Source organism: Actinotalea caeni (assembly GCF_009733795.1).
Classification (GTDB): Bacteria; Actinomycetota; Actinomycetes; order Actinomycetales; family Beutenbergiaceae; genus Pseudactinotalea; species Pseudactinotalea caeni.
On the sequence record NZ_WNXX01000010.1, the window covers coordinates 53,374 to 144,332 of the forward strand.

A 90,959-nucleotide genomic window follows, 5' to 3' on the forward strand; every position below is an offset into this window, starting at 1 on the left:
CTTCGTGACTCAGCGGGATCGTGCCGGTGGCCAGCTGGCGCAGTAGATCGCGGACCTCCTGTGGTCGCATCCAGGTCAAGACGCTCTCGGGTCGCTCAGCGGCAGCGAGTACGTCGAGGAGTCGTCGCATGGCGTCGGGCTCGTTGGCTTGGTCCAGGAGCAGGGCTTGTAGGTCGCTGCGCAGGCAGCAGCGTGCGCAGTGGTCGCGCCGGTATGCTCGGCCTCGCTGCCGCAGCTGGCGCAGATGATCGAAGGTATGCCGGCGCACGGTGCGCAGATCGGCGAGGCGCTCAGCTCGTCGATGCCAGGCAGGAGCCGGTCGGTGTCGCAGTGTGCGCAGTTGCCGTGGGTGCGCATCGCGTTGTGGAAGCAGATTCCGCAGATCGGCCCTTCCGGCCAGCGGATCCGGTACTTTGCAGCGGCCCGGTAGCAGCGGGCGCAGACGCGGCTGCCGCTGGTGCGTGGGCGGCCTTGCACGGTGTTGCGTGGGTTGACCTCAATCACCATCGGGCACGATCCTGGCGCGGCGCGGTCGTGCGGTCTTGTCGAGGTCGACCACGTTCGGCCCCGCGGCGGCTCGACGCTTGGTCTGAGTGGCGGCGGTGTAGGTGATGAGGTCGTTCAGCTCGCAGTCGAAGATGTCGCAGATCGCGGCGAGGAACTGGATCGAGACGCGTTCGGGTCGGCCGGTCACCAGGCGGTAGGCCTGTGATGGGGACAGGTCGATGCCGCGCTCGAGAAGGTGGGGGAGTAGGTCCGTGCTGTTGTGCATGCCGGCCTTGGCCATCAGTTCGGCCAGGTGCCACTGATAGGTGATCGTCTTGCGCATCTTCTACTCGCTCTCGTAGCCGGCCAGGGCAGCCTTGAGGGTGCCATCCAAAGCGCGTCGCAGCGTCTTGACCCGGAAGTCGCTGGAGACGCAGGTGTAGATCGCCGTGGTCGAGGCGTGCTCGTGGCCGACCTGCTGCTGCACGAACAGCGCGTCCATCCCTGACTCGATCAGATGTGTGACGTAGCTGCGGCGCAGCGAGTGAAAGTCCAGTCCCGCCGCTAGTCCGAGCTCGTCGCAGTAGCGGCGAAACCGCGCCAGCAGCGCCGCCTCGGAGACCAGCGTGCCTCGCTCGGTCACGAACAGATCGAGCCCAGCGCCACTGCGCGGGTGACCGGTGGCCAACCAGTCTTCGATGACCTCTGGGGCCCAGTCGAAGACGGTCAGCACGCTGCGCCGTTTCGGGGGAGAGCCCTTCTTGGCCTTGCCCCAGCGGACCTGGAGGACTCCGTGTCGGCCGAACTCGGGCGCGTGCGGGTTGCGGGAGAAGTCGACCGTCTGCAGGTGTCTGGCCTCGTTTCGTCGCAGCCCCCAGGCGTAGGCGGTCTTGAAGATGACCGAGTCGCGGTAGGCCGCGAGCCAGCCCTTGCGGCCGCGGGCGGTGATGTCGACGACCTCGTCGTCTGCGCGGTCGAGGAACTGCTGCAACTCTGCTCTGGTGAACGCTCGCCGCGTGGGGTCGGACTCCTCGTCTTGTACGTGACGGGCCGTGTTCCACTCGAAACAGACCTGCGAGGGGTGGGTGCCGAAGAGCCGTTCGCACACCGATGGCCACCCGTAGTCGCTGGTGCTGACGTAGTCGCAGAACAGCCGCAGCGCGTTCTGATATCCGCGCACCGTGGAGCGCCGGACCTGCCTGATCGAACGGAGGTCGCCGAAGAACTCGTCCACGTGTGCCACGCTCCAGCGCCATGGGTACTCGTTCGTCGCTCCCACGAAGCGCTGGATGAACTGCTCTCGTGCCGTGATCGTGGCGTGCTGAAGGTTGCGGCTGAGCTGCTGATTGCGCCAACCATCGAGCATCTCCCTGAACACGTGCTCTTCCGGTCTCAGAGCCTGCAGACCAGCGACGTCCACGTACCGACCAACGGCATCAACGGCCATCTCGCACCCTTCACGTTCGCCCACCAGTTGCACGTATCATGCATCTGATGCACGATGACGCGCAACACCGCAGGTCAACGCGTCGTGGCGGATGCCCGGTGGCGATCCTAACGTGATCGAGGCTTGCCTCCAGTTGGTGTCCTGCAGCCTCAATCGAGGGTGGGACGCCCCAGGTCAGGAGGGTTGGGCTGGCCAGATCAACGGGGGAAGGGTGGAGGGGTGGAGGGAAGTCGCAATCGTGCATCCGTTGCAATAATGCTGGGTTGGAATGACATAATGTCCATTATCGGATACCGCCATGAGAGTCAGCAGGGCGTGAGGAGCCGACCCAGGCGGGAGGCTGTCGCACGCGTCCTCGCCCGCCTCGACGCCAGCGACGCGCAGACTGCAACGCCCTCAGACGCGTCGAAGGTGTACACGCTCGTGCTGAACGGCTCGACGACAGTCAGGAACCCACTGCTCGTGACGACGTCGTCGGCGCAGCCGATCCGTCCTGATGCGCCTGCCATCGGCGTAGTCCACCAGCGGGGTCCGGGTCTGCACGGCCGGGACCGCCGGCGCGTCGATCGGATCGGCCGAGCCGTCGGCATCGTCGGAGGTCGGTGAGGACGTCGCCGGGTCGCTCGGCTCGGGCTCGACGGCCTGGTGTCCCGTGCACGCCCCAAGGAGAAGCGCTCCGGCTGCCGCGAGTGTGGCGGCGGCCGTGCCGGCGCGGTTGATCGCTGACGCGCCTCCCCTGCGTCCCGTCCCCACCGCACTCCCCTTCTGACATAACTCACGACGTCGCGCACGCCGCCGGCACCGTGCACCTCAGCCCATCGACGTCGCCACCCGCGCCGAGCGCCCGTCCGACCCCTCGCCTCGGGACCCAGGGCCGGACAGCGCCGCACGCATCGCGGGACAGCGCTCCTCACGGAACCCGGCGCTGACGTACATCCCCCGCCCGAGCTCGGTCGCCATCAGCTCGGCGCGACCCACGCCCGTGCGGCGAGCCCACGCCATCACCGCGTCGAACGCCGCCTGGCCGTGCCCGTGCCCGCGGTGCGCGGGAGCCGTGCAGACGTTGCTGATGAGAACGTCACGCCCCTCGGGGACGCTCGGCGACGGCGCCGCGTCGCGGATCGCGCCCACGGCGCAGCTCACGACCTCGCCGTCCACCTCGACGACGACGAGGCGGTAGTCGGCGTCGTCGATCCTGTCGGCGAACCACCGGCGCGCGTGGGCCCGCCACTCGCCGCCCGTCTCGGGGACCCCCATCGCCGCGAACATCTCGGCGCGGAGCCGGACGAGAGCGTCGACATCGGGCAGCGTCGCCTGGCGAACCGTCCTGGTCATGGCCCCGAGGTTAGGGCAGCGGCGTCCGGAGCAGCGCCTCGTTTCCACCGTCCAGCCGGTCGGCGGCCTCCGGTGCCCGCTTGCGTCTCCCTCCTAGGCTGGCTCCGCATGGACGGGGTCGAGCAGTATCTCGAGCAGCTCGCGCAGGTGAACCGGCACGGCTTCGGGTTCCTGCTGGCGTACGGCACGACGTGGCTGGTGGTCGCACTCCTGTGGCGCGGGTTCGGTCCCCGTGTCGGCGGCTTCGCCATGGTCTTCCAAGGGAGCGTCGCGCTCCCGGCGGCACTCGCGCTGACCGCGCTGGCCGCCACCGGTCCGGCTCCCGAGCACCCGGCGCTGGAGAGTCTCTCCTCCTACCTCCTGCTCGGACAGATGGCGGCGATCCCCCTCGTCGTCGTGCTGCTGGTGCGTACCCGCTACCTCACCGCGGCCGTCGTCGTCACGATCGTCCTCGCGGCGCACTTCCTCCCCTACGCCTGGCTGTACTCGACGCTGCTCTACGCCGTCGTCGCGGGCCTCATGGCGCTCGCCGTCGCGGCGGTCGTGCTCGTCCAGGACCGGTGGGACGACGACGCCCCGCGCCTCGCCGGGTTCTGGATCGCCCTCGCCAACGGGCTCCTCCTGCTGCTCGGCGGGGTCGTCGCGCTCACGCTCTGACGGGCGTCAGCGGTTCGCTGCCGCCCGGCAGCCGTCCGAGACCACACGCTCCGTGCTCGCCGGGTACCGCTCCAGCAGCGACGCGGGCCGCACCGGTCGCCGCTCCAGTCCGCCCCCGCAGTTGGGGCAGGCCCGGTCGGGGAAGGTCGCGACGCACGCGGGGCACCACGTGCACTCGAACGTGCAGATGTAGGCCTCGTCGTCGACGGCGAGGTCACGGTCGCAGCACTCGCAGTTCGGGCGCAGCTCGAGCATGCCGGGAAGCGTAGGACCGCCGAGCCGCGCCCGCCAGACCCAGCCCCGCCGACGCCCGCCCGGTCAGCCGGCGTCCGCGAGGTCGAGGTCGACCATCAGCTCGTCGGCGATCGGCTCCAGCGCCTGTCGGACCACCTCGACCGGCAGCCCCTCCGGCAGCGTCACCACCGCCTCGGCCTCGAACAGCAGCCCGCCGCCCTGCGGCGCGGGGTGCGTCCAGGAGCGGAACGTCCGGATGCTCACGTGGTGCGCGGCGAGCGCCTCGGTCACCTGGCGCACCGTCCCGGGCCGGTCGAGACCGACGAGGTGCACCTGCACCTCGTGCCCCTCCCCTCCCCCGGTCCCCGCCGGGGTCGCCTCGACCTTCCAGCCGATCCGGTCCCGCAGCGCGCCTGCGGCGTCGGTGAACGCCGCCACCTGCTCGGCCGGCAGATCGACGAGCACGATCCCGGCGAACTTGCCCGCGAGCCGCGAGAACTGGCTGTCGAGCCAGTTGCCGCCGTGCTCGGCCACCACCTGCGACAGCGCCGACACCAGGCCCTCGCGGTCGTCCCCGACGGCGGTGAGCACGAGCTGCGTCATGAACGTCTCCTCTGCGGCTTCGACGGCGGGTTCACGCTAGCCGACGGCGCGCCCCGCGGTCCCGCGGACCCCCACCCCGCTCCCCCGCGACGCACCGGGTCGCCGGTAGCGTGGCGAGGGCACGCCGTCCGCGACGAGAGGCCCGACCCATGACCGAGAGCACCGACGTCACGTCCGTCCCGACCCTCGACCTCGACCGCTACCTGGGGCTCTGGTACGAGATCGCGCGGCTCCCGCTGCGCTACGAGGACGCCGAGGCCCGCGACGTCACCGCCCACTACTCGCTCGAGGACGACGGCGCGATCCGTGTCGACAACCGCTGCTACGACGCCGACGGCGAGCCCACCCAGGCGATCGGCCGCGCCACCCCCGCCGGCGACTCCCCCGCCCGCCTGGAGGTCACGTTCCTGCCCGAGGGGCTGCGCTGGATCCCGTTCACCAAGGGCGACTACTGGGTCCTCAGGATCGACGAGGGTTACCAGCACGCGCTCGTCGGCACGCCGGACCGCAAGAACCTCTGGTTGCTCGCCCGGACCCCGCAGGTCGACCCCGCGGTCGAGCAGGACTACCTCGCCGAGGCGACCCGTCAGGGCTTCGACCTCACCGACCTCATCCGGCCGGTGCAGGACGGCGACCGGGTCACCGACGACCAGCTCGGCTGACCCGGACCGGCCGCCGCCGGCTCGGGCTCCCGCGCTTCCCGACCACCGGCCACGGCGACCGCCGGCTCACCGGCGGTGCGCTCGCCTCCCGGCCCGGCCGCCATCCGCGCGTGGAAGCACACGTCAGGCCACGTACTCGGCGAGGTACCGGCCCGTGAGGGTCGCCCGCGAGGCGACGAGGTCGGCGGGCGTGCCCTCGAAGACCACCCGGCCGCCGTCGTGCCCGGCCCCGGGCCCGAGGTCGATGATCCAGTCCGCGTGCGCCATCACCGCCTGGTGGTGCTCGATGACGATGACCGACCGTCCGGAGTCGACCAGCCGGTCGAGCAGGCCGAGCAGCGCCTCGACGTCCGCGAGGTGCAGACCGGTCGTCGGCTCGTCGAGCACGTAGACCTGGGCGCTCCTGTCGCCCATCTGCGTGGCGAGCTTGAGCCGCTGCCGCTCGCCCCCGGAGAGCGTGGTGAGCGCCTGCCCCAGCGTGAGGTAGCCCAGCCCGACGTCGGCCAGCCGCTCCAGGATCGCCGTCGCGGCGGGCGTGCGCGCCTCGCCCTCGCCGAACAGCTGCAGTGCCTCGCCGACCGACATCTCGAGCACCTCGGCGATGTTCTTGCCGCCGAGCGTGTACTCGAGCACCTCGGCCTGGAACCGCCGCCCGCCGCACTCCTCGCACGTCGTCGTCACGCTCGCCATCGGGCCCAGGTCGGTCTCGATCGTGCCGGCACCGTTGCACACCGGGCAGGCGCCCTCGGAGTTCGCGCTGAACAGCGCCGGCTTGACGCCGTTGGCCTTCGCGAACGCCTTGCGGATCGGGTCGAGCAGCCCGGTGTACGTCGCGGGGTTGCTGCGCCGGGAGCCCTTGATGCCGCTCTGGTCGATGACCACGACGCCGTCGCGCCCGGCGACCGAGCCGTCGATCAACGAGCTCTTGCCCGAGCCCGCCACACCCGTGACCGCCACCAGCACGCCGAGCGGGATGTCGACGTCGACGTTGCGGAGGTTGTTCGCGCTCGCCCCTCGCACCTCGATCGCCCCGACGGCGGAGCGCACCGAGTCCTTCAGCCGCGCCCGGTCGTCGAGGTGGCGCCCGGTGACGGTGCCCGACGCCCGCAGCCCGGCCAGGTCGCCGGTGTAGGTGATCTCGCCGCCGGCGCTGCCGGCACCCGGGCCGAGGTCGACGACGTGGTCGGCGATCGCGATCATCTCGGGCTTGTGCTCCACCACCAGCACGGTGTTGCCCTTGTCGCGCAGCTGCAGCAGCAGCTCGTTCATGCGGGCGATGTCGTGCGGGTGCAGCCCGATCGAGGGCTCGTCGAAGACGTAGGTGACGTCGGTGAGCGCCGAGCCCAGGTGCCGGATCATCTTCGTGCGCTGGGCCTCGCCGCCGGACAGCGAGCCCGAGGGCCGCTCGAGCGAGAGGTAGCCCAGCCCGATGCGGACGAAGCTGTCGAGCAGGTCGCGCAGACCTTCCAGCAGCGGCGCCACCGAGGGCTCGTCGAGCTCGCGCACCCAGGCCGCCAGGTCGGTGATCTGCATGGCGCACAGGTCGGCGATGTTCTTGCCGCGGATCCGCGACGACCGCGCCTCCGGTGCCAGCCGCGTGCCCTCGCAGTCCGGGCAGGTGCCGAACGTGATCGCCCGCTCGACGAAGCGGCGCACGTGCGGCTGCATCGCCTCGACGTCCTTGGACAGGAACGACTTCTGGATCCGCGGGATCAGGCCCTCGAACGTGACGTTGACGCCCTCGGCCTTGATCTTGGTCGGCTCCTTGTAGAGCAGGTCGTGCAGCTGCCTCTTCGTGAAGTCCTTGATCGGCTTGTCGGCGGGGAAGAACTCGCCGCTGCCGAAGATGCGTGCGTACCAGGTGCCCGGGCCGTAGCCCGGCACCAGCAGCGCGCCCTCGGCGATGCTCTTCGTCTCGTCGAAGAGCGCCGTGAGGTCGAAGTCCGACACCGAGCCGCGGCCCTCGCACCGCGGGCACATGCCGCCCAGCTGGTGGAAGGTCGCCTTCTCCTTGACCGTGCGGCCGCCGCGCTCGACGGTGATCGCGCCGCTCGCGCTCACCGACGGCACGTTGAAGGAGAACGCGTTCGGCGAGCCGATGTGCGGCTCCCCGAGCCGGCTGAACAGGATCCGCAGCAACGCGTTCGCATCGGTCACCGTGCCGACGGTCGAGCGCGGGTTGGCCCCGAGCCGCTCCTGGTCGACGATGATCGCCGGCGTCAGCCCGTCGAGCGCGTCGACGTCGGGCCGCGACAGCGTCGGCATGAAGCCCTGCACGAACGCCGGGTAGGTCTCGTCGATCAGCCGCTTGGACTCCGCGGCGATCGTGTCGAAGACCAGCGAGCTCTTGCCCGAGCCCGACACCCCGGTGAAGACCGTCAGCCGTCGCTTGGGGATGTCGACGTCGACGTCCTTGAGGTTGTTCTCACGCGCACCCCGCACGCGGATCGTGTCGTAGCGGTCCGCCGCCGTCGGCGTGCTGGTCCGCTCTGCAGTGCTCGTGCTCGTCATCGCTCGTCCATGGTCTCGACGGTCCAGCGTCCGTCCCGCATGAGCTCGCGCCCGGCCAGCTCGTTCTCCTCGCGCCACGCCAGCACACGCTGCGGCGTGACGAGGTACCAGTGGTACGGCGTGCGCAGCCCACGCGGGTCGAACCCGGTGTGCTCGGCGAACGCGGTCGCCCGGGCGTCGTCGACGGCGTCCATCGGCAGCGTCTGCACCGTGCCCTCGACGAGGCACACGTCCCTGGTGTGCCCGGCCGCGAGCCGCACGGTCCCCGAGCGCGCGAGGTTGCGACCGGTCGGGCTGTCGGCGGCGGTGGCGAGCAGCAGCGTCTCGCCGTCCCAGTGGTGCGACAGCGGGATCAGGTGCGGGTCGCCGTCGGCGGAGGCGGTGGCGACCCACACGTCGACGTCGGTCGCCAGCCGGGCCTCGACGTCGCGACGGCGCTGGGCACGGTCGCGCGGTGCGGGCGCGCTCACCGCTGCTGGATCCGCAGCGTGTTGCCGGCAGGGTCACGGACGGCGCAGTCGCGCACGCCCCAGTCCTGGTCGGTCGGCTCCTGCATGATCTCCGCGTCGTGCTCGACGAGCCGCTGGAACGCGGCGTCGAGGTCGTCCGTCGCCAGCAGCAGGCTCGCGAACGTGCCCTTCGCCATCATCTCGCGGATGGTCCGCCGCTCGTCCTCGGTGATGTTCGGGTCCGCGCCCGGCGGGTGCAGCACGAGGTTCACGTCGGGCTGCCCGGGCGGGCCGACGGTGATCCAGTACATGTCGCCGTAGCCGACCTCCTGGCGCACCTCGAAGCCGAGGGCGCCGCTGTAGAAGGCCTTGGCGGCCTCCGGGTCGTCCTGCGGCAGGAACGCGGTGTGGATGGTGATGTCCATGGATCTCACGCTAGGCCCGAGGGCGGACGCGCCGCTTCTCGATTCCTGATCGGTCGGCTCACCCGCCGCAGGTCGCACCCGGGGATGCCCGCCAGGCCCTCGGCGCGCTCCTTGTACTCGCTGGGCGGCATCCCGACCAGCTCGGTGAAGCGCGTGCTGAACGTCCCCAGCGAGGAGCAGCCGACGGCGAAGCACACCTCGGTCACCGACAGCTCGCCGCGCCGCAGCAGGGTCATCGCACGCTCGATGCGGCGCGTCATGAGGTAGGAGTACGGCGACTCGCCGTAGGCCTCCTTGAACAGCCGGCTGAGGTGACCTGGCGACATGTGCACGCCCGCCGCCAGCGCGGCGACGTCGAGCGGCTGGGCGTGCTCGCGGTCCATCCGGTCCCGCACCCGCCGCAGCAGCCGCAGGTCGCGCAGCCGCTGGGACTCCGCGCTGCTCGCCATGGTTCCCGATCGTGCCACGCGGCCGTCGACGGCGCACTCCCCCTGCCGTGGATCGACACCGTCCCAGTGTTCGGGTGGGGCGGATCCGCAACGCGGACCCCGACCGTCCGGGTACCCGCCTACGGTCGCCGGCATGGACGAGATGCCTCCGTGGGAGCCACCCTTCGACGGCACCGAGGTCGAGCACCTCCTCGGCGCCCTGGACCGCCAGCGGGCGACGTTCCGCTGGAAGGTCGACGGCCTCGACGACGACGCTCTCGCGCGCACCGTCGGTGCCTCGAGCCTCACGCTCGGCGGTCTGATGAAGCACCTCGCGTGCGTCGAGGACGAGAAGTGGGGCCCGAACCTCTCCGGCGCGGGCTACGGACCGCCCTGGGCGGGCATGCCCGGCTACGCCGGCAGCCCGAAGGAGTACACCTTCGACACCACCGGCATGTCGGCGGCCGACCTCTACGCGACCTGGGACCGCAGCGTCGCGCGGTCGCGGCAGCGGCTCGCCGACGCCGTCGACGCCGGCGGTCTCGACCAGCAGGTCGCCCTCGGCGCCGACCAGGGTGTCGTGGTCAGCCTCCGACGGCTGGTGGTCGACCTCCTCGAGGAGTACGCCCGGCACACCGGCCACGCCGACCTGCTGCGGGAGGCCGTCGACGGTCGCGTCGGCGAGGACCCGCCGCCCGACTGGCGACTCCCCGCTCCCCCGCCCTGATCGGCCCGCACCGCGCCGCGCCGCAACCCTCCGGCACGGCGGCCGGCGTCCGGCGCGCCGGAGGGGTGCGGACGTTAGGCTTCCGCGTATGGGGCTCGACGGCGACAGCCCGACCTCGCGGGCGCTCAGCGCGCTCGCCGCGATCCAGGACGCCCCGGGCATCACGGCCGCCGAGCTCGGGCGCCGGCTGGGCGTCACCGACCGGGCCGCGCGCCGGTACGTGGCGATCCTGCGCGAGGCCGACATCCCGGTCGAGTCGACGCCGGGTCGCTACGGCGGCTACCGGATCGGGCGCGGGTTCCGACCGCCACCGCTCACGTTCACGATGTCGGAGGCCCTCGGCCTGACGATGGCCGCCGTCGAGAGCCACCACGGCGCGGACGACGCCGCCGGGCGGGCGCTGGCGAAGCTCACCCGGGTGCTGCCCGCCGAGCTCGCCGCCGCCGTGGAGGCGCTGCGCCAGGTGACGACGCCGCCCGAGGTGGAGGCCGACGTCGACCCGGTCGTGGTCGCGCGGCTGGCCGAGGCGGCCGCGACCCGGCGGCGGGTCTCGCTGCGCTACCGCGCGGGCAGCTCGTTCCGCACCACGGTGGACCCGTGGGCGGTCGTGCCGCGCCGCGGCTACTGGTACCTGCTGTGCTGGTCGCGCGACCGGGACGCGCGCCGGCTCTACCGCGTCGACCGGATCAGCGACGTGCGCCTCGAGGAGCACGGCGTCGAGGTCCCCGCGGGTCTCGACGCCGCCGCGACCGTCGAGGAGCACCTCTCGGAGGGCTGGGAGCTCGCCGTCGAGGTGGTCGTCGAGGCGCCGCTGGAGCAGGTGCGCTGGTGGCTGCCGCGCCAGCTCGGCCGCCTCGAGGAGGTGCCCGGGGGCACCCGGCTCGTCGGCACCACCAGCACCCCGGACTGGTACGCCGTCAAGCTCGCCGAGATCCGGGCGCCCTTCCGGGTCGTGTCGCCGCCCGAGCTCGCCGAGGAGGTGCGGGCGCTCGGCGAGCGGCTGCGCGCCGCGACGCGCTGACAGGCGCGTGGCGGCGGCTCACCGCGCCGCGGCGTCGGCAGCACCTGCACGCGCGGGCTCGCGCCGGGCGGCACCCGTGAGCCGCTGCTCGACCCACAGCCGCAGCGGGCGGTGCGTGCGCTCCTCGACGAGCCGGTGCAGCAGCCAGGCGAGGGCGACGCACACGGCGACCGCGAGCAGCAGCGTGAGCCAGCGACCGGCGCGCGGCGCCAGCACCTCGATGACCGCCCAGCCCACGTACTCGTGCGTGAGGTAGAGCGGGTAGGTCAGCGCGCCCAGCGCGGTCAGCCAGCGCCAGTCGAGGTCACGCACCCGCGGGACCAGCGCGACGACCGCCACGACCCCGACGACCGCGACCGCGATGCCACCGAGCAGCCACGGCTGGACCGTGCCGGTCGCGACCTGCTCGACCGCGTGCGCGACCCGCAGCGACGAGCGCGCCGCCGCCAGCGCGGCGCACAGCGCGACGACCGCCCAGCGCGACGCCGTCGACCCCTCGCGGTGGATGACGTAGAGGACCATGCCGGCGCCGAACAGCGGCGACCAGCCGAGCACGCTCACCCGGGCGTCGAGCTCGGGCAGCAGCAGCGACGCGGTCGTGAGCACCGTCGGCACCACGGCGGCGAGCACCACGACGCGGCGGGCGGTGACACCCCACAGCACCAGGCCCAGCACCAGCAGGTAGAACTGCATCTCGACCCAGAGCGTCCAGTACACGCCGTCGACGCTGGCCACGCCGAACGGCTCGTGCACCATCGTGAGGTTGGCGAGCACCTCGGTGGGGGTGGCCGCGCCGAAGCCGGGCCACCACCAGCGCAGGGTCGCCGAGAGCAGCACCGCCGCCCAGTACGCGGGGTAGAGCCGGCTGACGCGCGAGGCGACGAACTGCGGCACGGTGCGCCCCCACACCGACATGAGGATGACGAAGCCGCTGATGACGAAGAACAGGTGGACGCCGGCGTACCCGTAGCGCGTGACGTCGGCGACGCCTCCGAACACGTCGGCCGGCAGCACGTCCTCGCCCCAGCGTGCGTGGTCGCGCGCCGTGAAGTGGAACAGCATGACGGCGGCCGCGGCGAGCAGCCGCAAGGCGTCCATCGCGCGCAGCCGGGACGCCGCCGGGGCGCCCCGTCCGGTGCTCTGCGGGCGGGAGGGCATCTCGCCAGGCTAACCAGGGCGAGCGCGTGCACCCCGACCGACGGCGGGGGTCGCGCAGCCGTTGCGCGGGTCCGTCACATGATCGTCACATGCGCGGCGCACACTGGGGCGATGCACCTGCGCGAACCCGTGACGCTCACGATCGAGCGAGACGACCTGTCCCGCCCAGCCGTGCACCGGCTGCTGCAGGACCACCTCAGCGAGATGGCCGCCATGTCGCCGCCCGAGAGCATGCACGCGCTCGACCTGGAGGGTCTGCGCCGACCCGACGTCACCTTCTGGACGGCGTGGGACGGCGGCGAGCTCGCCGGCTGCTGCGCCCTCAAGGACCTCGGCGACGGGCACGGGGAGATCAAGTCGATGCGGACGGTGCCGTCGCTGCGCGGGCGCGGGGTCGCGGCGGCGATGCTCGAGCACCTGCTCGCCGAGGCCAGGGACAGGGGCTGGACGAGGCTCAGCCTCGAGACCGGCAGCCAGGACGGGTTCGCGCCCGCCCGCCGCCTCTACGCCCGCTACGGGTTCGTCGCGGGGCCGCCGTTCGCCGACTACCGTCCGGACCCCGCGAGCGTCTTCCTCACGCGCGACCTCGCCGGCTGAGCCGGCGCACCGTCACACCGGCTGCAGCGGCTCCTGCGCACCCTGCGGGATCTCGACCACGATCGCGTCCCCGGGGGCGATGTCGCCGCCCCGCTCGACGACCGCCATCACGCCGCAGCGCCGCACGACGCTGCCGTCGGGCCCGCGTCCGACGACGCGCGCGAGCAGCCCAGGCCTCGCGTCGTCGATCTGGCGGCACGGGTTGCGCAGCCCCGTCACGCGCAGCACGGCCTGACCGATCCGCAGCCGGGTGTCGCGCGGCAGCGCGAGCAGGTCGACGCCCCGGGTCAGCACGTTCTCGCCGAGCGTGCCCGGGGCGACCTCGTGGCCGTGGGCGTTGACCTCCTCCAGCAGCTCGGCGTGGATGAGGTGGACCTGGCGCAGGTTCGGCTGCGTGGGGTCGCGGCGCACCCGTGAGCGGTGCTGCACGGTCGCGCCCGCGTGCGCGTCGCCGGCAACCCCGAGGCCCTCGACCAGCGTGATCCGTGCCTGCGGCTCCTTGCTGAAGCGGTGCGTGGCGTCGGCGCTCACCGACACGACGACGCTCATGCGTCGGCGCCGGTGAGCGCGTCCAGCTCCGCGAGGTCGTCGACGCTCGGCTGCCAGCCCAGCGCCGCAGCGTTCGAGCGCACCTGCTCGGGGCGCGAGGCGCCGCAGATCACCGAGCCGACGACGTCCTGCGCCGCCAGCCAGCCGATCGCGACGGTCGCCATCGCCACCCCGCGGGCCTCGGCGAAGGCGGCGATCGCCTCGATCCGGTCGAAGTCCGCGGCGGCGAGCCGCTCCGGGCGCCTCGCGAGCCGGGTGCCCTCCGGCGCCTCCTCGCCGCGGCGGTACTTGCCGGTGAGGAGCCCCGAGGCGAGCGGGAAGTACGGCAGCATGCCCGCGCAGACGTGCTCGGCGGCCGGCACCACCTCGGCCTCGACACGGCGGTCGAGCAGCGAGTAGGCGTTCTGCACCGAGATCATCGGGGTGCCCCCGGCCGTGCGCGCGACCCAGTCGGCGTCGACGATCTGCCAGCCGGTGAAGTTCGACGAGCCCAGGTACCGCACCTTCCCCTCGGCGACGAGCTCCTGCAGCGCTGCGAGGGTCTCCTCGAGCGGCGTCACCGGGTCGTAGCGGTGCATCTGGTAGAGGTCGATGTGGTCGGTGCCGAGCCGCCGCAGCGACGCCTCGACGGCGCGGCGGATGTAGCGGCGCGAGCCGCGCACGCCCCAGTCCGGCCCGTTGGCGCCCTGCATGTCCATGCCGAACTTCGTCGCGACGACGACGTCGTCACGACGGCGACCCAGGGCCTTCCCGAGCAGCTCCTCGCTCTGCCCGGGTGTGCCGCCGTAGACGTCGGCGGTGTCGAAGAGCGTGATGCCCGCGTCGAGAGCGGCGTCGACGACCGCGGGGACGTCGTCCGGCGCGATCGTCTGACCCAGCGCGTTGCACCCCAGCCCGACGGTCGACACGGTGAGCCCGGAGCGGCCCAGCTGGCGGTAGGTCATCTCCATGGCAGCAGGCTAGGCCACCGTCCGGGGGCGAGATCTGCCCAGATCGGGTGGCAAGGCTTCACACCACCTTCACCACCTCGGTGGAACACCGCTGGATGATGGTTCGTTGAACCACATGTGCGGGTCGAGCACACCCACGCGTCCACCCGTGCACGAAGGAGGAGATCATGGCCGAGCGTTCCCTGCGAGGGATGAAGATCGGTGCGAACAGCCTGGAGTCGGAGGTCGGCGTCGAGCTCGCCCCCCGAGTCGAGGCGGTCTACGACTGCCCCGACGGCCGGGTCATCGTGATCCCGTTCGCCGCTGACGCGGAGATCCCGCCCGTCTGGGAGGCCCCCGGCGGCGGCGAGGCTCTGCTCCGCGACGCCACGCGCCCAGAGCCGAAGCCGACCAAGAAGCAGCGCACCCACTGGGACATGCTGCTCGAGCGCCGCACGATCGGCGAGCTCGAGGAGCTGCTGAACGAGCGGCTCGAGCTGCTGCGCAGCGGTCAGGCGCGGCGCCGCAGCGCCTGACGACCGACGAACCGGCGCCGCACGCGGCGCCACCGATCCTCGACACCCCATCTCGTGAGCCGGGTGATCGCCTCCCAGGCGATCGCCCGGCTCATCTTCGATCGCCCCTGGGTGCGCTCGACGAACGTGATCGGCACCTCGACGACCCGCCCGCCCGAGCGCTCCACGCGCCAGGTCATGTCGATCTGGAAGCAGTAGCCCTGCGACTCGACCTCCGCCAGCGGCAGCCGGCGCAGCGTCGCGGCGGGGTAGACCCGGAAGCCCGCGGTCGCGTCGCGCACCGTCAGCCGTAGCGCCAGCCGCGCGTAGGCGGTCCCCAGCCGGCTGATCAGCTGGCGCGTCCACGGCCAGTTCACCACGGCCCCGCCCGGCACCCAGCGCGACCCGATCACGAGGTCGGGAGAGACGCCGTCGGGACCCGGCCGGGCGGCGACGAGCAGCCGCGGGAGGTCCTCGGCGCGGTGCGACCCGTCGGCGTCCATCTCGACGACGGCGTCGTAGTCGCGCTCGAGCGCCCACCGGAAGCCGTCGAGGTAGGCGCGCCCGAGCCCCTCCTTGCCAGCCCGGTGCAGCACGTGCAGGCGCGGGTCGGACGCCGCTGCCTCCTCGGCCCACTCACCGGTGCCGTCGGGCGAGGCGTCGTCGACGACGAGCACGTCGACGTCGGGGACGCGCTCGCGCAGCGCGGCGAGCGTGGTGGGCAGCGACTCCCGCTCGTCGTACGTCGGGACGATGACGAGCGTCCTCACCGGCGCACGCGCCTGACCGTGCGCGGCGCGGTGGCGACACCGGCGAGGAACGCCAGCGCCGTCAGCAGCGTGAAGACGACCACCGGCGCGTCGCCGAGGCGGTCGCTGACCGTGATCTCGGTGCGCAGCGGCACCGAGGCCGCGAAGTGGTCCGCGGTGAACAGCTCGGTCGAGCTGAGCAGCACCCCGTTCGGTGCGATGACGCCGCTGACGCCGACCGTCGAGATCTGGATGGTCGCGCGGCCGTGCTCCACCGCGCGGAAGCGCGACATCGCGAGCTGCTGCTCGGACTCGGCGGTGTAGCCGAAGGAGGCGTTGTTCGTCGGGACGACGAGCACCTCGGCACCGCCGACCACGGCCTCCCGGATGAGGGCGTCATAGGCGACCTCGAAGCAGATCACCGTCCCGACCAGGACGTCGCGCTCGAGCGCCGCGACCGGTACCGGGACGACGGCGATCTCGGAGCCCGGCACCATGTCGACCGAGACGAGGTCGACCGCGTCGCTGAAGACGCGCGCGACGTCGCGCATCGGGATGTACTCGGCGAAGGCCGCCGGGATCTGCTTGGCGTAGGCGAAGGTCGCGCCCTCGCCCGGCATCCAGAGCACCATCTCGTTGTAGCGCTCGCGGATCTCGTCGCCGTCCTCGTAGCGGTCGGTCCCGATGAGGAGCGGCACCCCGGCGGCCTGGGAGGCCTGCTCGACCAGCGCCTGCGCGTCGGCGTTGACGCGCGGGTTGTAGTCGGAGGCGTTCTCGGGCCAGACGACGAGATCGAGGTCACCGCTGGTCGGGTCGGCCACGAGCGCCTCGGTGCCGGCCACGTGGTTGGAGAGCACCTCGTAGGCGTTCGCGAAGGCCCCCAACCCCGGTTCGGCCACGTTGCCCTGCACCGCGCCGATCCGCATGGTGCCGCCCGAGGCGTTGGTGCCGAGCGGCACCAGCAGGCTCGCCCCGAGGACGGCCGCGACGATCGCGGGCGCCAGCAGCCCGCGCAGCACCTCGGCCTCGCGGAGCAGCAGCACCCCCGTGACGAGCAGGGTACCGAGCGTCGCCACCACCGCCGAGACGAGCGGCGCGCCACCGAGGGACGCGAGCCGCAGCAGCGGCGACTCCGTCTGCGAGAACGCCAGCCGCCCCCACGGGAACCCGCCGAACGGCCAGACCTGCCGCACCTGCTCCCCCACCGCCCAGACGACGCCGAGCGTCGGCGCCTGCAGCAGCGGCCGCTCGCGCAGCGTGCTGCCACGCCGGGCCCACGCCCAGACCGCACAGGTCGCGGCCACGATGCCCGACTCGGCCACCGAGAGCGCGAGCCACGGGATCACACCGACCGCCTCGTTGGCGAACCAGATGTGCGGGAGGAAGAACGCCAGCCCCCAGCCGAAGCCGACCAGGGCAGCCCAGCGCGCCGAGTCGCGACGCATCGCGACGACGAGCAGCGCGAACCCGAGGATCGCCATCGGCCACCAGTTCCGCTGCGGGAAGGCCGTGTCCGTGAGGAGGCCACCGAGGATCGCGGCGACGACCGTGGTGAGCCGGCTCGGTGGCGACGTGGGCATGCCGGTCAGGATACGTTCCCGGAGCCGGGCCACCAGGCACCGACCGGCCCGCGCATCCTTCGGTCCGCTGCCCCACTGCTGGGACCCCGTTTTCTAGTGAACGCGCGGGCCTGGTCGGTGACTGCACGGGGCGAGGCCCCGCTGCAGTACAAGGAGCGAAGATACCGATGGCGGCCCGTCTCGCCAAGCCCGTGTCGCCGCAGGTCACGGGCGTCTGCGCAGGTCAGCGGCCTGCGGCGTGTCCAGGTATTTTCCGCGCCACCGGCGTGTCGGTCGGTGTGTCCGGGCCGGGTGTGGGTTAACAGGCTGCCCGGGTGACGGCCGGACGGGTGTCAGACGGTGCCGACGGCCACGATGCCGCGCCGAACGGCGTGCACGCCCGCCCGGGCGGTCTCGCGCAACCGGGCGGACGGCGCCGCGTCGGCGAGCTGGTCGAGCAGGTCGATGACCTGCTTGGCCCACCTCACGAAGTCACCGGCGGCCAGGTCGGCGTCGAGCACCTGCTCCAGCATCGCGCCGCGCGCCCAGCGCTCGACCGCGACGACGAGCCCCAGGTCCAGCGGCGGCCGCCCGGTCAGCCCGGCCTCGGCCTCGACGACCGCGAGCTCGCGCGCGACGCCCTCGGTGGCCGCGACCGCCTCGGCGAGCGCGCCGCTGCCCAGCCGCGGCCGCGGCGTCGGCTCGTCGGAGCGCGACTCGTACAGCACCGCCGCCACGACGCCGGCGAGCCCGGCCGGGTCCAGCCGGTCCCAGTGACCCTGCCGAAGGCACTCGACGACGAGCAGGTCCTGCTCGGAGTACACGCGACGCAGCCACTCCCCCTGCTCGGTCACCCGGGCCTCGGGGCCGGGCGCGGTCAGGTACCCCAGCTCGGCCAGCACGCCGCACACCTTGTCGAAGTCGCGCGCGATGGACGACGTGCGGTTCTCGATGCGCCGGACGAGCGCGTCGTGCTCGGCGCGCAGCCGCTGGTAGCGGTGCGCCCATCGCGCGTGCTCCTCGCGGTCCGCGCAGCCGTGGCAGGGGTGGGCGCGCAGCGCCGTGCGCAGCGCGGTCAGCCGGTCGTCGGTGCGGGGGTCCCCGGCGGGCCTGCGCACGCGCTCGGGCGTGCTGTCGGCCAGCGCGCCGAGCGCGTTGCGCATCGAGGAGCCGAGGTCGCGGCGGTCCTTGGGCCGCCGAGAGCTGAAGTCCTTGCGGATCTTCACACGGGTGACGGCGCGGGTGCCGTAGGGCACCTCGCCGCCGACGAGGCGACGCACCTGGCCGCCGTCGGTCAGCACGGTGACCGAACCGCCGTCGAGACCCGACGTCGGCGGCTCCAGGACGACGGCGTAGCCGGCCCGCCGCCCGCTCGGCACCTGGATGACGTCGCCGCGACGCAGCGCGGCGAGGGTCTCGGCGACCGCGTCGCGCTGCGCGCGCGAGCGGCTCCGCGACAGCTCGGCCTCGAGGTCGCCGATCTGGCGGCGCAGGTCCATGTACTCGCCGAAGTCGCCCAGGTGGCAGCTCATCGCCTCGGCATAGCCGCTCAGCGCCTCGGTGTGGCTGCGGGCCTGTCGCGCCAGCCCGACGACACCACGGTCGGCCTGGAACTGCGCGAACGAGGTCTCGAGCACCTCGCGCGCCCGCTCCCAGCCCGTCGTCGCGATGAGGTTGACCGCCATGTTGTAGGTCGGTCGGAACGCCGAGCGCAGCGGGTAGGTGCGGCGCGACGCGAGACCGGCGAGCGCGACCGGGTCGAGGCCGGAGGCGTAGAGCACGACGGCGTGGCCCTCGACGTCGATGCCGCGGCGGCCCGCACGGCCGGTCAGCTGGGTGTACTCCCCCGCCGTGATCGCGGCGTGCCCGCTGCCGTCCCACTTGACGAGCTTCTCCAGCACGACGGTGCGCGCGGGCATGTTGATGCCGAGCGCCAGCGTCTCGGTCGCGAACACGACCTTGACGAGCCCCTGCGCGAACAGCGTCTCGACGGTCTCCTTGAACGCGGGCAGCAGCCCGGCGTGGTGCGCCGCCACGCCGGCGAGCAGCGCGTGCTCCCAGGCGTCGAAACCCAGCACCGCCAGGTCCTCGGGCGGCAGCGTCGCGGTGCGTTCGGCGACGACGTCGGCGATCGCCCGACGCTCGGCGGGCGTGGTGAGCCGGATCCCGGAGTGCACCACCTGCGCGACCGCCGCGTCGCAGCCTGCGCGCGAGAAGATGAACACGATCGCCGGCAGCAGCCCGGCCCGGTCCAGGTGGGCCACCACCGCGCCCCGGGCGGGCGGCCGCACGAGCTGCCGCCGCTGGTGGTAGCGCCCCCGCCCGCGGCCGCGCGTCTCGCGGCTGCCGCGACGGCGGTCGCCGCTGCGCTCGAGCGAGCGGATCGCCTCGAGCAGCTCGTGCGAGATCGGCGGGTTGACGCCGGGGTCGGTCGGGTCGACGTCGGCCGAGTACAGGTCGTGCAGCTCGTGGCCGACCATGACGTGCTGCCACAGCGGCACCGGTCGGCGCTCGGACACGACGACCGTGCACGCGCCGCGCACCTCGGCGAGCCAGTCGCCGAACTCCTCGGCGTTGGAGACCGTCGCCGAGAGCGAGACGACCTGCACGTCCAGCGGCAGGTGCAGGATCACCTCCTCCCACACCGGGCCACGGAACCGGTCGGCGAGGTAGTGCACCTCGTCCATGACGACGTAGCCCAGCCCGTCCAGCGCCGGCGAGGACGCGTAGAGCATGTTGCGCAGCACCTCGGTCGTCATGACGACGACGGGCGCGTCGCCGTTGACCGCGGTGTCGCCCGTGAGCAGGCCGACGGACGCGGCGCCGTGGCGGCGCACCAGGTCGGCGTACTTCTGGTTGCTCAGGGCCTTGATCGGCGTCGTGTAGAAGGCCTTGCGCCCCTGGGCGAGCGCGAGGTGGACGGCGAACTCCCCCACCACGGTCTTGCCGGCGCCGGTCGGGGCCGCCACGAGCACGCCCTCGCCGGCCTCGACCGCCTCGCAGGCGCGCACCTGGAAGTCGTCGAGCTCGAACGGGAAGGTGGCCGCGAACCGCCCGACCTCGCTGCGCGCGCGCTGCTGCCGCAGCACCGCCGCGGCGTACCGCTCGGCCGGGGTCGTCATGACGCCAACCTACGCGGGTGCGAGCAGCTGCACCGCACCGGCCTCGACCGTCACCGACAGCGGCAGCGCACCGACGAGCTCGCCGTCGCCGAACGCGTCGGGCGGCGGCGGGTGACCGGCGAGCGGCTCGACGACGACCTCGCGCGCCCGGACGATCTCGACGGCCGGGTGCTGCACGTGGGTCCCCGCGTAGATCTTCGGCAGCAGCCGCAGCAGCTGACCGGCGGTGACCTCGTGCCCGATGAGCACGTCGGCGAGACCGTCGTCGTTGCGGGCCTGCGGGACGATCTTCATGCCGCCGCCGAAGTAGGGACCGTTGGCGATCGCGACGAGCGTGCCGGCGAGCTCGCGGCGCTGCCCGTCGATCGTGATCGTGTAGCCGTACGGGCGGAAGCCCCGCAGCTCCGCGGCCACGGCGCGCAGGTACTTCCCGCCGCCGGGCGGGAACGTGTAGGTGTTCGCGCGGGCGTTGACGGCGGCGTCGAACCCGGCCGAGAGCACGCACGCGGTGCGGCGGGTGCCGTGCGCGCCGTCGGCCCGCAGCACGTCGATCGGCCGCGGTCCCTGCTCCAGCGCCGCCTCCAGCGCCCGCAGCGCGGCGCGGCCGTCGTGCGCGGGGAGCCCGACCGTGCGCGCGAAGTCGTTGCCGCTGCCGATCGCGATCAGGCCCAGCGGGACGCCCGTGCCGGCGACGGCGTTGACGCCCAGGTGCACCATCCCGTCGCCGCCCACGACGACGACGGCGTCGGGGCGCCGGCCGCCCTCGGTGCACACGGTCCGTGCCCGCAGCTGGGCCGCCTCGGCGGAGTCGGCGGAGAGGTCGATGACCTCGTGCCCGGCCGCCGTGAGCTCGCGCACCACCCCGGCGCCCGGGGCGGACCCGCGGTTGCCGTTGGCGGCAGGGTTGACGACGACCCCGAGGACGGCCATCAGGCGCGCCTCAGGCTGCCGCGCTGGAGGCACCGGCGAGCTCGGCGTCCTCCTGGGCGCGCCGCTTGGCGACCCGGTCGTCGTGGACGTGGCAGATGCCGACCGCGATGAAGTACAGGGCGAGGATCGGCATCGCGAGGAAGATCATCGCGGTCGGCTCGGGGTTGGGCGTGACGAACGCGCAGAACGTGAAGATGCCGACGACGGCCCACCGCCAGCCCTTGAGCCAGGTCGAGCCCTTGACGACCCCCATGAAGCTCATGGCCACCATGACCAGCGGCAGCAGGAAGGCCGCACCGCACGCGAGCACGAGCTGCATGACGAACTTGAGGTAGACGTCGGCCGCGAGCAGGTTCGTGGTGTTGTCGGGCGTGAACTGCCCGATGAGGATCTCCAGCGCCCGCGGCAGCACGGTCCAGGCGAGCAGCGCACCCGCCGCGAACAGCGGCACCGCGGCGCCGAGGAAGCCGAAGGTGTAGCGGCGCTCCTTGCTCGTCAGACCGGGCGAGACGAACGCCAGGATCTGGTAGATCCACCAGGGCGAGGTGAGCAGCAGACCGGTGAAGAACGCGATCCGCAGCTGCATGTCGAACGCGGTGCCGATGCCCTGGAAGTTGAGCGTGACCAGCTCGGGGCGCTTGCGCTGCAGCTGCTCGACGGGGTCCTGGAGCGTCTCGAACACCCCGGGCAGGTGCCAGGGGCCGAGGCCGACGCTGTCGAAGAGCATCGCCGGCCCGAGCACCTTGGTGACGCCGTCGGGTCCGGCGTCGAAGACGACGCTGCCGATGAACGTCGGGCTGTAGAGCAGCCAGCCGATGACGGCACCGACGAGGATTCCTGACACCGCGAGGATCACGCGGCGGCGGAGCTCCTTGAGGTGCTCCGCGAGCGCCATCCGCGCTTCCGGGTTGTCCTTCCGCGACCCAGTGACTCGGGCCACCGGCGCTTACCGTCCGGGCTGCGGAGGCACGTCGGAGGGCGCGCCGCCTCCGGGCGGCGTGACGCCGCGCTGCGCGTCGCTGGCCGTGGTGTCGACGGTGGTGTCGGCGCTGCTCGTGAGCGTCGGGTTCGGGTCGACGGCGTCCCGCACCGTGGTGCTGTCGTCGCGGAGGTCGCGGACCTCCTCCTTGAAGATCTTCATCGAGCGGCCGACGTTGCGAGTGATGTCAGGCAGCTTGCTGGCGCCGAACACCAGCAGGATGACCACGAGCAGCACGATGAGGTGCCAGGCCTGAGGGCGCATGATGTCTCCGCTTCGAGGGGGTCGAACCTGATCAGTCTAGGTCATCCGCGGGCGCGTGCACGCCGCGGGCACCGGCCGTGCGCCGGTCTCAGGAGGGCAGGCCCGCGTCGCGCCAGCGCGCGTAGGTCGCGGCACGCCGGCGGCGCCGCCGCTCCTCGCGACGCTCTCGGTTGGTGGCGCGCACCGCCCGCCACCGGGCGCGCTGCTCGTCGGTCGCGACCAGGTCCGGCACGGGGTCGGTCTCGGTCCGCGCCCGCTCGAGCTCGTCGATGCGGTCCTGCAGCCGGTCGAGCACCTCACCGGTCTCGTGCAGCTGGGCGAGCAGCGCCTTGCCGGAGCGCCACAGCCGCAGCCCGAGCAGCGCGGCGCCCGCCAGGGTGGCGAGCACCAGCGTCGTCCAGACCGCGAACCAGATCACCTCGCCAACCTACCGCTCGTAGGCCCGTCAGAGGAGGTCGAGCGCCGCGTACGCGGCCAGCGCGGACCGGGCGCGGTCGCGCAGCTGTGCGGCGACGTCGGGCGGCTCGACGGCGCGCACGTCGTCGCCCAGACCCATGAGCAGGTTGGCGAGCCAGGCCATGTCGACCACGCCGACCGTGATCGCGATCCAGCCGTCCACGAGGTCCTCGGTGCGGGCGCCGGGCAGCTGCTCGGCGAGCCACCGGGTGCGCGGGCTGATCTCGAACCGCACCTGCGTGGCGCGTGCGGTGTCGGGCTCGGGACGGCCGGTCAGCTCGACGTCGGGGTGCGGGTCGGCGGGGACGTCGAGCACCCGCAGCGTGAGGATGCGGTCGACCCGGAACTGCCGCACGTCCTGGGCGCGACGGCACCAGGCGAGCAGGTACCAGCGCTGGGAGTCGGTGAGCAGCTGCAGCGGGTCGACCTCGCGCTCGGTGATCTGGTCCGAGGCCGAGACGTAGCGCAGGTGCAGCCGGCGACCGCTGGTCAGCGCCTCGCGCACCTGCTGCACGCGCTCGTCGAGCGCCCGCCCGCCGCTGTGGAGCCGGATCGCGTCGGCGGCGACCGCCGCCTCCCCCGCCGCCGTGCGCAGCACGGCGATCGTCTCCTCCACCAGCTCGGCGTCGTCGGGGCCGAGCGTGGCCGCGAGCGACTGCAGCGCCACCAGCAGCGCCACCGCCTCGCCCGGGGAGAGGCGCAGCGGTCGGTCCATCTCGCGCGAGTCCAGCAGCGTGAGCACGCCGTGCTCCAGGTCGTCGCTGGAGAAGTCGATGAGGTCGCCGTGCATGTACCCGGGTGTGCCGGAGACCCACAGCGTGTTGACGTCGGCGAGCACCTGTCTCGGGGTGATGCCGAAGTGCTCGGCCACCTCGTCGACCGTGACGGCCGGGTGGTCGCGCAGGTAGGCGACCATCGCGAGCATCCGGGTGAGGCGCTCCGGTGCGGTCTCGGCCATCAGCCCTCCCCCAGCGCGGCGACGGCGCGCAGCCGCCGCAGCACGGACGCGCGCAGGTCCGGCGGGTCGAGCACCACGACCGTGTCGCCGTAGCCCGCGATCTCGTCGGCGAGGTAGGCGACGTCGCTCACCTCGAGCGCGAGCACGTCGCGCACGCCCGCCGGCGTCTCGATGCTGTCGACGACCTCACCGCGTGCGCGCAGCGCCGCGGCGCCCTCGGGGCGCACCGCGAGCCGGACGGGCACCCGGAACACGCGCTCCGGCGTCGGCACCCGTTCCTCGGGGATGACGACGCTGCCGGGCTCCCCCACGCGCTCGACCCGGCCGATGATCCGCGAGGTGCGGAACGAGCGCTGCGCGTCCCGGTCGCGGTCGTGACCGACGAGGTACCAGCCGCGGTCGCGCGCGTAGACGCGCCACGGCTCGACCGTGCGGACCGTGACCTCGCCGCTGTAGGCCGCGCGGTAGGAGAACCGCACGGGGGCGCGCTCGGCGATCGCCGCGAGCAGGTCGTCCATCGCCGGCTCCGGCCCGCGCACCCGCAGCGTGACGCCCGGTGCGGCGGCCGCGGAGCCGTCGGCGACCGCCTTGAGCTTGACGAGGCCGCGGCGCGCGGCGGAGGCGAACGTGGAGTCCTGCCACACCTCGGCGGCGAGCGAGAGCACGCCCATCTGGGCCGGCGACAGGTGGATCGGCGGCAGCGAGTACGCCGCGGTGTCGATGCGGTAGCCGACCTCGTCCTCGTGCACGGCGTCGGTGAGCGTGACGATCGGGATGCCGAGCTGCCGCAGGTGCTCCTTGTCGCGCTCGAACATCCTCTCGAACGCCTCGTCGGACGTGCTCGAGCCGTACCCGTTGACCTTGGCGCGGATCTCGGCCTTCGTCATGCGGTGCCGGGTGTGCGAGAGCGCGATGACGAGGTCGAGCATCCGCTCCGCCGCGTCGACCCGTTCGCTCATGCGGTCACGCTAGCGCGAGGACGCGCACGCGCCGCGCAGCGACCGCCGTCGCGTGGCCCGTCGTCGCCGCGGGCGTGCACCGGTGGTCGCCGTTAGGGTCGCAGCGTGATCACGTGGCGCGAGGGTGTCGTCGCCGCGCTGGGCCGGTCCTGGCCCGGCGCGCAGGAGCTGACCGCGACGGTCGACGGCGAGCCGGTGCGCGCGCTCGCCTACCCCGGGCTCGTGGGGGCGCCGCAGGTCGGCGACCGGGTGCTGCTCACCACGGCGGCGCTGCAGCGCGGGCTGGGCACCGGCGGCTACGCGTTCGTCGCGGCGCTGCCCGACCGGCTGCCTCCCGACCCGCCGGCCGCGCCCGGCCACCTCGTCAAGGCCAGGTACACGCCGTTGCAGACGCTCGTGCTCGGTGCCGACGAGCAGGAGTCGGAGCACCACGAGCTGCTGCGCGACGCCGACGACCTCGACGGCATGCCCGTCGTCGTCGCCGATCTCCACTCGGCGCTGCCGGCGGTCGTGGCCGGGGTGCGGGCACGCCGTCCGGAGGCGCGCGTCGGCTACCTGATGACCGACGGCGGCGCGCTGCCGCTGTGGTTCTCCCGAGCGGTCGCGGGGCTCCGGGAGGCCGGCTGGCTCGCCGCGTCGGTGACGGTCGGGCAGGCCTTCGGCGGCGACGTCGAGGCGGTCTCGCTGCACTCGGGGCTGCTGGCCGCACGGCTGGTGCTCGGCTGCGACGTCGTCGTCGTCAGCCAGGGACCGGGCAACCTCGGCACCGGGACCCGCTGGGGCTTCTCCGGCGTCGCCGCGGGCGACGCGGTCAACGCCGTCGCCACCCTCGGCGGTCGCGCGGTCGCCAGCCTGCGCGTCTCCGGGGCCGACCCGCGCGAGCGGCACCGAGGCATCTCCCACCACAGCCTCACCGCCTACGGCCGGGTGGCGCTGGCCCGCGCCGACGTCGTCGTGCCCGAGCTGCCGGGCGACCTGGGCCTGCTCGTCGCCGAGCAGGCGGAGGCGCTGCGCGAGCGTCACGACCTGCACCGGGTGCCCGTCGACGGCCTCGAGGACGCGCTGCGCGACTGCCCCGTGCCGCTGTCCACGATGGGCCGCGGGCTGGCCGACGACCCGGCCCCGTTCCTCGCCGCCGCGGCGGCCGGGGTGCACGCGACGACCTTGCTGGACCTGACGTAGGTTGGGGACCGTGGCAACCGGTCCAGGAGGCAAGCTCCCGATCATGATGCTGCACGACCGCGTGCTCGTGCAGATGTCCCCCGACGACGCCGAGCGCAGGTCGTCGGGCGGGCTCGTCATCCCCGCCACCGCCCAGATGGCCAAGCGCCTGCACTGGGCTGCGGTGCTCGGCGTGGGTCCCCACGTGCGCACGGTCAAGGTCGGCGACCGGGTGCTGTTCGGCGAGGAGCACCAGAACGAGGTCGAGATCCAGGGCGAGACCTACGTGATCCTGCGCGAGAAGGACCTGCACGCCGTCGCCGCCGAGCGCGTCGAGGTCTCGACGGGTCTCTACCTCTAGACCCGGCGGGGCCCCGACGCCCGCCTGGGCCGGCGGTCAGGTGGGCTCGCGGCCCTCGTGCTCGGCGACCCGGTCGCGCAGCCAGGCCGCGTCCCGACGTGCGCGGGCGCCGTCGGCCGCCTGGATCGCCATGAGCGCGCAGGTGGTGCCGTCGTCGAGGTCGAGCCGCACCCACGAGTCGTGCACGCCGAGGTGCACGGCGACGATCTGCGACCACGCGACGCGCCGCCGTCGGACAGGGTTGCGGATCTCCAGACCGTCGGCGTCGGCGACGGCCCGCACCCGCCCGAGCAGCGCCGTCACCACCACGACGATGCCGACCATGACGAGGATCGCGACGCGGTCGAAGCCGTAGCCGTCGAGCGAGACCAGCAGGAACGCGGCACCGCCCACGAACGCCGCGGCCAGCACGACGCAGACCGCCAGCGTGGCGCGCGGCCGGAAGACACGTCGCGCCGCCGCCATCGTCAGATCCGGCAGGCGTGGATCTGGGTGACGAGGATCGCCCGTGCCCCGACGTCGTAGAGCCGGTCCATCAGCTGGTTCGTCGCGTCCCGCTCGACCATCGCGCGGACCGCGACCCAGCCCTTCGTGTGCAGCGGCGACACCGTCGGCGACTCCAGCCCCGGCGTGATCGCGACGGCCCGCTCGACGGCGTAGTCCGGCACGTCGTAGTCCATGAGCACGTAGCGCCGCGCCACGAGCACGCTGTGCAGCCGGCGGTCGAGCACCGCGAGCTTCGGGTGCGGGTCGCCCGCCGGTCGGATCAGCACAGCCTCGGAGGTGAGGATCTCCTCGCCGAAGACCTCCAGTCCGGCAGCACGCAGCGTGGAGCCGGTCTCGACGACGTCGGCGACGAGGTCGGCGACGCCGAGCCGGACGGTCGACTCGATCGCGCCGTCGAGCCTGACCACCTCGGCCTCGATGCCGCGGTCGCGGAGGAACCCGCCGACCAGCACCGGGTAGGAGGTGGCCACGCGCTTGCCGGCGATGTCGGCGAGCGTCCGGACCGCCTCGGGCGGCCCGGCGAAGCGGAACGTCGACGTCGCGAAGCCCAGCGCGCGGTGCTCGACCGCGTCCACCCCGGAGTCGAGCAGCAGGTCGCGACCCGTGATGCCGGCGTCGACGGTGCCGGAGCCGACGTACACGGCGATGTCGCGCGGGCGCAGGAAGAAGAACTCGACGTCGTTGGCCTCGTCGGTGAGGACGAGCTCACGTCCGTCGCGGCGCTGACGGTAGCCGGCCTCGCGCAGCATGTCGCTGGCCGGCTCGGCGAGGGATCCCTTGTTCGGGACGGCGATGCGAAGCAACGGGTGCTCCTTCGGGTGATCGGGCGGTGCGGGGTCGGACGGAGCGCTCGGCTCAGAGATGCTCGTAGACGTCGTCGAGGGTGAGACCCGTCGCGACCATCAGCACCTGCAGGTGGTAGAGCAGCTGGGAGATCTCCAGCGCGGTCTGCTCCCGACCCTCGTGCTCGGCGGCCATCCAGACCTCGGCGGCCTCCTCGACGACCTTCTTCCCGATCGCGTGCACGCCGGCGTCCAGCGCCGCCACGGTGCCCGAGCCGGCCGGGCGCTCGCGCGCCTTCTCCGCCAGCTCCGCGTACAGCTCGTCGAAGGTCTTCACGGGTGGCCAGCCTACCGTTCGGGCGACCCGCGGCCGGACCGGCCGCGGGTCACGCGAACGGCTCAGGACCCGATGAAGGCGTCGGTGAAGGCCTCGCCGGCCTCGACCGGCTCCTCGATGAGCCCCAGCTCGAGCATCGTGCCCGCCATCGCCTCCCAGCGGGCGTCGTCGTGCTCGCCCCACGCACCGGTGAGGTCGCCGTAGAGCGGCACGGTCGCCTCGGCGACCGCGCCCATGATCTCGCGCTGCTCGTCGGTGATCGAGCCGGGGATCTCCTCCGCGGCCGCCTCGACGGCGAGCGAGGGGTCGGCGGCGATGTCGGCGACCGCGCGGCCGACCGCCGCGACCACCCCGGCGAGCGCCGCACCCTGGTGCTGCGTCATCCGGGAGGTCGTGCCCAGCCCGATGCCGACGAGCGGCACGTCACCGATCGGCACGGCCTCCACGGCGAGCCCGGTGGCGCGGAACTGCGGCACGTCGTTGTTGACGTAGCCCATGACCGCGTCGACGTGCCCGCCCGAGAGCGCGGCCTGCTGCGTGTAGCCGATCGTGGCGACCTCCACGTCGTCGGTCGTCAGCCCCGCCTCGTGCAGCATCGCCAGCAGCCCGAACCACGTCTCGCCGTAGGGCCCCGGCACACCGACCGTACGGCCGGCGAGGTCGGCCGGACCTGTGATGTCGCTGTCCTCGGGGACGATGAGCGCCACCGGGTACTCCTGGTAGAGCGTCGCGATGCTGACGACGTCCACGGCCTGCGAGCGGGCCTGCAGCATCTCGTCGCCGCCGGCGACCACGATCTGCTCGCGGCCCGCCGTCAGCGCCCCGAACAGGTCCTCGGACTCACCGTGGTGGCGCAGCGTCACGTCGACCCCGGCCTCGGCGAAGTACCCCCGCTGCTGCGCCAGGTAGAACGGCGCGAACTGCACGTTCGGCACGTACGTGAGCCCGATCGTCACGCGCGCGTCGGGCGCGCCCGGGGTCGGGTCCGTGCACGCCGTCGCCGTCAGGGCGGTCCCTGCTGCCGCCGCGGCGAGCAGCAGCGCCTGCCGTCTCGTCACCACCATCGAACTGTCCTCTCCAGGCCGCGCACGGCCAGATTGATGGCGACCGCCAGGGCCGCCATGACCACCAGCGTCGCCACCATGCCCTCGGTGTCGACGCGATCGCGGAAGACGGTCAGCAGCTCGCCGAGCCCACGACCGCCCATGACGAACTCCCCCACCACTGCACCGGTGATCGACAGCACGAACCCGTTGCGGACACCGGTGAGCACCGACGGCAGCGCCATCTGGCTCTGGATGTGCACGAGCAGCTGCCACCGGCCGGCGCCGTCGACCCGGGCGGCGTCGACGACGTCGCGGTCGATCGTCGTCAGCCCGAGCACGGTGTTGAGCAGGATGGGGAAGAACACGAGCAGCGCGCACAGCAGCGCCTTGGGGAACGGGCCGTAGCCGAACCACAGCGCGAGCAGCGGCGCGAACGCCACCGCCGGGATCGCCTGGGACGCCGCCAGGTACGGGCCCAGCGCCGCCGACGCGGTCGTCGAGCTCGCGAGCAGGTACCCCAGCGGCAGCGCGACGAGCAGCCCCAGGAGGCAGCCGAGGGCGCTGACGCCGAAGGTGCTCGCGGCACCGAGCAGCAGGTCGCCGTCGGCCACCTCGGCCACGAGGCGGACGGCGAGGTCCGCCGGTGACGGCACGAGCACGGGCCCGAGCGCCGCCGCCAGCAGCGCCCAGACGACCACGACCACGATCCCGAGGACGACCGGGGCGGAGATGGTGCGCTCAGGGCGCACGGCTGGTCCTGCGGACGTGGGGCGCGACCGTGCCGACGGTGCCGACTCAGCCGGCTGTGCCATCGCAGACGTCCTCTCCCCCGGCGCGTCCCGGGGTGAGAGGGGTGCATCGGGCACCCGCCTGTCGACGACGGCGCCCGGAGGCGTCGCCGTCGCGTGCTTCCTCCCATCCGGACTTTCACCGTCGGTCCTGGAGTTCCACCAGGTCAACCGCCACCGTCGGCCCGGGAGGGCCGCCGCTGTCGGGTCGCGGACTGTCACCGCCGGTTCGGACTTTCACCGACCCCGGAGCACGTCAAGCTCGCTGCGCAGTCTAGTACGGCGTGCGCGAAGCACCGGGCGCGCTCCCCCGCTGTTCACATGACGGGAAGCGCCCGCTGCCACTACGGTTGAACCGTCACGCACCCTGGCTCGGCCCCCGCCGGCCGGTTGCACGAGCTGATCCGTCGGGGGACGCAGGTGAGGACGACGCGGCGCACGCGCAGCAGCGGGCCGCTCCCCGTGCTGCGCTGGCTGCGCCGCTCCCTCCTGCTCGGGACGCTCGTCGGCGCCGGGCTCGCGCTGTCGGTCGCGTCGGCCGAGGAGGCGTCCGCCGGCCCGCTGGGCGACCTGCTGGACCCCCTCGTCGGCGATGTCGTGGTGCCGCTCGTCGAGGAGGTCACGGCGCCCGTCGCCCCGGTCGTGGACGCCGTCGTCTCGCCGGTCGCGGAGGTCGTGGGGACCGTCACCGAGCCGGTGCGACCGGCGGTGCCGGTCGTGGAGGACGTGATCGAGCCGCTCGCTCCCGTGATCGACGACGTCGTCGCCCCGGTCGCCGAGGTCGTCCAGACGGTCACCGAGCCGGTAGCGCCCGTCGTCGAGGAGGTGACGGCGCCGCTGGCACCCGTGGTCACCGACGTCGTCGCCTCGGTCGCCGGGGTCGTCGAGGACGTCGCGGAGCCGGTCGCGCCGGTGCTCGAGGAGACCGTCGCGCCGCTCGCGCCCGTGCTGGACGAGGTCCGCGACGTGGTGGCGCCGGTCGGGGTGGCGCTGGAGCCGCTGACCGGCCCGGTCGGAGGGCTGCTGACACCCGTGACGGGGTCGCTCGGGCCCGTCACCGACCTGCTGGAGCCCGTCGTCGGCGCCCTGCAACCCGTCACCGACGCCCTCGAGCCGGTCACCGGCGTGCTGGACCCCGTCCTCGTGCCCGGGCGGCCCGGCGCCGATCCGCTGCCCCCCGCGCCGGGCACGAGCCTGCCTGTGCCGGGCACCGACCCGCCCGCGCCCGGCACTCCCGCGCCCGAGGCGGGCACTCCCGTACCCGAGGCGGGCGCTTCCGCCCCCGGACGCCCCCCGCTGGTCCACGTCCTGGCCGCCGACGTCGCAGACGCCCCGTCGCCGGCTGCGCACGTCGACGCGCCACCGGCCGCCGGCACCGGGGCCGTGCTCGCACCTGTGCAGGCACCGAGCCCCGGCGTGGCCCCGTCCGGCGTCCTGCCCGCCACCACGGCGCCCGCCGAGGCAGCGAGCGCCGACGGCCACGACACGACCCCCGACCCCGCTGCGCCCTCGGCACCCCAGGGCCCCGCCGCGCCGTCGGGCGCCCCGGGTCAGCCGCAGCCCCGGACCCTCGGCAACGACGTCGCGGCTCCGGCCGCCCCGCTCGCGGCCGTCGCCGCCGCCTTCTGGACCACCGCGGAGCGCGAGGCGCGCGCCGCGCACCCGTCGACGTTCTTCGAGATCCCCGTCTCCCCTGGCTGAGGGGACCACGCCGGGCGCCGAGCCCGGCACGCGTTCTCGGCGTGCCCACGCACGCCACCACCTCAGTCACAGGAGAGACCACCCATGCACGTGTTCCTTCGGCGTGCGCTGCAGACAGCGCTCGTCACAGGAGGGCTGATCGCCCTCGGGGCCGGAGCGGCCCACGCTGCCGAGGACGACGGTCCCGGCCTTCTCGGGCTCGACCTCGAGCTCGACATCCCGCTCGGCGAGGTGTCCGAGGCCCTGCCCGACATCGACGTCGACATCCCCCTGACGCTCGACATCGCCGTCGCCGACGTGGCGCTGGGGCTGCTGGGCGAGGCGTCCACGACCCCCGACTCCTCCCCGGCGGAGGCTGTGCCGGCACCCGCGGCTCCGGAACCGCCTGGCGGCACCGTGGACGTCGACGTGCCGGTCACGATCGACGTCGACGTCACCGACATCGCCGTCGGGCTGCTCGGCGAGGCCAGCACCTCGGCGCCCGCGCAGCCCCCGGCCGAACCCTCTGACCTCGCCGAGCCCGCCGAGCCGGCCGAGCCCGCTGAGGCGGCGGAGCCCGCCGAGCCGGCCGGCGGCGGTGTCGACGTCGACGTCCCCATCGAGCTCGCGGTCGACATCTCCCACCTGGCCGTGGGCGTGCTCGGCGACGCGAGCACGTCCGGCGAGAGCGAACCGGAGGCCGGCACGCCCCAGCCGCAGGCCGCCGAGGCGGGCACGGTGGGCACTGTGGGCGCTGTGGGCGCGGCGGGCGGTGTGACCATCGGCGTCCCGGTGCGCGTACCGGTCAGCGTGACCTGCAACAGCCTGGCCGTCCTCGGTGACGCCGCGGCCGGCTGCGACGCTGGCGGTCCGACGGCGGTGTCCAGGCCCGCCGGCGGTGGCGGCGCCCTGGCGGTGTCCGCCCCGGTGACGGTCCCGGTCGAGGTCTCCTGCCTCGCCGCCGGCGTCCTGGGCGACGCGGCGGCGACCTGCCCGGCGGCGGCACCGCTGCCGGGCGACCCGGGCACGCCGCGGGCCGGCGGCATCGCCATCGACCTGCCGATCGCGATCCCGGTCGACGTCGGCTGCCTCGCGATCGGCGTCCTGGGCGACGCCGCGACGGCGTGCCCGGCGGCAGCACCGGTGCCGGGTGGCCCTGGCAACCCGGGTGACCCGGGCGATCCCGGTGACCCGGGCGACCCCGGTGACCCGGGCGACCCGGGCGACCCCGGTGACCCGGGCACGCCTGGTGGCCCGGGCGGGAACGGCACCACCGGGCGCGCACCGGTGGCGGCGGCACCGCCCGTGCTCCAGGTCGGGGCGGACGCCCCTGATGCCGCCGACGACCAGCTCCCGAGCACCGGAGCGGCCGGTCCGTCGGCGCTGGCGCTGGCCGCGCTGTTGATCGGCGTGGGCGTGCTCCTGCTCCGCAGGCGCGGACCTCTGGAGAGCTGAGAGCCGCGGGTGGTGCCGTCGCAGGGGCGGCACCGCCCGCTCGGTGCTCGGTCGGACCCTGGTCCGCGTGGCGTGGTCGCGTGGGCCGGCGGCGCTCGGCCGGGCCGCGGGTGGTGCCGTCGTCGGGGGCGGCACCGCCCGCTCGGTGCTCGGTCGGACCCTGGTCCGCGTGGCGTGGCTGCGTGGGCCGGCGGACTCGGCCGGGCGGCGGGTGGTGCCGAGGTCGGGGGCGGCACCACCCGCACCGCGGTCAGTCGGTCCAGGCCTGCGTCGCCAGCTCGCGGAGCACGGCGATCTCGGTCGCGGGGTCGTCCGCGCGGTACACGGCGGACCCGGCGACGAACACGTTGGCGCCGGCGGTCGCCGCCCGGGCGATCGTGTCGCGCGAGACGCCGCCGTCGACCTGGATCCAGATGTCGGCACCGAGCTCGTCGATCGCCGCGCGTGTGCGCCGGATCTTCGGGAGCACGCCGTCGATGAAGCTCTGCCCGCCGAAGCCGGGCTCGACGGTCATGACCAGCACCATGTCGAACTCGGGCAGCAGGTCGAGGTAGGCCTCCACGCCGGTGGCCGGTCGCAGCGCCAGCGCGGCGCGGGCTCCCTTGGCGCGCAGCTCGCGCGCCAGCTTGACCGGCGCGCGAGAGGCCTCGGCGTGGAACGTCACCGTGGCCGCGCCGGCCTCGGCGTAGCCGGGCGCCCAGGTGTCGGGGTCCTCGATCATCAGGTGGACGTCGGCGCGCATCGACGTGTGCTCGAGCAGGCTCGCGACCACCGGCAGGCCGAACGTCAGGTTCGGCACGAAGTGGTTGTCCATGACGTCGAGGTGCACGAGGTCCGCCGAGGCGATCCGGTCGACCTCCTGCGCCAGCCGGGCCAGGTCGGAGTCGAGGACGCTCGGCGAGATGAGGATCGGCGGGTGCAGCACGACCGCGAGCCTACCGATCAGGTGCGGCGCAGGAGCGCGAGGAACATCGCGTCGGTGCCGTGCCGGTGCGGCCAGAGCTGGAGGAACGGTCCCCGCTGGTCGTCCAGGGGCGCGAGCGCGACCTCGGCGACCGCCGCCGTCGCGTCGAGCACCTCCGCCGGCGCCTTCTTGACGACGTCCTCGACCACCAGCCGGGTCTCGGCCAGGTGGGGCGAGCAGGTGACGTAGCCGATCAGGCCGCCCGGGCGGGTGGCCGCTATCGCCGAGCGCAGCAGGTCGCGCTGCAGCGGTCCGAGCGCGGCGAGGTCCGACGGCGACCGGCGCCACCGGGACTCCGGGCGGCGCCGCAGCGCCCCCAGCCCCGTGCACGGGACGTCGACGAGCACCCGGTCGTAGCGCTCGGCCTCCTCGGCGCCGACCTCGCGGCCGTCGCCCACCCGCACCTCGACGCGCACGCGCTCCGCCGCCGCGCCGACCGCGCGCTCGACGAGACGGGCGCGGTGGGCCGAGACCTCGTTGGCGACCAGCTCGCCGTCGGGCGCACGCTCGGCGAGCAGGGCGGCGAGCAGCGCCGCCTTCCCGCCCGGCCCCGCGCACAGGTCGAGCCATCGCGTGTCGGTGCCCTCCAGCGGCGCGGAGGCCAGCGCCAGCGCCACCAGCTGGCTGCCCTCGTCCTGCACGCCGAGCCGGCCCTCGCGCACGCCGGGCAAGGCGCCGGGGTCGCCCGCGGCGAGGATGCGCGCGGTGCTCGCCCAGCGACCGGGCTCGGCGTCGGCGGGGACGTCGCCGTCGGCGACCAGTCCCGGGCGCGCGACCAGCGTCACCGCAGGAGCGGCGTTGTCGGCCTCGAGCAGCGCCGTCAGGTCGTCGGCCCCCGGCGGCGTCGCCGCCAGACCCTGCCGCAGCGCGCGCACCACCCAGCCGGGGTGCGAGTGCACGGCCGCGAGCCGCTCGACGTCGTCGGGCTGAGCGGCCGCGACCGCCTCGAGCCAGGCGTCCAGGTCCTGCTCGGCGACACGCCGCAGCACCGCGTTCACGAGCTGGCTGGGGCCCGTCCCGCACACCGACCGCGCGAGGCCGACGGTCTCCGAGACCGCGGCGTGGTCGGGCACGCGCATGCCCAGGATCTGGTGCACACCGAGCCGGAGCACGTCGAGCAGCGGCGCGTCGACGTCCTCGGGGCGCCGGTTGCCGGCCAGGGCGATCACCGCGTCGTAGCGCCCGCGCAGCCGCAGCGTGCCGTAGGCGAGCTCGGTCGCGAACGCCGCGTCCCGGCCACGGATGCCGCGCTCGGCGAGCATCGGCGGCAGCACCAGGTTCGCGTAGGAGTCGGAGTCGGCGACCGCCCGGAGCGTGTCGAACGCGGCGCGCCGTGCCGGGTCGGTGCCGCGCGACCGCTCGCTCGGCCGCGACCGGGACCCCCCGCGCGGACGGCTGTCGCGGCCCCCGTGGCTGCGCTCGCCGCCGGTCCCACGAGCGTGGCCGCCACGCTCCGGCGGACCACCACGGCCGCGCCGGTCCTCGTCGCCGCGTCGGCGGTCGTCCCGGCTGCCGTCGCCGCGGCCGTGCCTGTCGCGGTCAGCCATCGGTGTCCCCGTCCACGTCGAAGGTCCAGCCCGGGTCGAGACGGGCACCGCGCGCCCAGTCGGCGGCGCTCATCCAGGGTCGGCCCGGCGGTGCGATCTCGCCCAGCCGGACCGGCGCCGTCGCGGTGCCGACCAGCACGCCGTCCGACGTGGTGCGGACCGCGCCGGGCGGCACGAACATCCGCAGCACCGTCGGCGTCACCGGGCCGAGCTTGTAGCGGGCGCCATCGTGCGTCGTCCACGCGCCGGGCGCCGGCGTGACACCACGCACCCGGCGGTCGACCACCTCCGCCGGCAGCCGCCAGTCGACGCGCGCGTCCTCGCTGCGCAGCGTCGGCGCGTGGCTGACGCCGTCGGTGGCCTGGGGACGCGGCTCCGCGGTGCCGTCGGCGATCGCGTCGAGGGTCGCGACGAGCAGCGGCGCGCCCGCGTGCGCGAGCCGCTCGAGCAACGACCCCGCGGTGTCGTCCGGTCGGATCGCCTCGGTCATCGTGCCCAGCACCGGCCCCGTGTCGAGGCCGGCCTCGATGAGGAACGTCGTCGCGCCGGTGATGTCGTCACCGGCCATCAGCGCGTGCTGCACGGGGGCGGCGCCACGCCAGGCCGGCAGCAGCGAGAAGTGCAGGTTCACCCAGCCCTGCGGTGGCAGCGACAGCGCGGGCTCGCGCAACAGCGCGCCGTAGGCCACGACGGCGGCGCACTCGACGTCGAGCTCGGCCAGCCGGGCCAGCGTCTCCTCCTCGTGCGGGCGGTTCGCCGTGATCACCGGGAGCCCAGCGGCCTCGGCGCGCTGGTGCACCGGGCTGGGGGTCAGGACGCGCTTGCGTCCCACCGGTGCCGGCGGGCGCGTGAGCACGCCGACCACCTCGTGACGGGAGTCGAGCAGCGCCTCGAGGGACGGGACCGCGACGGCGGGAGTCCCCGCGAACAGCACACGCACGCGGGTCAGTCTAGGAACCGGCGGGCGCCACGCCGACACCGAGGTCGCGCAGCGCGGCCCGCAGGTCCTCGACGCCGGTGAAGAGGTGGGCGTGCAGGCCGGCGTCGTGCGCGGCCGCGACGTTCGCGCGGGTGTCATCGGTGAAGAACGTCCGCGCCGGGTCCAGCGCGTACCGCTCGACGAGCAGGGCGAAGATCTGCGGGTCGGGCTTGACCATCCCCTCGCGGCCGGAGACGAGGACGTCCTCGAGCATGCCGATCGCAGGAGCCACGACCGGCGCGTGGTGGAACGTCTCCGCGGACCAGTTGGTCAGCCCGAGCAGCCGCATCCCGAGGTCGCGCAGCTCGGCCACCAGCTCCGCGGAGCCCGGCACCGGCCCGGTGAGGGAACCGGCGAAGTCCTGCCAGTAGGCGTCGAGCGTCGCGACGTGGTGCGGCGCACGGGCCTCGAGCTGCGCCCTGGCCTCGGCGTAGGGCACGCCGCCGTCGAGGCTGCGGTTGAGCTCGTGGAAGCCGGACTCGTCGAGGAAGGCGTCGATCTCCGCGTCGCTGAGGCTCCTCGACCAGACCCGACGCGGGTCCCAGCCCACCAGCACGTTGCCGAGGTCGAAGACGACCGTGGTCACCTGTGTCACGGCCCTACCCCATCACACCCGTCGCGCGGCGTGCGACCGCGCGGCTCAGGCGGCGGGCGGGGCGCTGCTCTCGCGCACGACGAGCTCGGTCGCGAGCTCGACACGGCGCAGCGGCGGCTCCTGCCCACGCGCCAGCGCCACCAGCATCTGGGTGGCGGTGCGCGACATCGCCTGCAGCGGCTGGTCGACCGTCGTCAGCGCGGGGCCGACCCACTCGGTCAGCGGCAGGTTGTCGTAGCCGACGACCGACACGTCGCGCGGCACCTCCAGACCACGCTCGCGGGCCGCGCGCAGCACACCGAGCGCCTGCAGGTCGGAGCCCGCGAAGATCGCGGTCGGTCGCTCGGGCAGCGACAGCAGCGCGAGCCCGTGCTCGTAGCCGGCGGACACGCTGAAGTCGCCCCAGCGCACCAGGGCCGGGTCGGTCGCGACGCCGGCGTTGTCGTGCGCCGAGCGGTAGCCGTCGACCCGGGCGCGCGAGCACAGCACGTCGCTCGGCCCTGAGATCATCGCGATCCGCCGGTGGCCGAGCTCGATCAGGTGCGACGTCGCTGCCAGGCCGCCGTGCCAGTTGTTCGAGCCGACCGTCGGGACGTCCTTCGGGAGCTCGCCCTCGGTGTCGATCACGACGAACGGGATCGACCGCGACTCGAGCTGGTGCCGCTGGCCCGCGCTCAGGCTCGACTGCGCGAGCAGCACCCCGATCGGGCGGCGCGCCAGCACGGCGTCGAGCCAGGACTGCTCGGGGCGGTGCCGGCCGCCGAGCTCGCTGAGGACCACGCCGATGCCGTGCTCGGCGGCCGCGGCCTCGACACCGCGGATGATCTCGAGCGCCCAGTCGTTGTCGAACTCGTGGAAGCACAGGTCGAGCAGCGGCGGGCCGCTGCTCGCAGGACCCCGCCCCCGGCGGCGGTACTGGTGCCGCGCGAGCACCTCCTCGACGGTGGCACGGGTGCGCGGCGACACGTCGGGGCGCCCGTTGAGCACCTTCGACACGGTCGGCACCGAGACACCGGCCTCGGCCGCGATGACCGCGATCGTCGTCCGCCCGCTCGGCTGGCTCGCCATCCTGCTCTCCCTGCCCTGCCCGACGACGCCGACGACGCCGCAACTTTCGAGCACAGTAGCATCGTGCGATGCCCTGACCTGGCCACCTGCGGCCCTCGACACGCCGACGCCAGGCACGGGAGCGAACCGGACTGCAACTTTCGGCGCGTGATCCGAAATGTCGGTCAGGCCCCAGGGTCGATCTCCAGGCGCACAACGGGCTCCTTGTGCGCGCTGCGCACGGCCTGCGCGGCCTTGAGCGCCGCCGCCAGCGCGGCCCCGTCGGACCGGGGCACCCGCACCAGCGCCCGGGCGCGCTCCTCGCCCTGCTCGTCGAGCACGGGCTGCGGGCCCAGCACCTCCGCCGACGCCGGCAGCCGCGCACGCGCCAGCAGGTCGCGCACCGCTGCCCACTCCCCCGTGGCCGCCGCCATCCGCGCCACCGGTGGGAACCCCAGCTCCTCGCGCTCGCCGAGCTCGCGCTGCGCGTAGCCGCTCGGGTCCCAGCGCAGCAGCGCCTGTGCCGGCGCCTGGGGCGGCTGCCCGAGCAGCATCACCTGGCCGTCGGCCCGGACGAGCGCGGCCGCGTTGAACCAGCGGCGCAGCGCCTCCACCGAGGCGTCGAGGTCGTCGCGCGCGGCCATCAGACCGCCGTCGAGCAGGACGGCGGCACGGTAGCCCTCCGCCGCGACCGGCTCGGCGCCCGGTGTCGCGATCACCAGCCGCGGCCGCTCGTCGACCCCACCGCTCACGCCGCCGTCACGACCGGAGGTGAGCACGGGTACGCCGGGGAAGGCGCGGCCCAGCTCCTCCGCGGTGCGTCCGGCACCGACGCGCGCCGCGCGCACCTCGGTGGCGGCGCACTCGCTGCACGCCCACCCCGTGGCGCGCCGGCCGCACCAGCGGCACACAGGTGAGGCCGAGCGGCCCGGGAGGCCGAGCGGCCCGTGGCAGGCCGGGCAGCGCGCCGGCGCCCGGCAGCGGGCGCACGCCACCACCGGCAGGTAGCCCGCACGCGGCACCTGCACGAGCACCGGCCCGTGCTCGAGCGCGCGACGCACGAGCTCCCAGGCCGGCCGGGGGAACCGCGCGGCCGCGGCCGGGCCCTCCCGGGCCAGGTCGACGTCGCTGGGCACCACGACCCGGGGCGTGCGCTCGCGCACCACGGCCCGCTCCGACGCCAGCGACCGGGCCCAGCCGTCCACGACCAGCTGCTCGGCCGCCGGGGTGCGCGCGTAGCCGGCGAGCAGCACGGCGGCGCCCTCGAGCTCGGCGCGCTGGAGGAGGACCTCGCGAGCGTGCCAGTACGGCGCGCGCGGCTCGGCGTAGAGGTCGTCGCCGTCGTCCCAGCACACGAGCAGCCCCAGGTCGCGCACCGGCGCGAACACCGCCGACCGGGTGCCCACGACCACCTGGGTGCGACCCAGCAGTGCCAGCAGGAACCGGCGGTAGCGCGCCGAGCGGCCCAGCTCGGCGGTGAGCACGACGTGCTCGACGCCCGCCTGCTCGAGCGCGGCCGCGACCGTCTCGACGTCGCGCTGGTCGGGCGCCAGCACGACCGCTCCCCTGCCCGAGCGCCGCACCGCGCGCACCGCCGCGGCCACGGCGGCCGGCCAGGCACGGTCGGGCCCGGGCGCGGGCAGCGCCGACCACACCGCTCGCGGCGACTCCCCCGCCGTCAACCGGTGCAGGAACGCCGCGCCACCGGGCACGTCCGCCCAGGCCAGCAGGTCGCTCGGCTCCGGCTCGGGCTGTTCGCTCTGAGCGAACAGCCCGCCCGTGATGCGCGGTGTCGGCTCGCTCCCGGCCTCCTCGGACGCTGCCAGCACCGCGGCCTCGGCACCGGCGTGCCGGGGCGGCAGCGCCAGCCGGAGCACGTCGGAGGTCGTGCCCGCGTAGCGCTCGGCGACCGCACGAGCGAGCGCGAGCACCTGGGGCGCGAGCACCGGCACCGGCCCCGCGACCCGCCGGATCGGGGTCAGCTCACCCGCGTGGCTGCTCGCCGCCGTGCGCCCGACGACGTACCCGTCGCGCTCGCGCCCGGCGAACCGCAGCTTCACGCGCACGCCCACGCGCACGTCGTCGTCCAGCTCGCGCGGGATCCCGTAGTCGAAGGGGCGGTCGAGGTGCGGCAGCGGCACGTCGACGAGCACCTGCGCGACACCCGCCCAGCGCTGGGGCGACGGCGCGGGCTCGGCGCGCGGGTCGAGGAGGCTGGGCTGCTCGGTCACGCGTCGGTCAGCGCACCGCGTCCCGCAACGCGTCGACGCGGTCGGTGCGCTCCCACGTGAACTCGGGCAGCTCGCGCCCGAAGTGACCGTAGTTGGCGGTCTTGGCGTAGATCGGCCGCAGCAGGTCGAGCTCGGCGATGATCGCGGCCGGCCGCAGGTCGAACACCGTCTCGATCGCCCCGACGATACGGTCGACGGGCACGGTCTCGGTCCCGAACGTCTCCACGTGCACCGCGACCGGGTGGGCGCGCCCGATCGCGTACGACACCTGCAGCTCGCACCGGCGCGCGAGCCCGGCGGCCACGACGTTCTTGGCGACCCACCGCATCGCGTAGCTCGCCGACCGGTCGACCTTCGAGGGGTCCTTGCCGCTGAAGGCGCCACCGCCGTGACGTGCCGCGCCGCCGTAGGTGTCGACGATGATCTTCCGGCCGGTGAGCCCGGCGTCACCCATCGGTCCGCCGATGACGAACATCCCGGTGGGGTTGAGGATCAGCCGCGGCGAGGAGACGTCGATGCCGGTCTCCTCGGCGATCTGCCGCAGCACCGGCTCGATGACCGCCGAGCGCAGCGTCGGCGCGAGCGTGCGCTCGACGTCGACGGTCTCGTCGTGCTGGGCCGACATCACCACGGTGTGCACGGCGACCGGGCGGTCGTCCTCGTAGGCGATCGTCACCTGGGTCTTGCCGTCGGGCCGCAGGAACGGCACCTGCCCGTTCTTGCGCACCTCGGTCAGCCGCGCCGACAGACGGTGCGCCAGCAGGATCGGCAGCGGCATCAGCTGCCGCGTCTCGTCGGAGGCGTAGCCGAACATCAGGCCTTGGTCGCCGGCGCCCTGGAGGTCGTAGGGGTCCTGCTCGGAGGCGCCCTGGCGCACCTCGAGCGAGGTGTTCACGCCCTGGGCGATGTCGTCGGACTGCTGGCCGATCGAGATCGAGACGCCGCAGGAGTCGCCGTCGAACCCGACGCGGGAGGAGGTGTAGCCGATGCCGGTGACGACGTCGCGCACGATGCGCGGGATCTCGACGTAGCCGCTGGTCGTCACCTCGCCGGCGACGTGCACGAGGCCGGTCGTCACCATCGTCTCCACGGCGACCCGGGCGTGCGGGTCGTGGCGCAGCATCGCGTCGAGGATCGCGTCGGAGATCTGGTCGCAGATCTTGTCCGGATGACCCTCGGTGACGGACTCGGAGGTGAACAGGCGGGAGGTCACCGTGGCAGCGTAGTGGGCGCCGCCGACGTCTCCGGAGCAGCGCCGTCCGCGTCTCGTGCCAGCAGCGCGACGACGGCGTCCAGCAGCCCGCGCGCGACGTCCGCCTTGCTCCCGCTCGCCTCGGTGACGACCTCGCCGGCGGCGTCGAGCACGACGACCGCGTTCGGCACGTCGCCGAACCCGGTGCCGGCGCCGACGGCGTTGACGGCGAGCAGGTCCGCACCCTTGCGGCGCGCCTTGGCGCGGCCGTGGTCGAGCACGCTGCCGTGCTCGTCACCGGTCTCGGCCGCGAAGCCGACGACCACCTGGCCCGGCCGCGCCCCGGCGACGAGACCGGCGAGGACGTCCGGGTTCTCGACGAGGGAGATCGTCAGCCCGTCTCCCGACTTCTTGACCTTCGCGTCGGCGACGGCGGCGGGGCGGTAGTCCGCGACCGCGGCGGCCATGACGAGCACGTCGGCGGTCGAGGCGCGCTCGGTCATCGCCTCCTGGAGCTGCGCGGTCGTCTCGACCGTGACGACCTCGACGCCGTCGGGCAGCAGGGCCGCGTCGACGTTGGCGGCGACCAGGGTGACGTCGGCACCTCGGCGGGCGGCGTCGGTCGCGATCGCGACGCCCTGCCGGCCCGACGAGCGGTTGCCGAGGAACCGCACCGGGTCCAGCGGCTCGCGCGTGCCGCCCGCGCTGACGACGACGCGGCGGCCTGCGAGGTCCTGCGCCGCGGGCGGCTCGACCAGCGCGAGCGCAGCGGCGGCGATCGCCTCGGGCTCGGGGAGCCGGCCGGGGCCGGAGTCGGCGCCGGTGAGGCGGCCGTCGTCGGGGTCGAGCACGTGCACGCCGCGGTCGCGCAGCGTCGCGACGTTCGCGACGGTCGCGGGGTGGTGCCACATCTCCGTGTGCATCGCCGGCGCCATCAGCACCGGGCAGGTGGCGGTGAGCAGGGTCGCGGTGAGCAGGTCGTCCGCGAGGCCGGCGGCTGCGCGCGCCAGCAGGTCGGCCGTGGCCGGCGCGACGACGACAAGGTCGGCCTCGCGTCCGATGCGCACGTGCTCGACGGCGTCGGCGCCCTCGAAGACCGACGTGGTCACCGGTCGGCCCGACAGGGCCTCCCAGGTGACGGCGCCGACGAACTCCAGCGCGGCCGGCGTCGGGACGACGCGCACGTCGTGACCGGCCTCGCGCAGCAGCCGCAGCAGCAGCGCGGCCTTGTAGGCGGCGATGCCGCCCGCGACGCCCAGGACGATGCGCACGCCGAGGCCCCCTTCTCCGAGCTCGTCGACCGGTTCGCGCGGTGCGAGGAGGCTCAGTCCTCCTCGGGCTCCACGGTCAGCAGGCCGGCGCTGATCTCGCGCATCGCGATCGACAGCGGCTTCTCCTGCGGCTCGGTCTCGACGAGCGGGCCCACGTACTCGAGCAGACCCTCGTTGAGCTGCGCGTAGTAGGAGTTGATCTGGCGCGCGCGCTTGGCGGCCCAGATCACCAGGGCGTACTTGGAGTCGACGTGCTCGAGGAGGGTGTCGATCGGCGGATCGGTGATGCCCTCGGGCTGGGCGACGGTTCCGGACATGTCAAAGACCTCGCAGGGAGTGACGACGGTGGGCACGACCACGCGCCGGGTACCGGCGCGGCGCACAGGACGGCACGATGGCCGTGGGCCAGTCTACCCGTCCTCGCCCCGGATCAGGGCGACCAGCTCGTCGGTGGCGCGCGTCACGTCGTCGTTGACGATCGTGTGGTCGAACTCCGACACCGCCGCCATCTCGATCCGGGCGGTCGCGAGACGCCGCTCCCGCTCCTCGGGGGTCTCGGTGCCGCGCCCGACGAGCCGCCGCACGAGCTCCTCCCAGGTGGGCGGCGCGAGGAACACGAAGCGCGCCTCGGGCATCGTGATGCGCACCTGGCGCGCGCCCTGCAGGTCGATCTCCAGCAGCACCGGCCGGCCCTCGGCGAGCCGTTCCTCGACCGGGCCGCGCGGCGTGCCGTAGTGGTGGCGGCCGTGGACGACGGCGTGCTCGAGGAACTCCCCGCGCGCCACCATGTCGGCGAACTCCTCCGGGGAGAGGAACAGGTAGTGGACGCCGTCGATCTCGCCCGGCCGCGGCGGCCGCGTGGTCGCCGAGACCGAGAGCCAGATGTCGGGGTACCGCGCGCGGATGTCCGCCGAGACCGTGCCCTTGCCGACGGCGGTCGGGCCCGCCAGCACCGTCAGGCGGGCCGGGGCGGGCGTGTCGTCGGTCCGGCTCGCGGGAGCCGGCTCAGCCAAACTGCTCGACCAGCTTGGCGATCTGGTGCGGGCCGAGGCCACGCACCCGGCGCGACTCGGAGATCCCGATCTCGGTCATGATCTGCTTCGCGGTGACACGGCCGACGCCCGGCAGCGACTCCAGCAGCGAGAGCACCTTGAGCTTGCCGATCGCGTCGTCGGTCTTGCCCTGCTCGATCACCTCGGAGAGCTTGCCTCCGGAGTACTTGAGCCGGTTCTTCACCTCGGCACGGGTCGCACGCGCGGCAGCGGCCTTCTCGAGCGCTGCGGCTCGCTGCTCGGGCGTGAGGTTGGGAAGGGGCACGGTCTCACCTCGGGTCGGAAGGGCTTGGCATGCAACCTAGCGACGCGGACCCGGCGCGGCAACCGCGGCGGAGCGTCCCCGCCGAGATCGAGGGTTCGGGTCGAGATCGAGGGTCTGGATCCTCGATCTCGACCCGAACCTCGATCTCGCGGGGTGGGGGCTGCACGGTGGCGCCGCAGGTCGGGGCGCCGCGCGGGTGTCGTCCGCCGGTCAGGCGCGGCCGGTCGCGGCGGCGAGCTCGGCCGCCAACCGGCGGGTGCCCTCGACGAGGCGTGCCGGCGTCGGCCCGAGCCGCAGGATGCTGCGCGAGGCGGAGGCGAGGACGGCGGGCAGCGCGGCGCCGAACGTCGCGCGGAGGTCCGCCGGACGCCCGCCCTGCTCCCCGATGCCTGGCGCCAGCAGCGGCCCGTGCACGGCGGCGAGGTCGGCGCCGACCTGGCTCGCGGCACCACCGATCGTCGCGCCGGTGACGAGCCCGACGCTGCCCAGCCGCGCACCCACGGCGATCTCGGCGGCGTTGTCGGCGGCGGCGTGGGCGGCGATCGTGGCCGCGACGCTGGCGCCGCTCTCGTTGCGCGCGTGCTGCACCTCGGCGCCCTCGGGGTTGGACGTGAGCGCGAGCACGAACACCCCGCGCTGACTCGCCTGCGCGAGACGGACCGCAGGAGCCAGGGAGCCGTAGCCGAGGTAGGGCGAGACCGTCACGGCGTCGCCGGCGAGCGCCGACGCCGGGTCGAGGAAGGCGTCGGCGTAGCCCTCCATCGTCGAGCCGATGTCACCGCGCTTGGCGTCGACGATGCAGAGCACGTGGGCGGCCCGCGCGGTCGCGACGACCTCCTCGAGGACCGCCACGCCCTGGCTGCCCCACCGCTCGAAGAAGGCGGCCTGCGGCTTGACCGCGGCGACGTGGGGCCCGACGGCCTCCAGGGTGCGCAGCGCGAGCTCGCGCAGCCCGGGGACGCCGTCGGGCAGGCCCCACTCGTGCACGAGGGACGGGTGCGGGTCGATGCCGACGCAGAGCGGCCCATGGACGTCCATCGCGTCGGCGAGGCGCGTGCCGAAGGGCAGCGCCCGCACCTCGTGCGCCCCGGCGTCACCGTTCGTGGCCGCCGTGGACCCGCTGGATCCCGTGGCCGGGGTGCTGCTGGCGCCCGGTACCTCGGTCATGACGAGATCCTCTCAGCCCTCGCGGCGTCGTGGTCCTGCAGCGAGGTCACCTCGAACGGTCCGCGCCGCAGCGCCTCGAGCGCCTGCACGGCCGCGCTCAGCTGCTGCATCGTCGTGATGATCGCCTTGTCCGCCGCCGTCGTGGCCGCGCGGATGTCGTAGCCGTCCACGCGGGCGCCCTTGCTGCCCGGGGTGTTGACGACCATGTCGACCTCGCCGGCGTCGATGAGGTCGACGACGGTCGGCTCGCCCGCCGGGCCGCGTCCCTCGTAGCCCTTGCGCACGACGTCGGCGCTGATGCCGTTGCGGCGCAGCACGCTCGCGGTGCCCGCGGTCGCGATGATCCGGAAGCCGAGCTCGACCAGCCGCGCCGTCGGCAGCACGACCGAGCGCTTGTCGCGGTCGGCGACCGAGATGAACACCGTGCCCGACGTCGGCAGCCCGCCGAACGCGGCGGCCTGCGACTTGGCGAAGGCCAGCGGGAAGTCGACGTCGTAACCCATCACCTCGCCGGTCGAGCGCATCTCCGGGCCGAGGACGGTGTCGACGACGCTGCCCGAGGGGGTGCGGAACCGCTTGAACGGCAGCACCGCCTCCTTGACGGCGATCGGCGCGCCCGGGTCGCTGGCCGCGGCGTCGGTCTCCGGCAGGTGCCCGGCCGCCTTGAGCTCGGCGATGCTCATGCCGGCCATGAGGTGTGCGGCCGCCTTGGCGAGCGGCACCCCGGTCGCCTTGGAGACGAACGGCACCGTGCGGCTGGCGCGGGGGTTGGCCTCGAGCACGTAGAGCACGTCGGAGGACAGCGCGTACTGGATGTTGATGAGGCCGCGCACGCCGACGCCGCGGGCGATCGCCTCGGTCGAGGTGCGGATGCGCGCCGCCATCGCGTCGGACAGGGTCACCGGCGGCAGCACGCACGCGGAGTCGCCCGAGTGGATGCCGGCCTCCTCGATGTGCTCCATGATGCCGCCGAGGAAGAGCTCGGTGCCGTCGTAGAGCGCGTCGACGTCGATCTCGATCGCCTGGTCGAGGAAGCGGTCCACCAGCACCGGCGCGGGCAGCACGCCGTGGCCGTCGGCGCCGGGGCGGGCGCCGGTCGCACGGGTCACGTAGTCGACGAGCTGGGCGTCGTCGTAGACGATCTCCATGCCGCGGCCGCCGAGCACGTAGCTCGGGCGGACGAGCACCGGGTACCCGACCTGCTCGGCGATCTCGCGCGCCTGCGCGAGCGTGATCGCGGTGCCGAACGCGGGCGCGGGCAGGCCGGCGCTGACGAGCACCTGCCCGAACAGGCCGCGGTCCTCGGCTGCGTCGATCGCCTCGGGCGGGGTGCCGAGGATCGGGACCCCGGCGGCCTCCAGGCGCGCCGCGAGCGACAGCGGCGTCTGGCCGCCGAGCTGCACGATGACGCCGGCGACCGGGCCGACCGCCAGCTCGGCGAGGTAGACCTCGTAGACGTCCTCGAACGTCAGCGGCTCGAAGTAGAGCCGGTCCGCGGTGTCGTAGTCGGTCGAGACCGTCTCGGGGTTGCAGTTGACCATGACGGTCTCGTAGCTGTCGCGCAGCGCCATGACCGCGTGCACGCACGAGTAGTCGAACTCGATGCCCTGCCCGATCCGGTTGGGCCCGGAGCCGAGGATGATGACCGCGGGCCGCTCGCGCGGCTGCACCTCGGTCTCGGCGTCGTAGCTCGAGTAGTGGTAGGGCGTGCGCGCCTCGAACTCGGCGGCGCAGGTGTCGACGGTCTTGAACACCGGCCGCAGCCCGTAGGCGTGCCGCATCTGCAGCACCGTCTCCTCGCCGATGCCGCGGATCTCGGCGATCTGCGCGTCCGAGAAGCCGTGCCGCTTGGCCAGCCGCAGCGTGGCGGCGTCGAGCGTCGGGGCGTCGCGGACGGTCTCGGCGACCTCTTGCAGCAGGAACAGCTGGTCGACGAACCAGGGGTCGATGCCGGTGGCGGCGGTGATCTCCTCCAGCCGGGCGCCGCCGCGGATCGCCTGCTGCAGGTCGACGAGGCGGTGCTCGGTGGGGCGGCGGATCGACTCGACCAGCGCGGCGGTCGCCTCGGCGTCGGGTGCCTCGCCCCGCCAGTGGAAGGAGCTCGAGGTGGTGTCGAGGGAGCGCAGCGCCTTCTGCAGCGCCTCGGTGAAGCTGCGCCCGAGCGCCATCGCCTCCCCCACGCTCTTCATCGTCGTCGTGAGCGTCGGGTCGGCCGCCGGGAACTTCTCGAACGCGAACCGGGGCACCTTGACGACGACGTAGTCGAGCGTGGGCTCGAAGCTCGCCGGTGTCGAGCCGGTGATGTCGTTGGGGATCTCGTCGAGCGTGTAGCCGATCGCGAGCCGGGCGGCGATCTTCGCGATCGGGAACCCGGTCGCCTTCGACGCCAGCGCCGAGGAGCGCGACACCCGCGGGTTCATCTCGATGACGACGACGCGCCCGGTCTCCGGGTGCACCGCGAACTGGATGTTGCAGCCGCCGGTGTCGACGCCGACCTCGCGGATGACGGCGATGCCGACGTCACGCAGCTTCTGGTACTCGCGGTCGGTCAGCGTCAGCGCGGGAGCGACGGTGACCGAGTCGCCGGTGTGCACGCCGACCGGGTCGACGTTCTCGATCGAGCAGACGACGACGACGTTGTCGGCCTTGTCGCGCATCAGCTCCAGCTCGTACTCCTTCCACCCGAGGATCGACTCCTCCAGGAGCACCTCGGTGGTCGGTGAGTAGTGCAGGCCGGCGCCCGCGATCTGGCGCAGCTCGGTCTCGTCGAACGCGATGCCGGAGCCGAGCCCGCCCATCGTGAAGGACGGCCGCACGACCACCGGGTAGCCGAGGTCCTCGACCGCGGCGAGGCAGTCGTCCATCGAGTGGCAGATCGCCGACCGCGCCGACTCCGCGCCGCAGCGCTCGACGACGCCCTTGAACTCGTCGCGGTCCTCGGCGAGGTTGATCGCGTCGATGTTGGCGCCGATCAGCTCGACGCCGTAGCGCTCCAGCACGCCGCGCTCGTGCATCGCGATCGCGGTGTTGAGCGCCGTCTGGCCGCCGAGCGTCGGCAGCAGCGCGTCTGGGCGCTCCTTGGCGATGATCGCCTCGACGACGTCGGGCGTGATCGGCTCGACGTAGGTCGCGTCGGCGAACTCCGGGTCGGTCATGATCGTCGCCGGGTTGGAGTTGACGAGGATGACACGCAGGCCCTCCTCGCGCAGCACCCGGCAGGCCTGGGTGCCCGAGTAGTCGAACTCGGCGGCCTGCCCGATGACGATCGGGCCGGACCCGATGACGAGGACGCTCGAGATGTCGGTGCGGCGGGGCATCAGTGGCTGGTCCTGTCGGTGATGAGGGCGACGAAGCGGTCGAAGAGGTACGCGGCGTCGTGCGGGCCGGCCGCGGCCTCCGGGTGGTACTGGACGGAGAAGGCGGGGATGTCGAGGCAGCGCAGCCCCTCGACCACCTGGTCGTTGAGACCGACGTGCGAGACGACGACGCGGCCGTACCGACCACCGTCGTGCGGGGCGAGGAACTCCTCCCCGATCGGAGCGTCGACCGCGAACCCGTGGTTGTGCGAGGTGATCTCGACCTTGCCGGTCTCGACGTCCATGACCGGCTGGTTGATGCCGCGGTGCCCGAAGGTGAGCTTGTAGGTGCCCAGCCCCAGCGCGCGGCCCAGGATCTGGTTGCCGAAGCAGATCCCGAAGTACGGGATCTTCCGGTCGAGCACCGCACGCAGCAGCTCGACCTCGTGGACCGACGCCTCCGGGTCGCCCGGGCCGTTGGAGAAGAACACGCCGTCCGGCTGCACCGCGAGCACGTCGGAGATCGTCGACGTCGAGGGCAGCACGTGCACCTCGACACCGCGCTCGGCGAGCCGCTGCGGTGTCATCGCCTTGATGCCGAGGTCGATCGCCGCGACGCGCGCGAGCGGCGGCCGGTCCTCGAACTCGCCCGCGGGCGCGACGACGTAGGGCTGCTCCGTGGTCACCTCGCGCGCGAGGTCCGCGCCGACCATCTGCGGCGCGCTGCGCACCCGCTGGAGCAGCTCGGCCTCGCCGTGCGAGCCGGGCAGTTCGGGCAGGCTGTCGCCGGAGAAGATGCCGGCGCGCATGACGCCGCGGTCGCGCAGGTGCCGCGTGAGCGCCCGGGTGTCGACGTCGCAGATGCCGACCACGCCCTGAGCGGCGAGCTCGTCGTCCAGCTCGCGTGCCGAGCGCCAGCTCGAGGCGCGGCGCGCGGGATCCCGCACGACGTACCCGGCCACCCAGATGCGGCCCGACTCCGGGTCCTCGTCGTTGACGCCGGTGTTGCCGACGTGCGGCGCCGTCATGACGACGATCTGCCGGTGGTAGGAGGGGTCGGTGAGCGTCTCCTGGTAGCCGGTCATGCCGGTCGAGAAGACGATCTCGCCCAGCGTCTCGCCGCGCGCGCCGTAGGCGCGGCCGCGCAGCACGTAGCCGTCCTCGCAGACGAGCAGCGCCTCGTCGGCGTCCCGGCCGCCGGCGGCGGCGGGTGTCGTGGCGGTGAGAGTCATCGGGTCCCCCCGGGGTCGGTCAGGCCGCTGATGCGGTCGGTCAGTCGGTCACGTTCGGTGCGGTTGCGCGTGCGCAGCCCGGTCTCCAGCGCCTGCCCGCCGTGGTGCCAGCGGAGCACGACCATCGAGTCGGTCCGGCGGACGTCGTCGAGCTGGCGGGCGGGCACGAACAGGTCGGGTGCGCCGCGGCGGGCGAGCAGCAGGCCGTCGGTGCGGACGAGCGCGACGGCCTCGCAGCGCCGGCCCAGGCCGCGTGCGACGACACGCTGGGTGTGGTCGCCGGCGACGGTGGTGCCGACGTAGGTGGTGGTGACGCCGTGGTCCGCGCCCCCGGCCGGCACACGCGGCAGCGGCGGCAGCGCCGGCCCGCTGCGGGGCGCGGGCGCGAACCGGCTGCGCCGCACCGTGACGAGCACGAGCAGCGCGAGCGCGGCGAGCGCCAGCACCGGCCAGAGGAACCTCACGCCGTGCGCTCCTGCGGGACGCCGTCGAGCACGGTGGCGCGGCCGCCGTAGAAGGTCGCGACGACCCTGCCCGGCAGCTCGCGGCCCGCGAACGGGGTGTTGTCGCTGGCGGTGCGCAGCTCGCGGGGGACGACGGTCCAGCGCGCGTCGGGGTCGACGAGGGTCACGTGCGCGGGCTCGCCGACGGCGAGCGGCCGGCCCTGGTCGGCGACCCGCCCGATCGCGGCGGGCGCCGCCGACATCGTGCGCGCGACGTCGGCCCAGCCGAAGTCGACGTCGTCGGCCAGCACCATCGAGGAGATCACGACCGAGAGCGCGGTCTCGAGACCGGTCATGCCGAACGCGGCGGCGTCGAACTCGCAGTCCTTGTCCTCGACCGGGTGCGGCGCGTGGTCGGTCGCGACGATGTCGATCGTGCCGTCGGCCAGACCGGCGCGCACGGCCGCGACGTCCTCGGCGGTACGCAGCGGCGGGTTGACCTTGAACTGCGGGTCGTAGCCGCGCACGATCTCGTCGGTCAGCACCAGGTGGTGCGGGGTGACCTCGGCGGTGACCTGGATGCCGCGGCTCTTCGCCCACCGCACGATGTCGACCGAGCCCGCGGTCGACAGGTGGCAGATGTGCACGCGCGAGCCGACGTGCTCGGCGAGCAGCACGTCGCGCGCGACGATCGACTCCTCGGCGACCGCCGGCCAGCCGGTCAGCCCCAGCTCGGCCGACACGACGCCCTCGTTCATGACCGCGCCCTCGGTCAGCCGCGGCTCCTGCGCGTGCTGCGCGACGACGCCGTCGAAGGCCTTGACGTACTCGAGCGCGCGCCGCATGAGCACCGGGTCGGAGACGCAGACGCCGTCGTCGGAGAACACCCGCACGCGCGCGGCGGAGTCCGCCATCGCCCCGAGCTCGGCGAGCCGCTCCCCCGCCAGCCCCACCGTGACCGCCCCGACCGGGCGCACGTCGACCCAGCCGGCGTCACGGCCGAGCCGCCACACCTGCTCGACGACGCCCGCGGTGTCGGCGACCGGCTGCGTGTTCGCCATCGCGTGCACGCACGTGAAGCCGCCGACGGCGGCGGCACGGGTGCCCGACAGCACGGTCTCGGCGTCCTCGCGGCCGGGCTCGCGCAGGTGGGTGTGGAGGTCGACGAGGCCCGGCAGGACGACGAGCCCGGCGGCGTCGACGACCTGCGCGTCGCCCGCCTGGGCGGCGGCCTCCGCGCCGGTCGCGGCGATGACGCCGTCGGCCAGCAGCAGGTCGGTCGGGTCGCCGCCGAGCGGCGCGGCCCCTCGGATCAGGTAGCGGTGCGCGCTCACACGGAGTCCTTCACGAGCTCGGGGGTGCTGACACCGGCGCGGTCGTCCGCACCGGCGAGGAGGAGGTAGAGCACGGCCATGCGGACCGCGACGCCGTTGGTCACCTGCTCGAGGATGACGGCCTGCGCGGAGTCGGCCGCCTCGGCGGAGATCTCCAGGCCACGGTTCATCGGGCCGGGGTGCATGACGAGCGCGTCCGGGCCGAGCGCCCGCAGCCGGGCGCCGTCGAGGCCGTACTTGCGCGAGTACTCCTGCGGCGAGGGGAAGAACCCGCCGCCGGCGGAGCTCATCCGTTCCCGCTGCACGCGCAGCATCATGATCGCGTCCGGCCGGGCGGCGACGGCGGCGTCCAGGTCGTAGGACACCTCGCAGGGCCACGTCCCGACGCCGACCGGCAGCAGCGTCGGCGGGGCGACGAGCGTGACGTGGGCGCCCAGCGTGTGGAGCAGGTCGACGTTGGAGCGGGCGACGCGCGAGTGCAGCACGTCCCCGACGACCAGCACCCGGAAGCCGGCGAGGTCGCTGCCGATCGCGTCCTCCCCGCGCAGGTGGCGACGCATCGTGTAGGCGTCCAGCAGCGCCTGCGTCGGGTGCTGGTGCTTGCCGTCGCCCGCGTTGATGACCGGGGCGTCGATCCAGCCCGAGGTCGCGAGCCGGTGCGGCGCGCCGGAGGCGGCGTGGCGGATGACGACGGCGTCGGCACCCATCGCCTGCAGGGTCTGGGCGGTGTCCTTGAGCGACTCGCCCTTGGAGACGCTCGACCCCTTCGCGGAGAAGTTGATGACGTCGGCCGACAGCCGCTTGGCCGCCGCCTCGAACGAGATCCGGGTCCGCGTCGAGTCCTCGAAGAAGAGGTTGACGACCGTCTTGCCGCGCAGCGGCGGCAGCTTCTTCATCTCGCGCTGCTGCGTCGCGGCCATCGCGGCGGCCGTGTCGAGGATGAGCACGGCCTCCTCGCGGCTGAGGTCGTGCGCCGAGAGCAGGTGCCTCATCGGTCGCCCCCCTTCCCGATCGCGACCTCGTCGACGTCGTCGAGCTCGGAGAGTCGCACGCTCACGTGCTCCGACGCCGAGGTCGGCAGGTTCTTCCCGACGAAGTCCGCGCGGATCGGCAGCTCGCGGTGTCCGCGGTCGACGAGGACGGCGAGCTGCACCCGCCGCGGTCGCCCCAGGTCGGAGACCGCGTCGAGCGCGGCACGCACCGTGCGACCCGAGTAGAGGACGTCGTCGACCAGCACGACGACCTTGTCGTCGATGCCGCCCGCGGGGACCGTGGTCGGCTCGATCGCCCGGACCGGGCGCCGGCGCAGGTCGTCGCGGTGGAGCGTGATGTCGAGCGTGCCCACCAGCGTGTCGAGCGGGACGTCGCGCTCGTCGGCGCGCAGGACACGTTCGCCGAGGCGGCGGGCCAGGAAGGCGCCGCGTGTCGGGATGCCCAGGAGCACGACGTCGGAGGAGCCGAGGTTGCGCTCGATGATCTCGTGCGCGATGCGCGTGGTCGCGCGGGCGATGTCGCCGGCGTCGAGGACGACGCGCTCGCCGCCCGGTTCGGGACGTGGGCGTGCGGGGGTGCCAGAAGTCATCCGGCCAAGCCTCCTTCCCCGCCTCTCGGGACGGGCTTAAAGGTGTGCTGCCAGTCGACGACCCTACCGGACCGTGGTCCCCGGCGGCGCTGCCGACGGGCCGTGTGCGCCGTGTTCCTCGCCACGCGCGAGGGCGTGCGGTCCCGGCTGGCCCCGGTCGGGGTCGACGACGGCGGCCAGCAGCTGGGCGAGCAGCGCGGGCGAGTGCTCCCGCGGGAGCGCCTCCAGCGTCGCCATCACCGGGGCCAGCTCGGCGGGCAGCCCCTCGGCCGCGACGCGCTCGACCAGCGTGGGGTCGGGCTGCGGCGTCGGTCGGCCGCGCACCGCGGACGCGCCGGCGGCCAGCGCCGCCACGAGCTCCTCGGCGACCCCGAGGGTGACCGGCGTGAGCGTGAGGTGCGCCGAGCGGGGCACGACGGTGCCGTCGGGCTGCGGGAACGCCGGCTGGGCCTGCAGCAGGAACCCGCGGGCGCGCACCGCGTCGACGAGCAGGAACGGGTCGACGCGCATGTCCGGGCCGGCCTCCTCGTCCGCGACGACCGCCAGCAGCGGACCGACCGGGTCCCCGAGCACGCGGAGCCCGGGCACGTCGCGCAGGGCCGAGCGCACGTGGTCGGTGGCCTGCGCGGTGCGCGCGACGAGGTCGGCGTAGCCGTCCTCCCCCAGCGTGCGCACGACCGCCCAGGCCGCCGCCATGCCCACCGCGGACCGGCTGCCCAGCGCCGTCGGGTTCACCACCGGGTAGCCGGGCCAGGAGGACGTCGCGAAGTACTGGGCGAGGTGGCGGTCGCGGCCGCGGTACAGCACGAGCGAGGCACCCTTCGGCACGAACCCGTACTTGTGCAGGTCCGCCGACATCGAGGTGACGCCCGGGACCCGGAAGTCCCATGGCGGCAGGTCGTGCGGCCACCAGGGCAGCACCAGACCGCCGACGCACGCGTCGACGTGGAGGTCGACGCCGCGCGCGGCGCAGCCCACGGCGACGTCCTCGACCGGGTCGACGGCGCCGCTGGGGTAGCTGGGCGCGCTGACGACCGCGAGGGCGACCCGGCCGCCCGCCGCTGCGACGTCGTCGAGCGCGGCGAGCAGGTCGGGGGCGTGCACCGCACCGGTGCCCGGGTCGACCGGTACCTCGACGAGGTCGAGACCCAGGTAGGCGGCCGCCTTGCGGAAGGCCGGGTGCGCCGAGGTGGGCAGCACCAGGGCGAGACGTGCACCACCGCCGGTGGCGCGCGCACGGTCGCGGGCCGACTTCACGGCGAGCAGGCACGACTCGGTGCCGCCCGAGGTCACCGACCCGACGACGTCGGAGCCGCCGTGCAGCACCGACCGGCCGAAGGCGACGAGGTCGCGCTCGAGGACGCCGACCGAGGTGAAGGTCGTCGGGTCGAGCCCGTTGACCGGCAGGAACAGCTCGGCCGCCTCGGCGGCCACGCGGTCGAGGTCGGCGCGACCGCTGTCGTAGACGTAGGAGAGCACGCGGCCGCCGTGCGTGGGCGGGTCGGCCGCGCGCAGGGCGCGCAGGGTCGCGAGGACGTCCTCGGCGGGGTCGTTGTCGGTCATGGCGTGCGCCTGCGGGGGGCGGGCCGCGTCGTGCGCGACCCGCCCCCTCGGCTCATCCTCCTGCGATGGTGGAGCTGATCACCGAGTCGGCCATGAGGCCGAAGTCGTCGGTCAGCTGCTCGACGTCGGTGTGGTCGGGGTAGAAGAACACCGTCGCGAGCGACATCAGGTTGTCGGACTCCCGGATGGTGACGACCGTGGTGACCTGCATGAGGTACGACCCGCTGGAGTCGCTCACGGTCCACGAGGCGCTCTGGGCCACCGAGTCGGCGCCCGAGCCGACGTCGAGCGCCGTCGGCTCACCGAGCTGGGCGTCGGTGCTGTCCTCGGCCAGCCAGCTCAGGTAGGCCTCCGCCTCGTCGGCGGCACCGGAGCTGCTGGACAGGAAGAAGGCCTCGCCGTAGAAGGTCGAGACGCCGTCGTAGAGGACGACGTAGCCGTCGCCGCGCTCGACCTCGTCCCAGCCGTCGGCCGGCACGATCGACACGCCGTGGGCCACCTCCACCGCGTCACCGGTGGGCCCGTCGGGCCCGTCGGTGGCCGGGTCGTCGGGCTCGTCGGTGGCGGGGTCGTCCGGCTCGTCGGTCGCGGGGTCGTCGGGCTCGTCGGTCGCGGGGTCGTCCGGCTCGGTGGTCTCCGTGCCCGTGGGGGTGACGACCGGCGTGGGGTCGTCCCCGGGGCCCACGAGCCTCGTGATGCCCAGCACGAGCAGCACGACGAGCGCGAGCGCGCCGAGCGCGAGCCCGGCGATCTTGCCGTTGCTCATGCGCGGCCGCTGCGGCGGCTGACCGCCGCCGTAGCCGGGCCCGGGCTGCTGCGGGTAGCCACCGCCGTAGCCCGGCTGCGGCCCGGCCGGGTACCCCGGCTGCTGCGGCTGGCCGTAGCCCTGCCCCGGCACCGGACCCGGCTGCGCTGCCCAGCCCTGCGCGGGCTGGCCGTAGCCGGGCTGCTGCGGCGGCGCCGGCGGGGCCTGGTAGCCACCGGCCGCCTGGTAGCCGGCAGGCGGCTGCTGGTGAGGCTGCGGCACCGGCGCCCCGTAGCCGGGCTGCTGCGGCCCCTGGTACGCCTGCCCGGCGGGCGGCGCCTGTGGCGGCAGCGGCTGCTGGCCTGCCGGCTGCGCCGGGACCGACGCCGGCGGCGCGGCCTGCGCGGCGGGCGCGGTCGGGGCGGGCTGTGCCGATGCGGCCGGCTGAGCGTGCGGTGCTGCCTCTGCGGGTGCGACACCGGTCGGCTGCTGGGGCCCTGGCGCGTGCTCCGGCGTCGTGCCCGGCTCGGGCTGCGGCGGGCCGGCGTGCGGCTCGGGCTGCTGACCCTGCGGCTGCTGTCCCTGGTCGCTCATGCCTGCTCCCCCTGGCTCGGCCCGTCCTGGCGCGGTCCCGCCTCGGCGGCGACCTGTGGTTGCCCCGGCGGGGGCGGTGCGGCGGCACCCACGTGGTGCTCCTTGTGGCGCACCCGCGCGCTGGCTCCGCACGCGCTGCAGAAGCTCGCACCGACCAGCAGCGGCATCTCGCACTGGTGGCAGAACTCCTGCGCCTCCTGCGGGATCACCGCGCCGGCCGCCTCGGTCTGCGCCGCCTCCAGAGCGGCCTCCAGCAGCGCGACGTGCAGGATGCGGCGCATCCGGATGACGAGCGCGCCGAGGATCAGCAGACCCCAGACGATCGAGAGGACCACGCTCAGCGTCGGGTTCTCGATCCTGCTGAACAGGTGCACGCCGCCGAAGTACAGCGCGTTGGCGACCACGGCCTCGGCCACACCGCGGGCGTACCGCGACGTGAAGCCGTCGTAGCCGCGGCCGAGCCCGGAGAACTCGGCGCAGGCGATGCCGGTCGCGGTCCCGATGACCAGCGGCTTGACGAAGCCCTCCAGGAAGATGAGCGACATCCACAGCCCCGGGTCGATCTCGCGGGCGAATCCGCCGCTGAGCAGCGACCAGTGGCGCACGAGCGTGTCGGCCGTCGCGAACCCGACGCCCGAGACGACACCGAAGCTCGCGCCGTCGAGCAGGTCGTCGAACCGCGGCCGGCTGGCGAGGAAGACCGGGCCGATCTGACGGATCAGCTCACCGACCACCGGCACCAGCAGCACGGGCACGAGCAGCGAGCCGAGGCTGCCGAACCCCGCACCTGCCCCGGCACCGCCCGCGGTCGCCCCGCTCGGCGTCGGCGCGGCCAGACCCTGGAACCACAGCAGCGTGAAGCCGAGCCCGAGCACGAAGGTCAGCAGGAACGCCATCAGCGTCACCTGCACCGGGTGGTCGTCCCAGAGGTTCACGTCGTAGAGGTAGACGATGTAGGTCACCGGGATCGCGAACGCGGCGATGACGACCGCGAGCGGGACCGCGCCGAAGCACGCGGCCAGCAGCGCTGCGACGAGAGCGACGCCGAGAGTGATCTGGTACGTCCGTCCGCGCTCCCCTGCGCCGCGCGGCATGATCGTCGAGACCAGGGCGAACGAGGCGACCGGCTCGTCGGGCTTGACGGCGAAGTGGCGCTGCCTGGACTCGTCGTCGCTGCGGACGTCGCGTCCGCATCTGTGGCAGTAGTGGGCGACCTCGGGTATCGGGGCATGGCACTGCGGGCAACTCATGCGTACTCCTGTCGGTGCGGGACCGCATCGGCGGCGGCCAGGTCGTCCTGGCACCCGGCCCATCGTGGCGGAGGGGCCCGGTCGCCGCAACGGCGAGAGGTCCCCGTCGTGCCAGGAACCTTCCGCGTCGCGGACCTGCTACGACTGCAGCCGGAACCGGGCGAGGGGCACCAGCGACAGCAGCGCGAGCACCGCGGGCAGCACGCTGAAGACGATGACGACGCCCCACAGCGCCGAGCCGGGCTGCTCGACGACGGCCTGCGACGTGCGCGAGGTGAAGCCGGTGAGCGCGAGCACACCGAGCGCGACGGCCGGACCCAGCGCGAGGCCGGCTGTCTCCCCCGCCGTCCACACCCCGGCGACGACGCCGGCCCGCTCGGCGCCGCGCCGGCGGGCGTCGTCGCCGATGACGTCGGGCAGCAGGGCGAGCGGGTACAGCTGCATCCCCGCGTAGGCCACGCCTGCGAGGGCCACGCACGCGTACACCCACGGCCCCGGCGCGACGCGCGCCGGCACCAGCAGCGCCGCCGCCACGGCGAACACCGTCGTGGCCGCGACGAGGGCGCGCAGCTTGCCGACGCGGTCGGCCAGCCGCCGCGCGAGCGGCATCACGAGCAGCGCGGGTGCCACCAGCGCGGCGAACAGGAACGTCACCGCGCTCTCGTCCCCGAGCGTGTAGGTGGCGACGTACTGCGCGGCGGCGAGCATCGCCCCGGTCGCCAGCGCCTGCAGCACGAACGCCGTCAGGAGGGCGCGCAGCGGTGCCGACTCGCGCAGGGCGAGCCACCCCGCGCGGTACCCCGCGCCTGCGGGCGACGGCGTACCGGCCGGGGCCTCGGCGTCACGGGCCGGGCGGGGCCCCGGACGGGTGGTCAGCAGCGCGGCGGCGGCCATGCCGGCGCCGATGAGCAGCGCGGTCACCACGCCCATCGCGAGGTAGCCCGGCCGGCCGCCCCCGGCGGCGTCGCGGATCGCCGGACCGCCCGCGCCGAACGCGAGGATCGCGACCGCCAGCACCGCGATGCGCGGCGCGACGAGCCGGGTGCGCGCCCGGGGTGTCTGCGCGAGCTCGGCCGGCAGCGCGATGTAGGGCACCTGGAACAGCGAGAACGCGGTCGTCGCGAGCAGGAACGCCGCGACCACCCACGCCGCGGCTGCCGCGCCCTGCACGGAGGTGGGGACCGCGAACAGCAGCGCGAAGCACACCGGCAGCGTCGCCGCCCCGGCGAGCAGGAAGGCTCGCCGAGAGCCGCGGCGTCGTGCGCTGACGTCGCTCGCCCGCCCGATCAGCGGGTCGACGACGACGTCCCAGATCTTCGGCAGCGTCACCGCCAGCCCCGCGAGCCCGGCCGCGACACCGAGGGTGTCGGTGAGGTAGTAGGCCAGCACGAGCCCCGGCAGCGTGCCGAACCCGCCCGTGCCGACCGACCCGAGCGCGTACCCGACCACCTCACGGCGCGCCGGCGCCTGCTCGACCTGCGTGCTCACGGGCCTCCTCGCGCGTGCCACCTCGACACGGCTGCCCGGTCAGTCGAGCAGCGTGTCCTTGAGGGTAGCGAGGCGGCCGAGCAGGCCGTTGACGAACGTCGGCGAGTCGTCGGTCGACAGCGAGCGGGCGAGCTCGACCGCCTCGTCGATCGCGACGGCGTCGGGCACGTCGTCGTTGTAGAGCAGCTCCCAGGTGCCGACGCGCAGCACGGCGCGGTCGACGGCGGGCATGCGGTCGATGGTCCAGCCCTGGGAGTAGGTGCTGAGCGCCTCGTCGATCGACGACAGCCGTGCCGTCACGCCCTCGACGACCTCGATCGTGTACTCCGGCAGCGACGTCTGCGTGCCTGGCTGGGCCACGCGCTCGGCGAGCACCGTCGGGAGGGCGCGGACGAGCGCCTCACCGCTGGTGAGGGCGCGCTGGTCGGCCTCGTAGACGACGTCGACGGCGCGCTTGCGCGCCTTGCTCCGGGCAGCCACGGGGTGCGGTCTCCTCCCCCGCCTCAGGCGCGGCCGAGGTAGTCACCCGTGCGGGTGTCGACCTTGACCTTCGTGCCGGTCTCGAGGAACAGCGGGACCTGGATCTCGTAGCCGGTCTCCAGCGTCGCGGGCTTGGTGCCGGCCGAGGAGCGGTCGCCCTGCAGACCCGGCTCGGTGTAGGTGATCTCGAGCACGACCGAGGCGGGCATCTCGACGTAGAGCGGGGTGCCCTCGTGGAGCGCGATGATGATCTGCTGGCCCTCGACGAGGAAGTTCGCGGCGGTGTCGACGACGTCGGCGCCGAGCGTGATCTGCTCGTAGTCGCTCACGTCCATGAAGACGAAGCCCTCGCCGTCGTTGTACAGGTACTGGTAGTCGCGACGGTCGACGTTCGCCGTGTCCACCTTGACGCCGGCGTTGAACGTCTTGGAGACGACCTTGCCGTTCGTAACGCCCTTCAGCTTGGTGCGCACGAAGGCCGGGCCCTTGCCGGGCTTGACGTGCTGGAACTCCACGACGGACCACAGCTGTCCGTCGATGTTGAGCACCATGCCGTTCTTGAGGTCGTTCGTGGTCGCCACGTGTCGTCGTCCTTCGCGTCGGGGGTCGAGCAGCGCGTCGCAGGTCCCAGAGCCCACCGAGCGCCCCGGAAACGGTACGCCATCGCGGCGCACGCGTCGAACAGGCGCGGGGTGGCGTCGCTCACCCGGTCCGGGTCAGCCGGCCGCGGCCCCGTGCGGACCGCCGCCCTGCAGCGCTGCCAGCGCGAGCCGGTAGCTGTCGGGGCCGAAGCCGGCCACGGTGCCGGTCGCGACCCCGGCGACGACCGAGGTGTGCCGGAACCGCTCCCGGGTGGCGGGGTTGGTCAGGTGCACCTCGACGAGCCGCAGCCCGGCGGTCGTCACCTGCGCGGCCGCGTCGCGCAGCGCGTAGGAGTAGTGGGTGAACGCTGCCGGGTTGAGCACGACGTCGCGTCGCGTGTCCACCGCCTCGTGCAGCCAGCCGACCAGTGTCGCCTCGTCATCGGTCTGCCGCACCTCGGCGGTGAGGCCGAGGTCCTCGGCCCAGCCGCGGATCGCGTCGGCCAGCCCGGGTGCGTCGAGCGCGCCGTAGACGTCGGGCTCGCGCGTGCCGAGCCGGCCGAGGTTCGGCCCGTTGATGACGAGGACGCTGGTGCCGTGGTCGCTCACGGCGCCCAGCCTAGAGCCGGTCAGGAGGATGCAGCGCGCTCGTCGCTGACGCGGGCGTAGGCCTCGACGAGCAGCGCCGGGTCGGGGCCCTCGAGCCGGGAGGGCTGCGCGACGCCGTCGAGCACGACGAACCGCAGCCGGTCGCCGCGGGTCTTCTTGTCGCGCCGCATCGCCTCGTACAGCCGCGGCCACCGGTCGCCCGGGTAGGTCATGGGCAGCCCGAGACCGCCGAGCAGCGCGCGGTGGCGGTCGACGACGTCGTCGGTCAGGCGGCCCGCGAGGCGGGCGAGCTCGGCCGCGAAGACCATGCCGACGGCGACCGCCTCGCCGTGCCGCCACTGGTAGTGCTCGGTGTGCTCGATCGCGTGCCCGAAGGTGTGGCCGTAGTTGAGGATCTCCCGTAGGTGGGACTCCTTGAGGTCGGCCGAGACGACGTCGGCCTTGACCTGGACGGCGCGCCGGACGAGCTCGGCGAGCGCGTCCGAGCCGGGGTCGAGCGCGGCGGCGGGGTCGCGCTCGAGCACGGCGAGGATCTCGGGGTCGGCGATCAGCCCGCACTTGACGACCTCCGCCATGCCGGCGACGAGGTCGGCGCGCGGGAGCGTGGCGAGCGTGTCGAGGTCGCAGACGACGCCCGCGGGCGAGTGGAACGCGCCGACGAGGTTCTTGCCCTCGGCGGTGTTGATCCCCGTCTTGCCGCCGACCGCCGCGTCGACCATCCCCAGCAGGGTCGTCGGCACCTGCACGACCCGCACGCCCCGCAGCCACGTCGCGGCGACGAAGCCCGCGAGGTCGGTGGTCGCGCCGCCGCCCAGCCCGACGACGACGTCCTCGCGCCCGAACGCGGCCTGGCCGAGCACGCTCCAGCAGTGGGTGAGCACCTGCGCGGTCTTCGCCGCCTCCGCGTCGGGGAGCTCGAGCGGCACCACCTCGAGCCCGTGCTCGCCCAGCGCCGCGGCGACCGTGGCCGCGGTGGCGGCGAGCGGGCGGGCGTGCACGAGCAGCACCCGGCGCGCCCGGTCGCCCACGAGCGTCGCCACCTCGCCGAGCAGCCCGTGCCCGACGAGGACGTCGTAGTCGTGCTCGGCCGCGACGGTGATCTGCGCGGTCATCGCGGCCCCAGCTGCTCGAGCACCTGCTGGGCCACCTGCTCGGGCGTGAGGTCGTCGGTCCGCACGGTCACGGTCGCCAGCGCCGCGTAGATCGGCTTGCGGGCCTCCGCCAGCGCGAGCCACTGCTTGCGGGGGCTGCCGACCAGCAGCGGCCGGCTCGCGCTCAGCCCGATGCGGGGCGAGGCCGCGGCCAGCGAGACCTCGAGGTGCACGACGGTGCGCCCCGCGAGATCGGTCTGCGTGCGCGGGTCGAGGACCGCACCGCCGCCGAGCGCGAGCACGCCCTCGTGCTCGGCCAGCGCCGCCACGACCGCCTCGCGCTCCAGGCGCCGGAAGTGCTCCTCGCCATGGCTGATGAAGATGTCGGAGATCGTCTCGCCGGTGCGCGCCTCGATGTCGTCGTCGGTGTCGCGGAACGTCACGCCCAGGGCATCGGCGAGCAGCCGCCCCACGGTGGACTTGCCGGCCCCGGGCAGCCCGATGACGACGGCGGCCGGGCCGCTGGTGGGGCCGCTCACGCCATCGTCTCCGGGATCGAGGCGAGGTAGCCGTCGAGGTTGCGGCGCACCTCAGCGAGGCTGTCGCCTCCGGTCTTCTCGAGCAGCGCCTGCGCGAGCACGAGCGCCACCATCGCCTCGGCGATGACGGCGGCCGGGGCCGCGGCGCAGACGTCGGAACGCTGGTGCAGCGCGGTCGCCGCCTCGCCGGTGCTGACGTCGACGGTCGCCAGCGCCCGCGGCACGGTCGAGATCGGCTTGAGCGCAGCACGCACGCGCAGCGGCTCACCGTTGCTCATGCCGCCCTCGACGCCGCCGGCCCGGTTGGTGACGCGGTGGATCCGGCCGTCGGCGCCCCGCACGATCTCGTCGTGGGCGGCGCTCCCGCGCCGGGTCGCGGTGAGGAAGCCGTCGCCGACTTCGACACCCTTGATCGCCTGGATGCCCATGAGCGCCGCCGCGAGCCGCGCGTCGAGCCGCCGGTCCGACTGCGCGTAGGACCCGAGACCCGGCGGCACGTCGTAGGCGATCACCTCGACGACGCCGCCCAGGGTGTCGCCGTCGCGGCGGGCCGCGTCGATCTCGGCGACCATCGCGGCCGAGGTCTCCGGGTGGAAGGAGCGGATCGGGTCGGCGTCGAGCGCGGCGACGTCGTCGGGCCCGGGCAGCGGTGCGTCGGCGGGCGTGGCGACGCCGCCGACCGAGACGACGTGCGAGACCAGCCGGGTGCCGGCGGACTGGGCGAGCAGCGCCGCGGCGACCGTGCCGAGCGCGACGCGCGCAGCGGTCTCGCGCGCCGAGGCCCGCTCGAGCACGGGCCGTGCGTCCTCGAGGTGGTACTTGACCATGCCGACGAGGTCGGCGTGGCCGGGACGGGGCCGGGTGAGCGGCTTGTTGCGGGCCTGCTCACGCTCGTCGCCGGTGCCGGCGTCGACGGCCAGCGCCGCCGGCGGCACCGGGTCCGGCGACATCACGGTCTCCCACTTCGGCCACTCCGAGTTGCCGATCTCGATCGCGACCGGGCCGCCCTGGGTGAGGCCGTGGCGGACGCCGCCCAGCAGCCTGACCTCGTCCTGCTCCCACTTCTGCCGGGAGCCGCGACCGTGGCCGAGCCGGCGCCGCGCGAGCGCGGCCTGGACGTCGGCGGTCGTCACCTCGACACCTGCGGGGACCCCCTCGAGGACACCCACGAGCGCCGCGCCGTGCGACTCCCCCGCCGTCAGCCATCTCAGCATGCCGTCATCCTGACACGTCCCGCGAGCGGCCTTCGACGGCGTTCAGGGAGTGAGCCCGCCGCTCGTGACGAGCGCGACACCGGCCGCCGCGCCGAGCACCAGGCACGGCCCGAACGCGAGCGGCGTGCGTCGGGTCGCCCGGCCGCTGACGAGCAGCACGATCGCCGCGGCACCGCCGACGACGAACGCGGCGACGACGCCCGCGAGCACGGCGTCCCAGCCGAACCAGCCGAGCAGCAGCCCGAGCAGCGCGGCCAGCTTGACGTCGCCCAGACCGATCGCGCGGGGCGAGGCCAGCGCGAGCAGCAGGAAGCCGGCCCCCACGGCCGCCCCACCGAGCACCGCACCAGCCAGCCGCGGCCACCCGGCGTCGAGGGCAGCGGCGGCCGCCAGGCCCGCCAGCAGCGCGACCGCCGTCGGCAGCGTGACGACGTCCGGGAGCCGGTGGCAGGCCAGGTCCACCGCGACGAGGACCGCGCAGCCCAGCGCGAGCGCTGCCAGCCCGAGCAGCTCGGCCGGGCTGCTCGCGACGGCGGCCGCACCTGCGCCGCCGAGGCCGGCCAGCACGGCGAGCGGCAGCCGCCCCGTCCAGGACGAGAGCTCGGCACCTGCCAGCGCGGCGGCCCACGGTGCGGCGGCGGCGCCGGCGACCGCGAGCAGCAGGGCGGTCGCACCGACGACCGCGACGCTCACGCCGGCGCGACGGCGGCCGTCAGCGCGGCACGCATCGCCGCCTCCGGGGCCTGCCGCCCGGTCATGAGCCGGACCTGCTCGCAGGCCTGGTGCAGCAGCATCAGCCAGCCCGGGGCGACCGAGCCGCCCGAGGCGAGCCACTGCTGCGGCAGCGGTGTGGGCCAGCCCTCGTAGACGACGTCGAGCAGCACCTGAGCGGCGTCGAGCCGGTGGTCGGCGACCAGCGGCGCCAGCGTCGTGGACGCGCCGCCGGGCACGGTGCTCACCACGATCTCGGCGTCGCGCAGCAGCCCGGTGGCGCGGTCGGTGCCCAGCGTCACGAGGTCGGGCTCGACCCCCATCGCAGCGGCGGCCCGCAGCACCGTGCCGGCACGACCGAGGCTGCGCACGGCCACGACCGGGCGCCGCACCCCCAGCTCGCCGAGCGCGGCGATCGCCGAGGCCGCGGTGGCGCCCCCGCCGACGATCACGCCACGGGTGCGCGGCCCGTCGACGCCCCGCGGCTCGGCCTCGCGCAGCGCCTGGACCAGCCCGTGGACGTCGGTGTTGGCACCGACGGTGAGGCCGCCGGGCTGCAGCAGCACCGTGTTGACGGCACCGACCGCCTCGGCGAGCGGCTGCACGACGTCGACCGCGCGCAGCGCCTCCTGCTTGAGAGGCATCGTCAGTGACAGCCCGGCCCAGGTCTCGTCCAGGGCGGCGAGGAACGGCACGAGCTCGTGGGTGTCGACGTCGTGCATCTCGTAGCGCCACCCGGCCAGACCGAGCGCGTCGTAGGCCGCGCGGTGCAGCACGGGCGAGAGCGAGTGCGCGACCGGGTGGCCGAGCACCGCGGCGCGCCGGGGCGCCGCACCGTCGGGAACCGCCATCAGCCCTCCCCCGCCGCGTCCCCCGCGGCCGCGGACTGCTCCTCGCGCCAGCGCTCCAGCCACTCGCGGTACTCCGCGCGGTTGAGCTCGTGCTCGGCCGGGTCGTCGGTGAACCGGGTCTCACCCGTCTCGAGGTTGACGGTGACGAAGTAGCACCAGTCGCCGGCGGGCGGGTCGAGCACGGCGTCGAGCGCCGTCGTGCCGGGCGAGTTGATCGGCGCCGGCGGCAGCCCCTCGAAGACGTAGGTGTTGAACGGCGTGCTGTCGTCATCGAGGTCGGCCAGGGTCAGGTCGGTGACGGCCTTGTCGAGCCCGTACGCGACCGTCGAGCTCATCTGGAGCAGCCGGCCCACGTCGGCGCAGCCCTCCAGCCGGTTGTCGAGCACGCGGGCCACGCGGCCGCGGTCCTCGGCGTCGGCGACCTCGGCCTCCACGATCGAGGCGCGGATGAGGGTCTCCTCCCGGTCCTCCGGAGCGACGCCGCGCTCGTCGAGCACCTCGACGGTGCGGTCGACCATCGCCTGCAGGGCGTCGAGCGGGGTCTGGCCCGGGCTGACGGTGTAGGAGTCGGCGTACAGCCAGCCCTCGAGGCTCGTGGCGCCCTCGGGCAGCTCGACCTGCTCGGCGGCCGCCTCGACGTCGGCGAGCGGGACGCCCATCACCTCCGCGACCTTCGCGGTGATCTGCGTCTCGCGCCAGCCCGCGGGGATCGTCAGCGTGCGGTCGGCCCGGTTCGCTGGGTCGAGGAGCGCGAGGACCGCGTCCGCGGCGCGCATCCGCTGCGGCAGCGTGTACGTCCCGGGAGCGATCGACGTCGCGTCGGGGTTGGCCGCGTAGGCGTCGACGAACGCCTGGCTGGTCGCGACGACGCCGGCCTCGGCGAGCGTCGTCCCGATCTCCTGCGCGGTCGGGTCGCTGATGACGACCGACACCTCGCCCGAGCCCGGGCCCGGGTAGTCGGTGACGGGGTCGTCGGCGTCGCGCAGCATCGGGATGACGAGCTGCCACGCCCCGGCGACCAGCAGCGCGAGCGCCACGACGAGCACCCCGAGGATCGTGAGGTTGCGGCGGGTGCGGGTGGGCGCGCCGGCGCGGCCGCTGTCGGGTGCGGACGCCCCGGAGTCGGGTGAGCGGTCGGTCATGCGAGTGCGGCGCTACCGGCCGTTCTCCTCCCGCCACTGCTGGTACTCCTCGCGGAACTCGAGGAACTCCTGGTAGTCGCCGGTGAACTTGGTCTCGCCGGTCTCGAGGTTGACGGTGACGAACCAGCAGAAGTCGCCCTCGGGCGGGTTCGCCGCGGCCGCGATCGCTGCCTCGCCGGGCGAGGCGATCGGCGTAGGCGGCAGACCGGTCACCTCCCGGGTGTTGTACGCCGTGGCGGTGTTCCACTCGGTCCCTGTGATCTCGCTGGCTGGCTTCTCGAGCTCGTAGACCAGCGTGCTGTCCATCCCGATCGTGCCGGTGCCGTCGCAGCCGGCGAGCCGGTTCTCGATCACCTGTGCGACGAGCGGACGGTCATCCGGTCGGGCGACCTCCTTCTCGACGATCGAGGCCGTGGTCAGCACCTCGTACCAGGTGTCACTCGGCACGTCGTTGCGCTCCAGCACGGTCACGGTCATGTCGACCATCTGCTGCAGGATCGACCGGGCGTCGGAGTCGGGGCCGATCGAGTACGTCGAGGGGAACAGCCAGCCCTCGATCTCGCCGCCGGCCTCCTCGGGGAGCGTGAGCTCGGCCGCGGCGTCCTCCACCTCGGCGACGTCGATCTCGAGGCGGTCGGCCACCCGGGCGTAGATCTGCGTCGCACGCATGCCCTCGGGGATCGTCACCGCGTCGTCGGTGCGGTTCGTCGGGTCGAGCAGCGCCTCGACGGCCTGCGCCGCCGGGATCTGCTGCACGAGCGTGTAGGAGCCGGGCTGGATGCCGGGGGCCTCGGCGTTGGCGTTGTAGGCGGCGACGAACGCCTCGACGCTCGCGACGACGTCGGCCTGGACGAGCGTCGAACCGATCGCGGCACCGCTGTCGCCCGGGTTGACGACGATCTCGGCGCTGCCGGAGCCCGGGCCCGGGTAGTCGTGCAGGCTGGGCGAGGGGTCGCCGCGGTCGGTGAGCAGCGGTCGGATGAACACCCAGGCGCCCGCCACCAGCAGGCCCAGGGCCACCACCATGACGACGAACGAGACGAGCGTGCGACGGCGCTGGGCGCGTCGCTGCTGCTGCCGACGACGCTCGGCGCGCGACTGACGCGACCGGGACCCGCTCTCGCCGACCTCGGGGTCGGAATCCTGGAACAGCTCCGTCACCGGATCTCATCTCCTTCCCCGGCTGCGGGCTCGACCAGCGTCCCCGCGGGCCGTCCCGTGCCGCGCTCGGTGTCGAGCGCGGTCTGCAGGATAAGCACCGCAGCCACCTGATCGACCACGGACCGGTGCGTTCGGCCGCTGCGCCCAGAGCGGCTGAGCGCCTGATGAGCCGTCACCGTCGTCAGTCGCTCGTCCACCACCCGGACCGGGATCGGCCGGACAACCTGTGCCAGCTTCGTAGCGTACGCCAGCACGTCCTCCGCGGCCCGGCCGTGGGCGCCCGACAGGCTGCGCGGGAGCCCGACGACGACCTCGATCGCCTCGTGCTCGCGCGCCAGGTCCGCGATCGCCGCGACCCGGTCGTCCGCGGCCGTCCGGCGCAGCGTCTCGACCGGGGTCGCCAGCAGTCCCGACGGGTCGCTGCGGGCGACCCCGATCCGCACCGAGCCGACGTCGACCCCCAGCCGGACGCCGGTCCGGGTGCCGTCAGGCACGCTCGATCTCGTCCGCGACGGCCCGCAGCGCCGTATCGACGGCGCTCGCGTCCGTGCCGCCGCCCTGCGCGATGTCGTCCTTGCCGCCACCGCCACCGCCGAGCGCGGTGGCCGCGGCACGCACGAGCACGCCCGCCCGGACGCCGGCCGCGCGCGCCGGCTCGTTGGTCGCGACGACCACCACCGGGCGCTCGCCGCTCACCGCGGTGAGCGCGACGACGGCGGGACCCGCGTTGCCGAGCCGCTCGCGCAGGTCGAGCACCAGGGTCCGCAGGTCGTCGGCCGAGCCCACGTCGCCGACGTGCTGCAGGACGGCACGCGTGCCGCCGATGTCGGTCGCCGACTCCGCGAGCCGGGCCGCACCGGCGAGCAGCTGCGCCTGGCGCACCTCGGCCAGCTGCTTCTCGGCGTCCTTGAGCTTGCTCAGCAGGTTCGAGATGCGATCCGGGAGCTCCTCGCTCCGGGCGCCGACGAGCTGCGAGATCTGGCCGACGAGGGCGTGCTCCTTCGCGGCGTGGGTGTAGGCGCCCTCGCCGACAAGGGCGTCGATGCGCCGGACGCCGGAGCCGATCGAGGCCTCGCCCAGCACCGTCACGAGACCGAGCCGGCCGGTGCGCTCGACGTGGGTGCCCGCGCAGAGCTCCTTGCTCCAGTCGCCGCCGATCGAGACGACGCGCACGTCGCGGCCGTACTTCTCGCCGAACAGCGCGATCGCACCGGCCGCACGGGCGTCGTCGATGTCCATGATCGTGTCGGTGACCTCGAGGTCGTCGGCGAGCTGGGTGTTCACCCGGCCCTCGATCTCCGACAGCACCGAGGCCGGCACCGAGCTGCCGTGCCGGAAGTCGAACCGCAGCCGGGACGGCGCGTTCTCCGACCCGGCCTGCGTCGCCTGGTCGCCGAGGTGCTCGTGCAGCGCCTTGTGCACCATGTGGGTCGCGGTGTGAGCGCGGGCGATCGCGAGCCGCCGGTCGCTGTCGATCGACGCGACCCCGGGCTCGTCGAGCGCGAGCGTGCCCTCGATCAGCCGGCCGCGGTGCACGTGCAGGCCCTTGACGGGCGACTGCACGTCGGCGACGTCGACGACGCCGCCCCCGGTGAAGCTGATCGTGCCCTGGTCGGCCAGCTGACCGCCTGCCTCGGCGTAGAACGGCGTCTGGTCGAGGATCACCTCGACGTCGGCGGGCGCCTGCGCGACCTGCGCGGGCGCGCCGTCGACCAGCAGGCCGACGAGACGTACCTGTGCGGTGTGGTCGGTGTAGCCCAGGAAGGTGTCCGAGCCGCCCAGCCGCGCCAGGATGTCGTTGTAGACGCTCGCGTCGACGTGGCCGCGCTTCTTGGCGAGCGCGTCCGCGCGCGCCCGGGAGCGCTGCTCGGCCATGAGGGACCGGAACCCGGCCTCGTCGACCTGCACGCCCTGCTCGGCCGCCATCTCCAGCGTGAGGTCGATCGGGAAGCCGTAGGTGTCGTGCAGCGCGAACGCGTCCGCGCCCGAGAGCACCGGGGTGCCGGACGCGGTCTTCGCGCGCGCCACCGCGGTGTCGAGGATCGTGGTGCCCGAGGAGAGGGTGCGCAGGAACGCGTTCTCCTCCTCGTAGGCCACCTGGGAGATCGCGTCGAACGCGGGCTCGAGCTCCGGGAAGGACTCGACCATCGCGTCCTTGGACACCGGCAGCAGGTGCGGCATCGTCGGCTCGTCGACTCCGAGCAGACGCATCGACCGCACCGCGCGCCGGATCAGCCGCCGGAGCACGTAGCCCCGGCCGTCGTTGCCCGGCCGGACGCCGTCGGCGATGAGCATCATCGACGAGCGGACGTGGTCGGCGACGACCCGCATCCGCACCTGGTCGGGCTCCGCGGAGTTCTCGCCGAGGCGGTACCGGGTGCCGGTCAGCTCCTCGACCCGCTGGATGACCGGGAAGGTCTGGTCGATCTCGAACATGTTCTCGCGGCCCTGCAGCAGGTACGCGAGGCGCTCGACGCCGAGCCCGGTGTCGACCGACTTGTGCTCGAGCTCGCCGAGCAGCGGGTAGTCCTTGCCCTGGCCCTCGCCGCGCAGGAACTCGTCGAAGACGTTGTTGTAGTACTCGAGGTAGCGGTCACCACCGGGGTCGACCGTGCCACCCTCGGCCTCCGGGCCGTACTCGGGGCCACGGTCGTAGTGGAACTCCGCGCACGGACCCGCCGGACCCGGCTGACCGGTGTCCCAGAAGTTCTCCTCCTTGGGCAGCCGGACGACGTGCCGCGGGTCGACGCCGATGTCCGCCAGCGCCTGCCACGCCTCGGCGTCGTGCTCCCAGATCGTCACCCAGATGCGGTCGCCGTCGAGCCCGAAGCCGCCGTCCTCGACCGAGCGCGTGCTGAGGTCCCAGGACCACTGGATCGACTCGCGCTTGAAGTAGTCGCCGAAGGAGAAGTTGCCGGCCATCTGGAAGAACGTGCCGTGCCGGGTGGTCCGGCCGACGTTCTCGATGTCGTTGGTGCGGATGCACTTCTGGATGCTGACGGCACGCGGCCACGGCGCCTTCTCGGTGCCCACGATGTAGGGGATGAAGGGGACCATCCCGGCGATCGTGAACAGGATCGAGGGGTCCGGGGAGACGAGCGGGACGCTGGGCACGATCGTGTGATCGCGCTCGGCGAAGTAGGTCAGCCAGCGCTGACGGATCTCTGCGGTGCGCATGGGTCCTAGGGCTTAGAAGTAGTCGGTGCCGTTGTCGGGGAAGACGTCGGTCTCGTCCAGGTCGGTCTCGTCCAGGTCGGGGGCGGCGTGACGGCCGCGGCGGGCGGCTCGCGTCTCGCGAGCTCGGGCGACGGTGTCCTCGTCGGGCAGCAGCGCGGCTCGCAGGGCGTCCTCGTGCTCGGCCATCGACGCCGAGAGCCGGCTGCCGAGGGTCGTGACGCTCTCGGCGAGCGAGGAGATCGACGCCGCGACGCCCGCGGGGCTGACGGCGCTCGCCACCTCGGACACCCGGTCGTTCACCTTGGCGACCTGCCGCAGCACGACGACCGTGACGACGACCCCGACACCGATCCAGACCAGGCGCCTCACGGGCGCTCGTCCTTGCTCGAGCCGTCACGCGAGAACAGGCCGCGCACGGCGAGCGAGAACGCCGCGACCTTGATGAGGGGCGCCCCGAGCGTGGCCGTGACGAGCGAGGTGAGGGCGGAGACGTTCTGCGAGGTCTCCGCCGCCGCGGTGGTGACCGTGTCGACCTTGGCCAGCTGCCCGTTGGTCGTCGTGATCGTCACGGCGGCCTCGTCGATCACCGGCAGCGTGTGCTCGGTGACCTGCTTGAGGCTCTCACGAGCCTCGTCGAGCACCCGGCCGAGCTTGACGAGCGGCACCGCGAGGGCACCGACGAGCAGCACGAACGCGATCGCCGCGACGAGTCCGGCTACGTCCCCGAGGTTCATCGATGCTCCTCCTGGTGCGGATGGGTCCAGACGCAGACGCGCCGCCGGCAGGTCCCGGCGAGAGCCGAGCCTACCGACGGCGCGAGGTGTCTGCGCCCGTGGGCGTCAGCGCGAGTAGTGCTCGACGACCAGCTGGACGTCGCAGGTCACCGGGACCTCGGCGCGCTTGGGGCGACGGACGAGCTGGAAGCGCAGCTTCTCGAGGTCGACGTCGAGGTACGGCGGCACGGCCGGGAGGACGTCCCGGTGAGCGCCGGCGGCGGCGACCTGGAACGGCACCGTCGTCTGGCTGCGCGGCTTGACCTGGACGACCTGGCCGACCTTCACGCGGAAGGAGGGGCGGTCGACGATCTTGCCGTCGACGAGGATGTGACGGTGCGTCACGGCCTGGCGGGCCTGGGCGATCGTGCGACCGAAGCCGGCGCGCAGCACGAGCGCGTCGAGGCGCATCTCGAGCAGCTCGACCAGCGACTCACCGGTCAGGTACGGCTCGCGGCGGGCCTCGTCGAACGCGCGGCGCAGCTGGGCCTCGCGCAGCCCGTACTGAGCGCGCAGACGCTGCTTCTCCTTGAGACGGACCGCGTAGTCGGACTCGTTGCGACGGCGGGCGCGGCCGTGCTCGCCCGGCGGGTAGGGGCGCTTCTCGAAGTACTTGACGGCCTTGGGCGTCAGCGGGAGGCCGAGGGCGCGGGACAGGCGCACCTGGCGGCGCGTCCGGTTGGTCGATGCGGGCATGCGGGTGGATCTCTTCCTGTCGTTTCTGCTGCTACGTCACAACCAGGCGCCCGGGGTGGGCGGTGGCTGTGGGGTCGACTCCACGGACCGGTGACCGGTCCGATCGGCTAGGACCCCAGGGGTGCCGTCACGGGCGAGCCGGACGGACAAACCACGACAGTCTAGCGCACTCAACGACCGCGCTTGCGGATGCCACCGCTCGAGCGCCGGGAGCTGCTCGAGCGCCGCGAGCTGCTGCCCGAGCGCCGTGAGCTGCCACCGGTCCGTCGGGTGCTCTTGGCGATCGAGGAGCTGCGGCGGCTGTACCCGCCCGAGGAGCCACCACCGGAGGACCTGTTGCTCGACCCCCAGCTGCGTCGGCGGCGGTTGCGGTAGCCGCTGTCGTAGCCGTCGTCGTAGCCGCCGCCGCTGCGGCGCAGCGCCGCGGCGATCAGCAAGACGGCGACCAGCACGATCACGGTGATGACGAGCGTGTCCATCCGTTCACCATGCCAGTCACTCGCCGGCACGCGCAGCCGTCGGACGGGGCAGACGTGCCCATCGCCCGTCGGTGGCGGCCGTCAGGCCTCGGCGCCCCCGTCGGCGCGACCCTGGCGGCCCCCGTCGGCGCGACCGAGGATGTCCCGGATGCGCTCCAGACGTTCCGCCAGGCTGCGCTCGTAGCCGCGGTCGGACGGGTCGTAGTAGCGCGCACCGGCCAGCTCCTCCGGCAGGTAGCGCTGAGCGGCCACGGCGTGGGGCGCGTCGTGCGAGTACTGGTAGCCGGCACCGTGGCCGAGGCGCGTGGCGCCCGCGTAGTGGGCGTCGCGCAGGTGCTCGGGCACGACGCCGATGCGGCCCGCCTCGACGTCGGCGATCGCCTTGCCGATGCCGAGGTAGGACCGGTTCGACTTCGGCGCGGTCGCGACGTGCACGACCGCCTGGGCCAGGATGATCCGCGCCTCGGGCATCCCGATGAGGGCGACCGCCTGCGCGGCGGCGACCGCCGTCTGCAGCGCGGTGGGATCGGCCATCCCGACGTCCTCGGCCGCGGCGATGACGATCCTGCGCGCGATGAACCGGGGGTCCTCGCCGGCGACGACCATGCGGGCGAGGTAGTGCAGGGCGGCGTCGACGTCGCTCCCGCGCATCGACTTGATGAAGGCGCTGATGACGTCGTAGTGCTGGTCTCCCGCGCGGTCGTACCGGACGGCGGCGACGTCGATGGCCTTGGACACCGCCTCGGTCGTGATGACCCGCTCCCCCACCTCGAGCGTCGTCCCGGCGGCCGCCTCCAGCGTGGTCAGCGTCTTGCGCGCGTCGCCGCCGGCCAGCCGCAGCAGCTGCTCCCGAGCGGCGTCGTCGAGCTCGACGCGCCCGGACAGCCCTCTCTCGTCGGTGAGGGCGCGGTCGACCAGGGCGTCGAGGTCCGCCGTCGTCAGCGGCCGCAGCGTCAGCATGATCGAGCGCGACAGCAGCGGCGAGATCACCGAGAAGCTCGGGTTCTCGGTGGTCGCCGCCATCAGCGTCACCCAGCGGTTCTCGACCGCGGGCAGCAGCGCGTCCTGCTGCGTCTTGGAGAACCGGTGCACCTCGTCGATGAACAGCACGGTCTCGCCGCCGCCCACCGCGAGCCGGCGGCGGGCCTCCTCGATGACGCCGCGGACGTCCTTGACCCCGGCCGTCACGGCGGACAGCTCGGTGAAGCGACGGCCGGAGGCGTGCGCGACCAGGTAGGCGAGCGTGGTCTTGCCGGTGCCGGGCGGCCCCCACAGCACGACCGAGGAGGGCGGCAGCGCGCCGGGCTCGGGCGGCGCGATCAGCCGGCGCAGCGGCGAGCCGGGCTCGAGCAGGTGCGCCTGCCCCACGACCTCCTCGACGCGCGCCGGTCGCATCCGCACCGCGAGCGGCGCGGACGGGTCGACGACCGGCACACCGGAGTCGTCGGTCGCCGCTGCCTCGAACAGGTCCACGGGCTCAGCCTAGGCACGACCGCCGACCGACCTCGCCGCCGCGTCTGGAAGGATCCGGACGGTGTCCGAGCCGTCGACGCCCGCGCGCCTCCCGCGCCGGCTCACCGTCGTGCTCGGCCTGGTCGTCGTGATCGCCTTCGGGTCCTGGTTCTACGGCTACGGCGTGCTCGTGCAACCGATCGTGTCCGAGGAGGGCTGGTCGGAGGCGACCCTGACCACCACCTACGGGCTGGGGATGCTGGCGAGCGGCGTCGGCGCGGTGCTGAGCGGGCGCCTCATCGACGGCCGGGGGCCGCGCCCGGTGTTCCTCGGCGCCGGGGGCGCGACCGCGGTCGGCACGCTCGTCACCGTGACCGCGACGTCGCCCGCGGTGTTCGCGGTCGCCGCCGTCCTCACGCAGGCAGCGGTCGGGTCGGCGGGCTACTACACGGCCGTGCACGCGACGATCGCGCGGCTCGCGCCGCGCGACCGGACCCGCGCGATCACGGTCAACACGCTGTGGGGTGCGTTCGCGAGCCCGGTGTTCCTGCCGCTGATGGCGCTGACCTCGCAGGCGTGGGGCTGGCGCGGCACGCTCGCCGCGGCGGGCGCCGCGGTGGTGGCGGTGATGCTGCTCGCCGGTCTGGTGGTGCCGCGACCCGCCGACGAGGCACCCGCGCGGCTCGGGCTGATCCGTGGGCTGAGTCGGGCGGTCGCCGACCCGACGGTCCGGCGCCTGCTGGTGACCGCGGCGTGCGGCGGCATCGCCTGCTCGGTGCTCTTCCTCTACCAGGTGCCCGCGATGGTGACCGCCGGGCTCGCGCTGGCGACGGCGTCGACGCTCGCGGGGCTGCGCGGCCTGTTCCAGCTCGCGGGCCGGCTGCCGCTCGCCTGGTTGCTGGCGCGGCTGCCGGCCGGTCCGCTGTTCCGGGGCTCGCTCGTGCTCGTCGGGCTGTCCACGCTGCTGCTTCTCGCGAGCGGCGAGATCGCGATCGCGGTCGTGTTCGCGGTGGCCGCCGGCGTCGCCGTCGGGATGTTCACCACGCTGGAGAGCGTCTACACCGCCGAGGTCGTCGACCTCCGCGTCGTCGGGCTGGCGCTCGGCGCCTACGCGACCGCGCGTGGTGTCGGGTCCGCGATCGGGCCCAGCGCCGCCGGGCTGCTCACCGAGGCGACGGGCAGCCGGTTGGTTGCGCTGCTGCTCGCCGCCGCGGTCGCGGTCGTGGGTGCGCTCAGCGTGCCGCGCCCTCGCACGGCACCCGGTGCGACGATGGAGGCGTGAGGCGGGGGTGCTGCCCGACACCGCTGCGCGAGGAGCGTCGGGCCTGGGCGAGGAGGACGCGATGAGCCACCCCCTGACGTACGCGGTCGTCGAGCGGGAGCGTCGGTTCCTGCTGCGGCGGCTGCCCGACGGCGTCGTGCGGACCTCCGCGATCACCGACCGCTACCTCCTCGGGACACGGCTGCGGCTGCGGGAGGTCGTCGGCGACGACGGCCACGTGGTGCGCAAGCTCGGCCACAAGGTGCGGCTGGGCGAGGGGCCGGCGGAGGTCGCGTGCACCTCGGTGTACCTGGACGAGGCCGAGTGGGCGCTGCTGCTGAGGCTGCCCGGCCACGTGCTCCGCAAGACCCGGCACCACGTCGAGCGGGACGGCCGCGCGGTCGCCGTCGACGAGCTCGAGGACGGCACCCTGCTCGCCGAGATCGACGACGGCGACCGGCCGCCGGCCCCGGCGCCCGGCTGGCTGGACGTCGTCCGCGACGTCTCCGCCGAGGAAGCCTGGACCGGTGCCGCGCTCGCGGCGCGTGCGGCCGAGGAGGCCTGACGCGCCGCTGGTCAGGCGTCGCGGGCCGGGTTGCTCGTCGACAGCTGCAGCCGGTTCCCGAACGGGTCGGTGACGGCGGCCCACCACCCGTACTCCTCGCTGATGAGCGAGCGTGGCAGCGTCACCGTGCCGCCCGCGGCCTCGACCGCCGCGAGGTCGGCCTCGAGGTCGTCGCTGTCGAAGGTCGGGCGGAAGAACCCGTCGGGCGGCGGCGCCTCGGCGACCTGCTCGATCGCGCCCACCGGGGCGCCGTCGGGCGTGCTCAGCAGCACCTGGTCCTCCCACGGCGTCGCCACCAGCCCGAGCACCCGCGTGTAGAAGGCGGCGGCCGTCACGGCGTCGGTGACGCGCAGCTCCCAGAACCCCACGGTCGGGCTCGCCACGTCGGTCTCCTCTCCGGGTGACCGCGCGGCCACCTCGTCTCGATGACGCGCGACGTGTCGCCAGATCGACAGTCAGATCGACAGCGCGCGAGGTTCACTCCCCCGGGTCGGGCTCGCCCTCCCGCTCGTCGCGCTCCGCCCACTCCAGCAGCGGCGCGATGTCGAAGACGTGGTCGTCGATGTCGGCGTGCAGGTCGCCGATCTCGGCGTAGCGCGCCGGCACGGTCGCCATCGTGAGGTCGCGCGGGTCGGCGTCGTCGATCTCGGCCCAGCGCAGCGGCGTCGACACCCGGGCGTCGGGGACGCCCCGCACCGAGTACGCCGACGCGATCGTGTGGTCGCGGGCGTTCTGGTTGTAGTCGACGAACACCAGCGCCGGGTCGCGGTCCTTGCGCCACCACGTCGTCGTGACGTCGTCGGGCGCGCGACGCTCGACCTCGCGCGCGAACGCCAGGGCCGCGCGCCGCACGTCGCCGAAGCCGTGCTCGGCAGCGATCCTCACGTACACGTGCAGGCCGGAGCCGCCCGAGGTCTTGGGGTACCCGACCGCGCCGAGCTCGTCGAGCACCTCGTGCGCGACGTGCGCCACGCGGCGCACGCGCGCGTAGTCGCACTCCTCGCCCGGGTCGAGGTCGATGCGCCACTCGTCGGGCTTCTCGACGTCGGCGCGCCGGCTGTTCCACGGGTGGAACTCCACCGTCGACATCTGGACCGCCCAGATCACGTGCGCCAGCTCGGTCACGCACAGCTCGTCGGCGGTGCGGTCGTAGCGCGGGAAGTGCACCCGCACCGTCTCCAGCCACGGCGGCGCACCCGCCGGCACCCGTTTCTGGTGCACCTTGTCGCCGGCCAGCCCGTCGGGGAACCGGTGCAGCATGCAGGGCCGCTCGCGCAGCGCGTTGACGATCCCGTCGCCGACCGACAGGTAGTACTGCGCCAGGTCGAGCTTCGTCGCCCCGGTCTCCGGGAAGTACACGCGGTCCGGCGAGCTCAGCCGGACCGTGTGCGGACCGACCTCCAGCTCGACCGGCGGCGTCGTGGCAGCGGCCATCCCGCCAGCGTAGAGGGCCGTCGTCGCGCTGTCCCGGAGCACGGCGAGCCACCTGCCACACTGTCCCCCGTGTTCCGCCGACTCGGGTCCACGGCCGCGCGCCACCCCCTCCTCGTCGTGCTCGTCTGGCTCGTGCTCGCCGCCGCCTGGTTCGCCGTCGCCGTCGTCGGGGTGACCGGCGAGGGGTTGTTCGACCGGCTGCACTCCGGCGAGCCGACCGTGCCCGGCTCGGAGAGCCGCGAGGGCCGGGAGCGCATCGAGGACGAGGCGACCACCGGCGAGACGATCACGCTCGCCGTCACCGACGTCGACCTCGCCGACCCCGAGGCGCTGGCCGCGAGCCAGCGCGCCCTCAACGCGCTGCGCCCGAACGCGCTCGGGGTCGACGGCGTGCTCGCCGTCACCGACCCGTTCCAGATGCCCGAGGGGCTCGCCGACCCGATGGCGGCCCCGCTGCTCGCGACGACGGGCGACGGCTTCGTGGTCAGCGTCGTGCTCGAGCCCGACCTCACCGAGTCGGAGCGTGCCGCCGCGCACGACGAGGCGGTGGCGCTGCTGCGCGAGCTCCCCGCCGACATCGGCCCCGACGCCGCCGGGATCGTCTCGAGCACCGATCTCGTCACCGACGCCGTCGTGCACCAGCTCGAGCAGGACCTGCAGCGCGGCGAGCTGGTCGCGCTGCCGCTGTCGCTGCTCATCATGGTCGTCGTGTTCGGCGGGTTCCTCGCCGCCGGCATCCCGGTGGCCGGCGCGCTGGTCTCGATCGCGGGCGGGCTCGGCGCGCTGTACGGTTTCAGCTTCGTGCTCGACCTCGACTCCTCGGTCGTCAACGTCGTCACGGTGATGGCGCTCGGCCTGTCGATCGACTACGGCCTGCTGATCGTGTCCCGGTACCGGGAGGAGGTCCGGAAGGCGCTCGAGCAGGAGACAGCGACCCCGAGCCGCCGGGGCCGGTCGCGCGCGCGCCGCGGCCGCGACCCCGTCGTCCGGGTCGCGCTCGAGCGCACGATGATGACGGCGGGACGCACGGTCGCCTTCTCCGGCGTCACGGTGGCGCTCTGCGTCGCGGGGCTGCTGCTCATGCGGGCCGACATCCTGCGCGCCGTGGGCGCGGCCGGCCTGTCGGTCGTGCTGATCGCCGTCGTCACCGCGATGTCGCTGGTGCCCTCGCTGCTCGGGCTGCTGGGCCGCCGGCTCACCCGCCGCAGCGTCATCGGCTCGGTGCCCGGGCTGCGGTGGCTGGTCGACAAGCTCGGCGACGTGCCACCCGAGCACGGCTTCTTCTCGCGGCTGGCCGGCGTCACCCAGCGACGCCCCTGGATCGTGGTGATCCTCTGCTCCGCGGCGCTGCTCGCGCTCGCGTCGCCGCTGCTGAGCGTGCACCTGCGCACCTCGACGGTCGAGATGGTGCCGGAGTCCTCCGACCAACGTGAGTTCCTCACCCTGGTCGCCGACGCCTACCCGGGCCTCGCCTCGCCGCCGGTCACGGTGCTCGCCGCGACCGCGGACGCCCCGGTGCTCGCCGAGCGGCTCGTCGAGGTCGACGGCGTGGCGGGCGTCGACCCGCCCGTCGCCGTCGGCGCGGACCACGTCAGTCTCGGCGTCCGGCTCGACACCGACGACCCCGGTGGCGCCGCGGCGACGCAGGCGGTCGCCGACATCCGCGAGGCGCGCGACGAGCTCGCCCTCGGCGAGTCCTGGGTCACCGGGCAGGCCGCCTCCCAGCTCGACTTCGTCGACTCGATGGCCGAGGGGGCACCGCTCGCGGGCGGGCTCGTGGTCCTCGCGATCTTCGTGCTGCTGTTCCTCATGAGCGGGTCGCTGCTCATCCCGCTCAAGGCGCTCGTCGTCAACACCGTCTCGCTCGCGGCGGGGATCGGTCTGACGGCGTGGGTGTTCGCCGAAGGCCACCTCGAGGACGTGCTCGGGTTCACCTCGACCGGCGGCCTGGAGTCCTATGTCGTCGCGATGGTCGCGGCCTTCGGGTTCGGCCTCGCGATGGACTACGAGGTGTTCCTGCTCGCGCGCATCAAGGAGCGCTACGACGCCGGCGACGACAACGACACCGCGGTCCGCAACGGGCTGCAGCGCACGGGTCGGATCATCACCTCCGCCGCGCTCGTCATGATCGTCGTCTTCGGGGGCTTCATGACCGGCGAGCTGCTCGTCATCAAGCAGGTCGGGTTCGCGCTGGCGGTGACCGTGCTCATCGACGCGACGGTCGTGCGGATGCTGCTGGTCCCCGCGACGATGACGTGGCTCGGCGAGGCCAACTGGTGGGCGCCGGGACCGCTGCGCCGGCTGCACCGCCGGTTCGCGATCCAGCACTGAGCGGACGGCGCCACGCGCCGTCGTCGGGCGACCGGGGTCGTCCCGGCCGCCCGACGGTCGCGGTCCTCAGGACTCGGTCGCGCCGGCCTTCTCGGGCAGGGCGTCGATCCCTGCCTCCTTGCGCTGCTCCGGCGTGATCGGGGCGGGCGCCTGCGTCAGCGGGTCGTAGCCGCCGCCGGACTTCGGGAACGCGATGACCTCGCGGATCGAGGGGCTGCCGGTCAGCAGCGCCACGATGCGGTCCCAGCCGAACGCGATGCCGCCGTGCGGCGGCGCGCCGTAGGCGAACGCGTCGAGGAGGAACCCGAACTTCTCCTGCGCCTCGGCCTCGGTGAGACCCATGACACGGAAGATCCGCTCCTGCACGTCGCGGCGGTGGATACGGATCGAGCCGCCGCCGATCTCGTTGCCGTTGCAGACGATGTCGTAGGCGTAGGACAGCGCGTTCGCCGGGTCGGACTCGAACCGGTCGATCCAGTCGGGACGCGGCGAGGTGAAGGCGTGGTGCACCGCCGTCCAGGCGCCACCGCCGACGGCGACGTCGTCGTCCTCACCCACGGCCTTGAACAACGGCGCGTCGACGACCCACACGAACGACCACTCGTCCTCGTCGATCAGCTCGCAGCGGCGCCCGATCTCCAGGCGGACCGCGCCCAGCAGGGCGCGGGAGCTGCTCGCGGGGCCGGCGGCGAAGAAGATGCAGTCGCCGGGAGCGGCGCCCGTGGCGTCGAGCAGGCCGTCGCGCTCGGCGTCCGAGAGGTTCTTCGCGACCGGGCCGCCGAGCTCGGCGTTGTCGCTCACGGTCACGTACGCGAGGCCCTTCGCGCCCCGCTGGCGCGCGAAGTCCTGCCACGCGTCGAGGGTGCGACGCGGCTGGTTGCCGCCGCCCGGCATGACGACGGCGCCGACGTAGGGCGCCTGGAACACCCGGAACGGGGTGCTCGCGAAGTACTGGGTGAGGTCGACGAGCTCGACGCCGAACCGCAGGTCCGGCTTGTCGGTGCCGTACCGGGTCATCGCGTCGGCGTAGCTCATCCGGGCGATCGGGCGCGGGATCTCGACGTCGATGAGCGACCAGAGGGCGGCGAGCACGTCCTCGGCCACCTCGATGACGTCGTCCTGCTCGACGAAGCTCATCTCGACGTCGAGCTGGGTGAACTCGGGCTGCCGGTCGGCGCGGAAGTCCTCGTCGCGGTAGCAGCGGGCGATCTGGTAGTAGCGCTCGAGGCCGCCGACCATCAGCAGCTGCTTGAACAGCTGCGGGCTCTGCGGCAGCGCGTACCAGGAGCCCGGGGACAGCCGCGCGGGCACGAGGAAGTCACGCGCGCCCTCGGGCGTCGAGCGGGTCAGCGTCGGCGTCTCGACCTCGACGAAACCGCGCTCGTCGAGCACGCGCCGCGCGGCCTGGTTCACCTTCGCGCGGAGCCGGATCGCGTGGGCCGGGGCCGGCCGCCGCAGGTCGAGGTAGCGGTACTTGAGCCGCGTCTCCTCGCCGACCTGGCCGCCCTCCTCGGGCGCACCGGTCGAGACCTGGAACGGCAGCGGCGCCGAGGCGTTGAGCACCTCGACCTCGGACGCGATCACCTCGATCTCGCCGGTCGCCAGCGCCGGGTTCTCGTTGCCCTCGGGGCGCGCCTGCACGGTGCCGACGACGCGCAGCACGAACTCCGACCGCAGCGGGTGCGCCACCTCCTCGTCGCGGATGACGACCTGGGCGATGCCGGAGGCGTCGCGCAGGTCGACGAACGCCACCCCACCGTGATCCCGCCGGCGGTCCACCCACCCGGTGAGGGTCACGGTGGAGCCGATGTCGGCGGCGCGGAGCTCGCCGGCGTTGTGGGTGCGGAGCACGGAGGAGGTCCCTTCGACGGTGCGTGGCGCTGGGTTCTCAGCGACCGCCCATGCTACGGCCTCCCACCTGGCGCCCGCGCCCCCGCCGCGACGGGCTGGTCCGGGTGCCGGCCTACCCGCGGGCCGCCCGGACGCCGTCGGCGAACGCGCGCGCCGTGGCGGCGCGTGCGGCGACCTCGGCCAGCACCCCGGTGCGCGCGGTCTCGGTGATCGAGCGGCGCAGCGCGGTGCGCGTGCGCGCGGCCCGCCGTCGGGCGCCCAGCGCCGCCGCGGCGCGCGAGAGCAGCGCGACCAGCAGGCCGAGCACGGCGCCGCCGACCAGCAGCACGGTCGGCCACGGGATCGCGGGCAGCGCGGGCAGCGGCGGGTCGGCCGGGACCGGACCGACCTGCGGCACCCAGCCGATCTCGATGCGCAGGTACCCGAGCACGGCGTAGACGCCCAGCCACAGCACGCCCGCGGCGAACACCGCGAACACCAGCCACTGCAGCACGCCCACGAGCCCGAACCAGCGCCCGTCGCGGTCGTCGAGCCGGGTGCGGAGCACCGCCTGGTCGAGCTCGTCCGGCACCGTCGCGGCCCGCGACGTCGCCCCGGCCCGCAGGTACGAGCGCCAGGGGTCGCGCGAGCCGCCCGCCGCCACGTCGCCGAGCGAGCGCAGCGCGGTGTGCACCTGGGCGCGCTCGACGGGCGAGGCCGCGGGCACCGACGTGATCGTCGTCACCGGTGCGTCCGGGTCGACCGGGCCGGCCGGGCCGGCACGACCCAGGCCCAGCCGCCGCAGGGGGTCGGCGCGGAACCGCCCCAGCCAGCGCAGCAGCGGCCACCCGGTGCGTCGGCCGGCGCGGTAGCGGTAGGAGCCCGCGACCGCCTCGGCCACGCGGTCCACGCCTGCGGCGCTCGCCAGCGCGGTGACGAGCGTGCGCTCGGTCGGTGCCGGCAGCTCGCGGGGCACGTCGGCGTGGTAGGCGTCGTCCAGCGCCTCGGCCACGGTCGCCACGTCGGCCGCCAGCCGGGCCTGAGCGGCCTGCCGGCGCCGCACCAGGTCGGCGATCACCTCGCGCACCCGGTCGACGCCCTCGCCGGTGCGCGCCGACGTCGTGAGGACCGTCGCGTCGCGCAGCCCGTCCTCGACGAGCCGCTCACGCAGGTCGGCGAGCACCGCGGGCCGGTCGGCCTCGGCGAGCGTGTCGACCTGGTTGAGGACGACGACGGTCACCTCGGCGTAGCGGGCCATCGGACGCAGGAACTCGGTGTGCACGACGGCGTCGGCGTACTTCTGCGGGTCGAGCACCCAGACGAGGGCGTCGACGGTCCGGGCCAGCCGCTCGGCGCGCCGCCGGTGCTCCACCTGCACCGAGTCGATGTCGGGCAGGTCGAGGAGCACCAGCCCCGCGACCGCGTCGGGGTCGACCCAGCCCCCGGTGCCCGCGGGGACCTCGTGGGTGCGGCCAACCTCGAGCCACTCCAGCAGCGGGCGCGCCGCCGCCGGGTCGACCTCGGTGCCGGTCCACAGCACCGCGAGCGGGTGCGCCGTCGTCGGCCGTCGCGCGCCGACGGTCGCGGCGTCGACACCGGCCAGCGCGTTGAGGAGCGAGGACTTGCCGCTGCCGGTCGCACCGGCCAGCGCGACGACCGTGTGGTCGCCCGAGAGCTCCCGCCGCCGCCCGACGTTGCCCAGCACCTCGCGTGCTCGTTCGAGCGGCGCGGTCGTCCCGAGCATCTCGGCGGGGACCTGCGACAGCGCGTCGACCGCCTCCCGCAGCCCGGCCAGCCGGGCGTCGAGGCCCTGGCGCGCCCTCACGCGGCCGTCACCCGGTCGAGCACCGCCCGCGCGCTCGCGCGCAGGTCGTCCGCGCCCGCGCCCTCCTCGACCAGCAGGTCGAGGAACCGCTGCCGCTCCGAGGCGAGCAGCCGGTCCACGCGTGCGAGCAGGTCCTCGCGCGCCGTCCGCGCGAGCCGCCGGACCCCTTCCTCGCCGAAGATCGCCTCGAGCAGCCTCTGCGCGACGACGGCGGTGCCGCCGGCGATCGCGATCTCGGCGCCCATCAGGCCGCCGGTCGCGGAGAACGCGAGGATCATCAGCACGACGCCGACGCCGTTGACCCCGAACGCCAGCACCCGCGCGCCGGTGCGGCGGGTGCGGCCCTCGGTCCGCACGAGGTCGACGATGAACGTCTGCCAGTCCCGGATCGTCGTCGCGGCGCGGTCCTCGAAGCCGTCGGTGGCACGCGTCCAGTCGCGGCCCGCGAGCAGCGCGCGCCCTGCGGTGTCGGCGCGCAGCGCCGTCTGGGCCCGCTCCGCGGCCTCGTCGGCGGCCGCCACCAGCACCGCGTGCAGACCCTCGCCGATCGCCTGCTGCACCTGCTCCTCCGGCTGCGGGCGCCCGGTGACGAACGCCCCGAGCTTGTCGCGCAGTCGCCCGATACCGGCCTCGAGGCTGCGGAACAGCTCGCCGGTGCCCACGAAGTCCTGCCACCGAGCCAGCACCTCGCCCCGCAGCAGCGAGCCGTCGCCGAGCGCGTCGGCGACCGCCTCGGTCGTGTAGGCCCGCTCGACCCGCGTCCGGAGGTCCGCGCGGGTCGCGGCCTGCTCGTCGAGCGCGTCGGCGAGATCGAGCACGTGCTCGGCGGCGCGGCGGGTCGCGCCCGCGAGCGTCTGCCGCACGACGGCGGAGCGCGTCACGGCGTCGAAGGTGAGCGTGTCGAGCCAGCCGCGGAGCCCGGCGACGGACTCGGCCGGCAGCATCCCGTCGGGTCCGAGCGGCTGCTCCGGCAGCAGGAACAGCGGCGCCCGCGCCAGCCCCTCGGTACCGAGCATCTGGTAGAGGTCGTAGGCGACCTCGTCCATCACGCCCGCCGGGATCCGGTCGAGCACGATCGCGACGACCACGTCGCGCGCGCTGGCGTCGCGCAGCAGCTCCCAGGGCACCGCGTCGGCGTAGCGGTTGGCGGTCGTCACGAAGATCCACAGGTCGGCGGCAGCGAGCAGCTGAGCGGCGAGGTGCCGGTTGCTGTCGACCACGGAGTCGACGTCGGGCGCGTCGAGCAGGCCGAGCCCCTGCCGCACGCCCAGGTGCGCGACGAGCCGCAGCGCGGACCCGGCGTCGGCGTCCGCGGCCGGTGACGCCGCCGGCGCGGTGCCGTCGCCGTGCACCCGCGGCAGCCCGGGCAGGATGCGCTGGCCCTCGAACCAGCGAGCGTCCTCGGGGTGGTGGATGAGCACCGGGTCGCGCGTCGTCGGGCGCAGCGCGCCCGGCCGCGTGACGACGTCGCCCACGAGCGCGTTGACGAGCGTCGACTTCCCCGCCCCGGTGGAGCCGCCGACGACCGCGAGCAGCGGTGCGTCGAGCTGGGCGAAGCGCGGCACGACGTAGTCGTCGAGCTGGTTGAGCACCGCGTCCCGCAGCCGCCGCGCCTCGGCGGCTCCGGGCGCCTCGAGCAGGTAGCGCGCGCTCTCGACGGCGGAGCGCATCGCGAGCAGCTCCGTCTCCATGAGCGCGATCATGCCAGCCGGACCAGCTCCCGCAGCAGCGACGCGGTGGCGGGCACCGAATCCGCGCCGTCACGGAGCACCGCGGCGAGCCGCCTCGACCCGTACCCCGGCAGCGTCCGCACGCGCGGGTGGCGGTAGGCGGCCAGCGCCGAGCGCGGCAGCAGCGTGACGCCGAGGCCGAGCGCGACGAGGTTCTGAACGACGACGTAGTCGTCGCTCACGTGCCGCACACGAGGTCGGAAACCGGCCTCGTCGCACCGTTGCAGGGTGTGCGCGCGGCACCGCTCGCAGCCGACGACCCAGTCCTCCTCGGCGAGCCGGGCGAGGCCCAGCCCGGCAGCGGCGGTCCCACCGCTGCCGTCGGTGCCCTCGGTCTCGCCGGTGCCGTCCGTGCCGATCGTGCCGTCCGTGTCGGTGGAGGCGACGAGCGGATGGTCCTCCGGCAGCACCAGCAGCACCGGCTCCTCCCCCAGCGGCAGCCGACGCTGCCCGGGCGCGGTCTCCGGCTCGGGGCCGTAGGAGAAGGTCAGCGCGACGTCGACGTCGCCCGCGGCGAGCAGCGCCAGCGCCTCGGGGGGCTCCGCCTCGGTGAGCTCGACGTCGATGTCGGGGTGCGCGGTCCGCAGCCGCGCCAGCACGGCGGGCACGAGCGTGGCCGCGGCCGACGGGTAGGCGGCCAGCCGCACCCGTCCGCGGCGCAGCGCGGTCAGCTCGGCCATCTCCTCGGTGGCCATGTGCAGCTGCGCCGCGACGGCGTCGGCCCGCGCCAGCAGCACCCGGCCCGGCTCGGTGAGCTCGACGCCGCCTGCGCCGCGCAGCAGCAGCGCCGCCCCGACCGAGCGCTCCAGCGCGCGCAGGTGCTGCGAGACCGCGGGCTGGGTCCACCCCAGCGCACGGGCCGCCGCGCTGATGGAGCCCGCCCGCGCGACCTCCCGAAAGATGAGCAGTCGCCGCGCGTCCACGACCCGACCATAACGTCTGCTTATGGCGTCTCACAGCAACACCGGGCTTCCTTGGAGGCGGGCAGGAGCGCAGGATCGCCGCATGCGCACCATCGGTCTCGTCGGCGGCATGAGCTGGTACTCGACCGCGGAGTACTACCGGGTGATCAACACCCGGGTCCAGGAACGCCTCGGCGGGCACGCCTCGGCGCCGCTGGTGCTCGTGTCGCTCGACTTCGCAGAGATCCGCGCCTGCCAGGTCTCCGGCGACTGGGAGCGCGCCGCCGAGCTGCTGACCGACGCGGCCCGTCGCTGCGAGCAGGCGGGCGCCGAGTCCGTGCTCATCTGCACCAACCTCATGCACAGGGTCGCCGAGGCGGTGCAGGCGAGCATCGAGGTGCCGCTGCTCCACATCGGTGACGCGATCGCGGCCCGTGCGCGCTCGCAGGGCTGGCACACCCTCGGTCTGCTCGGCACCCGGTGGGTGATGGAGGAGGACTTCTACGTCGACCGGCTGCACGACCACGGCCTCGACGTCGTCGTCCCGGGCACCGACGACCGCGCCGAGGTCGACCGGGTGATCTTCGACGAGCTCACGCAAGGCCTCGTCACGCCCACCTCGCGCGAGCGCTACCTCCGGGTCGTCGCCGACCTCGCCGCGCGCGGCGCGCAGGCGGTCGTGCTCGGTTGCACCGAGATCGAGATGCTCGTCTCCCCCGACGACGTCGCGATCGGCGTCCTCGACTCGATGACCGTGCACGCCGAGGCGGCGGCCGACCTCGTCCTCGCGCGCTGACCGCTCCGCCGGGGACCGTCCCCGCCGGCACGGCGACTGCGTCGCGCGTCACAGCGCCGCCACCTCCCGCGGCGGGCCGTGCGCCGATAGACTGAGGGCTCCTGCGGTCGCCTGCTCGTGTGCGCCGCCGCTGCTCTGCCGCACCACCTGTCACGCTCCACGAGGCGCACGGACAGCTCTCGCGGCCCGTCCGCCACGAAAGCGTGCTCCTGTGTCCTCACCTCTGCCCTCCTTCCTCGACCTCGGTCTCCCCGAGCCGCTCCTCGAGCGGATCGCCGCGCTCGGGTTCGTCCAGCCCACCGAGATCCAGGCGGCCTCGATCCCCGCGCTGCTGAGCGGTCGCGACCTCGTCGGCGTCGCCCAGACCGGCACCGGCAAGACCGCCGCGTTCGGGCTGCCGCTGCTCGCCCGGCTGCAGCCGCGCACCGAGCGCGGCGCCGGCGTGCAAGCGCTCGTGCTCACCCCGACACGCGAGCTCGCGCTGCAGGTGAGCGAGGCGCTGCGGACGATGGCGCCACTGCGGATCCGCACCCTTGCGATCTACGGCGGCGCGCCGTTCGGCCCGCAGCTGCGTGCACTGGCCGACGGCGTCGACGTCGTCGTCGGCACCCCCGGCCGGGTCATCGACCTCATCGGCAAGGGCTCGCTCGACGTCTCCGGCGTGCGGACCCTCGTGCTCGACGAGGCCGACGAGATGCTGCGCATGGGCTTCGCCGAGGAGGTCGCGACCATCCTCGAGAGCACACCTGCCGAGCGGCAGACGGCGCTCTTCTCCGCGACGATGCCCGGCGAGATCCGCCGCGTGGCTCGCACGCACATGACCGACCCCGTCGAGGTCTCGATGACGCCGTCGGAGCCGACCACGTCGGCGATCGAGCAGACCTACGCCGTCGTGCCGCTGCGGCACAAGACCGGCGCGCTCGCACGCGTGCTGGCCACGACCGACGCCGAGGCCGCGATCGTCTTCGTCCGCACCCGGCAGACCGCCGAGGACCTGGGCGCCGACCTGGTGGCGCGCGGCATCAACGCCGCCACCATCAGCGGCGACGTGCCGCAGAACGAGCGCGAGCGGATCGTCCAGCGGCTGCGCGCCGGGACGCTCTCGGTCCTGGTCGCGACAGACGTCGCCGCCCGCGGGCTCGACGTCGACCGGATCGGCCTCGTCGTCAACTTCGACGTGCCGCGCGAGACCGAGGCCTATGTGCACCGCATCGGTCGCACCGGCCGCGCCGGTCGCACCGGCACCGCGCTCACGTTCCTCACCCCCAAGGAGCGGTACCGCCTGCGCACGATCGAGCAGGCGACGCGCTCGACGCTCACCGAGGTCGCGATCCCGACGCCCGCCGACGTCAGCGCCCACCGCGCCGACGCGCTGCTCGCCGAGCTCCCGGCCCGGCTCGAGCGCGGTCGCCTCGAGCTGTACCGCGAGCGGGTCGCGATCATGCTCGCCCAGCACGGCGGCGACCCGCTCGACGTCGCGTCCGCGCTGCTGGCGCTCGGTGTCGGCGACACGGGACCGCAGCCCCGCGACGAGGACGCGCCGCGCCCCGAGGAGACCCGGTTCGTCGAGGACTCCCCCGCGCGCGCCGCGCGTCGCGCGTCCATGGGTCGCGACGACGCCGCTCAGTCGCACCGGCACTCCCCCAGCCGCGGCGAGCACGGCCGCCCTCGGGGCAACGTCTACCGCGTCGACGTCGGCCGCAACCACGGCGCTCGCCCCAACGCGATCGTCGGCGCGCTGACGGGCGAGGGCGGCCTGCACGGCTCCGACGTCGGCAAGATCGAGATCTTCTCCTCGTTCTCGCTCGTCGAGCTGTCCTCGCCGCTGTCGCCGGAGTCGAGCAAGCGCATCGGGACCGCGCGCGTCGCGGGTCAGGCGCTCAAGATCCGCCCGGACGGCGGCCGTCCCGGTCGCCCGCACCGCAAGGGGTCCGGCGACGCGCGGTTCGCTGACGCCCCCCGCGGCAAGCGGTTCGACCGGTCGCACGGCGACCGTCGCACGGCGCCGCGCCGCGACCGCGACTGAGGCTCAGCCGGTCGGGAGCACCTGCGGGCGCAGGTCCTGCGCCGGCGGCTGCCAGGTGTCGGCGTCGGCCGGGGCCTGGTCGCCGCTGCGGATGTCCTTGACCTCGCCGTCGCCGTCCTCGCCCGGGAACCAGACGTAGGGGATGCCCCGGCGGTCGGCGTGGCGGATCTGCTTGCCGAACTTCGCGGCGGTCGGCGCGACCTCGGTGGGGATGCCGCGCGCACGCAGCCGCGCCGCGATCGCGTCGCTCGCCGCCCGCGTGCCCTCGTCGACGACGGCGACCAGCACGGCGGTGGGGACGCTCCGGCTGGCGCGCACGAGGTCCTCGCGCAGCAGCCGCGACACCAGCCGGCTGACCCCGACCGACATGCCGACGCCCGGGTAGGTGTGGCTGCCGTCGGAGACGAGCGAGTCGTACCGCCCGCCCGAGCAGATCGAGCCCAGCGACTCGTGACCGAGCAGCGTCGTCTCGTAGACGCTGCCCGTGTAGTAGTCGAGGCCGCGCGCGATCTTGAGGTCGGCGACCACGACGCCCGGCACCTGGGCGTGGGCCGACTCGAGCAGCCGCACGAGCTCCTCGAGCCCCTGCTCGAGCAGCGGGGTGCGCACCCCCAGCGCGGTCACCGCATCGGCCACCGATGCGTCCGAGCCGCTGATCGAGGCCAGCTCCAGGCACGCGCGCGCCTGGCGCTCGTCGGCGCCGATCTCCTCCTGCAGGGCTCGCAGGACGCCGTCGGCGCCGATCTTGTCGAGCTTGTCGATCACACGCAGGGTGCCGTCGACGTCGGCGATCCCCAGCCCCTCGTAGAAGCCCTGGGCGACACGACGGTTGTTGACCGAGATCCGCACCGGCGGCACGCCGACGGCGCGGAGCCGCTCGAAGGCGGCGGCCATCACGACCGGGACCTCGACCTCGTAGTGGGCGGGCAGCGCGTCGGGCGCGACGACGTCGATGTCGGCCTGGGTGAACTCGCGGAAGCGGCCGTCCTGCGGACGCTCGCCGCGCCACACCTTCTGCACCTGGTAGCGCTTGAAGGGGAACGTCAGCCTGCCGGCGTGCTCGGCGACGTAGCGCGCGAACGGCACGGTCAGGTCGAAGTGCAGGCCGAGCTGGTCCGACGCCGCTGCTGCCTCGTCCGGGTCCGCCTGCAGCCGGCGCAGCAGGTAGACCTCCTTGGACGTCTCGCCCTTGCTGAGCAGCGACTCCAGCGGCTCGACCGCGCGGGTCTCGATGCCGGCGTACCCGTAGAGCTCGAAGGTGCTGGTGAGGACGTCGAGCACATGGGTCTCGACGGTCCTGCCCTCGGGGAGCCACTCGGGGAAGCCTGACAGCGGTGCGGGGCGAGCCATGCCCGTCATCCTGCCACCCCGACCCACGCCGTCCGGACGCCGGGCGAGGGCCGGGACGGCGGCCCGGGGCCCGGTCACCCACGGCGCCCGGACGCGTCCCGGCGGGCCTCGTCGGGCTCCGCCGCGGGCCCGGTTGTGACCACACCGTGACCTGCGCGGGCGCTCCCAGGCGGGGCGGGCGCGCACGCCTTGCCTAGACTGTGGCCGGGTTTCGGCTCACCGCCGGCCCACAGGAGCGCCCCGCGAGGGGGCGCCGGCGAGGAGGTCAGGTGCCGAGCAAGCGCGAGCGCGAGTATGCGCGACGACGCTATGAGAAGTCGGCAGCCCGGGCAGCTCGCGCTGCTCGGCTGCGGCGAGAACGACGACTGGTCATCCTCTTCACGGTGCTGGGGTTCGCCGCGCTGATCGGCGCGATCGTGCTGCTGGACCGCGGAGCGGAGCCCGAGGCGAGCCCGACCGACGGCACCTCGACCACCGATCCCGCCGCCGACGCCACGCTCGACCCGCTCCCGACGACGATCCCGGAGCAGTACGCGGCGCCGCCACCGGCCAGCGACTCGCTCGACCGCGACTGGGACGTCACGCTCACGACCAACGTCGGCGACATCACGATGGTGCTGCACGGCGCCGACGCGCCGCAGGCGGTCGCCAACTTCGTGTTCCTGGCGCGCGAGGGCTTCTACGACGGCACCGCGTGCCACCGGCTGATGCCCGGGGCGCTGCTCCAGTGCGGCGACCCGACGGCGACCGGCACCGGTGGCCCCGGCTACACCTGGGGCCCGATCGAGAACGCTCCCGAGGACGACCTCTACCCCGCCGGCACCGTCGCGATGGCGCGCGCCGGCAACGACGGCGAGAGCATGGGCTCCCAGTTCTTCCTCGTCTACGCCGACGTGCCGCTGCCCTCGGACGAGGCGGGCGGCTACTCGGTGTTCGGCGAGATCACCGGCGGGATGGACATCCTGCAGCAGATCGGCGCCGGCGGCGTCGACCCGAACAGCGTGGGAGCGGACGGCACCGGTCGTCCCGCCTCCGACGTGATCATCACCGGCGTGGAGGTCGAGTGAGCGAGCAGTCAAGCCCCGAGTTCGAGACGCTGATCCGCACGCACGCCGGGCCGCTCCCGCTGGAGCCGCGCGCCGCCGTCGCGGACGCAGAGCCGACGCAGCCGCCCGCACCGGTCGCGGACGACGCAGCGGCCGAGCCGACGGCGCAGCCCGAGCCGGCAGCCGACGCGCCGGCCACGCGGGCCGGCGAGACCGCCGCGGAGACGAGCGAGGCCGCAGCCCA

Annotated in this window: 91 protein-coding genes, 1 pseudogene and 1 riboswitch (1 of these 93 running past the window's edge); of the genes and pseudogenes, 18 read left to right on the top strand and 74 right to left on the bottom strand. The window is 74.2% G+C overall.

The window, feature by feature from the left end:
• The 4 genes in view from GPA02_RS10425 to GPA02_RS10435 are tightly spaced (at most 5 nt apart) and all read right to left on the bottom strand, a layout consistent with a single transcriptional unit that may run on beyond the window.
• On the bottom strand, positions 1-70 hold the beginning of the coding sequence (locus GPA02_RS10425; RefSeq protein ID WP_240133986.1) for a hypothetical protein. Its footprint begins 986 nt before the window's first position; only the first 70 of its 1,056 coding nucleotides appear in the window; its start codon is at positions 68-70; its stop codon lies beyond the left edge, outside the window.
• A 5-nt stretch (positions 71-75) separates the two neighbouring features.
• On the bottom strand, positions 76-507 hold the full coding sequence (locus GPA02_RS19120) for a hypothetical protein (protein WP_204986572.1): 432 nt from the start codon (positions 505-507) through the stop codon (positions 76-78).
• Positions 497-829: a helix-turn-helix domain-containing protein gene (locus GPA02_RS10430; RefSeq protein WP_156199866.1), complete on the bottom strand. Its 333-nt coding sequence runs from the start codon at positions 827-829 to the stop codon at positions 497-499. Before GPA02_RS10430 ends, GPA02_RS19120 begins: the two co-directional genes overlap by 11 nt.
• Positions 830-832: 3 nt before the next feature.
• Positions 833-1,933, bottom strand: a complete 1,101-nt coding sequence (locus tag GPA02_RS10435) for a tyrosine-type recombinase/integrase (RefSeq protein WP_156199867.1) — start codon at positions 1,931-1,933, stop codon at positions 833-835.
• 276 nt (positions 1,934-2,209) lie between these two features.
• Between GPA02_RS10435 and GPA02_RS10440 the strand changes: the two genes are divergently transcribed.
• Positions 2,210-2,539 (top strand): hypothetical protein, encoded by a 330-nt coding sequence (locus GPA02_RS10440; RefSeq protein ID WP_156199868.1) that lies wholly within the window; start codon positions 2,210-2,212, stop codon positions 2,537-2,539.
• Positions 2,540-2,743: 204 nt separating this feature from the next.
• Here the strand turns inward: GPA02_RS10440 and GPA02_RS10445 are convergent, their stop codons facing one another.
• Positions 2,744-3,268, bottom strand: a complete 525-nt coding sequence (locus tag GPA02_RS10445) for a GNAT family N-acetyltransferase (protein ID WP_156199869.1) — start codon at positions 3,266-3,268, stop codon at positions 2,744-2,746.
• Between the two features lie 108 nt (positions 3,269-3,376).
• Between GPA02_RS10445 and GPA02_RS10450 the strand changes: the two genes are divergently transcribed.
• Positions 3,377-3,925 (top strand): DUF7010 family protein, encoded by a 549-nt coding sequence (locus tag GPA02_RS10450; RefSeq protein WP_156199870.1) that lies wholly within the window; start codon positions 3,377-3,379, stop codon positions 3,923-3,925.
• Positions 3,926-3,931: 6 nt separating this feature from the next.
• Here GPA02_RS10450 and GPA02_RS10455 read toward each other — a convergent pair whose 3' ends face one another.
• Together GPA02_RS10455 and GPA02_RS10460 are read right to left on the bottom strand one after the other, a co-directional pair.
• Positions 3,932-4,180: a DUF1272 domain-containing protein gene (locus GPA02_RS10455; RefSeq protein ID WP_156199871.1), complete on the bottom strand. Its 249-nt coding sequence runs from the start codon at positions 4,178-4,180 to the stop codon at positions 3,932-3,934.
• Positions 4,181-4,243: 63 nt separating this feature from the next.
• On the bottom strand, positions 4,244-4,762 hold the full coding sequence (locus GPA02_RS10460; RefSeq protein ID WP_156199872.1) for a glycine cleavage system transcriptional repressor: 519 nt from the start codon (positions 4,760-4,762) through the stop codon (positions 4,244-4,246).
• A gap of 149 nt (positions 4,763-4,911) precedes the next feature.
• On the opposite strand from GPA02_RS10460, the gene GPA02_RS10465 reads away from it, so the two are divergent.
• Complete coding sequence (locus tag GPA02_RS10465) at positions 4,912-5,424, top strand: lipocalin family protein (protein ID WP_156199873.1); 513 nt, start codon at positions 4,912-4,914, stop codon at positions 5,422-5,424.
• 123 nt (positions 5,425-5,547) lie between these two features.
• On the opposite strand, the gene GPA02_RS10470 is transcribed toward GPA02_RS10465, so the two are convergent.
• Genes GPA02_RS10470 through GPA02_RS10485 form a run of 4 tightly spaced genes read right to left on the bottom strand, consistent with a single transcriptional unit; the run spans position 5,548 to position 9,258 of the window.
• Positions 5,548-7,935: an ATP-binding cassette domain-containing protein gene (locus GPA02_RS10470; protein WP_156199874.1), complete on the bottom strand. Its 2,388-nt coding sequence runs from the start codon at positions 7,933-7,935 to the stop codon at positions 5,548-5,550.
• Positions 7,932-8,405 (bottom strand): pyridoxamine 5'-phosphate oxidase family protein, encoded by a 474-nt coding sequence (locus GPA02_RS10475; RefSeq protein ID WP_156199875.1) that lies wholly within the window; start codon positions 8,403-8,405, stop codon positions 7,932-7,934. Before GPA02_RS10475 ends, GPA02_RS10470 begins: the two co-directional genes overlap by 4 nt.
• Positions 8,402-8,809, bottom strand: a complete 408-nt coding sequence (locus tag GPA02_RS10480; RefSeq protein WP_156199876.1) for a VOC family protein — start codon at positions 8,807-8,809, stop codon at positions 8,402-8,404. The genes GPA02_RS10475 and GPA02_RS10480 overlap by 4 nt, the downstream gene beginning before the upstream one ends.
• Positions 8,810-8,814: 5 nt before the next feature.
• Positions 8,815-9,258: a helix-turn-helix transcriptional regulator gene (locus GPA02_RS10485; protein WP_156199877.1), complete on the bottom strand. Its 444-nt coding sequence runs from the start codon at positions 9,256-9,258 to the stop codon at positions 8,815-8,817.
• 133 nt (positions 9,259-9,391) lie between these two features.
• Between GPA02_RS10485 and GPA02_RS10490 the strand changes: the two genes are divergently transcribed.
• Both GPA02_RS10490 and GPA02_RS10495 read left to right on the top strand, forming a co-directional pair.
• Positions 9,392-9,964, top strand: coding sequence for a mycothiol transferase (locus tag GPA02_RS10490; RefSeq protein WP_156199878.1), 573 nt, complete (start codon positions 9,392-9,394; stop codon positions 9,962-9,964).
• Positions 9,965-10,052: 88 nt separating this feature from the next.
• On the top strand, positions 10,053-10,985 hold the full coding sequence (locus GPA02_RS10495) for a helix-turn-helix transcriptional regulator (protein WP_156199879.1): 933 nt from the start codon (positions 10,053-10,055) through the stop codon (positions 10,983-10,985).
• 18 nt (positions 10,986-11,003) lie between these two features.
• On the opposite strand, the gene GPA02_RS10500 is transcribed toward GPA02_RS10495, so the two are convergent.
• Complete coding sequence (locus tag GPA02_RS10500; protein WP_156199880.1) at positions 11,004-12,143, bottom strand: acyltransferase family protein; 1,140 nt, start codon at positions 12,141-12,143, stop codon at positions 11,004-11,006.
• Positions 12,144-12,254: 111 nt separating this feature from the next.
• Between GPA02_RS10500 and GPA02_RS10505 the strand changes: the two genes are divergently transcribed.
• Positions 12,255-12,740, top strand: a complete 486-nt coding sequence (locus GPA02_RS10505; protein ID WP_156199881.1) for a GNAT family N-acetyltransferase — start codon at positions 12,255-12,257, stop codon at positions 12,738-12,740.
• A gap of 12 nt (positions 12,741-12,752) precedes the next feature.
• On the opposite strand, the gene GPA02_RS10510 is transcribed toward GPA02_RS10505, so the two are convergent.
• The gene (locus GPA02_RS10510) at positions 12,753-13,289 is read right to left on the bottom strand and encodes an MOSC domain-containing protein (RefSeq protein ID WP_156199882.1); all 537 of its coding nucleotides are present in this window, start codon (positions 13,287-13,289) and stop codon (positions 12,753-12,755) included.
• Positions 13,286-14,233, bottom strand: a complete 948-nt coding sequence (locus GPA02_RS10515; protein ID WP_156199956.1) for an aldo/keto reductase — start codon at positions 14,231-14,233, stop codon at positions 13,286-13,288. The genes GPA02_RS10510 and GPA02_RS10515 overlap by 4 nt, the downstream gene beginning before the upstream one ends.
• A gap of 173 nt (positions 14,234-14,406) precedes the next feature.
• Between GPA02_RS10515 and GPA02_RS10520 the strand changes: the two genes are divergently transcribed.
• On the top strand, positions 14,407-14,754 hold the full coding sequence (locus GPA02_RS10520; RefSeq protein ID WP_156199883.1) for an RNA polymerase-binding protein RbpA: 348 nt from the start codon (positions 14,407-14,409) through the stop codon (positions 14,752-14,754).
• Here the strand turns inward: GPA02_RS10520 and GPA02_RS10525 are convergent.
• The 9 genes from GPA02_RS10525 to GPA02_RS10565 all read right to left on the bottom strand — a co-directional run bounded on the left by GPA02_RS10525 (position 14,730) and on the right by GPA02_RS10565 (position 24,709).
• Positions 14,730-15,503, bottom strand: a complete 774-nt coding sequence (locus tag GPA02_RS10525) for a polyprenol monophosphomannose synthase (protein ID WP_156199884.1) — start codon at positions 15,501-15,503, stop codon at positions 14,730-14,732. The two genes, GPA02_RS10520 and GPA02_RS10525, sit on opposite strands and share 25 nt — an antisense overlap.
• Positions 15,500-17,062 carry an apolipoprotein N-acyltransferase gene (lnt, locus tag GPA02_RS10530; protein WP_156199885.1) on the bottom strand — a complete coding sequence of 521 codons (1,563 nt, stop codon included), beginning with the start codon at positions 17,060-17,062 and terminating at the stop codon, positions 15,500-15,502. Before lnt ends, GPA02_RS10525 begins: the two co-directional genes overlap by 4 nt.
• A 332-nt stretch (positions 17,063-17,394) precedes the next feature.
• Positions 17,395-20,163, bottom strand: coding sequence for a DEAD/DEAH box helicase (locus GPA02_RS10535; RefSeq protein WP_156199886.1), 2,769 nt, complete (start codon positions 20,161-20,163; stop codon positions 17,395-17,397).
• A 9-nt stretch (positions 20,164-20,172) separates the two neighbouring features.
• Positions 20,173-21,093, bottom strand: coding sequence for a diacylglycerol/lipid kinase family protein (locus GPA02_RS10540; RefSeq protein WP_156199887.1), 921 nt, complete (start codon positions 21,091-21,093; stop codon positions 20,173-20,175).
• 10 nt (positions 21,094-21,103) lie between these two features.
• Positions 21,104-21,988 carry a twin-arginine translocase subunit TatC gene (gene tatC, locus GPA02_RS10545; protein ID WP_162457750.1) on the bottom strand — a complete coding sequence of 295 codons (885 nt, stop codon included), beginning with the start codon at positions 21,986-21,988 and terminating at the stop codon, positions 21,104-21,106.
• A 51-nt stretch (positions 21,989-22,039) separates the two neighbouring features.
• A complete protein-coding gene (tatA, locus tag GPA02_RS10550) occupies positions 22,040-22,336 on the bottom strand; it encodes a twin-arginine translocase TatA/TatE family subunit (protein ID WP_156199889.1) in 297 nt (98 codons plus the stop codon).
• Between the two features lie 88 nt (positions 22,337-22,424).
• Positions 22,425-22,754: a hypothetical protein gene (locus tag GPA02_RS10555; RefSeq protein ID WP_156199890.1), complete on the bottom strand. Its 330-nt coding sequence runs from the start codon at positions 22,752-22,754 to the stop codon at positions 22,425-22,427.
• A gap of 27 nt (positions 22,755-22,781) precedes the next feature.
• Entirely contained in the window at positions 22,782-23,750 is a 969-nt protein-coding gene (locus GPA02_RS10560; RefSeq protein WP_156199891.1) for a helix-turn-helix transcriptional regulator, read from the bottom strand.
• Complete coding sequence (locus GPA02_RS10565) at positions 23,750-24,709, bottom strand: helix-turn-helix transcriptional regulator (RefSeq protein ID WP_156199892.1); 960 nt, start codon at positions 24,707-24,709, stop codon at positions 23,750-23,752. Before GPA02_RS10565 ends, GPA02_RS10560 begins: the two co-directional genes overlap by 1 nt.
• 105 nt (positions 24,710-24,814) lie before the next feature.
• Here GPA02_RS10565 and GPA02_RS10570 point away from each other — a divergent pair, with 105 nt between their 5' ends.
• Positions 24,815-25,891, top strand: coding sequence for a DUF3866 family protein (locus GPA02_RS10570; protein ID WP_156199893.1), 1,077 nt, complete (start codon positions 24,815-24,817; stop codon positions 25,889-25,891).
• Between the two features lie 10 nt (positions 25,892-25,901).
• Positions 25,902-26,231, top strand: coding sequence for a GroES family chaperonin (locus tag GPA02_RS10575; RefSeq protein WP_460361432.1), 330 nt, complete (start codon positions 25,902-25,904; stop codon positions 26,229-26,231).
• 36 nt (positions 26,232-26,267) lie between these two features.
• Here GPA02_RS10575 and GPA02_RS10580 read toward each other — a convergent pair whose 3' ends face one another.
• From GPA02_RS10580 to GPA02_RS10600, 5 genes are all read right to left on the bottom strand, one after another.
• Positions 26,268-26,696 (bottom strand): PH domain-containing protein, encoded by a 429-nt coding sequence (locus GPA02_RS10580; protein ID WP_156199894.1) that lies wholly within the window; start codon positions 26,694-26,696, stop codon positions 26,268-26,270.
• 2 nt (positions 26,697-26,698) lie between these two features.
• On the bottom strand, positions 26,699-27,541 hold the full coding sequence (gene hisG / locus GPA02_RS10585; protein WP_156199895.1) for an ATP phosphoribosyltransferase: 843 nt from the start codon (positions 27,539-27,541) through the stop codon (positions 26,699-26,701).
• A 52-nt stretch (positions 27,542-27,593) separates the two neighbouring features.
• A complete protein-coding gene (locus GPA02_RS10590; protein WP_156199896.1) occupies positions 27,594-27,857 on the bottom strand; it encodes a phosphoribosyl-ATP diphosphatase in 264 nt (87 codons plus the stop codon).
• A 62-nt stretch (positions 27,858-27,919) separates the two neighbouring features.
• Positions 27,920-28,921 carry an ABC transporter substrate-binding protein gene (locus tag GPA02_RS10595; RefSeq protein WP_156199897.1) on the bottom strand — a complete coding sequence of 334 codons (1,002 nt, stop codon included), beginning with the start codon at positions 28,919-28,921 and terminating at the stop codon, positions 27,920-27,922.
• Entirely contained in the window at positions 28,912-29,652 is a 741-nt protein-coding gene (locus tag GPA02_RS10600) for an ABC transporter permease (RefSeq protein ID WP_204986573.1), read from the bottom strand. Before GPA02_RS10600 ends, GPA02_RS10595 begins: the two co-directional genes overlap by 10 nt.
• Positions 29,653-29,806: 154 nt before the next feature.
• Positions 29,807-29,948: riboswitch (FMN riboswitch) on the bottom strand.
• Positions 29,949-30,111: 163 nt separating this feature from the next.
• On the opposite strand from GPA02_RS10600, the gene GPA02_RS10605 reads away from it, so the two are divergent.
• Both GPA02_RS10605 and GPA02_RS19275 read left to right on the top strand, forming a co-directional pair.
• Positions 30,112-31,392, top strand: coding sequence for a hypothetical protein (locus tag GPA02_RS10605; RefSeq protein WP_156199898.1), 1,281 nt, complete (start codon positions 30,112-30,114; stop codon positions 31,390-31,392).
• An 84-nt stretch (positions 31,393-31,476) separates the two neighbouring features.
• A complete protein-coding gene (locus GPA02_RS19275; protein WP_156199899.1) occupies positions 31,477-32,826 on the top strand; it encodes an LPXTG cell wall anchor domain-containing protein in 1,350 nt (449 codons plus the stop codon).
• 250 nt (positions 32,827-33,076) lie between these two features.
• Here the strand turns inward: GPA02_RS19275 and rpe are convergent, their stop codons facing one another.
• The 39 genes from rpe to GPA02_RS10805 form a co-directional block, all read right to left on the bottom strand.
• On the bottom strand, positions 33,077-33,751 hold the full coding sequence (gene rpe, locus GPA02_RS10615) for a ribulose-phosphate 3-epimerase (protein ID WP_240133987.1): 675 nt from the start codon (positions 33,749-33,751) through the stop codon (positions 33,077-33,079).
• Between the two features lie 17 nt (positions 33,752-33,768).
• The gene (locus tag GPA02_RS10620) at positions 33,769-35,337 is read right to left on the bottom strand and encodes an RsmB/NOP family class I SAM-dependent RNA methyltransferase (protein WP_156199900.1); all 1,569 of its coding nucleotides are present in this window, start codon (positions 35,335-35,337) and stop codon (positions 33,769-33,771) included.
• The gene (gene fmt, locus GPA02_RS10625; protein ID WP_156199901.1) at positions 35,330-36,277 is read right to left on the bottom strand and encodes a methionyl-tRNA formyltransferase; all 948 of its coding nucleotides are present in this window, start codon (positions 36,275-36,277) and stop codon (positions 35,330-35,332) included. Before fmt ends, GPA02_RS10620 begins: the two co-directional genes overlap by 8 nt.
• A gap of 10 nt (positions 36,278-36,287) precedes the next feature.
• Positions 36,288-36,911 (bottom strand): HAD family hydrolase, encoded by a 624-nt coding sequence (locus tag GPA02_RS10630; RefSeq protein WP_156199902.1) that lies wholly within the window; start codon positions 36,909-36,911, stop codon positions 36,288-36,290.
• 45 nt (positions 36,912-36,956) lie between these two features.
• Entirely contained in the window at positions 36,957-37,979 is a 1,023-nt protein-coding gene (locus GPA02_RS10635) for a LacI family DNA-binding transcriptional regulator (RefSeq protein WP_156199903.1), read from the bottom strand.
• A 164-nt stretch (positions 37,980-38,143) separates the two neighbouring features.
• On the bottom strand, positions 38,144-40,189 hold the full coding sequence (locus GPA02_RS10640) for a primosomal protein N' family DNA-binding protein (protein ID WP_204986574.1): 2,046 nt from the start codon (positions 40,187-40,189) through the stop codon (positions 38,144-38,146).
• 7 nt (positions 40,190-40,196) lie between these two features.
• Positions 40,197-41,402: a methionine adenosyltransferase gene (gene metK, locus GPA02_RS10645; RefSeq protein ID WP_156199904.1), complete on the bottom strand. Its 1,206-nt coding sequence runs from the start codon at positions 41,400-41,402 to the stop codon at positions 40,197-40,199.
• Complete coding sequence (gene coaBC, locus GPA02_RS10650; RefSeq protein ID WP_156199905.1) at positions 41,399-42,652, bottom strand: bifunctional phosphopantothenoylcysteine decarboxylase/phosphopantothenate--cysteine ligase CoaBC; 1,254 nt, start codon at positions 42,650-42,652, stop codon at positions 41,399-41,401. Before coaBC ends, metK begins: the two co-directional genes overlap by 4 nt.
• Positions 42,653-42,705: 53 nt before the next feature.
• Positions 42,706-42,969: a DNA-directed RNA polymerase subunit omega gene (gene rpoZ / locus GPA02_RS10655; protein ID WP_156199906.1), complete on the bottom strand. Its 264-nt coding sequence runs from the start codon at positions 42,967-42,969 to the stop codon at positions 42,706-42,708.
• A gap of 93 nt (positions 42,970-43,062) precedes the next feature.
• Entirely contained in the window at positions 43,063-43,665 is a 603-nt protein-coding gene (gene gmk / locus GPA02_RS10660) for a guanylate kinase (RefSeq protein WP_156199907.1), read from the bottom strand.
• A complete protein-coding gene (mihF, locus tag GPA02_RS10665; RefSeq protein WP_156199908.1) occupies positions 43,658-43,969 on the bottom strand; it encodes an integration host factor, actinobacterial type in 312 nt (103 codons plus the stop codon). The genes gmk and mihF overlap by 8 nt, the downstream gene beginning before the upstream one ends.
• Positions 43,970-44,179: 210 nt before the next feature.
• Positions 44,180-45,136, bottom strand: coding sequence for an orotidine-5'-phosphate decarboxylase (pyrF, locus tag GPA02_RS10670; RefSeq protein WP_156199909.1), 957 nt, complete (start codon positions 45,134-45,136; stop codon positions 44,180-44,182).
• The gene (carB, locus tag GPA02_RS10675) at positions 45,133-48,453 is read right to left on the bottom strand and encodes a carbamoyl-phosphate synthase large subunit (protein ID WP_156199910.1); all 3,321 of its coding nucleotides are present in this window, start codon (positions 48,451-48,453) and stop codon (positions 45,133-45,135) included. The genes pyrF and carB overlap by 4 nt, the downstream gene beginning before the upstream one ends.
• On the bottom strand, positions 48,453-49,664 hold the full coding sequence (carA, locus tag GPA02_RS10680) for a glutamine-hydrolyzing carbamoyl-phosphate synthase small subunit (RefSeq protein ID WP_156199911.1): 1,212 nt from the start codon (positions 49,662-49,664) through the stop codon (positions 48,453-48,455). The genes carB and carA overlap by 1 nt, the downstream gene beginning before the upstream one ends.
• Entirely contained in the window at positions 49,661-50,128 is a 468-nt protein-coding gene (locus tag GPA02_RS10685; RefSeq protein ID WP_156199912.1) for a PH-like domain-containing protein, read from the bottom strand. The genes carA and GPA02_RS10685 overlap by 4 nt, the downstream gene beginning before the upstream one ends.
• Positions 50,125-51,441, bottom strand: coding sequence for a dihydroorotase (locus GPA02_RS10690; protein WP_156199913.1), 1,317 nt, complete (start codon positions 51,439-51,441; stop codon positions 50,125-50,127). The genes GPA02_RS10685 and GPA02_RS10690 overlap by 4 nt, the downstream gene beginning before the upstream one ends.
• Positions 51,438-52,433, bottom strand: a complete 996-nt coding sequence (locus GPA02_RS10695; RefSeq protein ID WP_156199914.1) for an aspartate carbamoyltransferase catalytic subunit — start codon at positions 52,431-52,433, stop codon at positions 51,438-51,440. The genes GPA02_RS10690 and GPA02_RS10695 overlap by 4 nt, the downstream gene beginning before the upstream one ends.
• Positions 52,430-53,023 (bottom strand): bifunctional pyr operon transcriptional regulator/uracil phosphoribosyltransferase PyrR, encoded by a 594-nt coding sequence (gene pyrR, locus GPA02_RS10700; RefSeq protein WP_156199915.1) that lies wholly within the window; start codon positions 53,021-53,023, stop codon positions 52,430-52,432. The genes GPA02_RS10695 and pyrR overlap by 4 nt, the downstream gene beginning before the upstream one ends.
• 63 nt (positions 53,024-53,086) lie before the next feature.
• Positions 53,087-54,586, bottom strand: coding sequence for a pyridoxal phosphate-dependent decarboxylase family protein (locus GPA02_RS10705; RefSeq protein ID WP_156199916.1), 1,500 nt, complete (start codon positions 54,584-54,586; stop codon positions 53,087-53,089).
• A gap of 52 nt (positions 54,587-54,638) precedes the next feature.
• Entirely contained in the window at positions 54,639-55,925 is a 1,287-nt protein-coding gene (locus GPA02_RS10710; protein ID WP_156199917.1) for a hypothetical protein, read from the bottom strand.
• Positions 55,922-57,175: a zinc ribbon domain-containing protein gene (locus GPA02_RS10715; protein WP_156199918.1), complete on the bottom strand. Its 1,254-nt coding sequence runs from the start codon at positions 57,173-57,175 to the stop codon at positions 55,922-55,924. Before GPA02_RS10715 ends, GPA02_RS10710 begins: the two co-directional genes overlap by 4 nt.
• Before the next feature lie 138 nt (positions 57,176-57,313).
• Positions 57,314-58,663 carry an MFS transporter gene (locus GPA02_RS10720; RefSeq protein ID WP_156199919.1) on the bottom strand — a complete coding sequence of 450 codons (1,350 nt, stop codon included), beginning with the start codon at positions 58,661-58,663 and terminating at the stop codon, positions 57,314-57,316.
• 39 nt (positions 58,664-58,702) lie between these two features.
• Positions 58,703-59,143, bottom strand: a complete 441-nt coding sequence (gene nusB / locus GPA02_RS10725; protein ID WP_156199920.1) for a transcription antitermination factor NusB — start codon at positions 59,141-59,143, stop codon at positions 58,703-58,705.
• A 23-nt stretch (positions 59,144-59,166) separates the two neighbouring features.
• Positions 59,167-59,724, bottom strand: a complete 558-nt coding sequence (gene efp, locus GPA02_RS10730; RefSeq protein ID WP_156199921.1) for an elongation factor P — start codon at positions 59,722-59,724, stop codon at positions 59,167-59,169.
• 135 nt (positions 59,725-59,859) lie between these two features.
• Entirely contained in the window at positions 59,860-60,333 is a 474-nt protein-coding gene (locus GPA02_RS10735) for a type II 3-dehydroquinate dehydratase (protein WP_156199922.1), read from the bottom strand.
• A gap of 20 nt (positions 60,334-60,353) precedes the next feature.
• Positions 60,354-61,445: a 3-dehydroquinate synthase gene (aroB, locus tag GPA02_RS10740; protein WP_156199923.1), complete on the bottom strand. Its 1,092-nt coding sequence runs from the start codon at positions 61,443-61,445 to the stop codon at positions 60,354-60,356.
• Positions 61,442-61,963, bottom strand: coding sequence for a shikimate kinase (locus tag GPA02_RS10745; protein WP_156199924.1), 522 nt, complete (start codon positions 61,961-61,963; stop codon positions 61,442-61,444). Before GPA02_RS10745 ends, aroB begins: the two co-directional genes overlap by 4 nt.
• The gene (gene aroC, locus GPA02_RS10750) at positions 61,960-63,177 is read right to left on the bottom strand and encodes a chorismate synthase (RefSeq protein WP_156199925.1); all 1,218 of its coding nucleotides are present in this window, start codon (positions 63,175-63,177) and stop codon (positions 61,960-61,962) included. The genes GPA02_RS10745 and aroC overlap by 4 nt, the downstream gene beginning before the upstream one ends.
• 42 nt (positions 63,178-63,219) lie before the next feature.
• Positions 63,220-63,870: a prepilin peptidase gene (locus GPA02_RS10755; RefSeq protein ID WP_162457751.1), complete on the bottom strand. Its 651-nt coding sequence runs from the start codon at positions 63,868-63,870 to the stop codon at positions 63,220-63,222.
• On the bottom strand, positions 63,867-64,739 hold the full coding sequence (locus GPA02_RS10760) for a shikimate dehydrogenase (RefSeq protein WP_156199927.1): 873 nt from the start codon (positions 64,737-64,739) through the stop codon (positions 63,867-63,869). The genes GPA02_RS10755 and GPA02_RS10760 overlap by 4 nt, the downstream gene beginning before the upstream one ends.
• Positions 64,739-65,881 carry an endolytic transglycosylase MltG gene (mltG, locus tag GPA02_RS10765; RefSeq protein ID WP_156199928.1) on the bottom strand — a complete coding sequence of 381 codons (1,143 nt, stop codon included), beginning with the start codon at positions 65,879-65,881 and terminating at the stop codon, positions 64,739-64,741. Before mltG (GPA02_RS10765) ends, GPA02_RS10760 begins: the two co-directional genes overlap by 1 nt.
• 12 nt (positions 65,882-65,893) lie before the next feature.
• On the bottom strand, positions 65,894-67,042 hold the full coding sequence (gene mltG, locus GPA02_RS10770) for an endolytic transglycosylase MltG (RefSeq protein WP_156199929.1): 1,149 nt from the start codon (positions 67,040-67,042) through the stop codon (positions 65,894-65,896).
• Positions 67,039-67,536, bottom strand: a complete 498-nt coding sequence (gene ruvX, locus GPA02_RS10775; RefSeq protein ID WP_156199930.1) for a Holliday junction resolvase RuvX — start codon at positions 67,534-67,536, stop codon at positions 67,039-67,041. The genes mltG (GPA02_RS10770) and ruvX overlap by 4 nt, the downstream gene beginning before the upstream one ends.
• Complete coding sequence (gene alaS / locus GPA02_RS10780) at positions 67,529-70,219, bottom strand: alanine--tRNA ligase (protein WP_156199931.1); 2,691 nt, start codon at positions 70,217-70,219, stop codon at positions 67,529-67,531. Before alaS ends, ruvX begins: the two co-directional genes overlap by 8 nt.
• Positions 70,220-70,231: 12 nt before the next feature.
• Positions 70,232-70,588, bottom strand: a complete 357-nt coding sequence (locus tag GPA02_RS10785; RefSeq protein WP_156199932.1) for a hypothetical protein — start codon at positions 70,586-70,588, stop codon at positions 70,232-70,234.
• A complete protein-coding gene (locus GPA02_RS10790; RefSeq protein WP_156199933.1) occupies positions 70,585-70,953 on the bottom strand; it encodes a DUF948 domain-containing protein in 369 nt (122 codons plus the stop codon). The genes GPA02_RS10785 and GPA02_RS10790 overlap by 4 nt, the downstream gene beginning before the upstream one ends.
• Positions 70,954-71,058: 105 nt before the next feature.
• On the bottom strand, positions 71,059-71,688 hold the full coding sequence (gene rpsD, locus GPA02_RS10795; RefSeq protein ID WP_156199934.1) for a 30S ribosomal protein S4: 630 nt from the start codon (positions 71,686-71,688) through the stop codon (positions 71,059-71,061).
• A gap of 170 nt (positions 71,689-71,858) precedes the next feature.
• The gene (locus GPA02_RS10800) at positions 71,859-72,167 is read right to left on the bottom strand and encodes a hypothetical protein (RefSeq protein WP_156199935.1); all 309 of its coding nucleotides are present in this window, start codon (positions 72,165-72,167) and stop codon (positions 71,859-71,861) included.
• A gap of 81 nt (positions 72,168-72,248) precedes the next feature.
• A complete protein-coding gene (locus GPA02_RS10805; RefSeq protein ID WP_156199936.1) occupies positions 72,249-73,640 on the bottom strand; it encodes a replication-associated recombination protein A in 1,392 nt (463 codons plus the stop codon).
• Positions 73,641-73,701: 61 nt separating this feature from the next.
• On the opposite strand from GPA02_RS10805, the gene GPA02_RS10810 reads away from it, so the two are divergent.
• Positions 73,702-74,901 (top strand): MFS transporter, encoded by a 1,200-nt coding sequence (locus GPA02_RS10810; protein WP_162457752.1) that lies wholly within the window; start codon positions 73,702-73,704, stop codon positions 74,899-74,901.
• A 61-nt stretch (positions 74,902-74,962) separates the two neighbouring features.
• Entirely contained in the window at positions 74,963-75,445 is a 483-nt protein-coding gene (locus GPA02_RS10815) for a CYTH domain-containing protein (RefSeq protein ID WP_156199938.1), read from the top strand.
• 11 nt (positions 75,446-75,456) lie between these two features.
• Here the strand turns inward: GPA02_RS10815 and GPA02_RS10820 are convergent, their stop codons facing one another.
• Together GPA02_RS10820 and ligD are read right to left on the bottom strand one after the other, a co-directional pair.
• On the bottom strand, positions 75,457-75,828 hold the full coding sequence (locus GPA02_RS10820; protein WP_156199939.1) for a VOC family protein: 372 nt from the start codon (positions 75,826-75,828) through the stop codon (positions 75,457-75,459).
• Positions 75,829-75,922: 94 nt separating this feature from the next.
• Positions 75,923-76,879 carry a non-homologous end-joining DNA ligase gene (gene ligD / locus GPA02_RS10825; RefSeq protein ID WP_156199940.1) on the bottom strand — a complete coding sequence of 319 codons (957 nt, stop codon included), beginning with the start codon at positions 76,877-76,879 and terminating at the stop codon, positions 75,923-75,925.
• A gap of 69 nt (positions 76,880-76,948) precedes the next feature.
• Here ligD and GPA02_RS10830 point away from each other — a divergent pair, with 69 nt between their 5' ends.
• Positions 76,949-79,210 carry an MMPL family transporter gene (locus tag GPA02_RS10830; RefSeq protein WP_240133988.1) on the top strand — a complete coding sequence of 754 codons (2,262 nt, stop codon included), beginning with the start codon at positions 76,949-76,951 and terminating at the stop codon, positions 79,208-79,210.
• Between the two features lie 66 nt (positions 79,211-79,276).
• Here GPA02_RS10830 and aspS read toward each other — a convergent pair whose 3' ends face one another.
• From aspS to GPA02_RS10850, 4 genes are all read right to left on the bottom strand, one after another.
• On the bottom strand, positions 79,277-81,061 hold the full coding sequence (gene aspS, locus GPA02_RS10835) for an aspartate--tRNA ligase (RefSeq protein WP_156199941.1): 1,785 nt from the start codon (positions 81,059-81,061) through the stop codon (positions 79,277-79,279).
• A gap of 112 nt (positions 81,062-81,173) precedes the next feature.
• Positions 81,174-82,865: a GTPase gene (locus GPA02_RS10840; protein ID WP_240133989.1), complete on the bottom strand. Its 1,692-nt coding sequence runs from the start codon at positions 82,863-82,865 to the stop codon at positions 81,174-81,176.
• Positions 82,862-84,556 carry a GTPase domain-containing protein gene (locus GPA02_RS10845; protein WP_162457753.1) on the bottom strand — a complete coding sequence of 565 codons (1,695 nt, stop codon included), beginning with the start codon at positions 84,554-84,556 and terminating at the stop codon, positions 82,862-82,864. The genes GPA02_RS10840 and GPA02_RS10845 overlap by 4 nt, the downstream gene beginning before the upstream one ends.
• Before the next feature lie 8 nt (positions 84,557-84,564).
• Positions 84,565-85,518, bottom strand: coding sequence for a LysR family transcriptional regulator (locus tag GPA02_RS10850; RefSeq protein WP_156199943.1), 954 nt, complete (start codon positions 85,516-85,518; stop codon positions 84,565-84,567).
• Positions 85,519-85,600: 82 nt separating this feature from the next.
• Between GPA02_RS10850 and GPA02_RS10855 the strand changes: the two genes are divergently transcribed.
• On the top strand, positions 85,601-86,293 hold the full coding sequence (locus GPA02_RS10855; RefSeq protein WP_156199944.1) for an aspartate/glutamate racemase family protein: 693 nt from the start codon (positions 85,601-85,603) through the stop codon (positions 86,291-86,293).
• A gap of 211 nt (positions 86,294-86,504) precedes the next feature.
• Positions 86,505-88,319 carry a DEAD/DEAH box helicase gene (locus GPA02_RS10860; RefSeq protein WP_240133990.1) on the top strand — a complete coding sequence of 605 codons (1,815 nt, stop codon included), beginning with the start codon at positions 86,505-86,507 and terminating at the stop codon, positions 88,317-88,319.
• Positions 88,320-88,322: 3 nt separating this feature from the next.
• Here the strand turns inward: GPA02_RS10860 and hisS are convergent, their stop codons facing one another.
• The gene (gene hisS, locus GPA02_RS10865; protein ID WP_156199946.1) at positions 88,323-89,669 is read right to left on the bottom strand and encodes a histidine--tRNA ligase; all 1,347 of its coding nucleotides are present in this window, start codon (positions 89,667-89,669) and stop codon (positions 88,323-88,325) included.
• Positions 89,670-90,052: 383 nt separating this feature from the next.
• Between hisS and GPA02_RS10870 the strand changes: the two genes are divergently transcribed.
• Both GPA02_RS10870 and GPA02_RS10875 read left to right on the top strand, forming a co-directional pair.
• Positions 90,053-90,736: a peptidylprolyl isomerase gene (locus GPA02_RS10870; RefSeq protein WP_240133991.1), complete on the top strand. Its 684-nt coding sequence runs from the start codon at positions 90,053-90,055 to the stop codon at positions 90,734-90,736.
• Positions 90,733-90,959 (top strand): annotated as a pseudogene (locus GPA02_RS10875) (hypothetical protein); the annotation flags it as partial. The gene GPA02_RS10870 and the pseudogene GPA02_RS10875, both read left to right, overlap by 4 nt.

Bases quoted from the DNA above. Each gene is read 5' to 3' on its own strand.
- GPA02_RS10855 (WP_156199944.1), top strand. From the start codon at position 85,601: ATGCGCACCATCGGTCTCGTCGGCGGCATGAGCTGGTACTCGACCGCG.
- aroB (WP_156199923.1), bottom strand. From the start codon at position 61,445: ATGACCGCGCAGATCACCGTCGCGGCCGAGCACGACTACGACGTCCTC.
- hisS (WP_156199946.1), bottom strand. From the start codon at position 89,669: ATGGCTCGCCCCGCACCGCTGTCAGGCTTCCCCGAGTGGCTCCCCGAG.
- GPA02_RS10435 (WP_156199867.1), bottom strand. From the start codon at position 1,933: ATGGCCGTTGATGCCGTTGGTCGGTACGTGGACGTCGCTGGTCTGCAG.
- GPA02_RS10460 (WP_156199872.1), bottom strand. From the start codon at position 4,762: ATGACGCAGCTCGTGCTCACCGCCGTCGGGGACGACCGCGAGGGCCTG.
- ligD (WP_156199940.1), bottom strand. From the start codon at position 76,879: ATGGCCGCTGCCACGACGCCGCCGGTCGAGCTGGAGGTCGGTCCGCAC.
- GPA02_RS10430 (WP_156199866.1), bottom strand. From the start codon at position 829: ATGCGCAAGACGATCACCTATCAGTGGCACCTGGCCGAACTGATGGCC.
- GPA02_RS10440 (WP_156199868.1), top strand. From the start codon at position 2,210: ATGTCCATTATCGGATACCGCCATGAGAGTCAGCAGGGCGTGAGGAGC.
- GPA02_RS10715 (WP_156199918.1), bottom strand. From the start codon at position 57,175: ATGAGTTGCCCGCAGTGCCATGCCCCGATACCCGAGGTCGCCCACTAC.
- GPA02_RS10695 (WP_156199914.1), bottom strand. From the start codon at position 52,433: ATGAGGCACCTGCTCTCGGCGCACGACCTCAGCCGCGAGGAGGCCGTG.
- GPA02_RS10635 (WP_156199903.1), bottom strand. From the start codon at position 37,979: ATGGCGAGCCAGCCGAGCGGGCGGACGACGATCGCGGTCATCGCGGCC.
- GPA02_RS10445 (WP_156199869.1), bottom strand. From the start codon at position 3,268: ATGACCAGGACGGTTCGCCAGGCGACGCTGCCCGATGTCGACGCTCTC.
- carB (WP_156199910.1), bottom strand. From the start codon at position 48,453: ATGCCCCGCCGCACCGACATCTCGAGCGTCCTCGTCATCGGGTCCGGC.
- GPA02_RS10565 (WP_156199892.1), bottom strand. From the start codon at position 24,709: ATGAGCGAACGGGTCGACGCGGCGGAGCGGATGCTCGACCTCGTCATC.
- GPA02_RS19275 (WP_156199899.1), top strand. From the start codon at position 31,477: ATGCACGTGTTCCTTCGGCGTGCGCTGCAGACAGCGCTCGTCACAGGA.
- GPA02_RS10845 (WP_162457753.1), bottom strand. From the start codon at position 84,556: ATGGAGACGGAGCTGCTCGCGATGCGCTCCGCCGTCGAGAGCGCGCGC.
- lnt (WP_156199885.1), bottom strand. From the start codon at position 17,062: ATGCCCACGTCGCCACCGAGCCGGCTCACCACGGTCGTCGCCGCGATC.
- alaS (WP_156199931.1), bottom strand. From the start codon at position 70,219: ATGCGCACCGCAGAGATCCGTCAGCGCTGGCTGACCTACTTCGCCGAG.
- GPA02_RS10790 (WP_156199933.1), bottom strand. From the start codon at position 70,953: ATGAACCTCGGGGACGTAGCCGGACTCGTCGCGGCGATCGCGTTCGTG.
- GPA02_RS10815 (WP_156199938.1), top strand. From the start codon at position 74,963: ATGAGCCACCCCCTGACGTACGCGGTCGTCGAGCGGGAGCGTCGGTTC.
- GPA02_RS19120 (WP_204986572.1), bottom strand. From the start codon at position 507: ATGGTGATTGAGGTCAACCCACGCAACACCGTGCAAGGCCGCCCACGC.
- GPA02_RS10800 (WP_156199935.1), bottom strand. From the start codon at position 72,167: ATGGACACGCTCGTCATCACCGTGATCGTGCTGGTCGCCGTCTTGCTG.
- GPA02_RS10595 (WP_156199897.1), bottom strand. From the start codon at position 28,921: ATGGTGGTGACGAGACGGCAGGCGCTGCTGCTCGCCGCGGCGGCAGCA.
- GPA02_RS10710 (WP_156199917.1), bottom strand. From the start codon at position 55,925: ATGAGCGACCAGGGACAGCAGCCGCAGGGTCAGCAGCCCGAGCCGCAC.
- GPA02_RS10580 (WP_156199894.1), bottom strand. From the start codon at position 26,696: ATGGCGGCGGCGCGACGTGTCTTCCGGCCGCGCGCCACGCTGGCGGTC.
- pyrF (WP_156199909.1), bottom strand. From the start codon at position 45,136: ATGACCGAGGTACCGGGCGCCAGCAGCACCCCGGCCACGGGATCCAGC.
- GPA02_RS10560 (WP_156199891.1), bottom strand. From the start codon at position 23,750: ATGGCCGAGACCGCACCGGAGCGCCTCACCCGGATGCTCGCGATGGTC.
- GPA02_RS10760 (WP_156199927.1), bottom strand. From the start codon at position 64,739: ATGGCGGTTCCCGACGGTGCGGCGCCCCGGCGCGCCGCGGTGCTCGGC.
- GPA02_RS10465 (WP_156199873.1), top strand. From the start codon at position 4,912: ATGACCGAGAGCACCGACGTCACGTCCGTCCCGACCCTCGACCTCGAC.
- GPA02_RS10540 (WP_156199887.1), bottom strand. From the start codon at position 21,093: ATGGCCGTCCTCGGGGTCGTCGTCAACCCTGCCGCCAACGGCAACCGC.
- tatC (WP_162457750.1), bottom strand. From the start codon at position 21,988: ATGGCGCTCGCGGAGCACCTCAAGGAGCTCCGCCGCCGCGTGATCCTC.
- pyrR (WP_156199915.1), bottom strand. From the start codon at position 53,023: ATGACTTCTGGCACCCCCGCACGCCCACGTCCCGAACCGGGCGGCGAG.
- GPA02_RS10480 (WP_156199876.1), bottom strand. From the start codon at position 8,809: ATGGACATCACCATCCACACCGCGTTCCTGCCGCAGGACGACCCGGAG.
- GPA02_RS10520 (WP_156199883.1), top strand. From the start codon at position 14,407: ATGGCCGAGCGTTCCCTGCGAGGGATGAAGATCGGTGCGAACAGCCTG.
- GPA02_RS10500 (WP_156199880.1), bottom strand. From the start codon at position 12,143: ATGCCCTCCCGCCCGCAGAGCACCGGACGGGGCGCCCCGGCGGCGTCC.
- GPA02_RS10515 (WP_156199956.1), bottom strand. From the start codon at position 14,233: ATGACCTACCGCCAGCTGGGCCGCTCCGGGCTCACCGTGTCGACCGTC.
- GPA02_RS10505 (WP_156199881.1), top strand. From the start codon at position 12,255: ATGCACCTGCGCGAACCCGTGACGCTCACGATCGAGCGAGACGACCTG.
- aroC (WP_156199925.1), bottom strand. From the start codon at position 63,177: ATGCTGAGATGGCTGACGGCGGGGGAGTCGCACGGCGCGGCGCTCGTG.
- GPA02_RS10485 (WP_156199877.1), bottom strand. From the start codon at position 9,258: ATGGCGAGCAGCGCGGAGTCCCAGCGGCTGCGCGACCTGCGGCTGCTG.
- GPA02_RS10535 (WP_156199886.1), bottom strand. From the start codon at position 20,163: ATGACGACCCCGGCCGAGCGGTACGCCGCGGCGGTGCTGCGGCAGCAG.
- GPA02_RS10705 (WP_156199916.1), bottom strand. From the start codon at position 54,586: ATGACCGACAACGACCCCGCCGAGGACGTCCTCGCGACCCTGCGCGCC.
- GPA02_RS10495 (WP_156199879.1), top strand. From the start codon at position 10,053: ATGGGGCTCGACGGCGACAGCCCGACCTCGCGGGCGCTCAGCGCGCTC.
- carA (WP_156199911.1), bottom strand. From the start codon at position 49,664: ATGACTCTCACCGCCACGACACCCGCCGCCGCCGGCGGCCGGGACGCC.
- tatA (WP_156199889.1), bottom strand. From the start codon at position 22,336: ATGCGCCCTCAGGCCTGGCACCTCATCGTGCTGCTCGTGGTCATCCTG.
- GPA02_RS10470 (WP_156199874.1), bottom strand. From the start codon at position 7,935: ATGACGAGCACGAGCACTGCAGAGCGGACCAGCACGCCGACGGCGGCG.
- rpsD (WP_156199934.1), bottom strand. From the start codon at position 71,688: ATGCCCGCATCGACCAACCGGACGCGCCGCCAGGTGCGCCTGTCCCGC.
- GPA02_RS10510 (WP_156199882.1), bottom strand. From the start codon at position 13,289: ATGAGCGTCGTCGTGTCGGTGAGCGCCGACGCCACGCACCGCTTCAGC.
- rpoZ (WP_156199906.1), bottom strand. From the start codon at position 42,969: ATGTCCGGAACCGTCGCCCAGCCCGAGGGCATCACCGATCCGCCGATC.
- GPA02_RS10620 (WP_156199900.1), bottom strand. From the start codon at position 35,337: ATGGCTGACCGCGACAGGCACGGCCGCGGCGACGGCAGCCGGGACGAC.
- GPA02_RS10450 (WP_156199870.1), top strand. From the start codon at position 3,377: ATGGACGGGGTCGAGCAGTATCTCGAGCAGCTCGCGCAGGTGAACCGG.
- GPA02_RS10455 (WP_156199871.1), bottom strand. From the start codon at position 4,180: ATGCTCGAGCTGCGCCCGAACTGCGAGTGCTGCGACCGTGACCTCGCC.
- GPA02_RS10490 (WP_156199878.1), top strand. From the start codon at position 9,392: ATGGACGAGATGCCTCCGTGGGAGCCACCCTTCGACGGCACCGAGGTC.
- mltG (WP_156199928.1), bottom strand. From the start codon at position 65,881: ATGACCGACCGCTCACCCGACTCCGGGGCGTCCGCACCCGACAGCGGC.